Source organism: Actinomadura madurae, from assembly GCF_900115095.1.
Classification (GTDB): Bacteria; Actinomycetota; Actinomycetes; order Streptosporangiales; family Streptosporangiaceae; genus Spirillospora; species Spirillospora madurae.
Window position 1 is genome coordinate 1 of the sequence record NZ_FOVH01000018.1, and the last position, 114470, is coordinate 114470.

The 114470-nt window shown below is 71.6% G+C and carries 101 protein-coding genes, 1 tRNA gene and 1 pseudogene (1 of these 103 running past the window's edge); 69 read left to right on the forward strand and 34 right to left on the reverse strand.

Annotation, left to right across the window (positions count from 1 at the left end):
* The 3 genes from BM339_RS37185 to BM339_RS37195 all read right to left on the reverse strand — a co-directional run.
* Nucleotides 1-1877, reverse strand: a 1877-nt coding sequence (locus BM339_RS37185) for an AfsR/SARP family transcriptional regulator (RefSeq protein ID WP_177287873.1), incomplete at its 3' end; no start/stop codon positions are given.
* A 156-nt stretch (nucleotides 1878-2033) separates the two neighbouring features.
* Nucleotides 2034-4511 carry a peptidase domain-containing ABC transporter gene (locus BM339_RS37190; RefSeq protein WP_075023930.1) on the reverse strand — a complete coding sequence of 826 codons (2478 nt, stop codon included), beginning with the start codon at nucleotides 4509-4511 and terminating at the stop codon, nucleotides 2034-2036.
* Nucleotides 4512-4523: 12 nt separating this feature from the next.
* On the reverse strand, nucleotides 4524-5786 hold the full coding sequence (locus BM339_RS37195) for a condensation domain-containing protein (RefSeq protein WP_177287875.1): 1263 nt from the start codon (nucleotides 5784-5786) through the stop codon (nucleotides 4524-4526).
* A gap of 378 nt (nucleotides 5787-6164) precedes the next feature.
* Here BM339_RS37195 and BM339_RS37200 point away from each other — a divergent pair, with 378 nt between their 5' ends.
* From BM339_RS37200 to BM339_RS37215, 5 genes are all read left to right on the forward strand, one after another.
* Nucleotides 6165-6812 carry a GNAT family N-acetyltransferase gene (locus BM339_RS37200; protein ID WP_075023932.1) on the forward strand — a complete coding sequence of 216 codons (648 nt, stop codon included), beginning with the start codon at nucleotides 6165-6167 and terminating at the stop codon, nucleotides 6810-6812.
* Entirely contained in the window at nucleotides 6809-7780 is a 972-nt protein-coding gene (locus BM339_RS37205) for a CgnE/CgnB domain-containing protein (protein WP_075023933.1), read from the forward strand. The genes BM339_RS37200 and BM339_RS37205 overlap by 4 nt, the downstream gene beginning before the upstream one ends.
* A 63-nt stretch (nucleotides 7781-7843) precedes the next feature.
* Nucleotides 7844-7966 carry a hypothetical protein gene (locus BM339_RS51950; protein ID WP_021591137.1) on the forward strand — a complete coding sequence of 41 codons (123 nt, stop codon included), beginning with the start codon at nucleotides 7844-7846 and terminating at the stop codon, nucleotides 7964-7966.
* A 78-nt stretch (nucleotides 7967-8044) separates the two neighbouring features.
* A complete protein-coding gene (locus BM339_RS37210) occupies nucleotides 8045-9322 on the forward strand; it encodes an amidohydrolase family protein (RefSeq protein ID WP_075023934.1) in 1278 nt (425 codons plus the stop codon).
* Nucleotides 9323-9360: 38 nt separating this feature from the next.
* Nucleotides 9361-13911, forward strand: a complete 4551-nt coding sequence (locus BM339_RS37215) for a type I polyketide synthase (protein ID WP_083598375.1) — start codon at nucleotides 9361-9363, stop codon at nucleotides 13909-13911.
* Here the strand turns inward: BM339_RS37215 and BM339_RS37220 are convergent.
* The 7 genes from BM339_RS37220 to BM339_RS37250 form a co-directional block, all read right to left on the reverse strand.
* The gene (locus BM339_RS37220; RefSeq protein WP_256255672.1) at nucleotides 13895-15409 is read right to left on the reverse strand and encodes an AMP-binding protein; all 1515 of its coding nucleotides are present in this window, start codon (nucleotides 15407-15409) and stop codon (nucleotides 13895-13897) included. The two genes, BM339_RS37215 and BM339_RS37220, sit on opposite strands and share 17 nt — an antisense overlap.
* The gene (locus BM339_RS37225) at nucleotides 15406-16179 is read right to left on the reverse strand and encodes a hypothetical protein (protein ID WP_075023935.1); all 774 of its coding nucleotides are present in this window, start codon (nucleotides 16177-16179) and stop codon (nucleotides 15406-15408) included. Before BM339_RS37225 ends, BM339_RS37220 begins: the two co-directional genes overlap by 4 nt.
* A gap of 2 nt (nucleotides 16180-16181) precedes the next feature.
* A complete protein-coding gene (locus BM339_RS37230; protein WP_218163860.1) occupies nucleotides 16182-17048 on the reverse strand; it encodes a 3-oxoacyl-[acyl-carrier-protein] synthase III C-terminal domain-containing protein in 867 nt (288 codons plus the stop codon).
* Nucleotides 17049-17179: 131 nt separating this feature from the next.
* Complete coding sequence (locus BM339_RS37235; RefSeq protein WP_021591131.1) at nucleotides 17180-17455, reverse strand: acyl carrier protein; 276 nt, start codon at nucleotides 17453-17455, stop codon at nucleotides 17180-17182.
* 55 nt (nucleotides 17456-17510) lie between these two features.
* Nucleotides 17511-19193 carry an AMP-binding protein gene (locus tag BM339_RS37240; protein ID WP_075023936.1) on the reverse strand — a complete coding sequence of 561 codons (1683 nt, stop codon included), beginning with the start codon at nucleotides 19191-19193 and terminating at the stop codon, nucleotides 17511-17513.
* A 4-nt stretch (nucleotides 19194-19197) separates the two neighbouring features.
* A complete protein-coding gene (locus BM339_RS37245) occupies nucleotides 19198-20145 on the reverse strand; it encodes a ferritin-like domain-containing protein (protein WP_021591129.1) in 948 nt (315 codons plus the stop codon).
* A gap of 34 nt (nucleotides 20146-20179) precedes the next feature.
* Nucleotides 20180-20554, reverse strand: coding sequence for an acyl carrier protein (locus tag BM339_RS37250; protein ID WP_075023937.1), 375 nt, complete (start codon nucleotides 20552-20554; stop codon nucleotides 20180-20182).
* Between the two features lie 204 nt (nucleotides 20555-20758).
* On the opposite strand from BM339_RS37250, the gene BM339_RS37255 reads away from it, so the two are divergent.
* A complete protein-coding gene (locus BM339_RS37255; RefSeq protein ID WP_075023938.1) occupies nucleotides 20759-22204 on the forward strand; it encodes a class I adenylate-forming enzyme family protein in 1446 nt (481 codons plus the stop codon).
* Between the two features lie 23 nt (nucleotides 22205-22227).
* Complete coding sequence (locus BM339_RS37260; RefSeq protein WP_075023939.1) at nucleotides 22228-22500, forward strand: acyl carrier protein; 273 nt, start codon at nucleotides 22228-22230, stop codon at nucleotides 22498-22500.
* Between the two features lie 48 nt (nucleotides 22501-22548).
* On the opposite strand, the gene BM339_RS37265 is transcribed toward BM339_RS37260, so the two are convergent.
* Nucleotides 22549-23841: an amidohydrolase family protein gene (locus BM339_RS37265; RefSeq protein WP_021591125.1), complete on the reverse strand. Its 1293-nt coding sequence runs from the start codon at nucleotides 23839-23841 to the stop codon at nucleotides 22549-22551.
* 32 nt (nucleotides 23842-23873) lie between these two features.
* Nucleotides 23874-24503, reverse strand: coding sequence for an aspartyl/asparaginyl beta-hydroxylase domain-containing protein (locus tag BM339_RS37270; RefSeq protein WP_218163861.1), 630 nt, complete (start codon nucleotides 24501-24503; stop codon nucleotides 23874-23876).
* 431 nt (nucleotides 24504-24934) lie between these two features.
* Here BM339_RS37270 and BM339_RS37275 point away from each other — a divergent pair, with 431 nt between their 5' ends.
* The 8 genes from BM339_RS37275 to BM339_RS37310 all read left to right on the forward strand — a co-directional run bounded on the left by BM339_RS37275 (nucleotide 24935) and on the right by BM339_RS37310 (nucleotide 35485).
* Nucleotides 24935-25648, forward strand: a complete 714-nt coding sequence (locus tag BM339_RS37275; protein WP_075023941.1) for a Crp/Fnr family transcriptional regulator — start codon at nucleotides 24935-24937, stop codon at nucleotides 25646-25648.
* A 241-nt stretch (nucleotides 25649-25889) separates the two neighbouring features.
* Entirely contained in the window at nucleotides 25890-26621 is a 732-nt protein-coding gene (locus BM339_RS37280) for a hypothetical protein (RefSeq protein ID WP_143118755.1), read from the forward strand.
* A gap of 4 nt (nucleotides 26622-26625) precedes the next feature.
* Complete coding sequence (locus tag BM339_RS37285; protein ID WP_075023943.1) at nucleotides 26626-28749, forward strand: hypothetical protein; 2124 nt, start codon at nucleotides 26626-26628, stop codon at nucleotides 28747-28749.
* Complete coding sequence (locus tag BM339_RS37290; protein WP_075023944.1) at nucleotides 28746-30032, forward strand: hypothetical protein; 1287 nt, start codon at nucleotides 28746-28748, stop codon at nucleotides 30030-30032. Before BM339_RS37285 ends, BM339_RS37290 begins: the two co-directional genes overlap by 4 nt.
* Nucleotides 30032-31378 carry a DUF4407 domain-containing protein gene (locus BM339_RS37295; protein ID WP_075023945.1) on the forward strand — a complete coding sequence of 449 codons (1347 nt, stop codon included), beginning with the start codon at nucleotides 30032-30034 and terminating at the stop codon, nucleotides 31376-31378. Before BM339_RS37290 ends, BM339_RS37295 begins: the two co-directional genes overlap by 1 nt.
* Nucleotides 31379-31657: 279 nt before the next feature.
* Entirely contained in the window at nucleotides 31658-33463 is a 1806-nt protein-coding gene (locus BM339_RS37300) for a gamma-glutamyltransferase family protein (protein WP_337959943.1), read from the forward strand.
* Between the two features lie 62 nt (nucleotides 33464-33525).
* Nucleotides 33526-34218 carry a YoaK family protein gene (locus BM339_RS37305; RefSeq protein WP_218163862.1) on the forward strand — a complete coding sequence of 231 codons (693 nt, stop codon included), beginning with the start codon at nucleotides 33526-33528 and terminating at the stop codon, nucleotides 34216-34218.
* A 193-nt stretch (nucleotides 34219-34411) separates the two neighbouring features.
* Nucleotides 34412-35485 (forward strand): Glu/Leu/Phe/Val dehydrogenase dimerization domain-containing protein, encoded by a 1074-nt coding sequence (locus tag BM339_RS37310; protein WP_075023948.1) that lies wholly within the window; start codon nucleotides 34412-34414, stop codon nucleotides 35483-35485.
* Nucleotides 35486-35593: 108 nt separating this feature from the next.
* Here BM339_RS37310 and BM339_RS37315 read toward each other — a convergent pair whose 3' ends face one another.
* Complete coding sequence (locus BM339_RS37315) at nucleotides 35594-36304, reverse strand: GntR family transcriptional regulator (RefSeq protein ID WP_075023949.1); 711 nt, start codon at nucleotides 36302-36304, stop codon at nucleotides 35594-35596.
* A gap of 203 nt (nucleotides 36305-36507) precedes the next feature.
* Here BM339_RS37315 and BM339_RS37320 point away from each other — a divergent pair, with 203 nt between their 5' ends.
* The 3 genes from BM339_RS37320 (at nucleotide 36508) to BM339_RS37330 (ending at nucleotide 40150) form a co-directional block, all read left to right on the forward strand.
* A complete protein-coding gene (locus tag BM339_RS37320) occupies nucleotides 36508-37932 on the forward strand; it encodes an APC family permease (protein ID WP_075023950.1) in 1425 nt (474 codons plus the stop codon).
* An 86-nt stretch (nucleotides 37933-38018) separates the two neighbouring features.
* Nucleotides 38019-38969 (forward strand): alpha/beta hydrolase, encoded by a 951-nt coding sequence (locus BM339_RS37325; protein WP_075023951.1) that lies wholly within the window; start codon nucleotides 38019-38021, stop codon nucleotides 38967-38969.
* Between the two features lie 65 nt (nucleotides 38970-39034).
* Entirely contained in the window at nucleotides 39035-40150 is a 1116-nt protein-coding gene (locus tag BM339_RS37330; protein WP_021591117.1) for an FAD-dependent monooxygenase, read from the forward strand.
* A gap of 60 nt (nucleotides 40151-40210) precedes the next feature.
* Here the strand turns inward: BM339_RS37330 and BM339_RS37335 are convergent, their stop codons facing one another.
* A complete protein-coding gene (locus tag BM339_RS37335) occupies nucleotides 40211-40657 on the reverse strand; it encodes an Lrp/AsnC family transcriptional regulator (protein WP_075023952.1) in 447 nt (148 codons plus the stop codon).
* Nucleotides 40658-40820: 163 nt separating this feature from the next.
* On the opposite strand from BM339_RS37335, the gene BM339_RS37340 reads away from it, so the two are divergent.
* The 6 genes and pseudogenes from BM339_RS37340 to BM339_RS37365 all read left to right on the forward strand — a co-directional run bounded on the left by BM339_RS37340 (nucleotide 40821) and on the right by BM339_RS37365 (nucleotide 46325).
* Entirely contained in the window at nucleotides 40821-41939 is a 1119-nt protein-coding gene (locus tag BM339_RS37340) for a thiamine pyrophosphate-dependent enzyme (protein WP_075023953.1), read from the forward strand.
* Nucleotides 41936-42907, forward strand: a complete 972-nt coding sequence (locus tag BM339_RS37345) for an alpha-ketoacid dehydrogenase subunit beta (protein ID WP_021591114.1) — start codon at nucleotides 41936-41938, stop codon at nucleotides 42905-42907. Before BM339_RS37340 ends, BM339_RS37345 begins: the two co-directional genes overlap by 4 nt.
* A 50-nt stretch (nucleotides 42908-42957) precedes the next feature.
* Nucleotides 42958-44268 carry a dihydrolipoamide acetyltransferase family protein gene (locus BM339_RS37350; RefSeq protein ID WP_024934382.1) on the forward strand — a complete coding sequence of 437 codons (1311 nt, stop codon included), beginning with the start codon at nucleotides 42958-42960 and terminating at the stop codon, nucleotides 44266-44268.
* On the forward strand, nucleotides 44268-45671 hold the full coding sequence (locus tag BM339_RS37355; RefSeq protein WP_083598389.1) for a dihydrolipoyl dehydrogenase family protein: 1404 nt from the start codon (nucleotides 44268-44270) through the stop codon (nucleotides 45669-45671). The genes BM339_RS37350 and BM339_RS37355 overlap by 1 nt, the downstream gene beginning before the upstream one ends.
* A pseudogene (locus BM339_RS51955) lies at nucleotides 45581-45886 on the forward strand (acyl-CoA dehydrogenase family protein); the annotation flags it as partial. The gene BM339_RS37355 and the pseudogene BM339_RS51955, both read left to right, overlap by 91 nt.
* A gap of 13 nt (nucleotides 45887-45899) precedes the next feature.
* Nucleotides 45900-46325, forward strand: a complete 426-nt coding sequence (locus BM339_RS37365) for a cupin domain-containing protein (RefSeq protein WP_021591111.1) — start codon at nucleotides 45900-45902, stop codon at nucleotides 46323-46325.
* A 249-nt stretch (nucleotides 46326-46574) separates the two neighbouring features.
* Here the strand turns inward: BM339_RS37365 and BM339_RS37370 are convergent, their stop codons facing one another.
* Nucleotides 46575-46880 (reverse strand): DUF1330 domain-containing protein, encoded by a 306-nt coding sequence (locus BM339_RS37370; protein ID WP_021591110.1) that lies wholly within the window; start codon nucleotides 46878-46880, stop codon nucleotides 46575-46577.
* A 185-nt stretch (nucleotides 46881-47065) separates the two neighbouring features.
* Between BM339_RS37370 and BM339_RS37375 the strand changes: the two genes are divergently transcribed.
* Nucleotides 47066-47968, forward strand: coding sequence for a LysR family transcriptional regulator (locus tag BM339_RS37375; RefSeq protein ID WP_075023955.1), 903 nt, complete (start codon nucleotides 47066-47068; stop codon nucleotides 47966-47968).
* Between the two features lie 138 nt (nucleotides 47969-48106).
* On the opposite strand, the gene BM339_RS37380 is transcribed toward BM339_RS37375, so the two are convergent.
* On the reverse strand, nucleotides 48107-50770 hold the full coding sequence (locus tag BM339_RS37380; protein ID WP_075023956.1) for an ATP-binding protein: 2664 nt from the start codon (nucleotides 50768-50770) through the stop codon (nucleotides 48107-48109).
* A 158-nt stretch (nucleotides 50771-50928) separates the two neighbouring features.
* On the opposite strand from BM339_RS37380, the gene BM339_RS37385 reads away from it, so the two are divergent.
* The gene (locus tag BM339_RS37385; RefSeq protein ID WP_021591107.1) at nucleotides 50929-51435 is read left to right on the forward strand and encodes a pyridoxamine 5'-phosphate oxidase family protein; all 507 of its coding nucleotides are present in this window, start codon (nucleotides 50929-50931) and stop codon (nucleotides 51433-51435) included.
* Nucleotides 51436-51825: 390 nt separating this feature from the next.
* Here the strand turns inward: BM339_RS37385 and BM339_RS37395 are convergent.
* Together BM339_RS37395 and BM339_RS37400 are read right to left on the reverse strand one after the other, a co-directional pair.
* Nucleotides 51826-51901 (reverse strand) — tRNA-Glu (locus BM339_RS37395).
* 72 nt (nucleotides 51902-51973) lie between these two features.
* Complete coding sequence (locus tag BM339_RS37400; RefSeq protein WP_083598379.1) at nucleotides 51974-53656, reverse strand: metallophosphoesterase family protein; 1683 nt, start codon at nucleotides 53654-53656, stop codon at nucleotides 51974-51976.
* Nucleotides 53657-53679: 23 nt separating this feature from the next.
* Between BM339_RS37400 and BM339_RS37405 the strand changes: the two genes are divergently transcribed.
* Nucleotides 53680-54030, forward strand: coding sequence for a metallopeptidase family protein (locus BM339_RS37405; RefSeq protein ID WP_177287877.1), 351 nt, complete (start codon nucleotides 53680-53682; stop codon nucleotides 54028-54030).
* A gap of 96 nt (nucleotides 54031-54126) precedes the next feature.
* Nucleotides 54127-55458 (forward strand): MFS transporter, encoded by a 1332-nt coding sequence (locus BM339_RS37410; protein ID WP_024934380.1) that lies wholly within the window; start codon nucleotides 54127-54129, stop codon nucleotides 55456-55458.
* Between the two features lie 10 nt (nucleotides 55459-55468).
* Here the strand turns inward: BM339_RS37410 and BM339_RS37415 are convergent, their stop codons facing one another.
* Nucleotides 55469-55783, reverse strand: coding sequence for a PspC domain-containing protein (locus BM339_RS37415; RefSeq protein WP_033330301.1), 315 nt, complete (start codon nucleotides 55781-55783; stop codon nucleotides 55469-55471).
* A 137-nt stretch (nucleotides 55784-55920) separates the two neighbouring features.
* On the opposite strand from BM339_RS37415, the gene BM339_RS37420 reads away from it, so the two are divergent.
* Together BM339_RS37420 and BM339_RS37425 are read left to right on the forward strand one after the other, a co-directional pair.
* Nucleotides 55921-57072 (forward strand): acyl-CoA dehydrogenase family protein, encoded by a 1152-nt coding sequence (locus BM339_RS37420; protein WP_021591102.1) that lies wholly within the window; start codon nucleotides 55921-55923, stop codon nucleotides 57070-57072.
* A gap of 120 nt (nucleotides 57073-57192) precedes the next feature.
* On the forward strand, nucleotides 57193-58215 hold the full coding sequence (locus BM339_RS37425) for an aspartate-semialdehyde dehydrogenase (RefSeq protein ID WP_075023957.1): 1023 nt from the start codon (nucleotides 57193-57195) through the stop codon (nucleotides 58213-58215).
* Nucleotides 58216-58274: 59 nt separating this feature from the next.
* On the opposite strand, the gene BM339_RS37430 is transcribed toward BM339_RS37425, so the two are convergent.
* The 4 genes from BM339_RS37430 to BM339_RS37445 form a co-directional block, all read right to left on the reverse strand.
* Entirely contained in the window at nucleotides 58275-58493 is a 219-nt protein-coding gene (locus BM339_RS37430) for a DUF2277 domain-containing protein (RefSeq protein WP_021591100.1), read from the reverse strand.
* A 536-nt stretch (nucleotides 58494-59029) separates the two neighbouring features.
* Nucleotides 59030-60022, reverse strand: coding sequence for a M28 family metallopeptidase (locus BM339_RS37435; protein WP_083598380.1), 993 nt, complete (start codon nucleotides 60020-60022; stop codon nucleotides 59030-59032).
* A 72-nt stretch (nucleotides 60023-60094) separates the two neighbouring features.
* Entirely contained in the window at nucleotides 60095-61681 is a 1587-nt protein-coding gene (locus tag BM339_RS37440; RefSeq protein WP_256255679.1) for a M4 family metallopeptidase, read from the reverse strand.
* 334 nt (nucleotides 61682-62015) lie between these two features.
* Nucleotides 62016-63044: an alpha/beta hydrolase gene (locus BM339_RS37445; protein ID WP_075023958.1), complete on the reverse strand. Its 1029-nt coding sequence runs from the start codon at nucleotides 63042-63044 to the stop codon at nucleotides 62016-62018.
* 140 nt (nucleotides 63045-63184) lie between these two features.
* Here BM339_RS37445 and BM339_RS37450 point away from each other — a divergent pair, with 140 nt between their 5' ends.
* Both BM339_RS37450 and BM339_RS37455 read left to right on the forward strand, forming a co-directional pair.
* Entirely contained in the window at nucleotides 63185-63916 is a 732-nt protein-coding gene (locus BM339_RS37450; protein ID WP_075023959.1) for an isocitrate lyase/PEP mutase family protein, read from the forward strand.
* A 101-nt stretch (nucleotides 63917-64017) separates the two neighbouring features.
* Nucleotides 64018-64842 carry an oxygenase MpaB family protein gene (locus tag BM339_RS37455; RefSeq protein ID WP_075023960.1) on the forward strand — a complete coding sequence of 275 codons (825 nt, stop codon included), beginning with the start codon at nucleotides 64018-64020 and terminating at the stop codon, nucleotides 64840-64842.
* A 54-nt stretch (nucleotides 64843-64896) separates the two neighbouring features.
* Here BM339_RS37455 and BM339_RS37460 read toward each other — a convergent pair whose 3' ends face one another.
* Together BM339_RS37460 and BM339_RS37465 are read right to left on the reverse strand one after the other, a co-directional pair.
* Nucleotides 64897-66549: a BCCT family transporter gene (locus BM339_RS37460; protein WP_075023961.1), complete on the reverse strand. Its 1653-nt coding sequence runs from the start codon at nucleotides 66547-66549 to the stop codon at nucleotides 64897-64899.
* A 30-nt stretch (nucleotides 66550-66579) separates the two neighbouring features.
* A complete protein-coding gene (locus BM339_RS37465) occupies nucleotides 66580-68034 on the reverse strand; it encodes a pyridoxal phosphate-dependent decarboxylase family protein (protein WP_075023962.1) in 1455 nt (484 codons plus the stop codon).
* Between the two features lie 71 nt (nucleotides 68035-68105).
* Between BM339_RS37465 and BM339_RS37470 the strand changes: the two genes are divergently transcribed.
* The 5 genes from BM339_RS37470 to BM339_RS37490 all read left to right on the forward strand — a co-directional run bounded on the left by BM339_RS37470 (nucleotide 68106) and on the right by BM339_RS37490 (nucleotide 71916).
* Nucleotides 68106-69050, forward strand: coding sequence for a GlxA family transcriptional regulator (locus tag BM339_RS37470; protein WP_075023963.1), 945 nt, complete (start codon nucleotides 68106-68108; stop codon nucleotides 69048-69050).
* A gap of 74 nt (nucleotides 69051-69124) precedes the next feature.
* Nucleotides 69125-69718 (forward strand): hypothetical protein, encoded by a 594-nt coding sequence (locus tag BM339_RS49170; protein WP_075023964.1) that lies wholly within the window; start codon nucleotides 69125-69127, stop codon nucleotides 69716-69718.
* A 217-nt stretch (nucleotides 69719-69935) separates the two neighbouring features.
* Complete coding sequence (locus tag BM339_RS37480) at nucleotides 69936-71402, forward strand: PepSY-associated TM helix domain-containing protein (RefSeq protein ID WP_075023965.1); 1467 nt, start codon at nucleotides 69936-69938, stop codon at nucleotides 71400-71402.
* Between the two features lie 53 nt (nucleotides 71403-71455).
* Nucleotides 71456-71698: a hypothetical protein gene (locus tag BM339_RS37485; protein WP_143118757.1), complete on the forward strand. Its 243-nt coding sequence runs from the start codon at nucleotides 71456-71458 to the stop codon at nucleotides 71696-71698.
* Entirely contained in the window at nucleotides 71695-71916 is a 222-nt protein-coding gene (locus BM339_RS37490) for a hypothetical protein (protein WP_021591088.1), read from the forward strand. Before BM339_RS37485 ends, BM339_RS37490 begins: the two co-directional genes overlap by 4 nt.
* Nucleotides 71917-71920: 4 nt before the next feature.
* Here the strand turns inward: BM339_RS37490 and BM339_RS37495 are convergent, their stop codons facing one another.
* On the reverse strand, nucleotides 71921-72691 hold the full coding sequence (locus BM339_RS37495; protein WP_075023966.1) for a phytanoyl-CoA dioxygenase family protein: 771 nt from the start codon (nucleotides 72689-72691) through the stop codon (nucleotides 71921-71923).
* Between the two features lie 51 nt (nucleotides 72692-72742).
* Nucleotides 72743-74563: a bifunctional metallophosphatase/5'-nucleotidase gene (locus BM339_RS37500; protein WP_256255680.1), complete on the reverse strand. Its 1821-nt coding sequence runs from the start codon at nucleotides 74561-74563 to the stop codon at nucleotides 72743-72745.
* Between the two features lie 225 nt (nucleotides 74564-74788).
* Here BM339_RS37500 and BM339_RS37505 point away from each other — a divergent pair, with 225 nt between their 5' ends.
* From BM339_RS37505 to BM339_RS37530, 6 genes are all read left to right on the forward strand, one after another.
* A complete protein-coding gene (locus tag BM339_RS37505) occupies nucleotides 74789-75697 on the forward strand; it encodes a S1 family peptidase (protein WP_218163864.1) in 909 nt (302 codons plus the stop codon).
* 384 nt (nucleotides 75698-76081) lie between these two features.
* Nucleotides 76082-77674, forward strand: coding sequence for an AMP-binding protein (locus BM339_RS37510; RefSeq protein ID WP_021591084.1), 1593 nt, complete (start codon nucleotides 76082-76084; stop codon nucleotides 77672-77674).
* Nucleotides 77671-78903, forward strand: coding sequence for an acyl-CoA dehydrogenase family protein (locus BM339_RS37515; protein ID WP_075023968.1), 1233 nt, complete (start codon nucleotides 77671-77673; stop codon nucleotides 78901-78903). Before BM339_RS37510 ends, BM339_RS37515 begins: the two co-directional genes overlap by 4 nt.
* 25 nt (nucleotides 78904-78928) lie before the next feature.
* Nucleotides 78929-79687 carry an enoyl-CoA hydratase/isomerase family protein gene (locus tag BM339_RS37520; protein WP_021591082.1) on the forward strand — a complete coding sequence of 253 codons (759 nt, stop codon included), beginning with the start codon at nucleotides 78929-78931 and terminating at the stop codon, nucleotides 79685-79687.
* Between the two features lie 8 nt (nucleotides 79688-79695).
* Nucleotides 79696-80634, forward strand: coding sequence for a VOC family protein (locus BM339_RS37525; protein ID WP_021591081.1), 939 nt, complete (start codon nucleotides 79696-79698; stop codon nucleotides 80632-80634).
* Complete coding sequence (locus tag BM339_RS37530) at nucleotides 80625-81707, forward strand: acyl-CoA dehydrogenase family protein (protein WP_075023969.1); 1083 nt, start codon at nucleotides 80625-80627, stop codon at nucleotides 81705-81707. The genes BM339_RS37525 and BM339_RS37530 overlap by 10 nt, the downstream gene beginning before the upstream one ends.
* 49 nt (nucleotides 81708-81756) lie before the next feature.
* Here the strand turns inward: BM339_RS37530 and BM339_RS50335 are convergent, their stop codons facing one another.
* Nucleotides 81757-82974 carry a hypothetical protein gene (locus BM339_RS50335; RefSeq protein ID WP_075023970.1) on the reverse strand — a complete coding sequence of 406 codons (1218 nt, stop codon included), beginning with the start codon at nucleotides 82972-82974 and terminating at the stop codon, nucleotides 81757-81759.
* Complete coding sequence (locus BM339_RS37540; RefSeq protein WP_075023971.1) at nucleotides 82967-83587, reverse strand: TetR/AcrR family transcriptional regulator; 621 nt, start codon at nucleotides 83585-83587, stop codon at nucleotides 82967-82969. The genes BM339_RS50335 and BM339_RS37540 overlap by 8 nt, the downstream gene beginning before the upstream one ends.
* A gap of 64 nt (nucleotides 83588-83651) precedes the next feature.
* Between BM339_RS37540 and BM339_RS37545 the strand changes: the two genes are divergently transcribed.
* The 5 genes from BM339_RS37545 (at nucleotide 83652) to cutA (ending at nucleotide 88033) form a co-directional block, all read left to right on the forward strand.
* Nucleotides 83652-84209, forward strand: a complete 558-nt coding sequence (locus BM339_RS37545; protein WP_075023972.1) for a TIGR03086 family metal-binding protein — start codon at nucleotides 83652-83654, stop codon at nucleotides 84207-84209.
* Between the two features lie 82 nt (nucleotides 84210-84291).
* The gene (locus tag BM339_RS37550) at nucleotides 84292-85371 is read left to right on the forward strand and encodes an epoxide hydrolase family protein (protein WP_075023973.1); all 1080 of its coding nucleotides are present in this window, start codon (nucleotides 84292-84294) and stop codon (nucleotides 85369-85371) included.
* 253 nt (nucleotides 85372-85624) lie between these two features.
* Nucleotides 85625-85849: a hypothetical protein gene (locus BM339_RS50340; protein WP_177287878.1), complete on the forward strand. Its 225-nt coding sequence runs from the start codon at nucleotides 85625-85627 to the stop codon at nucleotides 85847-85849.
* A 566-nt stretch (nucleotides 85850-86415) separates the two neighbouring features.
* Nucleotides 86416-87657, forward strand: a complete 1242-nt coding sequence (locus BM339_RS37555) for a lipase family protein (protein WP_075023974.1) — start codon at nucleotides 86416-86418, stop codon at nucleotides 87655-87657.
* A gap of 55 nt (nucleotides 87658-87712) precedes the next feature.
* Entirely contained in the window at nucleotides 87713-88033 is a 321-nt protein-coding gene (gene cutA, locus BM339_RS37560; protein WP_177287879.1) for a divalent-cation tolerance protein CutA, read from the forward strand.
* 418 nt (nucleotides 88034-88451) lie between these two features.
* On the opposite strand, the gene BM339_RS37565 is transcribed toward cutA, so the two are convergent.
* Nucleotides 88452-89183, reverse strand: coding sequence for a GntR family transcriptional regulator (locus tag BM339_RS37565; RefSeq protein WP_244938492.1), 732 nt, complete (start codon nucleotides 89181-89183; stop codon nucleotides 88452-88454).
* A 198-nt stretch (nucleotides 89184-89381) separates the two neighbouring features.
* Here BM339_RS37565 and BM339_RS37570 point away from each other — a divergent pair, with 198 nt between their 5' ends.
* Both BM339_RS37570 and BM339_RS37575 read left to right on the forward strand, forming a co-directional pair.
* Nucleotides 89382-89642 carry a hypothetical protein gene (locus tag BM339_RS37570; protein ID WP_075023976.1) on the forward strand — a complete coding sequence of 87 codons (261 nt, stop codon included), beginning with the start codon at nucleotides 89382-89384 and terminating at the stop codon, nucleotides 89640-89642.
* Between the two features lie 415 nt (nucleotides 89643-90057).
* Nucleotides 90058-90249, forward strand: coding sequence for a hypothetical protein (locus BM339_RS37575; RefSeq protein WP_075023977.1), 192 nt, complete (start codon nucleotides 90058-90060; stop codon nucleotides 90247-90249).
* A gap of 318 nt (nucleotides 90250-90567) precedes the next feature.
* Here BM339_RS37575 and BM339_RS37585 read toward each other — a convergent pair whose 3' ends face one another.
* Nucleotides 90568-91440 carry an AraC family transcriptional regulator gene (locus tag BM339_RS37585; protein ID WP_075023979.1) on the reverse strand — a complete coding sequence of 291 codons (873 nt, stop codon included), beginning with the start codon at nucleotides 91438-91440 and terminating at the stop codon, nucleotides 90568-90570.
* Between the two features lie 23 nt (nucleotides 91441-91463).
* Here BM339_RS37585 and BM339_RS37590 point away from each other — a divergent pair, with 23 nt between their 5' ends.
* The 10 genes from BM339_RS37590 to BM339_RS37635 all read left to right on the forward strand — a co-directional run bounded on the left by BM339_RS37590 (nucleotide 91464) and on the right by BM339_RS37635 (nucleotide 101676).
* Nucleotides 91464-92069, forward strand: coding sequence for a LysE family translocator (locus tag BM339_RS37590; protein WP_075023980.1), 606 nt, complete (start codon nucleotides 91464-91466; stop codon nucleotides 92067-92069).
* 74 nt (nucleotides 92070-92143) lie between these two features.
* A complete protein-coding gene (locus BM339_RS37595) occupies nucleotides 92144-92638 on the forward strand; it encodes a hypothetical protein (RefSeq protein ID WP_075023981.1) in 495 nt (164 codons plus the stop codon).
* 56 nt (nucleotides 92639-92694) lie between these two features.
* Nucleotides 92695-93537, forward strand: a complete 843-nt coding sequence (gene aac(3) / locus BM339_RS37600) for an aminoglycoside 3-N-acetyltransferase (RefSeq protein ID WP_075023982.1) — start codon at nucleotides 92695-92697, stop codon at nucleotides 93535-93537.
* 9 nt (nucleotides 93538-93546) lie between these two features.
* Entirely contained in the window at nucleotides 93547-94740 is a 1194-nt protein-coding gene (locus BM339_RS37605; RefSeq protein ID WP_075023983.1) for a sensor histidine kinase, read from the forward strand.
* 18 nt (nucleotides 94741-94758) lie between these two features.
* Nucleotides 94759-95556: a LytR/AlgR family response regulator transcription factor gene (locus tag BM339_RS37610; protein WP_052357277.1), complete on the forward strand. Its 798-nt coding sequence runs from the start codon at nucleotides 94759-94761 to the stop codon at nucleotides 95554-95556.
* A gap of 143 nt (nucleotides 95557-95699) precedes the next feature.
* The gene (locus BM339_RS51960) at nucleotides 95700-95966 is read left to right on the forward strand and encodes a DUF485 domain-containing protein (protein WP_250358497.1); all 267 of its coding nucleotides are present in this window, start codon (nucleotides 95700-95702) and stop codon (nucleotides 95964-95966) included.
* On the forward strand, nucleotides 95963-97693 hold the full coding sequence (locus BM339_RS37620) for a sodium/solute symporter (RefSeq protein ID WP_075023984.1): 1731 nt from the start codon (nucleotides 95963-95965) through the stop codon (nucleotides 97691-97693). The genes BM339_RS51960 and BM339_RS37620 overlap by 4 nt, the downstream gene beginning before the upstream one ends.
* A gap of 156 nt (nucleotides 97694-97849) precedes the next feature.
* Nucleotides 97850-98224 carry a DUF485 domain-containing protein gene (locus BM339_RS37625; protein WP_021595839.1) on the forward strand — a complete coding sequence of 125 codons (375 nt, stop codon included), beginning with the start codon at nucleotides 97850-97852 and terminating at the stop codon, nucleotides 98222-98224.
* Nucleotides 98221-99831, forward strand: coding sequence for a solute symporter family protein (locus BM339_RS37630; RefSeq protein WP_021595838.1), 1611 nt, complete (start codon nucleotides 98221-98223; stop codon nucleotides 99829-99831). Before BM339_RS37625 ends, BM339_RS37630 begins: the two co-directional genes overlap by 4 nt.
* Before the next feature lie 231 nt (nucleotides 99832-100062).
* Nucleotides 100063-101676 carry a hypothetical protein gene (locus tag BM339_RS37635; protein WP_075023985.1) on the forward strand — a complete coding sequence of 538 codons (1614 nt, stop codon included), beginning with the start codon at nucleotides 100063-100065 and terminating at the stop codon, nucleotides 101674-101676.
* On the opposite strand, the gene BM339_RS37640 is transcribed toward BM339_RS37635, so the two are convergent.
* Nucleotides 101666-103036, reverse strand: coding sequence for an SDR family NAD(P)-dependent oxidoreductase (locus BM339_RS37640; RefSeq protein ID WP_256255683.1), 1371 nt, complete (start codon nucleotides 103034-103036; stop codon nucleotides 101666-101668). The two genes, BM339_RS37635 and BM339_RS37640, sit on opposite strands and share 11 nt — an antisense overlap.
* Before the next feature lie 218 nt (nucleotides 103037-103254).
* Here BM339_RS37640 and BM339_RS37645 point away from each other — a divergent pair, with 218 nt between their 5' ends.
* The 9 genes from BM339_RS37645 (at nucleotide 103255) to BM339_RS37685 (ending at nucleotide 113796) form a co-directional block, all read left to right on the forward strand.
* Nucleotides 103255-104379 (forward strand): DegT/DnrJ/EryC1/StrS family aminotransferase, encoded by a 1125-nt coding sequence (locus BM339_RS37645; RefSeq protein ID WP_075023987.1) that lies wholly within the window; start codon nucleotides 103255-103257, stop codon nucleotides 104377-104379.
* The gene (locus tag BM339_RS37650) at nucleotides 104376-105452 is read left to right on the forward strand and encodes a Gfo/Idh/MocA family protein (RefSeq protein ID WP_021595833.1); all 1077 of its coding nucleotides are present in this window, start codon (nucleotides 104376-104378) and stop codon (nucleotides 105450-105452) included. The genes BM339_RS37645 and BM339_RS37650 overlap by 4 nt, the downstream gene beginning before the upstream one ends.
* Nucleotides 105453-105552: 100 nt before the next feature.
* A complete protein-coding gene (locus tag BM339_RS37655) occupies nucleotides 105553-107118 on the forward strand; it encodes a glycosyltransferase family 2 protein (RefSeq protein WP_218163865.1) in 1566 nt (521 codons plus the stop codon).
* Between the two features lie 3 nt (nucleotides 107119-107121).
* Entirely contained in the window at nucleotides 107122-108462 is a 1341-nt protein-coding gene (locus tag BM339_RS37660; RefSeq protein WP_021595831.1) for a nucleotide sugar dehydrogenase, read from the forward strand.
* 29 nt (nucleotides 108463-108491) lie between these two features.
* Complete coding sequence (locus tag BM339_RS37665; RefSeq protein ID WP_218163866.1) at nucleotides 108492-110030, forward strand: glycosyltransferase family 4 protein; 1539 nt, start codon at nucleotides 108492-108494, stop codon at nucleotides 110028-110030.
* Complete coding sequence (locus BM339_RS37670; RefSeq protein WP_218163867.1) at nucleotides 110027-111265, forward strand: glycosyltransferase family 4 protein; 1239 nt, start codon at nucleotides 110027-110029, stop codon at nucleotides 111263-111265. The genes BM339_RS37665 and BM339_RS37670 overlap by 4 nt, the downstream gene beginning before the upstream one ends.
* Entirely contained in the window at nucleotides 111262-111801 is a 540-nt protein-coding gene (locus BM339_RS37675; protein WP_021595828.1) for a hypothetical protein, read from the forward strand. Before BM339_RS37670 ends, BM339_RS37675 begins: the two co-directional genes overlap by 4 nt.
* 4 nt (nucleotides 111802-111805) lie before the next feature.
* Nucleotides 111806-113179, forward strand: coding sequence for a glycosyltransferase (locus tag BM339_RS37680; RefSeq protein WP_075023988.1), 1374 nt, complete (start codon nucleotides 111806-111808; stop codon nucleotides 113177-113179).
* 20 nt (nucleotides 113180-113199) lie between these two features.
* Nucleotides 113200-113796 (forward strand): hypothetical protein, encoded by a 597-nt coding sequence (locus BM339_RS37685; protein WP_143118758.1) that lies wholly within the window; start codon nucleotides 113200-113202, stop codon nucleotides 113794-113796.
* Between the two features lie 5 nt (nucleotides 113797-113801).
* Here BM339_RS37685 and BM339_RS37690 read toward each other — a convergent pair whose 3' ends face one another.
* Nucleotides 113802-114416 carry an acyltransferase gene (locus BM339_RS37690; RefSeq protein WP_075023990.1) on the reverse strand — a complete coding sequence of 205 codons (615 nt, stop codon included), beginning with the start codon at nucleotides 114414-114416 and terminating at the stop codon, nucleotides 113802-113804.
* Nucleotides 114413-114470 carry the end of a glycosyltransferase family 2 protein gene (locus tag BM339_RS37695; protein ID WP_075023991.1) on the reverse strand. The gene runs 1940 nt beyond the window's last position, so only the last 58 of its 1998 coding nucleotides appear in the window; its start codon lies beyond the right edge, outside the window; its stop codon occupies nucleotides 114413-114415. Before BM339_RS37695 ends, BM339_RS37690 begins: the two co-directional genes overlap by 4 nt.

The following is a 114470-nucleotide window of genomic DNA, read 5'->3' on the forward strand; positions in this document are numbered from 1 at the left end:
AGGGCCCGCTGGACCGCCGCCCGGCGCTCGGGTTCGGGGTCCTCGCGCAGCGCCCGCTCACGCGCGTACAACCGGATCAGGTCGTGGAACCGGTACCTCAGCCCGCCGGTCTCGTCCGTCCCGGTGAGGGTCAGCAGATGAGCGTCGACCAGGATCTCGATCTGACGTGCGGCCTGCCGCACGTCGACGTCGAGGAGGGCCGCCACCGCCCAGGACGCGAAGTCGGGCGCGTCGAGCAGCCCGGCCAGCCGGAAGGCCCGTTGCGCGCTCGCGGGAAGCGTCCGGTAGCTCATCTCGAACCCGGCCCGGACGTCGTGGTCGCCCGCCACCAGTTCGTCCAGCCGGTGCCGCTCCTCCCCGAGGACGCCCGCGAGGCGGGACAGGCTCCACTGCCGCCTGCCCAGGAGCCTGGCCGCGGAGATGCGCACCGCGAGCGGGACCCGGCCGCACAACCGGGTGATCTCCAGAGCCGCGTCCAGGTCGTCGCTGACGCGCTCCGTGCCGATGATTTTGGTCAGCAGCTCCATGGCCTGGGCCGACGGCAGGACGTCGAGTTCCAGCAGGTGAGTGCCCTCAAGGCCGACCAGCCGGACGCGCCCGGTGAGGAGGACGGCCGTGCCGGGGGAGCCGGGCAGGAGCGGCCGCACCTGCTCTTCCCCGGCGACGTTGTCGAGCAGGATGAGAATCCTGCGTCCGGCCAGGCAGCTGCGGTAGAGCGCCACGCGTTCTTCGAGGGAGTCGGGGATGCCGGTGGCACTGACGCCCAGCGCGAACAGGAACCGGCTGAGCACGTCCTCCGGTCGGGCCGGGTCGGCGGAGGCGCCGCGCAGGTCCACGTAGAGCTGGCCGTCGGGAAAGCGATCGGCGATCCGGTGCGCGACGTGCACGGCGAGCGTGGTCTTACCGAACCCGCCCAGACCGGCGATGCTGGCCATGGCGACGGTACCCGGCCGAGGCTCGGTGAGGACCTGGGTGAGGTCGGCCACCTCGCGGTCCCTGCCGGTGAAATCCGCGATGTCCGGCGGCAACTCGGCGGGAATGAGGGTCGCCTGCGGCTCGGGCGTCGTGGCTGCCTGCGGCTCGGGCGTCGGAGCCGTGGCGAGGACGGGACGGTCGGCCGACAGCGCGCGCATGTGCGCGCGTTGCACCTTCTCGCTCGGCTCGATGCCCAGTTCGTCCGACAGTCGCGCGGCGAGTTCATGGTAGGCGCGCTGAGCCTCCGCCGGCCTGTCGGCGTCCAGGAGGAGCTCGATGAGCGCGGCGTGGAGCGGTTCGTCGTAGGGGCGCTCGCGCGCCAGCCGCCGCACCGCCCTGACCGCGTTCCCCGGCGTCGCGGTCCGCCTGGCGGTCGTGGCGAGGTCGAGGGCCGCCTGGCCGATCTCCTCTTCGAGCGAGCGGACGAGGGGGTCGGAACGGCTGATCCTCGTCACGCCGGAGAGCAGCGGTCCGCTCCGTTCCCGGAAGGCGTCGGACAGGGCCCGGAAGCGCTCATCCGGTCCGGCCGCCGCGCGCGCCCGGGTGAGGGACGACAGGAACCGGCCGAGGTCCGACCGCTCGGGCGGGCAGCGCAGCAGGTACCCGTCGGCATGGCTGATCGAGGGCGGCTCCGCCGTGCCGTCGAACCGGGCGAGCCATTTGCGCAGGCGCGAGACGGCGACGTGAACCGATGCGCGACTGCCCTCGCGGACTTGGTCCGCCCACACCAGATCCATGAGCCGGTCCACGGTCAGCGGTTCGCCGCGCGCGATGATCAGCGTTCCCAGCAGCCCCTGGAGAACGGCGGAGGCGGGCGCCGTGACGCGGGACGCGCCGAGCCGGACCTCCAGGCCCCCGAAAACCCGGAAACTCGAACTCTCGGTGAGCGTCTCGTCTGCCATGGAGCGGCCTGCCACTGTCCGATACCCGGCCGGTTGCGATCTCGGGGTGAAGCTAGCACGGCGTCACGCCGAGACGAGGACCCCGTGCAACGTTCCAGGATCGATCCGGTGTCCACGGCGATCGTGGACGCGCCGGCCCGTGGGTGCGACTGGCGGTCAGGTCGCTCGATCGGCTTGGAACCACCCATTGGACAGGTGCTCTCGCGGGGGAGGACCCGGTGGCGGCGCCTGGGCCGCGGTGCTCGGGCCGCCCGTGACCCCCGAGGCCGCCATCAGGTCGCGGTAGGGGCCGGGCCGCATGCTGAGCCGGCCGTGGTCGCCGCGCTGCACGATGCGCCCGCCGCCGAAGACGCAGATCTCATCGGCCTCGGCCGCGACGGCGGGCCGGTGGGTGATGACGAGGAGCGTGCAGTCCAGCCGGCGGATGTTCGAGATCACCTTCGCCTCGGTCACCCGGTCCAGGGCGCTGGTCGCCTCGTCGAGGATGAGGATCCGCGGCCGGCGGACGAGGGCGCGGGCCAGGGCGATCCGCTGCCGCTGGCCGCCGGACAGGCCGGTGCCGCCCGAGCCGAGCAGGGTCTCGTAGCCCATCGGCAGCGCGGCGATCTCGTCGTGGATCTGGGCGATGGCGGCGGCGCGGACGTGGTCGCAGGTGTGGCCGTCCGCCGCGGCGGCGCCCATCGTGATGTTGTCGCGGATCGAGCCGGCGAAGATGCGGGCGTCCTGGTTGACGAACGAGATCGCCCGCCGCAGGGAGGCGCGGTCGATGTGGTCGAAGGGCGTCCCGCCGATCAGGACCCGTCCCGCATCGGGCCGGTACAGCCCCGAAAGGATCATGGCCAGGGTCGACTTGCCGCATCCGGAGGCGCCCAGGAACGCCACGAAGCCCCCGGCGGGGACGGTCAGGTCGATGCCCGACAGGGCCGGGGCCGCGGCGCCCGGATACTGGAACCACGCCCCCCTGACCGCCAGGTCCCCGCCGGTGTCGAAGCGGGCCGTGGCCGTCCGTCCGGGCTCGTCGGGCTCGGCGTCCAGGATGTCGCCGAGCCGGGTGAGGGGGGCCTTCAGCGTGGCCACCTGGAACCCCGCCTGCACCAGGCTGGTCAACGGGATGAAGACGCCCATGGACAGGGAGGTGAAGGCGGTCATCTCGCCGAGCCCGAGCTCCCCCGCGCTCACCTTGACGGCACCGGTGACCAGCACCAGCAGGGGGGCCATGAACTGGATGGACGCGACGAGCGAGGAGAACAGGGTGAAATGGCGGCGCCGCCTGGTCCCGGCGTTGATCTCCTCCATCAGGGAGTGGGTCCACCGGCCGCCCATCGCCTCGTCCAGGCCGGCGGCCTTCACGGTGCCGATGCCTTCGAGGAGTTCGTTCAGCGTGCTGTTGGAGTGCGCCTGGCATTCCAGTTCGTCGGCGGCCAGGTACACCTGCGAGCGCCACGCCAGCGACAGGAGCCCGATCTGGATCGCCGCCAGCAGCGAGACCCACATCGCGATCTGCGGTTCCACCACGAAGAAGGCGGCGAGATAGCAGCCGACCAGGATCCCGTCGAAGGCCGCCGAGAGCATGGAGGCGGTCAGCACCTGCCGGACCGACGTGCTGGTCCGCACCCGCAGTGCCAGATCGCCCGGCGCGCGCCGCCCGAAGAAGCCGAAGGGAAGCGCGAGGAGCCGGTTGAAGACGCCCAGGGTCACCCGTTTCTCCGCCGCCGCCTGGAGTTCCAGGATGAGGGTGCCGCGGAGCAACTGGAGGAGGAAGAAGCACAGGGCGGACAGCGCCGTGGCCGAAACGGCGCGCACGGGCGTCAGCTCGCCCCCGAGACCGCGGTGGTCCACGGCGTAGGCGATGGCCAGCGGCGTCAGCAGGCCGAACACGAGGATGGCCAGGGACGCCGCCGCCAGGGCCGGCCATTTCCTCGACCGGGGAAAGAAGTAGGCGAGGTGCCGCCAGGGGCTGCGGGGCCGCCCGGCGCTCCTCCGCGGGCGGGCCGAGCGCAGGGGAGCGTCGAACTCGACCGCCACGCCGGTGAAGAGCCGGTCGACGTCCTCGACGCGCAGCCGCCGCCGGCCGTAGGCGGGGTCGACGATGTAGACGTGCCGGCGCGTGGCGCGGTCGAGGACCACGAAGTGGTTGAACTTCCAGAAGAGGATGGAGCCGGACGGCAGGTTCCGCAGCCCCTCCAGGGACGTCCGCACCCCCCTGCCGGGCAGTCCGTACTTGCGGGCCGCCGTCAGCAGGGAGCGGGCCGACACGCCGTCCCGCCCGCAGTCGGTGTCCTGCCGCAGCTGTTCGAGGTCGACCTCGATGCCGTGGTGCCCCAGCGCCATCATCAGGCTGACCGGCCCGCAGTCGCTCAACTGCGACTGGAGCCGGACGGGGACCGGGCGCCGCCTTCGTGCCCGGAGTCTCAGGCCCACGCCCCCCGCCGGCCATGACGGCCGCGGGAACCCGCTCGCCTCGATGGGCGGGCCCAGTTCGCGGTCTGCCGACGCGGCCCGACGCGCCTCCTCCCGGAAACGCGACGGTCCCGGCGCGCGCCCGTTGCCGGACGAGGGCTCGGGCCGGCTTCCGGCCCCGTCGCCGGTCTCACGCGGGCGTGCGAAGAAGTCGAACGACGACTGACCCGGCACTCTTCCTCTTCCTCACCGGCCCGGAACCGATGTCAGGTTCGTCCTGAGCACGCCGGACAGGTCCTCCGCGGCGTCCGCCGAGAACAGGCCGGAGGCGAACACCGCCTGGGCGTGGAGGACGTCGCGGTAACTGAAGATCCGCAGCCCGACGCCCGACGCCTCGTAGTCGACCCGGGGCCGGTAGTCGGTGCCGCCGAGCCGTGCGAGCTCGGGGCCGTCCGGGCCGGTCATCCTCCGGTAGTTGACCGACAGGTCGGTCGGGTGCTCCTCGTCCCAGGCGCGGTCCCGCCGGTACCGGACCGCGGCGCGCAGTACCGCGGTCCCGACCGCGGCGACGAAACCGCGCCCTGCGCCGGCGTCCCGCGGTCTCTCGACGACCACGGGGACCTCCACGACGTACATGCCGACGGTCTCGCGCTCCGCGGGGCCGCGAAGGTCGACCGGGACGGCCACGGCGATCCGGTCCTGCCGGGTGAACCGGAAGACGGTCCTGGCGAAGGCGGCCAGGACCCAGGTGAACTCCGTGCACGTGTGCAGGCCGGCCTGCTCCCTGAGCGCCGCCAGCTCGGTCCCGGCGAGCGAGAAGGAGGACTGCCTGGTCCGGCCGCCCCGCTCGTGCGGGCCGGGAGGCGGCACGTCGAACCGGGTGGGCGACGGCAGGCCCGAGGGGACCCGCCCGGCGGTGCGCCGGAGGCCGTCGCCGCGTGGGGCGGCTCCCCGGACGACCGAGTCGGCGTATCTCCGGCCGGCCGGCCCGCGGGGGGCGCGGCCCGCCAGGGTGTCCGCGTAGGTGCGCATGAGGTCGCGGACGAGTATCCCGGCCCCGATCCCGTCGACCGCCATGTGGGAGAGGCCGACCATCAGCGCGTGGACCGTCGGGCTGTAACGGAAGAGCCCGAAGCTGAACGGGTAGCCGCCGGCGTCCCACTCCCGGCGGTACCGCTGGACCATGAGGTGCCGGAGATAGCGGCCGAACTGGTCCTCCGAGCGGGCGAGGACGTTCTGCACGGTGATCAGTCCGGCCCGGGGAGGCAGCCCCCTGACCCGCTGGCGCGGCTCACTTCCGGGTCGCTCCACTATTTCGATGCGCAGCGCCTCGTGCCGCGACACCAGGATCTCGACGCTGTCGGTGAATTTGTCGACGTCCAGCTCGCCCGGAATCCGGAAGCAGGACCAGATCGCCATGCGCAGTGCGGGGTTCTCGCGCGTCACCTTGAAGTGCTGCAACTGGCCCAAAGTGAGCGGAAGTTCTGTGGTCTCCGCCGAACCCGTCATTCCCCGGCTCCTCGGATCAGGCATCAAGCGGTGCCGTGAGCGGGCGGCACGAAAGAAAGGTGTCCGTCCTTTCGTGCCGCCCGGCCCGTCACGTCTTGTCGTAGGGCACGACGACGTCGCTGCCGCCGACGACGTCGTCGAGTTCTTCGTCGGCAAGAGCGGTGATGTCGACCGTCTCGGCTTCCTTCTTCTCATTCTTGCTCATGGATGGCACCTCCTTCCCCGCAGGACTCACATGGGCAGGAATGTAAGCGATGGGCGGGCCGGACAACACCTCTCGAATGGATGGTGGCGAGAACTAGCCAGGCACCTTCCGGCGGCCATGTGCGGGCCGTTACGTTGGCGAAGCGGTTAGGCACCGGAAGGTTGGGACCACGCATGCCCAATAAGTACTCGGTAACGCTGACTCCGGTGACGGAGGACGACTACGAACTCCTTTCCCAATGGACCTCATCGGATACCTGGGTCTATGCCTCCGGTATTCAGGGCCATACCAGCGCGGCCGACCTGAAGGCATTTCTGGCCCGGGTCGACGACAAGTTCCTGATCGTGTGCACACCCGACGGCCAGCCGCTCGGCATGGTCAGCTGGAAGCCGACCGACACGCCGGGGAACTATGTCGTCGGGACGATGATCGGCGACGCCGGCATGTGGGGCGCCGGCTTCGGGCTGGAGGCGACGATCCTGCTCGTCGGGATGCTCTTCGACTCGAAGAACGCGCACCGGGTGGAGTTCACCTGCGGGACCTTCAACCGGCGGGCGGTGGAGAACTTCTGCGCCGGAATGATCACCGTGGAAGGCGTGCTCAGAGACCGCTACTTCGTCGACGGGGCCTATCACGACGCCCTGATCGGCTCCGTGCTCAGGGACGAGTACTACGCGCTGCGCCGGCCATCGGAGATCGTTCCCGCCGCGGACAAGGACGCGGCCCGGCGGCTCGTCGCCGACTTCCTCGAAAAGAACCCCATCGTGCCGCGCGACGTCCCGGCGGCCGCTCCCACTGCGACGGAGGGACAGCGCGCATGACGACGACCACCGCACGCGACGGCCTGCTCAGGCAGCTCTTCCCCGAGGGCGGGATCGTCGCCGTGGCCGACGACGCCGAGCTGGGACGGGCCGCGGCCGAGCGGGGGCTGACGTACGTCCCCCTGGACCGGGCCGAGGAGCTGCCCGCGGGCGCGAGCGTCGTCCTCCTCCTCCAGCACCACATGGTCAGCAAGCGGATCAGGCTCGTGTTCAGGCACCACAGCGTGCTGGTGGTGCCGATCGCCAGCTTCGACGGCTCGCCCGGCGCCGCCCGCTACACGCTGGAGATGGCCCTGCGGACGGACTGGGTCCGGGCCGCGGACACGGCGTCCTCCTGGATCGGGAAGCTGAGGGAGGGCGCCGAGCAGGTGGTGTTCGGCCCCGAGGTGGCCGGGACGGGCGCCGGGGACGGGGACGACACGCGGCTCGTGTGCTCGCTGGGCGGCGCCCTGACCGTGGACGCGTGGCCGCGCGCGGCGATCGGGCCCGGCGACTGGGTGAGCGTGGGGAGCTGCTGCGAGCTGTCCATCACCAAGCGGCCCGGGCAGTCCGGTGCGGACACCTTCAGCATGGACGGGACCGCGATCGCCTCCGGCGTCCTGGCGGCGTGCGATCCCCGGTGCACCGAGGCCGGGCGGGAGCGGTTCGAGACGGCCCGGAGGCTGCGCGCGGAGATGGCCGGGCTCGGCGCGGTCCGGCTGGAGATGACGGACAACGTGCTGACCCGCGTCACCGCGGGCGGCCGGGATTTCACCCGGGACCTGCTCGGCGCCACCAACCCCGACCACGGCCTCCAGGCCCTCGAACTCGGCATCGGCACCAACCTCGGGGTGCTGCCCGCGGTCGACTGGCGGGTGAACTCGCAGCTGAACGAGGGTGCCGGCGTCCTGCACATCGGGTTCGGAGAGGGGATCACGGGTGCGCACATGGACTTCGTCGTCCCCCACTGCGAGCACCACTTCCGCTGAGACTCCGGGCCGTGCGGCGCACGGCCCGGGCTGTGTCCGGCCGGCATCGAGAGGAGGTGTGACATGCGGGAGGTCAACGTTCAGTCCCAGTCCTGGAGCGTCGTCGACGACGACCTCGCCGCCGACGAGGCGGAGGAGTTCGACGAGACCGAGGGCGCGTACAGCTTCAGCTATGCGCGCGTCTGATCGGTAGCGGCCCGGTGACGGGGGGCGGGTCCCCTCCGGCCCCCCGTCAGCGGGTTTCTGCCGAAGGAAGGAACGACCATGGGCGACCACAGCCGCCACGTCATCATCTCCGCGGACTGCCACGGGGGCGCCGACCTCACGCAGTACCGGGACTACCTGGACCCCGCCTTCGCCGACGACTTCGACCGCTGGGCGGCGGAGTTCACCGTCCCCTACGAGGACATGAAGGGCCCCGGCGCCTCCCGCAACTGGGACTCCGCGCGGCGGGCGGCCGAGCTGGAGGCGGACGGGATCGTGGCCGAGGTCATCTATCCCAACACCGTGCCGCCGTTCTTCTCCACGTCGTCGCTGGCCAGCAGCCAGGACGGGGTGGCGGGCGCCGAAGGCCTGCGGCGCCGGTGGGCCGGGCTCCGGGCCCACAACCGGTGGCTGGCGGAGTTCTGCCGGGACCTTCCGGGCCGGCGGGCGGGCGTCTTCCAGATCCTCCTGCACGACGTCGACGCGGCGATCGCCGAGGTGCGGTGGGCGCACGGGGCCGGCCTCACCGGCGGTGTGCTGCTGCCGGGCACCCCTCCCGGCGCCGGTGTGCCACCGCTGTACCACCCCTCGTACGACAGGCTGTGGAACGTCTGCGAGGAGCTCCAGGTCCCGGTGAACTGCCACGGCGGCGGGGCGGGCCCGAGGCTCGGCGACTCGCCTGTCGACGACATGTTCTTCCTGCTCGACCTGCGCTGGTGGGACATCAGCCGGTTCCGGCACCTGATCCTCGGCGGCGTCCTGGAGCGGCATCCCGGGCTGAAGGTCGTCTTCACCGAGTCCGGCATCGGCTGGATCCCCCGGGAGCTGCGCAAGCTGGACCAGTTGGTCGACTCCATGCGCTCCACGGGGGACGGCGAGGACATCGCCTATGACGCCGCGAGCGCAATCGACGGCCTGACCCTGCGGCCCAGCGAGTACTGGCACCGGCAGTGCTACGCGGGCGCCACCTTCGTCCACCCGACCGAGGTGGCGATCAGGGACAGGGTGGGCATAGACAAGATCCTCTGGGGCAGCGACTACCCGCATCTGGAGGCCTCCTACCCGTTCTCCAAGGAGGCCGTCCGCACCGCCTTCCACGACGTCCCGGTCGCGGACGCCGAGCGAATGCTGGCCGGGAACGCGGCGCGGATGTACGGGTTCGACCTGGACCGCCTGCGCGCCGTCGCCGAGCGGGTCGGACCGACCCGCGACGAGGTCGGCGCCGGGCTCGATCCGGCGACCCTGCCCCCGGAGGCGGCGGGCTGCCCCGCGTTCGCGGGCCTGGTCCCGGGCTCGGCGAAGGTCCGCATGGGGGACAACCGGGGGGCGGGCAAGTAGGCCCGGCGGGACGAGGAGGCGCGGGACGAGGAGGAAACGTGTACGGAGAGTCCGGGGACGCGATCGCCATCGTGGGCATGGCCGGCCGGTTCCCCGGCGCGCGCGACCTGCCGGAGTTCTGGCGCAACCTGTGCGCCGGCACCGCGTCGCTCACCCGGCTGGACGACGAACGCCTCGTCCGCGCCGGGGTGCCGCGGGAGGCCCTGGCGGACCCCGACTACGTCAAGGTCGCCTCGCTGCTCGGCGGCATCCACCTGTTCGAGCCCGCGCTGTTCGGCATCACCCCGCGCGTGGCGGAGGCGATGGACCCCCAGCTACGGGTCCTGCTGGAGATCTGCCACGACGCCCTGCTGGACGCCGGGTACGACCCGTACCGCTTCGGCGGCAGGATCGGGATGTACGCCGGGGCCGGGAACAACGAGTACCTGGCCCGGTACCTGCGCGCCAACCCCGGGTTCATGGAGACGATCGGCGAGGCGCGCGCCCGGATCACCAACCACTCCGACTACCTGTCCACCGCCGTCTCCTACCATCTGGGGCTGCGCGGCCCGTCGGTGACCAGCCTCACCGCCTGCTCCACCTCCCTGATGACCGTGCACATGGCGTGCGCGGCGCTGTTCGGCAACGAGTGCGACATGGCGATCGCCGGCGGCGTGGAGATCCCGCTTCCGGCGTACCGCGGCTACAGGTACAGCGAGGGCGGGGGGATGCTGGCGGCCGACGGCGTCGTCAGGCCGTACGACGCCGGGGCCTCCGGGACGGTGTTCGGGGCGGGCGCCGGCGTGGTGCTGCTCAAGCGGCTGAGCGAGGCCGTCACCGACCGGGACGCGATCCACGCGGTGATCATCGGCTCGGCGGTCAACAACGACGGCGCGGCGAAGGCCGCGTACGCGGCACCGAGCGAGGCGGGCCAGGCGGAGGTGCTCGCCTCCGCCCTACGGGTCGCCCGGATCGACCCGGTGTCGGTCGGGTACGTCGAAGGCCACGGCACGGGCACACCGGTCGGCGACCCCGTCGAGGTGGCCGCGCTGAACCGGGTCTACGGCGCGGACCGCCGCGGCGCACGGGACGTCGCGCTGGGCTCGGTGAAGAGCAACGTCGGCCACCTCGGCGCCGCCGCCGGGATTTGCGGGCTCGTCAAGGCCGTGCACAGCGTGCGGGAGGGGGTCGTCCCGGCCAGCCTCAACTTCAGCGATCCGAACCCGCGGATCGACTTCGACGGCGGACCCTTCTACGTCGCGGACCGGACGATGCCCTGGCCGCGGGACACCGGCCCCCGCCGCGCGGCCGTGAGCTCCTTCGGCGTCGGCGGCACCAACGTCCACATGATCGTGGAGCGGCCCCCGGCGGTGGAGACCGCCGCGCCGCGGGGGCCGTACCACCTTCTGGCGCTCTCGGCCCGCACCCCGACCGCCCTGGCGGCCATGGCGGAGACCTTCCGCGACAACCTGCGCGAGTCCCGGGGGAGCGGGGACGAGGGCGAACTCGCGGACATCGCCCGCACGCTGGCCGAGGGACGTCCCGTCCGTGCCGTGCGCCGCGTCCTGGTCGTGTCCGACCGTGAGGACGCCGTGAGCCGGTTGGGCGAGGGATGGACCGGGGCGGCGGCGCCCCCGGTGCCGCGCGGCCGTACGCCGGAGCCGGCCTTCCTGATGCCCGGGCAGGGGGCCCAGTACGTGGGCATGGCGCGCGGTCTCTACGGACGGGAGCCGGAGTTCGCCGCGATCCTGGACCACTGCCGCGCCGTGCTGCGCCGCTCGCACGGCCTCGACCTCAAGACCGTCCTGTTCCCCGCGACGGCCTCGGCCGCGCCCCGGGCCGAGGCCGAGATCGTCCGGACCTCGGTCACCCAGCCCGCCCTCTTCGCCGTGGAGTACGCGCTGGCCGGCCTCCTGATCTCCTGGGGCGTGCGGCCCGCCGCGATGGCGGGCCACAGCGTCGGCGAGTACGTGGCCGCGGCCCTGGCCGGGGTCGTGGACGCCGACGACGCCCTGCGCCTGGTCGCCGACCGCGGCCTGATGATCGAGTCGCTGCCGCCCGGCGCCATGACGGCCGTCCCGCTGCCCGCGGACGAGCTCCGGCCGCTTCTCCCGCCCGGCGTCGACATCGCGGCCGTCAACGCGCCCGGCATGTGCGTGGTCTCCGGTCCGGTCGCCGCCGTCCGCGAACTTGAGGCCTCACTGTCGGCGCGGAAGGTGGGAACCAGCCGCCTGCGCACCTCGCACGCGTTCCACTCCCCGATGATGGAGCCCATCCTGGAGGCGTTCGCGGAGCGTGTCGCCATGGTGCGGCTCCACGCACCCGAGATCCCGTTCGTGTCGAACGTGACGGGTGACTGGATCACCCCCGGGCAGGCCACCGACCCGGCGTACTGGACGCGGCACGTTCGCGCCCCTGTGCGCTTCGCGGACGCCGCCCGGCTGCTGCTCGCGGACGGCGGGTACCGCCTGGCGGAGGTGGGCCCCGGGCACACGCTGTCCGACCTCGTCGCGGAGGCCGCGGCGGGTTCGGAAACGCAGCGGTCGCAGCGCGTCCCGGCCGTCCCCATGATGCGCGCCGCCCGGGACGAACGCGACGACCTGCGGGTCATGCTGGAGGGCGTGGGCCGGCTGTGGACGTACGGCTGCTCCGTGGACTGGGACCGCATCCGCGCGCACGAGGGACGCGGCCGAGTGCACCTCCCCACCTACCCTTACGAGCGCGAATCGTTCTGGGTGCAGCGGGTGAGCGGCGAGTCCTCCGCTGCGGAGCCCCAGGACGAGGGGCCGCTCTACGTGCCGACCTGGACCGAGACGACTCCGCCGCAGACCACCGCCGACGACGGCGGTACCTGGGTGGTGTTCGCCCATCCCGGCGAGGCCGTGACCGACGAGCTGATCCGGCTGATGCGGGCCGCGGGCGAGAACGTCGTCGTCGTATCGCCCGGTGGCCGGTACGCGGAGACCGGGGACGGCCGCCGTACCGTCCGGCCGCGCGAGTCCGCCGACTACGGCAGGCTGGCCGCCGCCGTCCTCGGCACCGGGCCCGGACGGGTCCGCCTGGTGCACGCCTGGCTCCTCGGCGGCGTCCCGGCGCGCACGGAGAGGGCCGCCGTGCGCGGTCACCTCGACCTCGGCCTGTTCAGCCTCCTGCCGACCGTGCAGGAATTCTCCCGCGGAACCTCCGGGGCCTCCGGGGCCGCTCTGGAGCTGTCCGTGCTGACCAGCGGCATGCAGGACGTCCTGGGCGACGGCGACGTCCACCCCGCGAAGGCCGCCGTGCGCGGGCTGCTCAAGACCCTGCCCCGGGAGCTGCGTTCCGTCGCCGTCCGCGGTGTCGATGTGGGAGAGGGCGATGTGGGAGAGGGCAGGGCGGAGACCATCGCCGCTCAGCTGTTCCGGGAGCTCCGGTCCGGCTCGACGGAGCGGGAAGTGGCGCTGCGGGGGCGCAAGAGGTGGGTCGCGGGTCACTCCGCGATCCGGCTCGACGAGGCCGCGGACGTTCCGTCCGTGCTCCGGGAGGAGGGCGTCTACGTCATCACCGGCGGCCTGGGCGGTCTCGGCCTGGACCTGGCCGGGGAGCTGGCGAGGCTGGTGCGGGCGCGGGTCGTGCTGGTGGGCCGGTCGGGGCTGCCGCCCCGCTCCGAGTGGGAGCCGCTCGCCGCCGGGTCGCCGGACGAGGCGCTGAGGGAACGGCTCCGGAGGGTCCTCGCCGTGGAGGAGGCCGGCGGCCGGGTTCAGGTCTTCGCCGGGGACGTCGCCGACGAGGCCCGGATGCGGGAGATCCGCGCGGAGGCGATGCGCGCCCACGGCCGGGTCGACGGCGTGTTCCACCTGGCCGGCGTCGCGGGCGGCGGTCTCGCCGAGGTGCGCACGCAGGAGGCCGTTGAGAGGGTCCTCGCACCGAAGGTACTGGGCACCTACGTGCTGGACCGGGTGTTCCGGCCGCCGCTGCTGGTGCTGTACTCGTCCATCGCGGCCGTCACAGGTGACTACGGCCAGTCGGACTACGCGGGGGCCAACGCCGTCCTGGACGCCTACGCCCAGGCGCGGTGGGGCGCGGGACGCCATGTCGTCTCCGTCAACTGGCCGCAGTGGACGGACATCGGCATGGCCTCCCGCGCGGCGGACGCCCTGCCGGAGGCGTACCGCGAAAGCGCCATCGGCCCCGAGGCGGCGGCCGGGGTGCTGCGGTCGATCCTGGCCTCCGGCGCCGGTCCGCAGGTCGTGGTGAGTCCGGGGGGCCTGACCAGGCGGGAGCGGCTCGCCGACCGGGTCGCCGCCGACGCGGGCAGGGCCGGTGCCGAGGTCTCCGGGTCCGCTCCCGCCGCCCGGTACGTCGACACTCCGTACGCCCGTCCGCGGACCGACGTCGAGCGGAAGCTGGCGGCGCTGTGGCGGCAGGCCCTGGGGGTCGAGGAGGTCGGGCTGGACGACGACTTCCACGAGCTGGGCATGAGCTCGATCACGGCGGTGCGGCTGGTGGGGCGGATACCGGAGGTGTTCGGGGTGGACGTCTCCGTGCGGGAGCTGTTCGACTGGCGGACACTGCGAGCCGCGTCCGGGGCCGTCGAGAAGGCGCTGGCCGGACGGGTCAGCTCTCCAGCATGATCCGTGCCCGCTCGGCCAGGACCGGCCGGTCCGTCTTCCCGTTGGCGTTCAGCGGCAGGTCGTCCAGGTACTCGTAGTGGCGCGGGATCATGTACCGCGGCAGGAAGGACCCGAGTTCTTTCATCAGCACCGGGACGGGTTGCTCGTCGCCCACCAGGAACGCCACCAGCCGTCCTGCCACGGCCACCGCCGCGGCGTCCCGCACGCCGGGCAGCCGGCGCAGGCCCGCCTCGACCTCGGCGAGCTCCACCCGGAAGCCGCCGATCTGGACCTGGTGGTCGACGCGGCCCAGATAGGCGAGTTCGCCGCCGTCGACGCGGCGGACCAGATCGCCCGTGCGGTACCAGCGCAGCCCTTCGTGATCGAGGAAGCGGCCGGTGTCGTCGGCCGGGTCGAGGTAGCCGGGGAACATCTGCTCGCCGGTGACGCACAGCTCGCCCGTGCCGTCCTCCTCCGCGCCGAGGAGCATGTACCGCAGCCTCGGGTGCACGGTTCCGATGGGGACGATGTCGTTGACCGCCAGCTTCGGTGACAGCTCCGGGTCGAACCGGTGGACGCTGCACGAGATGGTCAGCTCCGTCGGCCCGTAGAGGTTCTCCAGGCGGGAGTTCGGCGCTGCCTCCTGCCACTGCGCGGCGTCGTGGACCAGCAGGGCCTCGCCGCAGAACAGGCTCCACCGCAGGCCGGGCATGGAACCGGGCCCCAGCCCCCTGCCCCGGCGGACCAGGGAGATCATGCTCGGCGTGGAGAACCAGACGGTGATGCCGTGCCTGGCCACGAAGTCGGGCAGCGACACGTACACGTGCGAGGGGACGCTGACGACGGTGCCGCCGGCCCCCCACGCGGCGAAGACGTCGAACATCGCCAGGTCGAAGGTCAGGTCGAAGGTCTGCGAGAAGACGTCGTCGCGGGTGAAGCCGTAGCGCGCCCCGACCTGGCGCAGGTAGGCGGCCACGTTGGAGTGCCGGACGGGGACGCCCTTCGGACGGCCGCTGGAGCCGGAGGTGAAGAGGATGTAGGCGATGTCCTCGGGAGCGGACGACAGCGGCCTGTCCAGAGCGGGCGCGGTGGGCTGGTGCACCACCCGGACGCCGTCCAGCGCACCCTTCAGTTCGGCCAGCAGGGACAGGCCCTTGTCGTCGACGATGAGGCCGTCGAGCGAGGCGGCGCCGATCATGGCGCGGAGGCGTTCGGGCGGGAAGGCGGGGTTGAGCGGGACGGCCGCCGCGCCGGTGTAGAGGGCGGCGAGCAGGCCGGCGTACATGTCCTCGCCGCGGGCGCCGAGCACGCCGATCCGCCGCGGCCCGCCCGGGCCGCCGGGGTCGTGGAAGAGGAGGCCGCCGGCGAGCCGCAGCGCGCGTTCGTGGAGGCGCCCGTAGCTGATGCTCTCCCCGCCGACGCGGAGCGCCTCCGCGTCGGCGTCACGGTCGACGCTCCACAGGAACGCCTCGTGGAGCAGGCACTGTCCGGGCAGGTCCGGTCCCATCTTCTCCGTCACTCTCCCATCGGCGCGCTGGACATCCTCAGTTCGCGCGGTTGGACGGCCTCAAGAAGCAGCCAGCCGTGCCGCTCGTCCCCCACGGTGCGCAACAGCACGGGTTCTCCGGGCCCGACCGCACCGGACGACAGCGCCGCGTACAGGTCGAGCCATGCGTCGCAGGCGCCGGGGCCGGAGAAGACCCGTGCGCGCCGTGCCTCCGCCGGTGTCTCCGTCCCGGCCGGGCCCGCACCGACGGCGACGATGCGGAGCGCTCCCGTGCGGGCCACCCGCAGGGCGACCGCCGCGAAGGCCGGCTTCTCGGTCTCGACGTCGACGTACGCGGGATCGTCGACGATCACCACGGTGGCGCCCCGGTCCTCGGGCACCGCCCAGGCGAGCAGGTGGAACACCTGCGTCCCGCCCTGTTCCGCGAGGTGGCTGATCCCCACGTCCTCGCCCGTCCAGCCGACCGCGTGGACGGTGCCCGCGAGGGGCGACGTCATCGGGTCGATCACCGGTCCGGAGCGCACCACGACGAGGGGCTGGTCGTCGTCCGGGTGCCCGAGCGCGTCCAGGGCCCGCCGGGTGGTGGCGTAGTCCGCGGCGTCGGCCGGGTCGCCGGGCACGGGCCGCCGCACGTGCATTCGCTCCGCCGGGATGCCGCGGTCGCGCGCGATCATGTTCGCGACCAGGCGGCGCATGTTCCGGCGGGGCAGTCCGGCGGACGGCTGGAGCCCCGGCCGCGCGCGGACCGAGGTCGCGAGTGCGTCGATGTACAGATCGGCCACGGCTATCCGCCCATCACCTCTACGACGACGACCTGGAAGTACGCGCCGTGCCCGAGCGCGACCAGCGCGCACCGGTCGCCGGGCCGCAGCCGCCCGGTCGCGTCGGCGTGCTGGAGGACCGACAGCGCGTCGATGCCGTAGTTGTGGCCGCGCACGGGGAGCAGGTCGAGCGGGACGCGGTCGCGTCCGACGCCCGTCTCGCGGCACACGTTGCGCCAGAACACGGCGTTGGTCAGGTCGGGCATGATCCAGTCGAGGTCCGCGACGCCGAGACCCGCCCGGCCGGCGGCCTCGCCCAGGACCGTGGCCACGTGGTCGAGGCAGGCCTTCGCGTAGCGCGCCTGTTCGTCCTGGGTCATCCGGAGGGCCCGGTGGAACCGCTGGTCGCGCAGCGCCGCACCGGACAGGTAGCGGTAGCGGGGGGACCCGTGACCGTCCGCGTCGCCGTGCGAAGAGTGCACCACGACGGCCGCGGCGGCGTCCCCGCCCACGGTCACGTTCGGGATGATCCTCGCCGTGTCGTCGTAGCTGCCCTGGTCGCCGCCGAGCACCAGGACCCTGTCCCCGGGCCGTGCCCCGGCGCGGGCATGGTAGCGGCGGGCGATCTCCACGGCCCGCAGCACGCTGACGCAGTGCAGGTGGGAGATCCCGTAGAACTCCGCTCCGGGGACGCCGAGCGCGGCGCACAGCCGCCCCGCGAACCCCGGCCGGTTCGCGAACTCCTGCACGACATGCGAGTGCGCGTACAGCACGACGTCGGCGCCGCGTCCCGCGAGAGCGTCCCTGCCAGCCCCGACCAGGAGGTCCTCCATGCGCTCGTCGGGGGCGAGGGTGGGGCTGTCGCGCAGTCCGTGGAACCTCCTGAACATCCGTCGCTCGAAAGGTCCGCGGCCGGCCCGCTCCAGGACGCGATCGACGGGTTCGGTGCCCCTGGGCAGCCGCACCGACACCCGGGACAGACCCAGGGTCCCGGTGCCGGCGTCCGGTGACGCGCCCACGGTCACGCCGTGGCCCCGGCGTCGACCGTGGTGACGAGGTGCCCGGCGACGTAGTCGGCCAGGCTGCCGGCCGTGCGGAAGACCTCCGTCTCCAGCTCCTCGGGGTCGACCTCGAACCCGAGGGTGTCCTCCAGGACCAGCAGCAGTTCGAGGGTGCCCGCCGAGTCCAGGCCCAGCTCCTCATAGAGCGCGGTGGTCTCGCGCAGTCCGGTGACCTCGCGGTCCAGGGCCACGGTGAGCGACCGCCGTATGTGCTCGATGATCCCCGTACGTTCCACTGATCCTCTTCTCGATCCGGCGGGTTCTCTCTCGATTCGGCGCGGAGTGGTGTCTTCAGGCCCGGTCAGCCGCCGAGTCCCAGACCCGGTGGGCGGCCAGGTCGCCCGCCGTGACGAGGTTCCGCCACATGGCGCGGCGCCTGAGCTTGCCGCTGGTGGTGCGCAGCAGGGTGCCGCGCGGCACCTGCAGGACCATCACGCGCAGCCCGGGCAGCCTGGCGGCCACGTGCCGTCCGACGGCGGCGGCCTCGTCCGCGGTGCAGTTCCGGATGGTGACGACCACCGCGTCCCGTCCCGACACGGTGCCGAGGAGGGCGACGGTCCGCCGCGGCCTGGGCGCCGCGGCGGCGGCGATGACCTGCACGTCCTCGGCGAACAACCAGCGGCCCCGCACCTTGATGCCGTCCCCGGCCCGCCCGACGACGTACAGCTCGCCGTCGAGGGTGAACCCCATGTCCCCGGTGCGGTGGCGGGGGCCGATCGCCGTGAACTCGTCTCCGACGTATCCCGCCGCCAGGCTCTCCCCGCTCACCGCGATCTCCCCGAACGCGCCCTCCGGCAGCGGCGAGCCGTCGGCGTCCAGGATCTCTACTCCCACCCCGCCGAGCGGGCGGCCGCACGAGACGAGACGGGCGGCCAGGCGCGCGCCGCCGGCGGGGAACGTCACCGGCTCGCCCGGCTCCAGCGAGTCGGTGTCCACCAGCCGGGTCCGGATGCCCGCGGGGTCCGGCCGTTCGCCGGTCACGGCCAGCGTCGCCTCGGCCATGCCGTAGGCGGGGAGCAGGGACTCGTGACGCAGGCCGGCAGGCCCGAGCAGCCGGTGGAACGCGTCCAGATCGTCCGGGTCGACGCGTTCGGCGCCGATGACGAGGCCGCTCATGCCGCCGAGGTCGAGCCCCTCCAGGTGGGCCGGACGCAGTTTCCGCACCACGTGGCTCAGGGCGAACGCGGGTATGGCGGACGCGGTGCCGCCGGACCGGGAGATCTCGGCCAGCCACCGGGCCGGTGCCCCGATGAACTCCTGCGGCGGCAGGTAGGAGCCCCCGGCCCCCCGCGCCAGCGGCATCAGCAGGCAGCCCACCAGCCCCATGTCGTGGTGGAAGGGCACCCACGACACCACCCGGGAGTCCTCGGTGATCGACAGCCAGTCGTGCAGGGCGCGCACGTGCGCGTTGAGGGCCGGCCACGGGATCTGGACGCCCCGCGGCGTCCCCGTGGACCCCGAGCTGAACTGGACCAGCCCCACCTCGGGCGGCTCCGGCGCGCCGTCGGCCATGGGGCCGTCCTCGGCCGCCTCCGTCAGGACGCGGCAGCCGGGCGGGTTGAGGCCGTCGAGGAGCGGTGCCTGCTCCCTCGTGACGAGGAGAGCGGCGGGGCCTACCGCGCGGGCGACGTCCCGGAGGCGGGCGTCCAGCTCGGCGGGACCGCCCGGCGCGACGATGGAGGGCGTGGCGCCGGCGTGCATGACGCCAAAGAGGGACACGACGAAGCCGGGCGTGTTCGCGCCGATGAGGAGCACGGTGTCGCCGGAGCCGATGCCCGCCGCGCGCAGCCGGTGAGCGTTGCGGCGCACTCCCGCCGCCAGGTCCGCGTAGGAGTGGCTGGTCCAGGTGCCGCGACCATCGGAGAAGCGGACGGGCTGCTCCAGTCCGGGATGCTCCACCCAGGAGAGGATGTGCTCCAGGCGCGGCCTGGTGGCCGTGCTGGGGATGGCCGTGCTGTTCGTTGCGGCGGTCATGCGTTCACCTCCGAGAGACGGTGCGCAGCAGCTGGAGCTGCTCCAGGTGCGCGCGGACTCCTGGGGTCAGCAGCCCCACTCCGGCCAGCGAGGTGACGATCTTCGTGAACATCAGCCGGCGGAAGTCGATCATTTTCCGGTCCTGGAGCGCGTAGTCGGTGCCCGCCCGGACGTCCACGTCCAGGCGCCGCCAGATCTCCTCCAGGCGGAACCTGCGGGACATCAGCAGCGCCGCGTCCTTGACGAACTCCTCGCGCTCGGCCTTCTCCCTCGACGTCAGCTCGCCGTAGATCTCCCGGAGGGCGAGCCGGCCGAAGGCGACGTGCCGGGCCTCGTCCCTGGCGACGAGCCGGGTGAGCCGGGCGATGACGGGGTCGAAGGAGCGGGTGTGCTCCAGCCTGAACGCGGCGAGCGCCAGCCCTTCGACGATGATCTGCATGCCGAGGAAGACGATGTCCCAGCGGCTCTCGGTCACCACCGTGTCCAGCATCCGCTTGAGCGACGGGTTGACCGGGTACTCGTTGCCGAGCAGCCCGACGTAGCGGGCGTACGCCTCCACGTGCCGTGCCTCGTCGGCCACCTGGGCCGCCGCGTAGAACTTGGTGTCCAGGTCGGGGGCCATCGCCACCAGCCGGCCGGTGGCCAGCAGGGCGCCCTGCTCCCCGTGGAGGAACTGGCTGGTCATCCACGAATGGAACTCCCAGTGGAACGCGGCCCAGCGCTCGGACGGGACGGGGCACGCGTCCCGTCCGAGCGGGAGATCGCGGCCGCGGAGCCCGGCGTGGCCGGGGGTGCCCACGCCGGCGGCCCAGTCGATGTCCGTCGTGGCGTTCCACTGCGCCGCCTTGCCCCGCTCGTACAGGGCGCGCAGGCGCTCGTCCGTTCGTGCGTAGTCCCAGACGAACCGGGACTCGGCGTCGCCCGGGCGCTCCGGGCCGTCGGCCACCGTCATTCCCTGCCTCCCGGACCTTTCCTGATGCCCTCGGTCACCTCGGCCGCGCGGCCGCGGCCGCGGTCGTGGGCCCGGCCGTGGTCGTGGGCGCGGGAACCGTGGCGCGCCCCTGGGCGATCATGTCGAGGGTGAAATCCTCCAGCTCCCCGACGGTCTCCAACTGCGGTGCATCCTCGACGACGAACGGCTCGAATTCGAAGAGTTCTTCGAGGGCGAAGGTGAGTTCCACTTCGCGCACGGAGTCGAAACCCAGCTCGTCCCGCAGGAGGTGACCGGGCCGCACCTCTGGTGAATCCGGCGGGGCGATCTCGGCCACAAGTTTTCTGATGAGTTCGCGCACCAGCGCGCCTTCATTGCTTGCGTCATTGTTCGAGAGGGCCTCGTCCCGGTCCTGGAATCCATTGGACATTCGCAAGGCCTCTTCTCCTGCTCCGCTTCGATATGCGTTCGCCTGCCGTGTTACCGGCTCGCAGCAGAAGTATCGAGTGACCCCGGACGGCAGGGAAGTGATGTGGCGACAATTCGCCACAAAGCCATCGGCGGCCGGTACGGGAAATACGCTGACGGTCCGGTCTCGCCTTACCCGGAGGGGAGCTGAGGCACCTTGTTCCGTTTGCAGACCACCGAGTCCCGCCGCCTGCTTTCCCTGGCCCGCGCCGCTCCCGGCCGTCCGATGCTCAGCGTCGAGGAGCCGTCCGGGGCGTGGATCCACTACACCGCCGGGGAGCTGGCCGCACGGGTCGCGGCGACGGCCCGGTTCGCGCTGGACGCCGGCTGGGGACCCGGCCGCCACATCGTCGTCGCGCTGCCGAACGGTGAGGGGCTGGTACGGGCCGTCCTGGCGTCGTGGATGCTCGGTTGCAGCCCGCTGATCCTGCCGCCCGAGTCGACGGACCTGGAGCGTAAGACGCTCGGCGCCGATCTGGGCGCGGCCTTCACGGACGCGTTCCCGCTGGGCGAACGGGAGCTGGCGGCGGCGCTGGAGCACGCGCCGCCCCGGGAGCCTTCGGCGGCCCCGGAGCCGGACGTGACCTGGCACCTGCCGACCGGCGGCACCACGGGCCTCCCGCGGCTGTACCCCGTCGTGCCCGGTCCCGGCAGGGCGCTCGGCGGGGTCCGGGAGATCATGCGGGCCGCCGCCTGGCACCGCGACGCCGTCCAGCTCTCCGTCGGGCCGCTGTCCCATGCGGCGCCCGCCCTGACCTGCATGGCCGGCATCACCGGCGGAGCCCACGTGGTCCTGCCGCGCAGGCTCCACCCCGCCTCGCTGAGGTCCGCGGTCGAACGCTTCCGCCCCACATGGTGCCAGCTGACGCCGCACCAGATGGCGCTCCTCGACGCGAACGAGACGCTCTGGGACGCCCTGTGCGCCTCGCTCACCGGGGTACTGCACACCTCCGCGCCCTGCCCGGAGGAGGTCAAGCGCCGCTGGATCTCCCGGCTGGGCGGCGAGCGGGTGTTCGAGACCTACAGCTCCACCCAGGTGACCGGCTCCACGTTCTGCGACGGCGTCGAATGGCTGGCCCGTCCCGGAACCGTGGGCAGGCCCTTCCGGCACAACGAGGTCCTGATAGCGGACGCGGACGGCGAACCGCTGCCGCCCGGCGAGACCGGCGAGGTGTTCATGCGCAGCACCTGGACCCGGACCTTCGGCAAGGAGGGCTTCGGCCTGCTGCGCGGCCGCGGCGACGGGTTCTTCTCCATCGGCGACACCGGCCGGACCGACGCCGACGGCTACCTGTACCTCACCGGCCGCCTGGACGACGTCGTCGTGGTGGGCGGCGCCAACGTGAACACGCGCGAGGTGGAACGCGCGCTCGCGACCCATCCGGGCATCGCGGAAGCGCTGGTGGTACGGCGCCCCGACCGGCTCCTCGGGGACGTCCTGCACACGCTGATCGTTCCTTCCGACCCGGCGGATCCACCGGGCACCGACGCCGTGCGCGAGCACTGCCGGGGCCTGATATCGCCGCACAAGATCCCGATGACGGCCGAGATCGTCGACGCGCTTCCGCGTTCGCACGCCGGCAAGGTGGAGCGCTTCCTGCGTCCCGATTGAGAAACCCGAAGGAAAAGATCCCGATGCCGACCGATTTCACCGCTGACAAGCCGCTCTCCGAACTTCTCGACCTCGCTTTCGAAGTGCTGGGCGTCCACTGCGATCCCGGCGAGAACTTCTTCGACCACGGCGACTCCATGGCTGCCGCCCGGCTGTGCACTCTGGCGGCCCGCCGGCACGGCTGGACGATCACACCCCGCGACCTCTTCGCCTGGACGTCCTTCACCCTCCTGGCCGGGGTGATCGAGCGCGAAGAGTCGGAGCGCGGGACCACCGCCGCACAGGGCGCCGACTGAGCACATGCGAAGGGGCGCGCCCGGCGATCCGGAGCGCGCCCCGTCTGGTCAGGCGGACCTGCTGATCTCCGGCACGTCCGGCCCGTCCAGCCAGTGGCGGCCGGGTACGCCGGACGTCGTCAGGCTCGTGCTCGGGCGGGACGCCTCGTCCCGGCCCAGTTCCGAGGGGAGCGGCCCGATGCGCCGCGCGACCGCCATCAGCTCCTCGCGGTCGAAGCCGAACATCTCCACGGCCGCCTCGCCCAGCATCACCCGGGTGTCGTCCTCGGGCACGTCGGCGAACATGTGCGTGAGCCACTCCCGGGTGTGCGGCCAGGAGCCCTCCGGGTGCGGGAAGTCGTTGCCCCACAGGATGTTGCGCACGCCGATCTGGTGACGGTCGGCCAGCTCCCGGCGCTTGGCCGTGGAGCCTCCGACGAAGCAGTTGGCGTCGAAGTACTCGCTCGGCCGCCGCTTCATGTGCGCACCGAAGCTCGCCAGCTTCTTCGTCCCGTGCTCGCGCTCGAAGGCCACGTCCATCTGCCAGAGCATGTTCGCCACCCACCACAGGCCGCACTCCTGCGCGCCGAACCGCAGCCCCGGGAACCGCTCGAAAACGCCCGTCCAGATAAGGAACCACATGGGGCGCGCCGACCACCAGGAGACCTCGGTCGCGTACAGGCCCAGGTGCATGCCCAGGTCCTCGCCGGGGGCGGCGCCGGCGTGGGTCTGGACGGGCAGGCCCAGCTCCTCGCAGACGGCCCACACCGGGTCGTACTCCGCATCGTGGTACGGACGGTTCCCGTGCCCCCAGAGGGAGGGGATCATGATGCCGCCGCGGAGGCCGTCGGCGTGGGCCCGGCGGATCTCGGCCACCGCGCCCTCGACGTTCCCGACCACGGGGGCGACGATCACCCCCCGCCGTCTGGCCGGGCTCTGCCGGCACAGCCCGGCCAGCCACCTGTTGTGCGCGCGGGCGCCGGCCAGCGCGAGCTCGGGATCGTAGTCGGCGCCGGACATGCCGATGCCCGCCCCGAAGGGCACCGCCGTGGTCGCGGCCACGGCATCGGCGTCCGGGAAGATCACCTCACCCGCGACGCCGTCCCCGTCCAGCTCCCGGTCCCTGCGCTCGGCGTCCCAGCTGGCCCGCAGTCCCTCGTCGTTCTCCTCGTACCACTCGCGGACGAACTCTTCGTTCTGCGTCTCCTTGCGCATTCCGGCGGTCGACTCCTGCCATTGCAGGTAGAGGTCCAGTTGCGGGTGGTACCTGCTCTCAAGGAACTCCCGGTACTGATCGGTCCGCAGCCCGGCATGGGTGTCGGAGGAAATGATCAGGAACGGGGTGCTGGTGGCTTTCTCCACGGTCTCTCCTCATGTCCGATGCGGGATCGGGTTCACGCGGCGGGGACGGCCGCCGCGTTCAGGCGCCGCAGCAGCATGCGGCCGTAGAAGAAGCGCAGAACGAACGCGAAGGAGCGGTTCGCGAGGTGCTGTCTCCTCGGCATCGGCCGCAGCACGTCCACGATCAGCACCACTCGCCGTTCCGCGCAATTGTTGATCACTTCGTGGTTCCAGCTGTCGTCGAACAGGACGCTCTCCCCGTCCCGCCACGTGTGCACGTGATCGCGGATCCTGATCTGCGGCGGGTCGTCGTCGGGCACCTCGATGCCGAGGTGGTACCGCAGGTAGCCGTAGTAGGGACCGTTGTGCGCGGGAATCGACTTCCCGGGATCCAGGATGGAGAAGCTCGCCTGGAACAGGTTCGGAACCTTCTTCAGCGCCGCGATCGTTAGGGGGCACAGCGCCGCGTTCTCCTCCGCCACTTCGCCCATCGAGTACAGGTAGAACATCCGCCAGTCGTGGGGCGTGGTCGCGGATATCCCGCGCTGGAGCGGGTCGAGTTCGTGGTAGGTCGGCATGACGGCGTCCCGCCCGGAGGCGACCAGGAACTCGCCCCGGATAGCGTCGAATTCCTTCTCGACCTCACGCAGTTCGGGAAGTGTCTCGTCGATGTCGAATACCACTGGGCGCTCATCACCTCCGGCGGTACCCAGAAACCACAGGTTCAGGCGTTTTTGGAGACGCGTGACCGTACCCGAGAGCACCGCCAGCATGCGCCTTTCGATTGCCCATGGCACCGTAGCCATACGACCTCCACCGGAGCGCACCAAATTCATGAAACCGATCGCCGTGGCGACTATAAGCGCGCCCACCCCAAAAACAACCCCCCATGGCAAGAACTCGCCACCCCCACCCGCCCACACACGGGCGCAACACCCCACTCCCCACCGGATGGCGAACCGGTGATCTGGGACAGATCCCCGGCCCGCCGCTGCGACGGCTGCGACGCCGGGGCCGTCGGACCGGGGCTGATCATTTACTCCTTGACAAGATCACTTTTGGGCGGGGCGAGAAACGAGTTACCCGTGGCATCGCGGGCGGGGATAGTGGGGATGTGGTCGAAACAGGGAGAGAACGCTGGCCGATCGGCACCTTCCTGGCGGGGTTGAAGGCCTCGCTTCGCAGCGAGCTGTTGACGATCGCTCCCGAGCAGCGGGTGAGCGCGGGGCAGACGCTGATGGTGCAGGGGGCGTCCACCGACCAGGTGCTGGTGTTGAGGGCGCAGGGAAGCAAGTCGCCGGCGTGCGTGAAGGTGGTCGGGTGCCTGGAGAACGGCGCGGAGGTTCTCTTCGGAATCAGGGTCAGCGGGGATCTGGTGGGGGAGCTGGCGGCGATTCGCGACACGGACCGCTCCGCGACCGTGATCGCGTGCACGGACGGCGCGGTACATCGGCTGCCGAAGGAGCGATTCCTGGGTTTCCTCAACCAGCATCCCGAAGCGTGGAGGCTTCTCGCGACCATGCTCGGCGACCGGCTCGACTGGGCCAACGAGCGGCGTCTGGACTTCGCGGCTTACCCGGTGGAGCAACGGCTGGCTCGGGTGGCCGTTCTACTCGCCGAACGCCACGGGTATCCGGTCGAGGGCGGCGTCGACCTCGGGATCGAGCTCACCCAGGAGGAGATGGGGAAGCTGGTCGGCGCCGCGAGGGAGTCGGCGGTCAAGGCCGTCAGGCACATGCGCGGCGCCGGGCTGATCAGGACGGGCTACCGGCGGATCGTGGTGGCCGACCTCGAAGGACTGAGGTCTTACGCGATGGTCAGCCGATGATCGAGACCCAGAGGATCTGGGTGACGGCGAGCGCCGCTTTCGCGTCGGCGTGCTGCAGGTTCCGGTTGCGGATCTTCGCTTGAGTTCAGCAGACCGCCCGGTGCGCCTCGACATTGGGTACTAATGCCAGGTGTCGGGGTGACTTAGATGACTTCAGCAAAACGGGTATTTGTACTAATTCTTCGGCAGCCCTGCATGCAAGGATCCCGTTCCCGATTCCAAGATGCCAAGGGGACAGCAGGTGGCAGGGGTTTTTGAACGGCGCCCGATGATCTCGGTCGACGCCACGGGGTACGGAAGCGGCGACGATCAGCGGCAGTCGGACATCCAGGCGGGGCTTCTCGAGGCCCTGGACAGGGCGGCGGCCTCGGCCGGACTCGACCGGGACAGATGGGAACGGCAAGGCGCCGGCGACGGGGAGTTCTCGGTCCTCCTCCCGCAGACCGCCGAGGGGCGCCTGGTCGGGGACTTCCCCCGTCACCTCGCGGCCTTCCTCGACCGGCGCAACGGGGACGCGCCGTGGGAGAACCGCCTGCGGCTCCGGCTGGCCGTCCACCACGGCACGGCCATCGCCGATGTGAACGGGCGCAGCGGTCAGGGGCCCGTCGAGGTCGCCCGGCTCTGCGACAGTCCCCCGTTGCGGGTCGCCCTCAAGGAGTCCAGGGCCGATCTGGCCGTCATGCTCTCTGACCGGATCTTCACCGACATCGTCCGCCACGGCCACGCGCTCTCGGTCGCCCCCGAGGACTTCCGGGAGGTCGAGGTGAAGGTCAAGGAGTTCAGCGAGCGCGCCTGGCTCTGGATCCCGCGGGGCCGCCCCGTCCATTCCCTCCCGCTCGCCCTCCCCCCGGACGAGCAGACCGCGTCAGCGGCCACGGGTGAGGCCGCGCCGCCGAAGCCGTCCGCCTCGGTGCACAACGAGTTTCACGAGCGGGTCGACGCCAGGGGTGCCAACTTCGGTTTCGGAGGCTGACCTCGTGTCCGAGGACGTGCCCGCCGAAGGTGTGCACACCGACGATGACGGCCAGCCGTTCCAGCCCGTCGGCGACCCGGCCAAGGAGGACGGGGACGGGGCCCCGCCTCCCGCCGAGCATGTGCCGGTCAACCAGCTGATCAACGTTTTCCACAGCGGTGTGGAGGCGGCGGGCGCGAACTTCGGGTTCGGCGCGGCGGCGAGTTGGACCAGCCGGCAGGCGGTGAGCGGGCCGATGCCCCGGGAACGGGTGGACGCGCTGAGCGGACATTTCGTGGAGCCCGAACCGTTCGAGCCCGCACTTGAGGCGCTGCTGAAGCATTCGGTGGTCACCCTGTACGGGCCGGAAGGCAGCGGCAAGCTCACCGGCGCTGTGAACCTCCTCGTGCGTGTGCTCGGCGGGCAGGCGCCGATCGTCAGGTTGTCCTCGACCAGGAGCTTGAGGGAGTTGGCCGACCACCGGTTCGACGGGGGAACCGGCTACCTGCTGCCCGGCTGGTTCGGCACCGTCGACCGGGAGGCTGAGCACCACTGGGAACGGGTCCAGGGGGAACTGCGCGAGCGGGGCTCGTTTTTGGTGGTGACCTCCTCGGAGGAGAACCGGCGCACGGCCGTGACCGCCAGGATCGAGTGGTCGCCGCCCGAGGACTGGGGGGCGGTCATCCGCGAGCACGCGGGCGGCGGTCTGGGGGACGCGGATGTCACGAAAGTGGTGGAGGCGCTGCCCAAAGCCGTGACGATGGCGTGCCTGGTCGAGATCACGAACCTGCTCGTGCGGGGCCTGCCGCCCGGGGATGCGATCTCGTCCGTCCTGCGGGAGGCGGCGCGGGACCAGGTGCGGGACTGGTTCGGGAAGGGGCCGACCCGGGAGCAGGTGCTCGACGTCACCGTGCTGGCGTTCTTGCCGGGCCTGTCGGAGAGGCGGTTCGGGGAGGTCCGGGAGTCGTTGAAGGCCGCGCTGGCGGAGATGGTGCCCGAGGAGCCCGCCGGGGTCGAATCCGCGGATCGGCCTCCTCGGCCCGCGGAGGCGGTCTTCCCCCAGGCCAGAGGGAGGCAGCTGGAGAACCCGCTGATCCGGATGAGGCAGGTGACCGTCGACGGCCGGCCCCGGCGGCTGATCGAGTTGCGCGATCCGGAGGCGCAGCGCTTCGTCTTCGCCGAGATGACGGGACGCTTCGACGAATGCTTCTGGGACGCCGTCCGGGGCTGGCTCGAAGGCGTCCTGATCAGACCGGAGCTCTCCCTCCACATCGCGGCGGGCCTGGCCCGGCTCGCCGCGTCGAGTTTCGACGAGGTCGAGGGCTCGTACCTGGACCCGTGGTCGGTCGCGACGGGACGCGGCGAACCGGCCCGTTCGCATGCCAGGCGGAAGCGGCTGACGACCGTCCACGTGCTGTGGTTGATGTGCCTCGACGAAGACCTGGCGCCGGTCGCGCTCCGGGTCGCCTCGGGATGGGCCGCCCAGGGCAGTACGCAGGGGCAGAAGTACAACGCGATCATCGCGTTCTCGGGGGTCCTCGGGCGGCTCTACCCGATCGAGGCGGTGAAGAACCTCTGGCGGCTGGCGGGCAACCGGGGAGCCGTGCTGGGGCCGCTCGCGATCGAGGCGTTCGGCGGGCTGTTCCTGTCCCAGGAGGACGCGGCGGGGCGCGCCCGCGTCGTCCACTTCCTGGAGAACAAGATCAAGAAGCTGCGCGGGATCCCGGGCCGGATCGAGGTGTACGGCGCCGCGCTGTGGGCGATGCTCGCCGTCTACCGGACCGACGACCAGCGGGGACGGCCGCTGGCGGCGCAGTTGCTGTGCGAGCGGCCCGACCTGGCGGACGCCATCGGGTACACGTGGTCGGTGCTGCTGGTGAACCGGCCGGTCAGGCATACCGCGCTGGCCGTGCTGCACGCCAATCTCGACGCGCTGAGGTACCACGCCGAGCAGCCGGAGGCGATCGCCCAGCGGCTCGGCGACGTCCTGGGCGGTCTGCTGTCCAAGGACCAGCAGGACGAGCTGGCCGAGGACTTCACGGCGTTCGCCGAACGCCCCGCGAACCGGCGTGACGGAGCGAACCCGGTCACCGCCGCCCTGTTCGCGGCCATCGAACGAGCACAACGCCGCATGGGAGAAGAAGCGTGACCTATCCGATCATCAGCCAGAGAATCCTGTCGCCGGTGCCTAGATCCGGGCTTTTCGGGCTGCGGTCCCGGAGCCGTGACACCTCCGAGATCCCGCCTCCGACGGCGGGGCAGGTGCTGGTGTTCCGGTCCGACGGCAGGTACGTGCTCGACAGCGGACGGCTCGGCTTGGACGACGAGATCGTCCTGCAGGCGACACACGTGAGCGTCGTCGATGTGACGGAGAACAAGCAGGTCAGGGTCGAGTTCGCCATCCCCTCCACGGAGGGGGGCGAGTTCACCGTTCTCGTCGACTTCACCTGCCTCGTCCATGACCCGGTCGCCGTGGTGGAGGCCGGGCTGGGTGACGTCCGGGACTCCCTGGCCGGGTACCTGAGAGCGCACGAGGACGTTTTCAAGGCGGGGGCGAAGTACAAGCTGGCCGATTTCCTGTCGGCTCGGACGGAGGTGCGCGCCGAACTGCAGGCCTACCACCACTACCTGCCGGTCCGGCTTTCCGGGATGACGGTGGCTCTGGGCAACGTCGAGATCCCCGCGCCGTCGGAGGTCAGGGACTTCCTGGGCAAGACCGTCCGGGACGATCTCGATCTCGAGGACCGGCTTGCGGGCCTGGTGAGGGACGGGAAGTTCGACCGGGCCCAGGCTCTGGAGGAGACCGAGACCAGGCTGCACAGGCTCAAGATGGAGGTGCTGAGCACCGCGCAGGAGGTCCACAAGCTCCGCAGTGACCGGGAGAAGGAGGAGCAGCGGGAACTGCATGAGGAGGCGGCGCTGGCCGCGGCGCACCGCAGGCGCGATCTGGAGACGACCTTCGGCATCGACCAGGCCGCGAAGGTCACCGCCGCGGTGGGGGACGATCCCCTGCTGGCCTACGCTCTCGCTGCCGAGCGGGGCGAGATCGGCGCCAAAGAACTCGCCGAGTTCCACCAGCAGGAGGCCGACCGTCTGCACGTGCTGGAACGGCTGCGTGAGGACCGCCGCCATGAGGAAGCGGTCCAGAATGCCCAGTTGTCCAGGGAAACCCACGCGCAGGGCATCATGCTGCGGCTCGAGATCCTCAAGGAGATGGTGCGCAAGGGTCACCTCGACGAGCGAGGCGTGAAGGAGATCGACGGCATTCTCAACGAACTCACCGCCGGGAAGACGGCCGGGCCGCCGTCCAAGGCGGAGCCCGGGGGAATCGAGGCGGCGGCCGAGCCGGCCCGGGAGGGGCTCGCGGCACCGCCGCCGGCTCCCGGTCCCGACACCGGCGACGATGTGCCGTACCGGGAGGAAGACCTCTGATGACGGCGGTTCAGACGGCCCCTGCCGTCGAGGTGGAGGGGGAGCAGCCTCGGCGGCCCGTGCACGGCCCGAAGGGACCGGGCGTGTGGCTGCGTTCGCTGATCGGCGTGGACGAGTCCGTCCTGAGCATGGCCCCTCTGGACCGCGGACGCTACACCGCGATGGCCCTGATCGTTGTGAACGCGGGGATCCTTGCGGCCGTGTCCATGTTCGTCATGGTCGAGAAGTTCGCGGACGTACCACTCGTGGTGGCCCTGGCCGTCGCCCTCTTCTGGGGTTGGGTCATCTTCTCGGTGGACCGCTGGCTGATCGCCAGCGCGCACGGGACGCAGAGCAGCCGCGGGGTGTTCCTCACCCGGGTCCTGCTGGCCGTCGTGCTCGGGTTCGTGGTGGCCGAGCCGCTGCTGATCAAGATTTTCGAGCCCGCGATCCACCGGCAGGTCGCCGAGGACAGGCAGGTGGAACGGGCGACCAAGCTCAGCGCGTTGACGGCATGCAATCCCGTCCCCCATCGGGTGCTTCCCGCGAAGGACCTCGCGTCGTGCAAGGCCCGGGGGCTTCTCCTGACGGTCGGTGCCGATCCGGTCGGCGCGGCGGCCACGGTGGCCTCGCTCGGCGAGCAGGTGTCGACGCTGTCGAAGGCGATCGACAAGGACATGGCGGCGCTGCGAAGGCTGGAGCGGCTGGGGCACGCCGAATGCGGCGGCGAACGCGTCGGCAACGAGACAACGGGCGTCATCGGCGAGGGACCGAACTGCCGCCAGATCCGGACCGAGCGGGCGGCGTTCCTGCGCACGTCCAAGCTGCCGGAGCGGCGGAGGCAACTCGCCGATCTGCAGGCCAAGGCGAAGAGCGCCGTCGAGGCCCAGGGCAGGGTCAACGCCGGCTACTCGACCCAGATCGCCCAGGAGATCGACAAGCAGCTGCCTCATCCCGAAGGCAAGATCGGCATCCTGGAGGAGGACGACGCGCTCCTGGCCCTCCAGAGCAAGAGCCTGATGGTCCTGCTGTTCGCCTGGCTGCTCCGCATCGCGTTGATCACCCTGGACTGCATGCCGATCCTGACCAAACGCCTCGCCGGACTCAGCACCTACGACCGCCAGGTGGCCGACCACGCGGCGGCCGACATGGAGACGCACGAGGTCTTCCTCAAACACGCCAAGGCCGAGAACATCCAGGCTCGAACCGACGCCCTCCGCCTGCTGGAAGAACATGAGCAGGACCGCCGGCTGCACAGGGAACGCCACGAGGCCGCGGCGCGCAACGATCAGGACGAGCGGATGAAACGGCAGATTCGAGAACTTGCCGCTCGCCTCAAGGGCAGACCCGGCACGGCACCCGAGTGAAGCGCGCTCGGCGGCGCGCATCTCCGCCGGCTCGTCGCGCAGCGCGTCCAAGGGTCGCGTACGCCGTCCAGTCGAGCACCCCAAGCGCATTACCGAGCGACACCCCGACCAGCGTCCGGCGGGGACTACGTGCGGTTGCCCGACTACCCGCGCCAGCGCCCCGGCCGGGTCCCGACGGCAGCCGGGACCGCTGCCGTACCCCGTCCTGCCGCCGTGGCAGATACCTCCGTTATTGCATCCAATCTCGCGATTTTGCATACTTTACCTGTGACTGAGATCTTGCAGGTACCGACGTTCGTGCGGCCGCCCACCCACACCACCCGGCCTACCCTGACCGGTTCTTTCGGCATGTCGGCCTCCACCCACTGGCTCGCGACCGGTGCGTCCCAGTCGGTCCTCGAGCGAGGTGGCAACGCGTTCGACGCGGCGGTCGCGGCCGGTTTCGTGCTGCACGTGGTCGAGCCGCATCTCAACGGGCCGGCGGGCGACATGGTGCTGCTGATGTCCCAGGAGGCGGGGATGCCGCGCGTGCTGGCGGGCCAGGGGCCGGCGCCGCGGAAGGCGACGGTGGCGCATTTCCAGGCGCTTGGTTTCACCGAGGTACCCGGGTCCGGCGCGTTGGCGGCGGCGGTCCCGGGCGCGGTCGAAGCCTGGTTCAAGCTGCTAGAGGAGCACGGCAGCTGGCCACTCGCCGAGGTTGTCGCCTACGCCATCCACTACGCGGAACGCGGCTACCCTGCGGGTGCCCAGTTGTGCGCGGTGCTGGAGACGATGCGCCCCCAGTTCGAGCAGGACTGGCCCACGTCCGCGGCACAGTGGCTCAGGACGGGGACGCCCACCCCGGGGGAGCGCCTCACCAACCCGGCGTACGCGGAGACACTGCGCCGACTGGTCACCGTGGCCGAGACGGCCGGCGCCGACCGGGTCGTGCAGATCCGGGCCGCACGCGCCGAGTGGCGCGAGGGGTTCGTCGCCGAGGCCATCGAGACCTTCGTACGCGAGCCGCACCTCCATGCCACCGGCGGTCACCATGCCGGCGTGATGACCGCGGCTGATCTTGCGGAGTTCCGGCCTGGGTACGAGGACCCGGTCCGCCTCCGGTTCCGGGGGTACGACGTGGCCAAGGCCGGGTTCTGGGCACAGGGGCCGGTCCTCCTCCAGACGCTCGCGATCCTGGACCAGGTCGGCGACCACCTGCTCGACCCTGCGACCGGACGGGGTGCCCACACAATCCTTGAGGCGCTCAAACTCGCGTTGGCCGACCGCGACGCCTACTACGGCGACACCGAGAAGGGCGGCATTGACCCACGCGTCCTGCTCAGCCCGGAGTACGCCGGCGAGCGGGCCGCACTCATCGGCGAGACCGCCTCTCGCGAGCTGCGGCCGGGGGTGGTCCCGGGGGCTCGAATGTTCACACCGCCCGCGCGGGCGGCCATGGAAGAGGAAACCCAGGAGCGCGGCGTCGGTGAGCCCACGGTCGGGACCGATGGCGTGACACGCGGCGACACCTCGCACCTGGACGTGGTCGACCGGTTCGGGAACATGGTCTCCGCCACGCCGTCGGGAGGTTGGCTTCAGTCCTCACCGACGATCCCGGAGCTCGGCTTCTGCCTGGGAACCCGGCTCCAGATGACCTGGCTGGACCCCGCGTGTCCGTCCGCGCTCGAGCCGGGCCGACGCCCGCGCACCACGCTCAGCCCGACCATGCTGGTCCGCGACGGCAGGACGGTCGCGGCGCTGGGCACCCCGGGTGGCGACCAGCAGGATCAGTGGCAGCTGCTGTACTTGCTGCGCGTGATCGTCGGCGGCTACGAGCCTCAGCAGGCCATCGACGCGCCGGCGTTCCACACCACGCATGCGGTCAGCAGCTTCTGGCCGCGCGTGTGGCATCCCGCGGGCGTCGTCGTCGAGCGTCGCCTCGGCTCTGAGGTGATCGACGAGCTCCGGCGTCGCGGACACGACGTGAAGGTCTCGCCTGACTGGAGCCTTGGTCGCCTCTCGACTGTGACCAGGGACCCCGCCAGCGGCACCCTGGCCGCCGCCGCGAACTCGCGCGGCGCGCAGGGCTACGCGGTGGGTCGATGAGCGCCACGCGGGAGCAGGCCGCCCCGACCGGGCGGGCCGTCGAGGACGTCCACCTCTGGTGCATGCTGGCGCTGACCTTCTCGACGGGCGTCGCGGACGCGGTCGGCTACCTCGCCCTCGACAAGGTGTTCACCGGGAACATGACCGGCAACGTGGTGATCCTCGGCATGGGTGCCTCCGGGACTACGGACTTGCCGGTCGGCGGACCACTGCTGGCCCTCGTCGCCTTCATGGCGGGAGCCGCTCTGGGCGGGCGGGCGATGCGCGGGCAGGCCGCGGGCTGGCCGCCGCGGGCCTCCGTGCTGATCGGTGCAGTCGGTGCCGCGTTCGGTGTCGCCGCGGCTCTTCTCGCGTTCCTTCCGATCCGCGAGGGATCAGCCTTCGCCTACGCGCTCACGGGCGTTCTGGCCGCCGTCATGGGTCTGCAGGCCGCAGTCGCGCGGCGGATCGCGGTCAAGGACGTGACGACGGTCGTGGTGACTTCGACGATCACCGGTCTCGCCGCCGACTCCCGCCTTGGCGCGGGACTCGGGCAACCGTGGCGTCGCCGCGCCGGGGCCATCATCCTGATCGGATCCGGCGCCGCTGTGGGCGCGTTGCTGCTGGCAGTCGCTGCGTGGGTCAGTGTCGCCGTCCCCGCGGCGCTCACTCTGGCGGTGGCCGTCGCCGGGGACCGGATGGTCCGCCGACGATCCGCACCATCGAGCGGAAGGCCCGCTGTCCCGCAGCAGGTTCCAGGTGGTCCCGCCACATGAGAGATGCTAGGACTTTGCGCGGTCGAGACCATTTCGCGAGTCGTGGGCCGGTCCATGAGACCGATCTATGCGTCCAGCCCCGCATGCCTGCGCGAATCTTGCGCGCGCTCGAAGGCATGTCAGAGGCTCGTCCCGCGGCCCAGCGCCCGGTCCGGGTGACCGCTGACGACCCAGCTCTCGCAGGAGATCTCCCATGACACACGCCGTGACCCGCACCGACGGGCTCGAGATCGAGCAGCTCGCCGTACCCGGCTTCGAAGACGTGCGCCTCGCCGCGGGCCCGTTCACCGGTTTGCGATCCATCGTCGCGATCCATGACACGACCCTCGGCCCGGCACTCGGCGGCACCCGGTTCTTCCCGTACGCCGATGCGGACGCCGCGCTCCACGACGTCCGGCGGCTCAGCGAGGGTATGACCCACAAGGCCGCGGCGGCCGGCCTGGCGCTGGGCGGCGGCAAAGCCGTCATCATCGGCGATCCCGCGGTGTTGAAGTCGCCGGACCTGCTGCGCGCATACGGCCGTTTCGTCGACTCGTTCGGGGGCCGCTACATCACCGCCGCCGACATCGGAACGAACTCGGACGACCTGGACGTCATCGGCGAGACAACCAGCCATGTCGTCGGCCGCACCGTCGCGGCCGGAGGGCTCGGCGACAGCGGTCACTCCACGGCGCTGGGCGTCTTCGTCAGCATGCGCGCCGCGGCCGAAGTGGTCCTCGACCGGTCGCTGCAGGACCTGACCATCGGCGTCGAAGGCATCGGCAAGGTCGGCCTGGAGCTTGTCGGATTGCTGCATGCCGCCGGCGCCAAGGTGGTGGTGACGGATCCGGCGGAGGCGGCGCGGAGGCGGGCCGTCGCCGCGTATCCCGATGTCGAGGTGGTGGACGACGTGCTCGAGGTCTTCCTCGACGTCTACGCCCCCTGTGCCTTGGGCGCGACGGTCACCAGCGGCGTCGCCCGAGAGCTCTCCGCACGCATCGTCTGCGGCGCTGCGAACAACCAGCTTGTCGCGCCCGAGGCGGAGTACCGCATGGCCGAGCGCGGGATCGTCTGGGTACCGGACTTCGTCGCGAATGCCGGCGGTCTGATTCAGGTCGCGGCCGAACGCGCCGGCGCTGCGCTCGACGGCGCCCGCGCTCGGATCCACCAGCTCGGTGAGACCGTCACCGACATCCTGGAGCGGGCTGCGGCGGAAGCCGTCACCCCCGGCGAGGCCGCGCAGCGCATCGTCGCGGATCGCCTCGCCGGAAGCATCACGCGGGACTGATCCCGCCCCGAGCGCCGGTCGTGGGGAGGTGAGTAGGGCATCCCCACGACCGGCGATACCCGTGCTCTGCATCGGGCGTGCGGCGCGGCGGCCCGCGGCCGGCGGGCTTCAGGTGTTCCGACCGTGCTGGTCCTCGATCCAGCGGGCCATCGCTTCCGCGGACGAGTTGATGTGCTTGACCATGGCGCCCCGAGCCCGCCGCCCGTCGCCGTTCGCGATGGCGTCGGCGATCGCCTGATGCTCCCGAGCGTTCTGCTGAAGGAGCCGTGAGCTGCCCGAGTAGGCTGCGTAGGCAGAGTTGCGAGGCAGTCGACGGTTGATGTCGGCGAGGCTGAGGGCCAGCTGCCGGTTGCCGGACGCCTCGAGAATCACGGAGTGGAAGGCCTGGTTGGCCTCCGCCCAGCGCACCGCCGGAGCCTGCGAACCGGCCTCGGCGTCCGGTCGGGCGATGTCCTGCGTGAACCGCTTGCACGCCGCGTGCATGCGTGCCAACTGGGCGTCAGAGATGTGATCGGCGGCGAGCTCGGCGGCGAAGCCCTCCAGTTGTGCACGGACCGAGCCGAGATCTCGGATGTCGCGAGCCGAGTGGCCGTTGACCCGGGCGCCGCGGTTCTGCGCGATCGTGACGATCCCCTGGGCGGCCAGAACGCGCAGCGCCTCCCGGACCGGGGTGCGGCTGACCCCGAACTCCTCGGCGAGAGCGGCGTGCCGCAGCCACGTCCCAACGCCGAGCTCCCCATTGAAGATGCGGCGCTGGAGCTCGTCCACCAACTGATCCACCAACGAGGTATCGGACTCTGGTGTGTCTGCCGTGCTCATGTGCGTCCTAGCTGTTGGGCCCATTGCATCCCATCCTAGCCTGCTGGCACACCGTTCGAACGCAGCCTCGCTCCTCTCCTCGCCGCCGAGGACGCCACCCCAGACGTGGGCGATCTCACACGAACCCCTTGCCAAGACAGAGTTCGATGGCTCAAACTGCATGCAAGACAGTAATTTAGCATCCAATTCTGGAGGTGGTCAGTATGCCGGCGAGCGCGACGGGTACTGCCGATCCGCGTACGTCGACCCCGCGTCTGCGGCGGGGGTCCATAGGTGCGTTCGGGCTCACGTTCATGGTCGTGGCGGCTGCGGCGCCGCTCACCGCGATGGCCTCCAACATCTCGCTGAGCCTCGCCTTCGGCGTCGGCGGTGGCACGGTCGGGTTGCTGCTGATCGTCGCCGCCCTCCTGACGGTCTTCGCGTCGGTCTACGTGGCCCTGAGCCGTCACGTGCTCAATGCGGGGGCGTATTACGCGTTCATCGGGCGCGGACTGGGTGGCTCCGCAGGCGCCGGAGCGGCGTTCGTCGTGACCGTCGCTTACAACCTCGCAGCCGGCGGCGTGATCGCGGCGACCGGCTACTTCGCCGACCTCACCGCGATCAACTACTTCGATGTCGACCTGCCCTGGTGGTACTACGGCATCGTCGCGCTGGCACTCACCGCCGTCCTCGGACGCCGCGGGGTGGACATCACTCAGTGGTTCACCACCTGCATCTCGCTGCTGCAGTTCGCGGTGCTGGCCATACTCGGGGTCGCGATCGCCTTCCAGCGTCCGTCCGGATGGAGCCTCGACGTGGTCAGCCCCTCCGCGATGTTCGAGGGCAACGTCGCCATGACGCTGGTCTTCTGCGTGCTCTCGTTCGTCGGGTTCGAGGCGACGGCGATCTACGGCGAGGAGGCGAAGGCGGCGCGCCGGTCGATCAAGGTCGCGACGTACGGCTCAATCGCCCTTCTGGTGGGAATCTTCGTGTTCTCGACATGGTCGATCGCGTCGGCGTACGCCGATGTGAAGGCCGCGGCCGCGGCCGACCCCGGCTCGCTCGTCTTCCGTACCGCCGACGTCTACCTCGGCTCCTGGTCAGGCGGGATCCTCTCCGGCCTGGTCACCGTGAGCTTCCTGGCGTCGGGCGTCGCATTCCACAACATGGCGGCGCGCTACCACTTCTCCCTTGCTCGCGCCGGAATGCTCCCGGGACGTTTCAGCCGGGTCCACGATGCGCACGGGACGCCGCACGTGAGCAGTGCCGCGCAGTGCACGATCTCGGTGGTGATGCTGGTGCCGTTCGTCGTGGCCGGAGCCGACCCGATCCTCAACCTGTTCCCGGCGGTCTCGGGAATCACGAGCGTCTCCCTCACCTCCCTCATGCTGGGGTGCTGCGTCAGCATCCTGGTGGCCGCACGAAGGGGGCTTCTGCCCGAAGGCGTGTGGGCGACCATGATCGCCCCCGCCGTCGCCGCGATCGGTCTCGCGGTGATCCTCGCGATCATCCTCGCCAACTACCAGGAGGTCACCGGCAGCACCGAGAAGGTGATCGCCTTCATGCCCCTGATCCCGTTGGCCGCCGCCATCTACGGCGCCATCGCGTTCCGCGCGGCAGGTCGTCCGGAGATCGACGTCGATGCGTGAGCAGGTCGATGCGTGAGCAGGACGTCTCTGGCGCAACGGCAGGCGGTGGACGACGCTTGAGGAGACGGACCGCGGAAGGGGGCGACGTGGAGCTTGAGCAGCAGAGCAGGGCGGCGGCGTTCGAACGGTTGATGCCGCCGGTGGACCACGGACTGTACGTGCCGGCGGGCCTTCTCGACCCTCCCGCCGTCGACGTCCTCCCCGGCACGCACAGCCACCTCCAGGTCCCGTTCGCCGAGCTCCACGGGTGGCGGGCGTTGCGACTGGACGTCCACGTCCCCGCCGAGGGAGCTGGCCCCTGGCCCGTCGTCGTGTATGTCCACGGTGGCTCGTTCCTCACCGGCCTGCCCGGCATGGGGCCGTGGACGACGTTGCCCGAGCGGGGGATCGCCGTCGTCTCGGTCACCTATCGGCTCTCGGCTGAGGCGGGGTTTCCCGAACCCGTCGAGGACGTGCGCGCCGCTGTGGCGTGGGTCCAGGCCAGGGCCGACCGGTACGGCTTCGACGCCGACAGAGTTGCGCTCTGGGGCGGCTCGGCCGGCGGCTACCTGGCAGCACTCGTCGCGGTGACGAGTGGTCGGCCCCTGGCCCAAGGCCCACGCCTGCTCGGGACCGATGGCCGGACGGGCAGCGGCGCCGTGGCCGCGGTCGTCACCCAATACGCGGTGACCGACCCCGCCCACCTCGCCGAAGACGCGATGCCGGGCGCCGATGTCTCGGGGCTGGTGCGTGCCACCCGTCCCTTCTTTGGGGCGACCCAGGTACCGACCGCGGTCGTCGACCACCTCGCAGATCCCCGTTCGGTCGCGCCGTTCCTCGTCATGCACGGCGACGCCGACCGCCGGGTCGGCATCGCTCAGGGCCGACGCCTCCACTCAGCGCTCGAGAATGCCGGAGTGCGTAGCCGTTTCATCGAAGTCAAGGGTGCCGACCACGGTACGCCCGAGTGGGCAGACCCCGCCGTGGTCGCGGAGGTCGTGGCGCACGTGCGACGACCTGATCCTTCCCGAGTGCAGTACACATCCAATGGAATGTAATCAACAGTTTGAAAGAGCGAACTGGGTCGACCGCCCCGGGGGCGCGGAGAGAGTAAGGAAATCCGATGGACATCATCGTTTCGGGCAGCAGCATCGCGGGGCTCTCGGCGGCATATTGGCTGGCGCGCTCAGGTCACCGGGTCACCGTTGTGGAGATCTCGCCGGGCGTGCGGCGCGGGGGAATCGCGGTCGATGTACGAGGCGGAGCCCTTGAGGTCGCGAAGGACATGGGGCTGCACGAGGAGATCCTGCGCTCGCGGGTGCCGACGGCGGACATCTACTACTTCCTCGACGCCGCAGGAACGGTCAAGGCCACGTTCGAGCCGGCCGTCCAGTTCTACGACAGTCCCGAGGACGTTGAGATCTCGCGCGACCGCCTCAGCGACATCCTCCAGGACGCAGTGCCGGCGGAGGTCGCCTTCCGGTACGGGCTGTCCTTGGTCAGCATCCGCGAGCACGGCGATGGCGTCGAGGTCGCCCTCTCTGACGGCACTGTCCACAACTGTGACCTCGTCGTCGGCGCCGACGGAATGCACTCCAACGTCCGCTCGCTCACCTTCGGCCCCGAGCGAGACCATGTCCGGTACCTCGGCCTCTACGTCGCCATCGTGAAACGATGCCGCACGGGTCGCGGAATGGAGGGCTCGCACGTCTATAACAGTCCCGGTCGCATGCTCATGTTGCGAGGCGACGGCGAGGAGTGCTCGGCGCTGCTCGGCTTTCGCTCCGAGCCGATCGACTACGACTTCCGGGACCTTTCCGCGCAGCGGCGGATCGTCAAGGAGGCGTTCCGCGACGACCGTGCGTGGAAGCTTCCGGAAGTGGTCGCTGAGATCGAGACCGCGGAGGACTTCTACTTCGACTCCGTCGGCCAGATCAGGATGCCGGCCTGGAGCCGGGGCCGGGTGGTGTTGCTCGGCGACGCGGCATACTGTGCGTCGTTCTTCTCCGGCATGGGCACGAGCCTGGCGATGCTGGGTGCCTTCCACCTGGCGCAGTCGCTCGACTCATGCGGAGATGACGTCGCGGGAGGACTGGCGGCGTACGAGCGGGCGATGCGACCTGTGGTGGACGAGGCGCAGGCCATGGCGGACGCGGGCGCGGCGATCCTCTTCCCTGAGACTGCCGACGCGATCGAGGCGCGCAACGCCGAGCTCATGGCGGAAGCGCCCATGTCCTGACAGCGCCCTGGCGGGTGCGCTGGCGAGGACTCGACCCACCCGAAACGAGGGACCGTCCCCTTACCCGTCCCGGGTGGGCGTCGTGGTTCGGTCCCACGCTGACATCACGATCAGAGTCTTCGTCCCCGCCACGATCCCGGTCCTGCGGATCGCGTTGACCACCTGCTGGAGGTGCTCGACGTTGCGCACCCGGAAGCGGACGAGCGCGTCCGGGTCGCCCGCGATCGTGTAGTACTGCTGCACCTCGGGGACCTGACGCGCGATCGCTTCGATCTCCCGGGTGTCGGTGTCGCCCGTGAGCCGGATCTCCGTGAACGCGTCCAGACCCCCCGCGGCCGCTTCGTTGACGATCGCCACGTAGCCCTGGATCACGCCGGCGGACTCGAGGCGTTCGATCCTGCGCGACACCGGCGCACCGGACAGCCCGACCCGCCGCGCGATCTCGCTGACAGGCATACGCGCGTTGCTGCGCAAGTGATTCATGATCTCGCGATCGATGGCGTCCATTCCGGTCCTTGAGGAGAGCGATTACTTCGCCGATCCATGAATCGTATGGCTTTCTGACGTCCGTGGCGAGGATATTCATCCTGTTACGCGCATCTTGCGCGCGTTCATTGCGCGCACCAAACGGCCTTGCGAGAGTCAGAGCACCGACGAGCCGAGGAGCACCATGACCCCCGTGACCCCGGTGACCGACCCGTGGTCGGTCCTAGATGCGGCAGGAGTCCTGCACCCGGACGGCCGCGTCCCCGCAGGCGTCGACGCCCTCGACCTCCGGGCCGCGTACCGCGACATGGTGCTGGCCCGCCGCGTCGACACCGAGGCGATCGCGCTGCAGCGGCAGGGCGAACTGGGCCTGTGGCCCTCGATGCTGGGCCAGGAAGGCGCTCAGGTCGGCGCCGGGTCGGCGCTTCGCGCGCAAGACGTCGTCTTCCCTACCTATCGTGAGCACGCGGTCGCATGGTGTCTCGGAGTCGAGCCGGTGCAGCTGCTCGGTCTCTTCCGTGGCACGACGATGGGCGGCTGGGATCCGCGCAGCCGTAACTTCAACCTCTACACGCTGGTCATCGGCGCGCAGACCCTGCACGCCGTCGGCTACGCGATGGGCATCGTCCGCGACGGCGACGTCGGCACCGGCGATCCCGAGCGGGACCGCGCGGTGCTGGCCTTCCTCGGCGACGGCGCCCTGAGTGAGGGCGAGACGAACGAGGCCTTCGTGTGGGCGGCAGCCCAGAACCTGCCGGTCGTGTTCTTCTGCCAGAACAACCAGTGGGCGATCTCCGCGCCGTTCTCCGTGCAGAGCCGGGTCCCGGCCGCGCAGCGGGCCCGCGGCTTCGGGTTCCCCGGGGTGCGCGTCGACGGCAACGACGTGATCGCCTGCCACGCCGCGACGCAGGAGGCGCTGGCCACCGCCCGCGCCGGCGGGGGCCCCACCCTGATCGAGGCGGTCACCTACCGCCGCAACCCGCACACCACCTCGGACGACGACCTGCGCTACCGCGCCGGGTCGGAAAACGAGGACTGGGCGAGCCGCGATCCGATCGATCGCCTTCGCGCCCTCCTCATGGGAGCCGAGGCCCCGGTGCGGATCGACGAGGCGTTCCTCGCCGACCTCGCGCGCGAGGAGGAGGAACTCGCCGAACGGCTCAGGAGCGGGTGCCGGGCGCTACCGGTGCCCGCACCGGCGGACCCGTTCCGCCACACCTTCGAGGAGATGCCGCGCGACCTCGCGCGCCAGATGGACGAACACCTGGCCTTCGTGGCCACAGCACAAGGAGGCCGCGCATGAGCACGGCACTGGCCCACGCCCTCAACGCCGGGCTCCGGGACGCGATGGAGGCCGACGACAAGATCGTGCTGATCGGCGAGGACATCGGCTCCCTCGGTGGCGTCTTCCGGGTCACCGACGGCCTGCGGAAGGACTTCGGCGAGGACCGTGTCGTCACCTCGCCTCTGGGCGAGGCCGGCATCGTGGGCAGCGCGATCGGCCTTGCCCTCGCCGGCTATCGCCCTGTCTGCGAGATCCAGTTCGACGGGTTCGTGTTCCCGGCGATGAACCAGATCGTCACTCAGCTGGCGAAGTACCGGCACCGGTCCGAGGGCATGGTCTCGCTGCCGGTCGTCATCCGGATCCCCGTGGGTGGCGGCATCGGTGCGATCGAGCACCACAGCGAGTCGCCCGAGGCGTACTTCGCCCACACCCCCGGCCTGCGGGTCCTCTGCCCGTCCGACGCCCAGGACGCCTACGACCTGCTCGGCCAGGCGATCCGTTGTAACGACCCGGTCGTCTTCCTCGAGCCCAAGCGCTCCTACTGGGCCAAGGGCGAGGTGGACCCGTCGGCACCGTCGCTGCCCATGGACCTTGCGCGCATCGTGCGTCCGGGCGGCGACCTCACTCTCGTGACCTACGGCGCCCTGGTCCCGCTCGCGTTGACGACGGCGGCGATCCTCGCCGAGGAGGGCCGTGACGTCGAGGTGATCGACCTGCGTTCGCTCTCGCCGATCGACGACATGACGGTGGTCGAGTCCGTGCGTCGGACCGGTCGGCTCGTCATCGCGCACGAGGCGCCCCAGACCGGCGGTATCGGCGGCGAGCTGGCCAGCCGCGTGCAGGCGCGGGCGTTCTACGAGATCGAGGCGCCGATCCTGCGTGTCACCGGGTACGACACCCCCTATCCGCCCAGTCGCCTTGAGGGCGACTGGCTCCCGAACGTCGACCGTCTCCTTGAGGCCTGCGACCTCAGCCTCAGCCACTGACGTTCGTTCCCGACCGGCCCGTGCCGTTCCGCCCCCTGCAGGAGCACACCTTGACCACTGTCACCGCCGCGTCCGTGCAGACCTTCCTCCTCCCTGACGTGGGGGAGGGGCTGACGGAGGCGGACATCATCAGCTGGCATGTCGCCGTCGGTGACGCTGTCACCGTCAACCAGATCATCGTCGACATCGAGACCGCCAAGTCGGTCGTCGAGCTGCCGTCTCCGTACGCCGGCGAGGTCGTCGAGCTCCTTGCCCCCGAAGGGGAGACCGTCGAAGTCGGGACGGCGATCATCGCGATCCGCACAGCCGACAGGCAGGGGGAGGCCGCGCGGCCTTCCCCTGTTTCCCCCGCCGGGGACGACGAGCCGAAGCTCCTTGTCGGCTACGGCGCCAAGGACACCGGGGGCCACCGTCGACGCCGGGGTGCCGCTGTGCCGGCAGCCGCCGCCGCACTGACTCCCGTAGGGACACCACCGCCGGCCAAGCCCCGCGCCAAGCCTCCGGTCCGCAAGCTTGCGCAAGTACTCGGCGTGGACCTGTCGGCGGTCGCGGCGACCGGACCGGACGGCATCGTGGTACGTGAGGACGTGCTGCGTGCAGCCGAATCCGGTGTGGACACGGAGCCTCCGACGGAGGTCACGGCCGGTCCGGCCGCGGCCGAGACCCGATTCCCGATCAAGGGGGTGCGCAAGCACACCGCGGCCGCGATGGTGGCTTCCGCGTTCACCGCGCCGCACGTGACCGAGTTCCTCACGGTCGACGTCACCAGGACTCTTGAGCTGCGCGAGGTGGTGCAGAGGCGGCGGGAGTTCCGCGACGTCAAGCTCACGCCCTTGGCCTTCGTGGCCCGCGCCTACCTCCGAGCTCTGACACGTACGCCGATGGCGACCGCGCGGTGGGAGGAGGCCACGCAGGAGATCGTGGTCTCCACCGGGATCAATCTCGGCATCGCCGCGGCGACGCCTCGCGGCTTGATGGTCCCGAACATCAAGGACGCCCACACCATGGGACTCGCCCAGGTCGCCAAGGCGATCAACGAGCTGGCCGCCACGGCGCGAGCCGGGAAGACGCCACCCGAGGCACTGGCCGGTGGGAGCACCACCATCACGAACGTGGGTGTGTTCGGTGTCGACACCGGAACCCCGATCCTCAACCCGGGCGAGACCGCGATCCTCGCGATCGGCACGATCAGGAGACAGCCGTGGGTGGTCGAGGACGCCGAGGGGGAGCGGATCGTGCCTCGCTCGATCCTTCAGCTCGCCCTCTCCTTCGACCATCGCGTCCTCGATGGCGCGGAGGGCTCGCAGGTGCTCGCCGACACCGCGGCGTTGCTCGCCGAGCCTGGGCTGGCGGTGCTGTGATGAGCGAGCAGCGTGCCGACCAGAGCTTTGACGTCGTAGTCGTCGGTGCCGGGCCGGGCGGGTACGTCGCCGCGATCCGGGCCGCCCAGCTGGGAAGGTCTGTCGCGGTCGTCGAGGAGCGCTTCTGGGGTGGGGTGTGCCTGAACGTCGGGTGCATCCCGTCGAAGGCTCTGCTTCGCAACGCGGAGATCGTGCATCTCTTTCAGCACCAGGCCGCCACCTTCGGGATCGAGGGCGAAGTCTCGTTCGACTACGCAGTAGCCCACCAGCGCAGCCGCGACGTCGCCGAGGGACGGGCCAAGGGCGTGCACTTCCTCATGCGCAAGAACGGCATCACCGAGATAAACGGCCGCGGGTCGTTCGTCGATGCCCATACCCTCGAGGTCACCTCCACGGAGGACGTGCAGCGGATCTCGTTCCAGCACGCCATCGTCGCGACCGGGGCGAGGCCCGCGGTGCCGTCAGGCATCGCTCTGTCGACGAACGTCGTGACCTACGAGGACGTGCTCCTCGATCCCGCCCTCCCGGGCTCGATCCTCATCGTCGGCGCCGGCGCGATCGGCATGGAGCTCGGTTACGTCCTTGCCAACTACGGCGTCGAGGTCACCATCGTCGAGTACGCCGATCGGGCGCTCCCAGCAGAGGACGCCGACGTGTCCCGTGAGGTGGCCAAGGCCTACCGCAAGCTCGGCGTAAAGGTGTCGCTCAAGACCCGAGTCACAGGGGTGGTCGATGACGGGACGAAGGTGACGGTCGTGGCGGAGGGGCCGGACGGCACGGTCGAGCATCGCGTCGACCGGGTCCTCGTCGCCACCGGGTTCCGGCCCAACACCGAGAGCCTCGGCCTGGCGGCCGCGGGGATCGACGTCGACGACCGCGGTGCGGTCGTCATCGATGAACGGATGCGGACCAGCCAGCCGCACGTGCACGCGATCGGCGACGTCACGATGCGGCTCCAGCTCGCCCACGTCGCCGAGGCGATGGGCGTGGTGGCGGCGGAGACACTGGCCGGCGCCGTGACGATGGAGCCCGGCGACTACCGGATGATGCCGCGGGCGACGTTCTGCCAGCCGCCTCGGGGAGGCGCTGCAAGAAGCCTTCCACGGGCTCGAGGGTCACATGATCAATCTCTGAATCCGCCCGTGTCCGCCCCTCGCACCCGTCCCGCGCCGCCGTATCCACGATCGAGGAGTCACCATGCCGGCCCGCCGCACCCTTCACTCGGGAGAACACGCCGACCTCATCCAACTCGTCCGAACCATCGCAGCCGAGGAACTCGCGCCCCTGGGCGCCCGCGCGGAGGCTCCCCGTCAGCGCACGATCCACCGTCGTCGAGGCTGCGCGCCGCAAGGACGCCGGGCTGCGCTTCGGGCGGGAGGCATCGATCGCCAAGCTCGTCGTGACAGACAATGCAATGAAGGTGGCGACGGACGCCGTCCAGGTGCTTGGCGGTGCCCGCTACCCGCGGGACTACCCGGTCGAGCGCTCCATGCGTGAGCCGAGATGCCTGCTCAGCCCGAGCAGTAGCACCCGCGTGACCACTGAGCCACCGCAGACACGGACGGGCCGTACAGGTCGTGACGTGATGAGGACCCTTTCGAGGCAGTATCCCAACTGAGTAAGGAGCGAAGATGTCAGAGACGACGAAGAAGCCCGCGCCGGGACAGACCCAGGGCGCACAGCAGGGCCCTAAGTTTGATCCGGCCGACTACGCGGCAGAACTGCAGAACGTCCGGGAGAACCGACGTATCGGCACCCAGATCTGGTTCGAGAACGACCAGGTAAGAATCTGGGACCTCTCCCTCGAACCTGGTGAAAGGGTGCCCTTTCACTGCCACGACGAGACCTACTTCTGGACGGTGACCGATGCGGGTCGAGTGCTCCAGCGCTACGACGATGGAACCAGTCGGATCGTAGACGTCGAGGTCGGGCACACCAACTTCCTCACCTATGGTGCCCATGAGTGCACCGTGCACGACCTTGAGAACATCGGTGACACGTTCTTCCGATGCGTAACTGTCGTGCTCAAGGGGGCGGACCAAGCGCGTCCTGCGTAGACGGCAACCCCGGGGTGGTGGCCGGCTGGGCTGCCGACGACCGTCACGGTATTCGGCATGTGCTCCTGGTCCCGCCTGCCCTGCGCGGGGCGGTATTGGCCGGGCTGAGAGCGACGCTGCCGGGCGTGCGCCTCGAAGAACTACCAGAGCGCTCCGCCGCGCAGGGGCAACACGAGCACCCACGAACCCGCCACACCAGCAGCCGCACCAAGATGGTGGATCTTCGGTGAGGATCCGGCTGGACCTCGGTCAGTCGATGCCTTCGATGATGCGGAAGTCGCGCTCGACGCCGTCGGGGAGGGCCACCAGCGCCTTCTGGTACGCCTCGCTCTCGTATGCCGCGACGGCCTGTTCAAAGCTGTCGAACTCGATCAGAACGACGCGTTGCGTGATTCCGGCCTCGTGGGCGACGACTCGACCGCCGCGGGACGGGAGGAGGGCCAGGTTGCGCCCGCCCTCAGCCCGGACAGCCGGACCGGCCAGCTTGTCGTAGGCAGCCAGCCTCTCAGGGTCGGAATTGGCGGGGTAGACACTGACCCAGTAGCCCTTAGCCATGGAAACCTCCAGTGTTCGGCCGGACACGTCCGACTTCGAATTGGCGTGATCGATCGATCCCGGCAACGGGTACTGCGGCCGGTTGAATCGTCATATGCGCAGGTTAGGGCTTGATGTGCGGTCGAGGGAAAGACCGATACGGGATAGACTCAGAACGGATCGTTATCAATCGGCAGGGAGGGCACGTGGCGCCGGATACCGTGAGCCTGCGGTACTTCCTGGTGTTGGCGCAGGAGTTGAACTTCACCCGCGCGGCCGCACGGATCGGTATCGCACAGCCCGCACTCAGCGCCCGGATGCGCCGATTGGAGGCGGAACTCGGTACGGCCCTGCTGGTCCGCAACACCCGTAGCGTCGTATTGACCACGGCCGGTGCGGCTTTGGCGGAGTCCGCGCCGCCCGCGCTGGCGGCGCTGGACCGGGCATGGGACACCGCCCGGAGCGCGGCGGCCGGTGAACTGGGCACGCTGCGCATCGGATACAGCCTCAGCACCGGGGCCGAGACGGCACCGGCCCTGGTGGACAGGCTCAGTCGCGGCAGCCCGGGACTCGAGGTCGGAGCGGTCCCGATGGCGACACCGGAGATCTCCCCCGCGGTCGCCGACGGCCGCATCGATGCCGGGATCACCCGCGGTGAACAGCCGGGCCGTGGCGTGCGCCGGTTCCTGCTGCGGCGTGCGCGCGTCGGGGTCCAACTGGCACAGCACCATCCGCTGGCCGAACACCCGGAGATCGAGATCGCCGACGCGGCCGCGTATCCGCTGCGACTCCCCGACCGTGCGGCCAACCCCGTGATCCACGATCAGCTGTCCGCACTGTTCCGAGACATCCGACCACATCCCCACTTCCACACGCCCCCAGTCTCTTTCGACATGTATCAGCGCGACCTGCGCGACGGGCTCACCCTCGCCCCGGCCGGAGAAGCCGCGGTCACGGCACAACCGGCCGGTCTCACCTGGCGACCGCTGCGGGGCGCGCCCAGCCTGACGATCCACCTGGTCCTCCCACGCGAGCAGTCGCCACTACACCGCCGTATCCGTGCCGTCGCCAAAACCCTGGCGCACGAGCTGCATTGGCTGCCGGACTGACGCGCAAGAGGTCAAGCGAGACGGACGCCTGCGGTGACGAGGCCGAAGCCCTCGCGCCTGCCGACGTTGGGCACTGAAACGCTGGTGCAAGCGCCGACCCATACGTTGCATGGGCCTTCGTGCGTAGGCCCGGCGACCCTAGCGGCAGCCCAGCGCGGCCAGTTCGGCGTGCCCCTCGTCGATCCGGGCGGGCAGCAACTCCAGCGTGGCCGCGCGCTCGAAGCGCGCACCCAGCCGGTCCCACTGCTCCACGGCGTCCGCCAAGGCGGCGTGGTCGCCGAGCCGACCCCGCACCCGGGCCAGGCACGCGGCCGCCCAGGCGCTCTCGGCCGCGTACGGCTCCGCAGCGATGATCCGGTCGCCGGCGTCGGGAAGGCCGGCCGTTACCGCGAGTTCTGCCCCTACGACGCGCGCGTAGCCGACCCACCGCTGGTCTGAGAACGGCGCGAAGGCTCGTTCGACCTGGTCGGCCGCGTCGTCGAACCGGCCACGGTGGACGGCGACCCGGGTGTCGGCGAACATCAGGCAGGCCGCCACGACAGGCGAGCCCGCCGCGACCGTCAGCGCCCGTTCGCGCCATCGCCGCCGGTCCGCCGGGTCGCCGCGCAGGCCCTGGATCATCCCGGCGAGGGCGAGCGCCGAGGTCATCCACGGCATCCACGGATCTCCGTCGCGCCGCCACGCCGCCCACAGCGTCTCGGCCCGGCTGAGCGCCTCGTCGAAGTCGCCGGTGAGGGCAAGCGCGCGCACGAGCCGCGGGGACTGGAGGTACGGATGTCCGCCGAGCGGGTCGTCGGTCAGGGACCGCCTGGCCAGCGCCAGCGCAGCGGGTAGGTCGCCTGCGCCCAGCGCAGCCCTCGGCGCGACGTGGAACGCGTCGACGATCTCGGCGACCGCAGCCGGATCATGGCGCGGCAGGGTGGTCGCGATCCGCAGTCGTTCGTCGGCCAGCCGGTGGGCTTCCCGGAAGGCCCCGGCTCGGTCGAGCGCATTGCCAAGGGCGTCCATCGCTGCGACCAGTACCAGCGGATCGCCGGCCGCGCGGGCGAGTTCCACGGCCTCGGGGGCCCGGCCCAGGTCGGGCATCCAGCCGTGACCCTCGTGCCAGACCTTCGCCATGGCGACCAGCGCGGTGAGCCGCTGATCGCTCTGGTTCGCGTCGGCCGTCCTTTGCGCCTCGGCCAGCAAACGCGCCTGGTCGTCGGTCGGCGACTCGATCGGCCCGAAGTCGTAGCGCACGCCGATCACCACGGCCTCGGCACGCAGGTCGGCGGTGCCCGCGGCCTCGACGGCCTGCCGCATGAGCTCGGTGGCGCTGCGGTAGTCGGCGACGGACAGCGCGGCGTAGGCGCCGGCCCGCAGGTCCTGGCCTTGCTCGATGCCGGTGGCGCACCGGGCCGCGGCCTGGTAGAGCGTCCGCGCTTCGACGAACCGGCCCGCGGCGAAGGTCAGGTGGGCGAGCGTGCGCACGAAGCCGTGGGCCGCCGGGTCCGATCCGACCGCGGCGGCCGCCGTCCGCAGGTCATCGGCGACACCGTCGAACGCCGATCGCCAGTCGGCGTCGAGCCGGATCTCCAGGTCGGCGGCGGTCGCGAACGCCCAGAGCAGGTACCGCTCGCGAATCGCGTCGTGCTCCCCCACGGTGCTCGCCTGGGAGAGGCCGAACGCGCGGATCGTGTCGAGCAGCCGCCATCCGCGACCGGTGCGCACGACCAGGTTGTGATCGACCAGCCGGCCCAGCAGATCGGCCACCTCGGCCCGGGGCATCTGCGGGCTCAGCGCCGCCGCGGCGTCCAGGTCGAACACCCCGACGAACGCCGACAGCCGGCGGAACGCGATGCGCTCGTCCTTGTCGAGCAGGTCGTAGCTCCACCCGATCAGCTCGCGCAGCGAGTGATGCCGGGCGTGCATCCCCCGGCCGCCGGCCAGCAGCCGCAGCTGATCCTCAAGGCCGGTCAGCAGCCCGTCGGCGCCGAGCGCGGCCGCGCGGGCGGCGGCCAGTTCGACCGCGAGCGGCAGGCCGTCCAGCCGGGCGCAGATGGCGGCCACGACCGCCGGCGCCGCGGCGAACCCCGGATCCGCGGCGCCGGCCCGGTCCCGGAACAGCTGCTCGAGATCGGTGCCACCGAGTGGGCGCACGTGCACGAGTCGCTCGCCGGGAACGCCGAGTCGCTGCCGGCTGGTGGCCAGCACGGTGGCCTGCGGGCAGGCGGCCAGCACCCGTTCGGCCAGCGCGCTGACCTCGTCGATCACGTGCTCGCAGTTGTCCAGCACCAGCAGCGGCCGTCCCAGGCGCAGCCGCTCGAACACCGCCCGCTCGACGGACTGGGTCGCCTCGGTCACGTCCAGCGCGTCGGCGACGGCCTGCCCGACCGCCCCGGCCCCGGTCGCGGCCCGGACCGGTACGAGGTCGACGAAGGCGCCGCCGGCGGGGAACCGGGACGCCGCCTGCTCGGCGACGGCGGCCACCAGCCGGGTCTTGCCCACCCCGCCAGGGCCGACCACGGTCACCAGCCGCGACGTGTCCAGCGCCGCCTCGACCGCGGCGACGTCCGCGGCACGCCCGACGAAGGTCGTCCGGCTGGCGGGCAGCCCGAGGAAACGCCCGGTACGGGCCTGCTCCGCCCTCGCGGCCAGGGCGTGCCGGTCGGCGGCATCGAGCTTGCGCAGCAGCGCCGCGACGTGGCTCTCGACCGTCCGGACCGAGATGCGCAGCCTGCCGGCGATCTGCGCGTTCGACAGGTGCTCGCCCACGGCGGCGAGCACCTCGGCCTCCCGTGTCGAGATCTTCGTCGCGTCCACATCGACCAGGATGGCGTACGTCGGTGATCGTTCAGTAGTGACTCAGCGCCCAGCACGGATGTCCAGATGCGCGCCGCCCGGCAGATTGGCTGTGCACCGTCGAACAAGGAGGTCACGATGCTCAACCCGACCGTGCCCCTGGAAGCGGGGCCGGCGTCATGACCGGCGTCGACCTGGACACCCACGCCCGTGGCCTGATGGACGCCAACCTGTACGTGATCCTGGGCACCGCCGACGCCGACGGCACCCCGTGGACGTCGCCCGTCTACTTCGCGGCCGCCGACTACGCCGAGATCTTCTGGGTGTCCAGCCCCGACGCGCAGCACTCCCGCAACCTCGCCGTGCGTCCCCGGCTGAGCATGGTGATCTTCGACTCGACGGTGCCGGCCTACCACGGCCGGGCGGTGTATCTGTCCGGCACCGCCGCCGAGCTCACCGGCCGCGACCTGGACCGCGGCATCGAGATCTACCCCGGAGACCCCGGCCGTGGTGGGACCGCCCTGTCGATCGAGGACGTCACCGCACCGGCGGCGTGGCGCCTGTATCGCGCGACGATCAGCGAGGCGTTCGTGCTGTGCCCCCGCGAGCCGCGCCAGCCGTGCCCCCTGCACGGCATCGCCGCCGACCATCGCGCACCCGTGATGCCCTGGCGGCATCCGGCCTAGTGCTCGAACGGCGCCAGGCGTCCCCGGTGCGCTTCCCTGTGCCGGAAAGGAAGAAACAGTATGGCGAAGTCCGTGTTGTACATGTCGATGTCGCTCGACGGGTTCATCGCAGGCCCGGATGACGGCCCGGGCAACGGGCTCGGGATCGGCGGCATCCGGCTGCACGAGTGGCTCGGCGAGCCTGTCTCCGACCCACCGCATTTCGACCCGCCGGGGCTGAACGGGCAGGTGTTCAGCGAGCTGCTGGCGACGGGCGCGGTCGTCGTGGGTCGCAAGACGTTCGAGTACGCCGGCAACTGGCGCGGTGATCACCACGGCGCCGTAGAGTCTCAGTGCGCCGGCGGCTGCGGCGATCGGGGCCGCCGGAACGGGAGCGCGCGGCGGGCCGTGTGGTACCCCCTACCGGATTCGAACCGGCGCTACCGCCTTGAAAGGGCGGCGTCCTAGGCCGCTAGACGAAGGGGGCCCGGTGGTGGCGGGGTTGGCCGCCACTCGACCTCGCCAGTGTAGAGGACGTGGCGGGGCGGCGCGCAAACGGTTAGCGGGGTTCCGTGGTGCGGCTGGGGGACGGGGAGGACGGGGTGCGGGAGGGCCAGTCGGAGGGGAACTCCGACGGGAACGGGGAGGTCGGGGACGGGGGCGGGGAGGTGGCCGGGGGCTGCGGCTTGACGACGCGGTCCGGGTCGGGTTCGAGGTGGCGCTCGATCTGGGCGGAGGTGAGGCCGAGGCCGCCGAGGCGCAGGTCGTCCCAGCCCTGGAGGCGGTGGGTGGCGCGGCTGAAGTAGAGGACGGACAGCTCGATGGGGGTGGGCTGCTCGTGTTCGAGGCCGCGGAGGCCGGCGCCGCCGGTGGAGCCCTGGACGAAGAGGCGGGTGCCGGTGGGGAGGAGCTTGGTCGAGCGGGCGTGCGCGTGGCCGGCGAGGACGAGGGGGGTGACGCCGGAGAACGCCTCGCCCTCGGTGGGGTCGTGGGTGACGACGAGGTCGGGCAGGCTTCCGGAGGCGCGGAGCTTCTCGGCGTAGCGGAGACCTTCGGCGCGGAGCTGGTCGGCGCCGACGTAGTCGTCGCGGGTGCTTTTGTCGGGGGTGAAGCGGGGGTCGCCGACGCCGTAGACGTGCAGGCCCGCGACCTCGCGCGTCCGGTCGTCGAGGACGATGGCGTTCTTCTCGCGGGCGACGGCCCGCTCGGTGGTCTTGGAGTCGTGGTTCCCGCGGACGTAGACGTAGGGGACCTTCAGGTCGGAGATGTCCTCGGCGAACCTGTCCTCGGGCTTGCTGCCGTGGTCCATGAGGTCCCCGCTGTCGACGACGAGGTTCACCTGGAACTGGGCGCTGACGGACTTGATGACGCTCCACGCGGCGGGGTTGAGGTGGATGTCGGAGACGTGCAGGACGCGGATGGTGGACGGGTCGGGCTCGTAGGTGGGGAGCGTCGAGGTGGCGGTGTACAGCTCGGAGACGTTCCCGACGAGGCGGGCGAGCTGGGCGCGGTAGGCGGAGAAGCGCTCCACGATGCTGCGGGCGTCGCCGACGACCTGGGGGGCGTTGGCGAGCAGGCCGGTGTAGCGGGGTTCGGCGATGGACTGCGGGTTGAACGTCGCCCAGCTGAGCAGGGTGAGGGCGACGAGGCCGGTGGCGGCGGACGACAGGCCGAGCAGGGCGCGCCGCCACGAGCGGAAGAGCAGGAGGGACGCGACGAAGCTCGTGGCGAGGGCGATGAGGGCGGCGCGGATCAGGAGCTGGACGAGGCCGTGCCGGATCTGGTCGGCGATCCGGTCGGTGAGCCGGTCGACCTCGGTGTCGTCCTCGATCAGCTTCTTGGCCTGGTCGGGGCGCAGGTCGGTGAGGCGGGCCTCCAGGGAGACGGGGCCGCCGTGGGTGTCGAGCTGGAGGGAGCCGAGGGGCGGCAGCTTCAGGGTCGTCCCGCCGTGCAGGGCCGGGTGCAGGGTGAGCTGGACGTCCGTGGGGCCGACCGGTGCGACGTAGCGTCCGCCCGCGAGCAGGCCGATGTACCCGCCGGCGAGGCCGACGGCGACGACGAGGGTGAGGCGCGTCCAGCGGCTGGCGAGGACGGGGCGGGTGCGGCGGGCGACGGGTGTCCAGACGGCGCGGGCGCGGCGGGCGGCGGGGGACCAGGCGGTGCGGGCGCGTCTCGCCGCGGAGGCGGTGGCGGCGCGGAGGGTCGAGAGGGCCTGGGCCGACGCGGCGCGGACCTTGGGCACGGGTTCCCTTTCCGTCGAGCAGAATGGCCGGTGTGATCGAGTTGTCGCGAGACGCGTTCGAGGACCTCGTGGGCGAGGCCCTGGACAGCATCCCGGCCGAGCTGACCGCCCACATGCGCAACGTCGTCATCGTCGTCGAGGACGAGGCGCCGGAGCGCGGTCTTCTCGGCCTGTACCAAGGCGTACCCCTCACCGAGCGCGGTGACTGGTACGGAGGCGTCCTGCCCGATCACATTTCTATCTACCGGAATGAGATTCTCCGGATATGTAACACCGAGGATGACGTGGTGGAAGAAGTCCGGATAACGGTCGTGCATGAGATCGCCCACCACTTCGGGATCGACGACGCCAGGCTCCATGAGCTGGGATATTGATCTGAGGAATTGCGCACTGTAGGTCACGCGACTGCCACGCAGCGTGAGTTAATAAGGGAGGGCGCCCGGTTGCGGGCGGGCTGAACTGGAGCGTGCGTGGCGGGAAGGCAGACCGGCAGGCATCGTCGTCCGCCGGACGAGCAGGCGACCTACCGTGAGGTGTTCGCGGTCGGGGAGTTCCGTGCCCTCTGGCTGGCGCAGGCGCTGTCGTTCATCGGCGACCAGCTGGCCCAGGTCGCGCTGGCCGTGCTCGTCTACGACCACACCAGGTCGACGCTGCTGACCGCGCTGGTGTACGCGCTGACCTACATCCCGCCGATCGTGGGCGGTCCGGTGCTGTCCGGGCTGGCCGACCTGTTCCCGCGCCGGACGGTCATGGTCGTCTGCGACGTCCTGCGGGCGGGGCTCGTGGCGCCGATGGCGCTGGTGGAGATGCCGGTCTGGCTGCTGTCGGTCCTGGTGTTCCTGACCGTCCTGCTGGGCACGCCGTTCTCCGCCGCCCGCGCCGCCGTCATGCCGGACGTCCTGGAGGGCGACCGGTACGTGGCCGGGTCGGCGATCGCGAACGTCACGCACCAGGTCACGCAGGTGCTGGGGTTCCTGGTGGGCGGCGCGGTCGTCGCCGTCGTCGGGACGTACGAGGCCCTCGCCCTGGACGCGCTGACGTTCGGCCTGTCCGCGGTCATCCTGATCGGCGGGATGCGGCGCCGGCCCGCGCCGCGGCGGCGGGAGCGCGAGTCGCTCGGGCTGCTGCGCGGCACGCGGGACGGCGCGCGGCTCGTCTTCGGCGACCCCGCGCTGCGGTCGCTGGTGCTGTTCGCGTGGCTGTGCGCGTTCTACGTGATCCCGGAGGGCCTGGCCGTCCCGTACGCGGCGACGTTCGGCGGCGGCGCGGTGACGGCCGGGCTGCTGCTGGCGGCGATGCCGGCGGGCATGGTGGTCGGCTCGCTGCTGTTCAGCCGGTTCGTCCGCCCGGCGAACCGGCTGCACGTCATGGGGTGGATGTCGATGCTCGCGTGCCTGCCGCTGATCGGCGCGGGCGTCCACCCGCCGCTGTGGTGGGTCGTCGGGCTGTGGGCGCTGTCGGGCGTCGGCGCCGCCTACCAGCTGGCGGCCAACACCGCGTTCGTGGCCGCGGTGCCCCCGGCGGGGCGGGGGCAGGCGTTCGGGCTCGCCCAGTCCGGCATCCTCGCCGGGCAGGGCGCCGGCATCCTCGTCGGCGGTGCCGCGGCGCAGGTCCTCGGCCCGGAGACGGTGGTGGCGCTCGCCGGGGTCCTCGGCCTGTCGGCCGCCGCGATGCTCACCCTGAGCTGGAACCAGGTCCGCGGCGGCGTCATCGCCGGGACGCGCGAGCGCGCCGGGCCGCTCGCCGTCGCTCCGTCCTCCGCGGGCGGCGACGAGCTGTCGGGCGTCGGCAGCGCCTCCTAGGCGGTGCCGCTCAGGCGTGCGTGCGGTTCTTGCCGACCGCGTCCTTGGTCTTCTGGACGGCGTCCTGGACGGTCGGGGAGTCGCTCGCCTTCTTGGCCAGGTCCTCGGCGATCGACTTGGTCGCGCCCTCGTCGGGGATCAGCAGCCACGCGATCGCGTACAGCGCGACGCCCGCGCCACCGAAGATCGTGAAGACGCCCAGGCCGAGCCGGAGGATGTTGGCGTCGACGCCGAGGGACCGCGCGGCGCCGGAGCAGACTCCGGCGATCATGCGGCCTTCGTGGGTGCGGCGGAGCTTCGTGCTCGTGGTCTTCTCCATGTCCATGCCATCGAGCATGCCCAACCCGGCGCGACTCTGACATCCGGATTCGCCCTGATTGGCCCCTGAGTACACCCCTGTCCGGTCAGGGTGCCGTCCCCGACGTACCCTCGTGCGGACGGCCCCGGACGGAGGAGACCTGCATGGACGTGCTGCGCGTGGACGACCGGCTCACGGACGAGGAGCGGATGGTCCGCGACACCGTCCACGCCTTCGTGACGGAGAAGGTGGCGCCCCACGTGGCCGGCTGGTTCGAGGACGGGACGTTCCCCGCCCGCGAACTGGCCCCCGAGCTGGGCGCGCTCGGCCTGCTCGGCATGCATCTGAAGGGCTACGGCTGCGCCGGGACGAGCGCCGTCGCGTACGGGGTGGCGTGCCGGGAACTGGAGGCGGCCGACTCGGGGCTGCGCAGCTTCGTGTCCGTCCAGGGGTCCCTGGCGATGGCGGCGATCCACAAGTACGGGTCGGAGGAGCAGAAGGAGGCGTGGCTGCCGCGGATGGCGGCCGGGGAGGCGATCGGCTGCTTCGGCCTGACCGAGCCCGACCGCGGCTCCGACCCCGGCGACATGCTGACCCGCGCGCGCCGGGACGGGTCCGGCTGGGTGCTCGACGGCACCAAGATGTGGATCACCAACGGCTCGATCGCGGACGTCGCCGTCGTGTGGGCGCAGACGGAGGACGGGATCCGCGGCTTCCTCGTCCCGAAGGGCACGGAGGGTTTCACGGCGAGCGACGTCCACCGGAAGCTGTCGCTGCGGGCGTCCGTCACGTCCGAGCTGGTCCTGGACGGCGTGCGCCTCCCGGAGACGGCGATGCTGCCCGGCGTGAAGGGGCTGAAGGGCCCGCTCGGCTGCCTGTCCGAGGCGCGCTACGGGATCCTGTGGGGCGCGATCGGCGCCGGACGGTCCTGCTACGAGGCGGCCGTCGACTACGCCAAGGCCCGCGAGCAGTTCGGCAAGCCCATCGGGTCGTTCCAGCTCACCCAGGAGAAGCTCGCCTGGATGGAGGTCGCGCTCGGGCAGGCCGGCCTCGTCGCGCTGCACGTCGGGCGGCTCAAGGACGAGGGGACGGTCACCCCGCAGCAGGTCTCGTTCGGCAAGGTCGCGAACGTCCGCGCGGCGCTGGACGTCGCGCGCCAATCCCGCACGGTCCTCGGTGCCAACGGGATCACGCTCGAATACCCGGTGATCAGGCACATGAACAACCTGGAGAGCGTGCTGACCTACGAGGGCACCGAAGAGGTGCATCTGCTCACGCTGGGTAAGGCCATCACCGGGCTGGACGCGTTCCGTTAAGGAGCGCTTGAACCGTCCCCGTAGGGTTATTCACTGGACGTCCTTGCACGGACCTGGGCAGACTCGCGAGCACCCAGGTCAAGCGACTACACAGGTCAAGCGATCACCAGAGGGAGCGGCATGAGAGTCGGCATCGTCGGGGCCACCGGACAGGTCGGGGCCAAGATGCTCGAAATCCTGGCCGAGCGCGGATTCCCGGTCGACGAGCTACGGCTGTTCGCCTCGGCGCGCTCGGCGGGCCGGAGGCTGCCGTGGGACGGCACCGAGATCACCGTCGAGGACGCGGCCGCCGCCGACTACTCCGGTCTCGACATCGTGCTGTTCTCCGCGGGCAAGACCACGTCGAAGGAGCTCGCCCCGAAGGTCGCGGCGGCCGGCGCGGTGGTGATCGACAACTCCTCCGGCTGGCGGATGGACCCGGACGTCCCGCTGGTCGTCTCCGAGGTCAACCCGCACGCCGCGGCGAACCGCCCGAAGGGGATCATCGCCAACCCGAACTGCACGACGATGGCCGCGATGCCGGTGCTGCGCCCCCTGCACGCGGAGGCCGGGCTGACCGCCCTCGTCGTCTCCACCTACCAGGCCGTGTCGGGCAGCGGCGTCGCGGGCGTCGCCGAGCTGCACGACCAGGCGGCCAAGACCGTGCAGACCGCCGACCGGCTCGCCCACGCCGGGACGGCGGTGGAGTTCCCCGAGCCGTCGGTGTACGTGCGGCCGATCGCGTTCAACGTGCTCCCGATGGCGGGTTCGATCGTCGACGACGGCCTCGCCGAGACCGACGAGGAGCAGAAGCTCCGCAACGAGAGCCGCAAGATCCTGGAGATCCCGGACCTGAAGGTCTCCGGCACCTGCGTGCGCGTCCCGGTCTTCACCGGCCACTCGTTGCAGGTCAATGCCCGTTTCGAGCGCCCGCTCAGCCCGGAGCGCGCGAGCGAGCTGCTGGCGGGCGCCCCCGGCGTCGCGCTGTCGGACGTCCCGACGCCGCTGCAGGCCGCGGGCCAGGACCCGACCTACGTGGGCCGCATCCGCCGTGACGAGACCGTCGAGAACGGCCTCGCCCTGTTCTGCTCCGGCGACAACCTGCGCAAGGGCGCGGCGCTCAACACCGTCCAGATCGCCGAGCTGGTCGCCGCCGGCGGCTGAGCCCGCCACGCCCCAGGCCCGCCGCGGACACGTCCCGGCGGGTCTGCGCGTTTCCGGGGCTAGCTCGCGCGGCGGCCGCGGACCTCCAGGGAGTCGAGGAGGGCGGCGGTGCTCCGGGCGATCTCCTCGACGGCCCGGTCGAACGCCTCCGCGTTGTGGGACGCGGGCGAGCGGAACCCGGAGATCTTGCGAACGTACTGGAGCGCCGCCGCCCGCACGTCGTCATCGGTGACGTCGTCGGAGTACGGCGGTCGAAGCGTCTTAATACTGCGGCACATCCCCCCATTGTGACCCCGTGCACCGACATCAGCCCTCGCAGCAACCCCGCAACAACTTCAACGGTTGCGATCGCGTCCGAAGGCAGGTTCGAGCGGAGCGAGAATCTGATCGCGCAGCGAGCCGCTAGGCGAGCCGGAGCGATGCCAGCGATCGCCCGCGTTTTTCGACGATGGAGGGCGCCCAGCGCCCGAAGGAGGAGAGAAATGCAATGAACACGGTTTCGCCCCCTGGCGCCGACGGAGACGACGGCGCCAGGGGGCGGGCGGGGGGCGGGGCCCCGCGGGGCGGCGGGACGGTTCGGGCCGAGATCGCGCCGTGCCGCCGCCGGAGGTCAGCCCAGGGTGGGGAGAGGGGCTGACTGAGAGTGCATCGTGGCGGGCGCGGGGTGTCAACGAATCCATCCGCCACTGGATTTTCAATTGTGTGAACGAGGCCGTTGAAAGGACTGAAACCGGCCTCCGGCCTGCGGCCACTTGGTGATCTTGAGGTTGGCGGGCCCGGCCTCGACCGGGCTTCCCGCGCCCGTGCCGGCGGCCTAGGCGGCGACGCGGACGGACTGCCCGCCCCCGCCCGCCAGCGTCCAGACGGCGTGGGCGATGGCGTCGGCGTTCCGGTCCAGCGCGGTGTCGTTGATGTTGGACGTGGTGTCGCACGACGCGTGGTAGCAGCGGTCGAACGCGACGCCCGCCTGGCCGCCCCACAGCTGCGCCTGCTGGGACGTCTTGCGCCCCTCGGCGCCGGTGAACATCCCGCCGGCGGGGATGCCGACGCGGATGAACGGCCCGTAGTCGGAGCGCCCGTCGAACGCGGTGTCCTGGACGGGCACGTTGATCGACGAGAAGTGGGACCGGAGCACCTGCTCGATCTCGGCGGACCCGGCCGGGCCGCCGCTGCCGCTGGACCCGTCGCCGTCGTAGGCGAAGTAGCCCGGGTTGGGGGAGCCGACCATGTCGAAGTTCAGGTAGCCCGTGATCTTCGACCGCTCGGCGGACGGCAGGTTGCTGACGTAGTACGTCGACCCGACGAGCCCGAGCTCCTCGGCGCCCCACCAGGCGAAGCGCAGGTGCCGGTCGGGTCGCAGGCCCTCGCGGGCGACGGCGAGCGCGGTCTCCAGGATCGCCGCGGAGCCGGAGCCGTTGTCGTTGATGCCGGGCCCCGCGGACACGCTGTCCAGGTGCGCGCCGGTCATCAGCGTGTCGTCGGTGTCGCCGCCGGGCCAGTCGGCGATCAGGTTGTATCCCGTCGCCCCGCTCCGCGAGAACGACTGGACGGTGGTCTGGTAGCCGGCCGCGTCCAGCTCGCCCTTCACGTAGTCGAGCGAGGCGCGGTAGCCGGGACGGCCGTGGGCGCGGTTGCCGCCGTTGGCGGTCGCGATGCCCTGCAGCTCGGACAGGTGCGCCTTGACGTTCGTGAGCGGGATGTCGGGTGCGGCCAGGGCGGCGGGCGCGGCGGACGCGCCGGCCGGGGCGAGGAGGGCGGACGCCACCAGCGCCGCCGCCCCCAGGGTCGCCATCGTGCGCGATCTCATGTGGTCCTCCAGAGGGGAGCGCGGCCCGCGACGGGGGAGCGGGCCCCGTCGCGGGCCGCGGGCGGGGGGCGGTCAGGAACCGGTGATCGTGTTCGGCTGGGTGCCGCAGGACGCCTCACCGCTCTGCGCGGGGACGTTGATCGCACTCCAGGCGGCCTTCACCGCGTTGCACTCGGTGGCGGAACCGGGGAACAGCTCCAGCGCGGCGCTGACCGTGGCGACGCGGGCGCGGGCGTGGCTCCAGCTCGTGACCTTGCGGTTCAGGCCGCCCATGAAGATCTGGCCGGCCTTCTGGACGCCGATGCCGGTGACCGTCGAGCCGTCGCAGGTCGGGCTGCCCGGCTTGCCGCCGCCCGGGTTGGAGCCCTCGGCGAGCAGGTAGAACCAGTGGTTCTGCGGGCCGGCCGCCGCGTGCACCTCGGTCCTCGGGATCGAGGACGAGTAGCAGTTCGGGTCGCCGAGCGCGGACGGGTCGTACATGTTGCGGATGGGCCCGGAGCCGACCAGGTCGACCTCCTCGCCGACGAGGTAGTCAGGCGGGTCGAGGTTCGACGGCTCGTTCATGTAGTGCTCGGTGAGCGCGCCGAAGATGTCGCCGGCGGACTCGTTCATGCCGCCCTTCTCGTTGCCGTTGCCGCCCCCGGCGCCGCCGGGCGTGGTGCTGAAGATCGCGTGGCCGTTCTCGTGCCCGACGACGTCCACCGACGTCGCCTGCCGCGAGCCGGAGGAGTTGCGGCCGTAGTTGGTGTAGCTGCCGTTCCAGTACGCGTTCGCCTGGTTCAGGCCGACGCGCATCGGGAAGCCGCCGCCGCTGCCGTTGATGCCGTTGCGACCGAGCCAGTCGCCCAGCATGTCCCATTCCTTCTGGACGGCGTACATGGCGTCGACGCAGGCGGTCTCCAGGTTGGTGCCGCTGCCGTTGCCCCAGGCGCTGTCACCGCCGGTGTAGGTGGAGCCGTTCTGGCCGCCGCACCGGACCCCGGAGCGCTGCGGGTCGCTCATGGACGTCGCGGCGGTGCTGAGGTCGACGATGCCGTGGTAGTAGCTCTGGTCGTCGGCCGCGTCCCGGACCTCGTCGAAGGTCTCGACGACCTTGCCGGTCTTCGCGTCCACGAACACGTGCAGCTTCGTGGGGGCCTTCTTGCGGGTGCCGGTGACGACGGTCTCGTAGGCGAGCCGTCCGGAGCCCTCGGCGATCACGGTCAGGCGGGGCGTGGACGTGCTCTCGACCGTGGACACGCGGGACCGCGACGTCGCGGCGGCCTGTGCCGCGGTCACCGTCGCCTTGGTCGACACGTCCAGCTTCGTGGTCTGGCCGACGGACGTGCTCAGCACGCCGCCGCCGGCGTTGGTCGTGACGACGAAGTCGCCGCCGTACACGGGGAGGCCGTCGTAGGTGCGCTCGTACGACACGTGCTGGAGGCCGCGCAGGCCGGAGACGACTCCGCGGCGGACGATCCTGTCCTTCGGGGCCGTCTTGAAGGTGGCGGGCTTCGCCGCGACCAGGCGGTCGGCCGAGGCGGCGGCGAGGGTGCGGGGGTCCGGCTTGCCCGGGGCCGCGGGGGAGGTGCGGGGTGTCGCACCGGTGGCGGGGGACGACATCGCCACGGCGAGGCCGACGGACAGCGCCGCCGCCCCGATCGCGGTCTGGTGTCTCACGGGGGTGCTCCTTCCACGTGCCGGACGAGTGGGGAGATGGCACGTGGAGGTCCTTGTGGGAGCACTCCTCGGGCCGCCCGCCCGGCGGGGGGCTTGGATGGGGGACTCATCCGGATGAGCTGACCCGAAGTGCACTCCGAATTATGAAAGGTGTCAATAAATCCAATTGGTACTGGATTTTCAACTTCTAGCGGTCGATGACTGAAACCACTGGAAATGTCGCTGTGGGCAGCGCGAACGGGCCGGGCCGGTCATGCCGGCCCGGCCCGGCCGGCGGGGAACCCTCGGCGCCCCGCACGCGTTGAGGCGGGACCGCGGGCGTTGGGGCCGCCCGTCAGGGGGCGATGCGGCGGCAGAGCCAGGCGAGGGCGAGCGGGTAGCGGTAGTCGATGCCGCCGTGGCCCGCGTCGAACAGCTCGAAGCGGATCGCGTCCTCCGCGACGCCCGCGTCCAGCAGCGCCCGGTGGAACGCCTGCGCGCCGATGTCCAGGTACCACTCGTCGCGCGTGCCGCCGTCGATCCAGATCGCCCGCTGCGACCGCATCGCCTCGGCGTGCTCCGGCACCATCCGGACCGGGTCCCATGCCAGCCAGCGCTCCCACACGTCCTGCCGGAGCACTCCGGTGACCGGGTCGAACGGCAGCTCGGGCGTGCCGTCGCCGCGCGCGGAGTAGCACAGCGCCATGCCGAGGATGTTGAGCAGATCCATGTCCTCGGCCTTGGTGAACGACGTGCGCGAGCGGAAGTCGTCCCACCAGCGCCAGATGTCCCCCTCGTACTTGCGCAGGTGGCGGACGCACTTGGGGAACTCGGGCAGGTAGCAGTACTCGAACAGGGCGTCGCCCGCGTGCGTCGCGAGCGCCCCGAACAGGTCCGGCCGGAGCATCGGCGTGATCATCGCGCCGTAGCCGCCGCTGGACTTGCCGCTGATCGCCCGGTGCTCCGGCGCGTCCAGCGTCCGGTAGCGGGCGTCCACCCACGGAACGATCTCGTCGCAGATGTAGGAGTGGTAGCGGCCGGTGCCGGGCGAGTCGACGTACTGGCTGCCGCCGTGCGCCGTCCAGGCGTCCACGAACACCACGATCGCGGGCGGCGCCTCCCCGCCGGCGAACACCGCGTCGGCCGTCTCGGGGAACGGCTGCCGGTACGGCATCCTATTCCGCCAGATCCCGACGTGCCCGGTGAAGCCGGTGATCACGTACACGCTGGGGTAGCGGCGGTCCGGCTCGTCGTCGTAGCCGGGCGGGACGTACACCAGCACCGGCCGCTCGTGCGGGTCCTTCAGCGGGTTGCCGCGGAGCAACTCGCTGGCGACGACGTGCTCTTCCAGGCGCCCGGCGAACTCGGCGGACCACGGCAGCATGCGCAATCTACTCCCTCATCACAGGTGGATGATCACTTCGACGCTAACCCACGCCCCCGACTGAGCACACCGTCGCCGGGGCGGATGTCACAATCCGGCAAGGCCGTCTAGTCCTATGTGCCGAGGGGAAGGAGAACGGAATGCCCGACAACGCCGCACGACTTCGTGACCTGCACCGCCCAGGGGACCCGCTGCTGCTGCCGAACGTCTGGGACGCCGGAAGTGCGCAGATCGTCCAGGAGGCCGGGTTTCCCGCGCTCGCCACCGCGAGCGCCGCCGTGTCCGCCATGCTCGGCTACCCCGACCACGAGGGCGCCCCCGCCGAAGAGATGTTCGCCGCCGCCGGGCGCGTCATCCGCGCCGCGACCGTCCCGGTCACCGTGGACGCCGAGGCCGGGTACGGCCTCCAGCCGGCGGAGCTGGTGGAGCGGCTGCTCGCCATCGGCGCGGCCGGCTGCAACCTGGAGGACACCTACGCCGGGGAGCTGGCCGCCCCCGAGACGCAGGCCGAGTACATCGCCGCCGTCCGGGACGCGGCGGGCGACGCCCTGGTCATCAACGCCCGCGCCGACACGTTCGTCGCCGGGGTGCCCGACCCGGTCGACGCCGCGATCGCCCGGGGCCGCCTGTACCTGGAGGCCGGCGCGGACTGCGTCTATCCGATCACCGCGCCGCTGGACGCCGTCCCGTCCCTGGTCAAGGGCCTGCCGGGGCCGGTCAACGCGAACAACTTCCCGGGCACGTCCCTCCGGGACCTGGCGGAGACGGGCGTCGCCCGCGTCTCCTACGGCCCCATGCCCTACCTGCGCGCCCTGGACGCCGTGAAGGACTTCGCCGCCCGCGTCAAGGCGATGGAGGACCCCTACGCCTGACGCGTGTGAGGGCGCCCACCTCCGGCCGCCCTTGCAAGGGGTAACTTGCCTTGGCACAGTGATACGCGAAATGTTGCTACGTATCAGAGGGTGAGGCCCGCATGACCACGATCGAGGAGGAGTCGCCCCCGAAGGTCGTCCTCGACTCCATCAGCGGCGTCGCGCTCGCCGCCGCCGCGTCGAACGTCGTCATGCAACTCGCCCGCCTCCCGGTCGGGCATGGCGTCGCCGAGAGCACGGTGGACAGCGGCCGCGTCGACAAGCACCCGGTCAAGCGGGCCCGCACCACCCTCAGCTACATCGCCGTCGCCATGCTCGGCACCGAGTCCGAGCGGCTCGCGATGCGCCGCGAGGTCAACCGCGCCCACCGGGGCGTCAACGCCAAGGCCCCGGTCGCCTACAACGCCTTCGACCGCGAGCTGCAGCTCTGGGTCGCCGCCTGCCTCTACCAGGGCATCGAGATGATCTACACGCTCCTGTACGGCGAGCCGTCCCCCGAGCAGGCCGAGGAGATGTACCGGTACGGCGCCCGCTTCGGCACCACCCTCCAGGTCCCGCGGGACATGTGGCCGCCCGACCGCGCCGCCTTCGAGGACTACTGGCAGGCCGGCGTCGCCGAGATCGAGATGGACGACGTCACCCGCGGCTACCTGCGCGACCTCACCGAGCTGCGCCTCTTCCCGGCCCCGCTCCGCTGGGTCCTCGGCCGCCACCACCGCTTCCTCACCCTCGGCTTCCTGCCCCAGCCGTTCCGCGACGAGCTCGGCTACCCGTGGACCGCCCGCGACCAGGCCCGCTTCGACCGCTACACCCGCTTCCTCGCCCGGACGAACCGCGTCCTCCCCCGCCCGGCCCGCGAGTTCCCCTTCAACCTCTACCTCCACGACGTCCGCCGCCGAATCAGAAAGAACCGCCCCATCGTCTGACCACCCGGCCGGTATGCGGGTGATCAGGTGGTCGGGCTGGATCGGTCAGGTGCGTCATCGAGAGGGCGTGTCGCGGCCGGAAGGTCTGATCTGGAGTTCGAAGTCGCCCTTGTGGTGGCGGACGCCGGCCACGACGGCGTCTTCGAGGACTTCGGCGCCCTTGTTCTGGCGGCGCATCATGGGGTCGGAGCGGACGTCCTTCGCCAGGGAGAAGCAGAGCAGGATCAGGACGATGGCGAACGGCAGCGCGCCGATGAAGGTGATGTTCTGGATGCCGTTGAGGGCCCGGTCGCCGCCGATCACCAGCATGATCGCGGCGACGCCGCCGGTCATCGCGCCCCAGAAGACCACGATCCAGCGGGACGGGCTCGTGGAGCCGCGCTGGGACAGCGTGCCCATGACGATCGAGGCCGCGTCCGCGCCGGACACGAAGAAGATCGCGACGAGGACCATGACGACGATCGCGGTGAGCAGTTCCCAGGGCAGGTTGCCGAGGACGTTGAAGGTGATCTGCTCCTCCGAGCCGTTGCCGTAGGGGTTCAGGCCGGCGCGCTGCTGGTCGACGGCCGTCCCGCCGAAGATGGCGAACCAGCCGAGGCTGACCGCGCTCGGCACGATGATCACGCCGGCGACGAACTGGCGGATGGTGCGGCCGCGGCTGATCCGGGCCAGGAACATGCCGACGAAGGGGGCCCAGGAGATCCACCAGGCCCAGTAGAAGATCGTCCACTCGGAGAGGAAGGTCTTCATCGGCTCGCCGCCCGTGGCGCCCGACCGGGACGCCATCTCGCCGAAGTCCTGGATGTAGACGCCGACCGTGGTGGGCAGCAGCTCCAGGATGAACACCGTCGGGCCGGCCACGAACACGAAGAAGGCCAGGAAGGCGGCCAGCACCATGTTGGTGTTGGACAGCCACTGGATGCCGCGGGCGATGCCGGACACGGCCGACAGGATGAAGCAGATCGTCAGGACCACGATGATCAGGACGAGGACGGAGGTTCCGAGCGAGTCGATCCAGCCCGCCTCCTGCATGCCGGTCCGGATCTGCAGCGCGCCGATGCCGAGCGAGGCGGCGGAGCCGAACAGGGTCGCGAACAGCGCGAGGATGTCGATGAGCCGGCCGACGCGGCGCTCGGTGCGGCGGCGGCCGAGCAGCGGGACGAACGCCGCGCTGATCAGCTGGCTGCGGCCGCGGCGGTAGTGGCCGTACCCGATCGCGAGGCCGAGGACGGCGTAGATCGACCACGGGTGAAGCGTCCAATGGAACATCGTGGTGGCCATCGCGGTCTCGATCGCCGGCTCGCTCTGCGACGGGTCGGTGCCCGGCGGCGGCTTGACGTAGTGGGTGAGGGGCTCGGCCACGCCGAAGAACATCAGCCCGATGCCCATGCCCGCGCTGAACATCATCGCGACCCACGAGACGGTGCGGAACTCCGGCTCGTCGCCCTCCCGGCCGAGCGGGATCCGCCCGTAGCGGCTGAGCGCAAGCCACAGGGAGAAGACCACGAACCCCGTCGCGGCGAGGACGAACAGCCAGCCGACGTTCGCCAGCAGCCAGCCGAGCGCCGTCCTGGTGGCCGAGTTCAGGCCGCGGTGGTTCGCGGCGCCCCAGACGACGAACGCCGCGGACAGCGCCGCGGTCACGCCGTAGACGATCCAGTCGGTGCGCGAGCGTGCCGGGGCGGCGGGTTCCTCGGAGATCTTCACAGTCTGTAGTCATGCCCGGAGAATCACGGCTCAGTGACGCAGCGTGCGATCGGCTGAGGCTTCCTTGCGTGCGTCGTTGACCGCCTGGACGAGCTCGTCGATGTCCGCGGGCGTGGTGCGGTGGCTGATGACGCAGGCGCGGAGGGCGGCGCGGCCGTCGAGGCGGACGGGGCTGATCCAGGCGCGGCCCCCGGTGACGACCTTCTCGGCGAGGGCCTCGTGGTGCTCCCACGTGCCGTCGTCCGGGTCGGCGAAGCAGACGACCGGGAGCGGCGTGTCGTTGACGACGTCCCAGCCTGCGGCGGTGATCCGTTCGCGGAGGCCGTGCGCGAGATCGGCGTCGTGGTCGAGTTGCGCGGCGTACCCTTCGCGGCCCGCGACGGCGAGGCTGAGGAACAGCTTGAGGCCCATGAAGCGGCGCGACCACTGCTGGCTGGAGGTGTAGGGGTCGACCGTGTCGGGGATCTCGGCCGGCATGTAGGACGTCGTGACCCGGAACGTCTCGGCGAGGCCCGCGGCGTCGGTGCACAGGAGGGCCCCGGCGCCCATCGGGACGCTCAGCCACTTGTGCGCGTCGACGGTGATCGAGTCCGCGCGCCCGATGCCGTCGAGGGCGGGCGCGAGCCGGTCGGAGAGCGCGGCGGCGCCCCCGTACGCGGCGTCCGCGTGCAGGTGGAGGCGCAGGTCGCGGCACAGGTCGGCGATCTCGTGCAGCGGGTCGATCACACCGGCCGCCGTGGTCCCGGCGGTCGCGACGACGAGGAACGGCAGGTCGCCGGCCGCGCGGTCGGCGGCGATCCGGCGGGCCAGGGCGGCGGTGTCCATCCGCAGGCCGGGGCCGGACGGGACGAGGCGCACGGCGTCCCGTCCGATGCCGGTGGCGTGCGCGATCTTCAGCCAGGCGAGGTGGCTCTCCGCCGACGCGTACATGACGGGACGGCCCGGCAGCGCCCGCACTCCCTCCTCGCCGTAGCGCGGCCACGCCTTCGTCAGGGCCAGCAGCACCGCGGTCAGGTTGGCCTCGGCGCCCCCGCTGGTGAACGACCCGGCGACCTCGCCGGGCGGGTAGCCGAGCCGTCCGCCCAGGTAGCGCAGCAGATGCGCCTCGATCTCGGCCGCCGCGGGCGCGTGCGACCAGGCCGCCATCTGCGGGTTGAACGCCGCCGCGAGCGTGTCCCCGACCACGCTCATCAGGGTCGGCGTCGGATTGAAAAGCCCGAAATACCGGGGATGGGTCGTGTGGACGGTGGTCGCGCGCAGCATCCCGGCGACATCGCGGATCGCCTCGTCGGGGGCCACCGGACGCTCGAAGTCGTACGCGCCGATCCCGGCCCGGAGGCGCTCGACGTCCACCGGCCTGCTCACGGGGCGGCCGGCGATCTGCGCGCGCTCCTCCTGGAGGAGGTCGACGACGTCCCGCCACAACCGTTCGGAGGCGGACGGGGGCGGGTCGAAGGAGGCACGTCCTACGGGAAATCGGTCCATACCGTCGACCATCGCGCCCGCCCGGCACCGAACCAAGTGGCAGAAGTGACCACTACCGCTAAGATTGTGACATGCATCGGCTCGCCGTCGCGGTCACCGAAGGGGTCCCGATCTTCGAGCTGGCCATCCCGTGCGAGGTGTTCGGGTACGAGCGGCCGGGCCTCGCCCCCACCTGGTACGACTTCCGGCTGTGCGCCGCCCCCGGCACCCGCACCACCGCCGGGTTCGCCGCGGACGCCCGGTACGGCCTCGACGCGCTCGCCGAGGCCGACACCGTCGTGATCCCCGCCTGCGCGAACGTTCTCGGCGACCAGCCGCCCGACCTCGTCGAGGCGGTCCGCGCCGCGCACGGCAACGGCGCCCGGATCGTGTCGCTGTGCACCGGCGCGTTCGTCCTGGCCGCCGCCGGCATCCTGGACGGACGCCCCGCGACCACCCACTGGATGCACGCGGACCAGCTGTCGTCCCGCCACCCGAAGGTGCGGGTGGACGCCTCCGTCCTCTACATCGACGACGGCGACGTCCTGACCAGCGCGGGCACCGCCGCGGGACTCGACCTGTGCCTGCACGTCGTCAGGAAGGACCACGGCGCCGCCGTCGCCGGTGCGCTCGCCAAGCGGCTCGTCATGCCCGCGCACCGTCCCGGCGGCCAGGCCCAGTACATCGACGCGGAGATCACCGTCCTCGACGCGGACGAGCTCGGCCCCCTTCTCGACTGGGCCCGCCGGCACCTGCACGAGCCGTTGACCGTGCCCGTCCTGGCGCGACGCGCCAACGTCACCCCGCGCACCCTGATCCGCCGCTTCCACGCCGCGACCGGAACGACGCCCATGGCGTGGCTGCGCGGCATCCGGATCGACCACGCCCGCAAGTTGCTGGAGACGACGTCCCTGCCCGTCGACCAGGTCGCCGAACGCTCCGGCCTGGGCGGCCCGGCCAATCTCCGGCACCATTTCACCCGCGCCGTCGGCGTCCCGCCCACCGCCTACCGCCGCGCGTCCCGCCCCGGGAGCTAGGAGCCGTTCTCCCGGTGAACCACTCGGGTCCGGGGTGCGTATCACGCGCTGAGGCTGGGAGGATCCAGGGCGAGATGGAGTTGTGGTCGGTGGTGCGCTGGGTGCGCGCGGCGAGCTTCGCCGCGACGTGCGCAGGGCTGGCCGCCGCCGGGCACCTCCTGGGCGGCGGCTCCGTCGGCCGCCTCGCCCTGCCGGTCTGCTTCGCGGTCACGTTCGTCCCGGCGCTGGCGCTGACCCGCCGGGAACGCACCCTGGCCACGATCCTGCCCGCCGTCGCGGTCTGCCAGACGGTGCTGCACGCGCTGCTCGCGCAGATGTCGCCCGGCCACGCGATGCCCGCCGGAGCGGGCGCGGCCCCGCACATGGCGGGGGAGATGCAGGGCATGCACGGCGAGTCGTCCGGGTTCGGGATGCTGCTGATGCACGCGGTCGCCGTGCTCGTCACCTCGTGGTGGCTGGAGTGCGGCGAGTCCCGGCTGTGCGCCCTGGTCCGCAGGGTGGCGGGCTGGGCGGTGCGGGCCATCGTCCGCCTGCGGCCGGTGCCGGTCCGCGGCCCGGCCCGCGTGGTACGGCCCCGCCGCCGGGTTCGCGCGCCGCTCCAGGCTTCGGCGCTGCGGCATGTGATGGCCCGTCGCGGCCCGCCGGCCGACCTGGCCGCCCTCGCCTGACGCTGCCCCCCGGGCCCGATCGAGGGCGACCTTCTGTCACCGGACCTTCCGCACGTGGCCGCTGTTCCGTATGCCGTCCGAAGGGCGTGCGTCGCGTCCGGTTCTGACATCTCGCGTGGGTTCCGTCCGGGTGCCCACGGGAGCGACGGGTCCTCTCGTTCTCTTCAGGTCCGCGGCTGAGCCCGCCTGGATCTGGAGCCCTGTGTCTGGAGCAGGCATGTCGACAACGTCCGATCACCTTCCCCTGCCCACCGGTACCGAACCGGTGCGCGCACCCGGCCGGGACGGGTCCACCGGCCGCGACGTCTGGCCGCTGGTGCGGCGGCTGCACTTCTACGCCGGGGTGTTCGTGGCCCCGTTCCTCGTCCTCGCCGCCCTGACCGGGCTGGCCTACGCGTTCACGCCGCAGCTCGACGGCCTCGTCTACGGGGACGAGCTGCGCGTGCGGAGCGTCTCGGGCGCGCCGCGTCCGCTGGCCGGCCAGGTGCGCGCCGCGCAGGCGGCGCACCCCGAGGGCACGGTCGTCACCGTCACCCCGCCCGCCGACGAGCACGCCACCACGGCCGTCGCGATGTCGGTGCCGGAGCTGGGCGATAAGCAGCGCACCGTGTACGTCGACCCGTACACCGGACGGGTCACGGGGGCGCTGACCACCTCGTCCGGCGACACCCCGCTGACCACCTGGCTGGACGAGCTGCACCGCAGCCTGCATCTCGGCGTTCCCGGGCGGCTGTACTCAGAGCTGGCCGCGAGCTGGCTGTGGGTCATCGTCGCCGGCGGGCTGCTGCTATGGCTGGGACGCCGCCGCCAGTATCGGGGACGCGGCCCCGCCCGGCGGCTGGTCATCGTGGACCGCTCGGCGCGCGGGGTGCGCCGTTCCCGCGGCAGGCACGCCGTGGCCGGGGTGTGGCTGGGGACGGTCCTGCTGTTCCTGAGCGCCACCGGACTGACCTGGTCCGATCACGCGGGAGCGAACTTCGACACCGTCCAGGGGGCGCTGCGTTCCTCCGCACCCGAGCTGAACACCGCCCGTCCCGGCTCCGCCCCGTCATCGGCCGGAGAGCACAGCGGTCACGACGGCGGCACGGCCACCGGCACCGACGATCCGGCCGCGGACGTCGACCGGGTGCTGGCGGCGGGACGCGCGGCGGGGCTGTCCGGTCCGGTGGAGCTCGGCGCGCCGGAGGACGTCGACAGCGTGTGGACGGTCACCCAGGTCGACAACGCGTGGCCCGTCCACCGGGACGAGGTCGCCGTCGACGCCGCCACCGGACAGGTCACCGCCCGCGTGAACTGGGCGGACCACCCGTGGCTCGCCAAGCTGTCCACGCTCGGCATCCAGTTCCACATGGGACGGCTCTTCGGCCCGGCCAACCAGCTCCTCCTCGCCGCGACCGCGCTCGGGCTGCTGTGGATCATCTTCTGGGGCTACCGCATGTGGTGGCAGCGCCGCCCGACCCGGGCCGCCCGCACGCGTTTCGGGCGGCCGCCCGCGCGCGGTGCCTCGCGCCGCCTGCCCCGCACGGCACTGCTGCTCGGAATTCCGGTCGTGGCGCTGGTGGGCTACGCCATCCCGCTTTTCGGCATCACCCTCCTGGCCTTCCTGCTGTTCGACGCGGCCCTGGCCGCGGTACGCCGCCGAACCACCGGCGGCCCGGCCGGCGGGGAGCGGGCGGCGTCTTGACAGGTCCGGGCGGCCGGCCCAAAGATCAGATCACCCAGGGTGGGGAGGTCGGTGTGCGGGCCCACAGTGCGGCGATGGCGGCCGTGGTCGTCGTCGTGGGAGCCGGGGTGCTCACCGGATGCGGCGGCGGGTCGAACGTCGTGGAGAAGTCGTTCACCGACCGGAACGGGCGTGCCTGCACGTACGTGGTCGTCAACGAAGTGGAAGACGAAGGCTCCGAGTACGACTACGACGTCCACAACATCGACTGCGACTATCCGCCCTCACCGTCGGCGAGCGCAGGGGGACCCCCATGACCAGGCGATTGCTGTACACATTGCCCGTCCTCGCCGTGGTGCTGAGCGGCTGCGGCGAGGACGTGAGGGAGAGGTCCTTCACCGACACCCATGGGCGCGTCTGCACGTACATCCTGGTCGAGGAGTGGGACGGCGACAAAGACGTCGGGAACATCTCCTGCGAGTACCCGAGGTCCCCGGGCACGACCCCGTCGCCCGCCCCCTCGCCCAGCGGCTGACCCCTCAACGGCCGAGTGCCTGCCTGATGGCGGTCTCGACCGGGGAGGGCCCTTCGAGCCGGAGCGTCCCGGCCGGGCTCAGCTTCGGCTGGGCCAGGAAGCGCGCGGTCGTGCCGAGGTTCGGCTGACCGGCGTGCACCAGGAACGGGTGGCACAGGTAGACGTCACCGGCGCTGCCCGTGGCATGAACCGTCGGACGATGCGCGCTGGCCGTATCGGCTCGCTCGGCGAGTTCTCTGGCGTCCAAGCCTAGGTCGCCTTCGGGCGCGAGGACGCGGGCGACGTCGTGGTGGGAGCCGGCGCGGAGACGGGTGGGCGCGGCGGCCTCTCCGGTGTCCGAGAACAGGAAGAACATCAGGAGCGCGCGGTCTCTGGACGTGGCGTTCGCCCGCCAGGTCAGGTAGTCGTCCGGCTTCGACGCGGGGCCTGGGAAGCTGACGTCGACGTGCCAGCCGTCGACGACGGCGGGTTCGGGTGAGGGGAAACGGATCACGAAGCCGCCCAGGCTGGTGCGCGGCGTCCAGCGTCCATCGCCCACGAGCGTGTCGAACGCGGTGTGGAGACGCGGGGTGTTGGCCGCGGCGACGAACGGGGCCTGCGCGTAGTCGGGGCGCGCGGCGACCGGGCCCGGCCAGGTGGACGGGTCGGCGGGGTCGGCGTCCAGGTCGCGCCAGATGATGCCGCGGCACTCGTCGGCCAGCTCGCCGGGGAACGCCTTCTCGACATGGACGAAGCCGTCCCGGATGAAGGCGGCCACCTGTGCGTCGTCGAGCATGATCACACGATGGCCGCCGGCCGGCGGCCCGCGCCAGCGGTTTTCCGGGGGTCAGAAGACCGGGGCGCCGTCGCGGACGAGCTTCCAGTTGTCCACGTGGAACGTCGCGGGGTCGATGGTGCCCGCCTCGGACGCGTACTCGACGATCGCCTCCCGGATCGCCACCTGCGCGTTGTAGACGACCGGGGCCGTGGCGATGTGCGGGAACCCGCCGCCGCCCGACTGGCGGTAGTTGTTGACCGCCACCACGAATCGCCGGTCGTCGGCGACCGGCGTCCCGTCGTAGGCCAGGTTGACGATGCGCGAGCCTTCGGCCTTGGCGATGTCGACGTCGTAGGTGACGCCCGAGAACTGGTCGTAGTTGTAGTCGGGACGGTTGTCGGCGTTCGTCCAGGAGGCCGGGTCGACGGGGGCGTCCGCCGCCACCCGCTCGAAGTACTGCGCCGAATACTCCAGGTACTCCTTGATCTGCGCGCCCGTCAGGATGCTCGCCAGCAGCGTGTTGTCGTAGATGTAGAGCCCGGCGATGTCCTTGATCGTGACCTTGCCGGCGGGGAAGGTCGCGGCGCGGCTGAACGGGGCGGCGATCGACACCACGGGCAGGGACGCGTGCTCGGTGCCCTCGACGGCCGCCGTGACCGTCGCGGTCTGCACCAGGTGGATGTAGTCGAGGATCGCGGTGTCCTTCCAGCAGGACTCCGCCGCCGACATCTCCTCGGTGGAGGTGGCGACCTCCTTGTTGACGTAGGTGGTCACCGCGTCGTGCTGCTTCTTGATCAGCGTGACGAGCTTCGGGTCCTCCTGCACCGCGTTGCTGTTCACGGTCGTCGCGGACCTGCCGGTGACCCTCCACCGGCCGCGCTCGTGGCGGAGCGTGAGGTCGAAGACGGACAGGCGCTGGCCCCAGCACTTCGGCTCGCTCATCACGACCGTCCGGCCGGTGGCCTTGTTGGTGACGAACCGCTCCGGGATCTCCTGGTGCGCGTGCCCGAACAGGATGGCGTCGATCCCCGGGACCCGCTCGGCGACCAGGGCGGCGGCGTTCTCGACCGGGAGGTCGTCGCCGTAGGACGAGGTGCCGCTGTCCCCGGAGTGCGCGCTGACGACCACGACGTCGGCGCCCCGGGCGCGGATCACCGGCACCCAGCGCTTCGCCGTCTCCACCAGGTCGAGGAAGTCGAGCTTGCCGGAGACGTTGGCCTTGTCCCAGATCGCGACGCCCGGGTTGGTGAGGCCCAGCAGCCCGACCTTGATCGGCGGGTGGCCGCGGACGTGCATCTTCTTGATCATGTACGGCGCGTAGGCGGGACGCCGGGTGCCCGCGTGGACGGCGTTCGCGGCGAGCACCGGCGCGTCCATCTGGTCGATCCACGTGTCGAGGAACGGGATGCCGTAGTTGAACTCGTGGTTGCCGAGGGCGACGGCGTCATAGCCGATGGCGTTCATCTGGCGGGCCATCGGGTGCACCGCGCCGGTCTCGGTGATCGGCTCGACGGAGGCGTAGTAGAAGCCGAGCGGGGTGCCCTGGATGGTGTCTCCGGCGTCGAAGAGCAGCGTGCGGTCGCGTCCGCGGTCGGCGCGGATCTGGTTCACCAGGCTGGACACGCGCGCCAGGCCGACCGTGTTGCCGTCGGCGTCGGCGTACTCGGCGTCCTTGTAGTAGTCCCAGTTCACCGCGTGGCTGTGGATGTCGGAGGTGCCCATCACGGTGATCGTCACCGACCGGCCGTGCGTCGCCGCGGACGCGGAGCCGGGCCAGCCGGCGAGGGCGAGGGCGCTCGCGGCGGTGAGTCCGCCGAGGACCTGCCTGCGGCCGACGTCGGGGACGCGGCAGGAACACCAGCGGGGCTCCGGGGGCATCGGGTTCGGCATGGCGCGCTCGTTCCTTCCGCGAGGGGGACGGCAGAACGATAAAGGCGCCGGTCAAGATCGTTGCTGGCGAACATTCCCGATCCTGAGGGGAGATCGTTGGCACTCCTTGTGCAGCCGCCCCGACCTGGGCGTTCTTGATCTTTCCGGACGGAGCGTCGCGAACCGGGTGTGCGGGGCCGGTAGCGTCCGTCGGGTCATGATCAACTCGACCGATCGGAGCTGTCCTTGGGGACGCACGACAGGAAGATGAACGGCGCGTGGCGACGGCTCGCCGGCGCGGCGGTGGCGCCGGTGCTGGCGGGGGCGCTCGCGACCGGGGCGCTCACCGGCCTCGCGGGCCTCGGCGCGGCGGCGCAGGCGGACGAGCCGCCGCCCACCCCGAAGATCATCGGCGGGACGCCGGCCGACCAGACCTACCCGTTCATGGCCTCCCTGCAGTACGAGCGGGACGGGAACCCGAACTCGCACCGCTGCGGCGGCGGGCTGATCGACGAGGAGTGGGTGGTCACCGCCGCCCACTGCGTGACCACGGCGGGCACCGGCGGCGCCCCCTACACGGTCATGGACCCGGCGCTGTTCCACCTCCGCATCGGTTCCAACGACCGGACGAAGGGCGGCAGCGTCGCCAAGCTCAAGGAGATCGTCGTCCACCCTGACTACCAGGCCCTGGACGACCGCTCCGAGGGCAAGGACATCGCGCTGCTGCACCTCGACGCCGCCGTCCCGCAGGCGACCGTCCCGCAGGCCACGAGCATCCCCGCGCCGGGGACGCCGGTCCGCCAGATCGGCTGGGGGTACACCTCGACCAGCGCCGGCGACCCGAGCCAGCTGCCCGTCCAGCTCCAGCAGCTCGACACCAAGGTGATCGCGCCGAGCACCGGGAAGTGCCGGGTGGACGCCGACGGCGACGACGCGTGGGGCATCCGCGACAACGACATCTGCACCGACAACCCCGAGGGCGTCCGCGGCCCCTGCGGCGGCGACTCCGGTTCGCCGCTGCTGACCAAGGTCAAGGGCCGCTGGGTCATCCAGGGGGTCGACTCCCGCGGCGTCGGCGACGTCTGCGGCGAGACCCCCGACATCTACACGAGCATCGGCCACTACCACGGCTGGATCGCCGGCGTCATCGGCTGATCCCGTCCTCGCGCGAACGCCCGGTCAGGCAGCCGCCCGGCCGGGCGTTCGGCGTTCCGTGCCGCGGGTAGACGTCCCGAAATCCGAGTGCGGGTGTCCGAAACCGGGGTACACGGATGATGTGTCCCTTGTCACATTCGTTAACATTCGTCCCAGGAGGTCACCCCTGCCACGACTTTGTTCCCTTTTCGCCAGTGTTGCTGTGTCTAGAGTTTCGTGTTCCTCTATTTAAGGCAATGTCCGGTTGCGGATCGCTCCTGGCCGATTCCGCCCCACCGCCCGCCCGACACCGCCCGCCGACACCGCCCGCCCGCCACCTCACCGCCCAGCCACCGACGACCGCCACCGACGGCCCACGCCACGCACGCGACAGCGGAGGTCCGGATGCGCAAGGAGACGCTGGAGAGCTTCGTCCTCGGGGACGTCCTCCGGTCACAGGCGCAGGTTCACCGAAGACAGACGTTCCTCAAGTTCCGCGACGGAGAGATCACCTACGGCGAGGTCGACGCCACCGCCGACCGGCTGGCCCGCATGCTGTCCGCCGCCGGTGTCCGGCGCGGCGACCACGTCGGCCTGATGCTGCCCAACTGCGCCGACATCGTGCACCTCGTCTTCGCGCTGGCGCGGCTCGGCGCGGTCGCCGTGCCGATCAACATCGCCTACCGGGGGGAGCTGCTGCGGCACGTCCTGGACAGCTCCGACTCCGGCTGGCTGATCACCGACGGGCCGTACGCGGAGCGGATCACCGAGATCGCCGACCGGCTGCCCAAGCTGGGCCGGGTCCTCGTGCGGGACGCCGCGGGGTCCGGGGTGCCGCTCGACCGGCTCGGCAAGCCCGCCCGTGACCTGTGGGCGCTGCCGGACGACGGCGACGGCCGGGTCGAGGTCGACGTCGGCTTCGCCGACATGCAGGCGATCATGTACACGTCCGGCACCACGGGGCCGTCCAAGGGCGCGATGGTGCCGCACGCCCTCGCTCTGACCTGCGCCTACGACTCGCTCGACTTCCTGGACCGGTGGGGCAAGACGATCTACTGCCCGCTGCCGCTGTTCCACGCCGCCGCCCTCTGGGACGGCATGCTCTCCGCCCTGCTCGGCGGCGGGTCCATCGCGATCGTCGAGCGGTTCAGCGCGTCCCGGTTCTGGGACGACGTGCGCCGCTTCGACGCGCAGGTGTGCATGAGCGTGTTCTCGATGATCCCGATCCTGCTGAACCGGCCGCCGACGTCGCGGGACCGCGACCACCGGCTGGAGACGTTCTACATGGGCAAGTCGAACCTGGACGAGCCGATGCGGGAGCGGTTCGGCGTCCGGTCCGTGGAGACCTACACCAGCACCGAGGCGGGCATCGCCACGGGCAGCCCGTACGGGGAGTGGCGGGTCGGCTCGTGCGGGCGGGCGCACGAGGAGCGCTTCCACGTGGCGGTCGTGGACGAGCACGACCGGGAACTCGGCCCCGGCGAGCCGGGCGAGCTGGTGCTGCGGCCGAAGCAGCCGTTCGTCCTCACGACGGGGTACTACGGCAACTGGGAGGCCACGACCCACTGCTTCAGGAACATGTGGTTCCACACCGGAGATCGGGTATGGCGCGATGACGACGGGTACTTCTTCTTCCTGGACCGGATGAAGGACGCCATCCGCCGGCGTGGTGAGAACATCTCGGCCTTCGACCTGGAGACCGAGATCAACCAGCATCCGGCGGTGCTGGAGTGCGCCGCGATCGGCGTGCCCTCGGAGCTGGAGGACGAGGACATCAAGGTGTCGATCGTTGTGCAACCGGACACCGGCATGGAACCGGAGGAGCTGGTGGCCTACTGCGAGGAGCGGCTGCCGCGCTCCATGGTGCCGCGCTACGTGGAGTTCGTGGACGCGCTGCCCCGCACCCCCACGGACAAGGTCGCCAAGTACAAGCTGCGCGCGCAGGGCGAGCACGGGGTCACCGAGACGACCTGGGACCGGGAGGCGGACGGCCGGTGAACTGGGACGACACGCCGGAGCAGGCCGCCTTCCGGGAGGAGGTCCGGGCGTTCATCGCCGAGCGGTTCCCCATCGGGTACCGTCCGGCCGCGGACGAGGAGCAGAGCCTCGAACCGGAGGACGTCGCCGGCTACAACTGGCCCGTCGACCGGGTGGCCGACGATCCGGAGCGCCGCGAGGGCGCACGGGCCTGGGCGGCGGCGCTCGCCGAGCGCGGCTGGATCGCGCCGCACTGGCCTGCCGAGTACGGCGGCGCCGGCCTGTCGGCGCTGGAGGAGTTCATCCTGCACGAGGAGATGATGCGGGCGCGGGTGCCGACCGTGAACGGCATCGGCGCGTTCCTCCTCGGCCCGACGCTGCTGGTGCACGGCACCGACGAGCAGAAGGCGACGCATCTGCCGCCGATCGCGAGCGGTCAGGCGACGTGGGCGCAGGGGTTCTCCGAGCCGGGGTCGGGGTCCGACCTGGCCTCGCTGCGCACCCGCGCCGTCCGGGACGGGGACGAGTACGTCGTGGACGGCCAGAAGGTGTGGACGTCCCTCGGGCAGTACGCCGACTGGCTGTTCGTCCTGGTCCGCACCGACCCCGACGCCGGCAAGCCCCACCGCGGCATCACGTTCCTGCTCGTCGAGGCGGACGCGCCCGGGGTGACGATCCGCCCCATCACCGACATCCGCGGCGCGGCGCCGTTCTGCGAGATCTTCTTCGAGGGCGTCCGGGTGCCGGTGGCGAACCGGGTCGGCGAGGAGAACCGCGGCTGGTACGTGGCGATGTCCGCGCTCGGCTTCGAGCGCGCCGGGATCGGCGCCACGATCAAGTACGAGCAGGCGCTGGCCGAGCTGGTCACCTACCTGCGCTCTCCCGAGGGGCGGCGCTTCGCGCGCACGACCCCCGCGGTGAAGCAGGAGATCGCCCGCCGGCAGACCGAGATCCGCGTCCTGTACAACCTGGCCCGCTACACCGTGTCGCGGCAGGCGGCGGGGGACGAGCCCGACTTCGAGGCGTCCATCAACCAGCTGTTCGGTGCCGAGCTGCACCAGCGGCTCGCCCGCACGGGCGCCCGCGCGTTCGGGCGGTCCGCCGCGCTGTGGGAGCGCGACGGGGCGCCGCTCGGCGCCGCCTTCACCCACATGTGCCGGGACTCGGTGGCGTCGACCTTCCTCGGCGGCACCACCGAGATCCAGCGCAACGTCATCGCCACCCGGGGCCTCGACCTGCCCCGTAGCTGATCATCCACCGGAGGAGCGCACGCGTATGCCCGACGAGAACGCCTACGAGACCGTCGATCTGCGGATAGAGGAGCGGGTCGCCTGGCTGACGCTGAACCGCCCGGACAAGCTGAACGCGCTGACGCCGACGACGATGGCGGAGCTGCGCGACATCTTCACCCGCGTGGACGACGACGAGGACGTCTGCGTGGTGGTGCTGCGCGGCGCCGGCGAGCGCGCGTTCTGCGCCGGGATGGACCTCGGCTGGTCGGAGAAGCTGACGCCGCGGGAGCGGATCGAGCAGGGCAGGCTCGGCGAGAAGACGTTCGCGATGATGGAGCGGCTGTCGGTCCCGGTGATCGCGGCCGTGCACGGGTACGCGGTCGGCGGCGGGCTGGAGCTGGCGCTCGCGGCGGACTTCATCATCGCCTCGGACAACGCGAAGATGGGCCTCGTCGAGATCACGCTGTCGGCGCGCCCGCCGTACCGGCCGAAGATGACCGAGGACGGCGACCCCGACCAGCCCGAGTTCGGCGGGTCGGCGCCCGGCTGGGGCGGGGTGAAGCGGCTGCCGGAGCGGATCGGCAAGGCCCGCGCCAAGGAGCTGCTGTTCACCGGCGCCCGCATCGACGCCGACCGCGCGCTGCGGCTCGGCCTGGTCAACGACGTGTATCCGGCGGACGAGTTCGACAAGCGGATCGGCGAGCTGGCCGAGCGGATCGCCGCGATGAACCGCTACAACCTGCGGCTCGTCAAGGAGCTCGTCACCTACGGCTACGACTGGATCGAGCCCCACCCGAGCTAGGAGGACCCGTGCAGATCTATCGCATCGATCATGTGGCGCAGGTGACCCCCGACCTCGACGCGCAGGTGGCCCGGCTCTCCGGGCTGTTCGGGTTCCGGACGGTCCGGACTTGGGACAATCCGGGCGAGGGCGTGCGCGGTGCCCGGCTGGAGATCCCCGGCAGCCGCGGCCAGGCGTGGGAGGTCGTCGCGCCCTCCGGCGAGGGCTCGTCGTTGCGGACATGGCTGGACGAGCACGGCGGGCGCCCCGGCCTGCACCACGTCGGCGCCGAGGTGCCCGACCTGGAGGCCGTCCAGGCGGAACTCGAAGTGCGGGGCATCAAGGCCACCGACGGCGCGCGGGGGCGCTGGCTGGAGGCGTCGCTGAGCCCGCCGGAGAAGGGCCCCGGCGTCCTGTGGCGGCTCCGCGGTCCCGGCAGCCTGGACATGTGCGGCGATTCGGCCGCCTCGGTCGCCGCGACCGGGTCCGTGGACGGGCCGTCCCTCGGCATCGTGGCGCTCGACCACATCTGCCAGGCGTTCCACGACCGCGACGAGCTGGCCCGCTGGTACCACGACCTCGCGGGGTTCGTCCAGGTGTGGCGGACGGCCGACGACGAGCACCCCGACATGGCCGACCTCGTGCTGAACATCCCCGGCTCGGCCATCTGCTGGGAAGTGATCATGCCGCGCGGGGAGGGCTCGTTCATCGAGCGGTTCCTCGACAAGGGAGGCCCCGGCGCCCACCACGTCACCTTCGAGGTGGACGACTGGGACGCGGCCATGGCCGCCTGCGAGCACCACGACACCCCCACGTTCGACGACGAGGAGGGCGTCACCGACGGCGCCGCCTGGAAGCACACGTTCATCCATCCAAAGCACACCGGCGGCGTCCTCGTCCAGCTGTTCTGGGAGGAACGGCCGGGCGTGTGGGTCCGCTCCGACAAGGTGCCGCCGCGATGGACCTGAGCCTGACCGAGGACCAGGAGCTGATCGCCTCCACCGCCCGCGAGCTGCTGGAGTCCCGGGCGGCGGTGGCGGGGGTCCGCGCGCTGGGCGACGACCCCGCCGGGTACTCGGCCGCGCTCTGGAAGGAGATGGTCGAGCTCGGCTGGACGGGCCTGCCGTTCCCCGAGGAGCACGGCGGCGTGGGCGGCGACTTCCTGGACGTCTGCCTGCTGTTCGAGCAGCTCGGACACGCGCAGGTCCCGAGCCCGCTGCTGACCTCGGTGGCGTGCTGCGGGATGCCGGTGGCCCGCTTCGGGACGTCCGCCCAGAAGCAGCGGTGGCTGGACGCGATAGCGAACGGCGAGATCGTGACCGCCGCCCCCCTCCCTTGGGACCGTCCAGGGGAGGGGCCGGTGGCGACGCGCTCTGACAGCGGGTTCGTCCTGGACGGGGCCGCCACGTTCGTCCCGTTCGCTGCGTCCGCCGAACACATCCTGTTGGTGGCACGCCTCGACGGCGAGCCGCACGCCTTCTGGGTGGAGGCCTCCGACACGACCTTGCAACCGCTGGGGACGATCGGCTCCGGCCGCTCCTGCAACGTCGAGCTGGACGACGTCTGGGTACCGGCCGATGCCGCCGTGGGGACCGGCGCCGCCAACGCGGTCTCCCTGTTCGGCGCGGCGGCGACCTGTGCGGAGATGGTCGGCGCCGCCCAGCGTGTCCTGGACATGACGGTGGCGTACGCGACGGAACGCGAGCAGTTCGGCCGCGCGATCGGGTCGTTCCAGGCCGTCCAGCACCATTGCGCGAACATGGCGATCGACGTCCTGGGCTCCCGGTTCATCGCCTACGAGGCCATCTGGCTCCTCTCGGTGAACCGGGACGCGGCACAGGAAGTGGCGATGGCCAAGGCGTGGGTGAGCGAAGCGTACGAACGCGTCTGCGCCCTAGGCCACCAGGTGCACGGTGCCATCGGCTTCACCCAGGAGCACGACCTGCACCTGTTCTCCGAACACGCCACTGCGGCGTCCCTGGCCTTCGGCGACGCCGACCTCCACCTCGACACCGTGGCCGACGCGTACGGCCTGGACTGATCCGTGCGGACGCCCGGCCGGAGAGCCTCCGGCCGGGCGATCCCGGACGTCATGAGCGCATCAACGCCAGCGCCTTCACGAAGTCCGCGTAGCCGCCCTCATGATCTCCGCCAGCAAGCGAGAAAGTGGAGCGGTCGAGCAGTGCGGTCCTGAGTGCGACACCGCCGTCGAAGGGACGCAGACGCTCGGCGAGCACGACACCTTCCTCAAAAAGCGCGCTCAGCGGCAAGGGGGCGCGATGGTCGCGAGAGACGGCCGCGCGGACGGTCAGTCGCCGGTGCAGGGCCACCAGCTCTCTCAAATGGCGGCGCGGCGCGGCCTCCGCACCGGGCCGGAGCGCTTCGACCTCGTCACGGAGGGCGGCGCGCTCCTCCTCCCCATACCACCCGCGGACATGCGGCGCCCAGTGGTGGAAGTTGACTCCCAATGGCGGGCGCGGTCCGGTCTGCGGGAACCGCTCGTCCGCCCGGCTGGACACCGAAAGCAGCACGGCCCAGAAAGCGGTCTGGTACCCGCTCCACGACTTGCGCTCGCCCGTCGCGGCCAGTTCGGCGCAGACGGGTTCCGCCGCCTCCAGCGCGGCGACGGCGTCACCGTCCCGCCCGAGGATGCCGAGTAACCGCGCGTGGTTGACGGCGGCGTAGACGTAGCAGGTCATCGGCCCGGTCTCGTGATCGACGTTGGCCTGTTCCAGCTCGACCAGGTCGGAAGACCTCGCGAGGGCCGCCTCCGCGTCGCCGGCGGCCTCGAACTGCGCCGCGCACGAGATGAGGTTCCATGGCAAGGCGTGGTCGGACGGCGTCGCCGCCGGATCCGTCAGTTCGGCGAAGACGGAGGCGGACTCTGCGTAGCGCCCCTCCTCTGCCAACGCGACCGCCCAGAGATGCAGGCCGGGGATGTCGGTTCCCCTGCTGCTCTCCACTATCTCGGCGTGCAGTTCGAAGGCATCCTCATGCCGACCGGCTTCGCATAACTGCCATCGGCAGGCATCAAGGGCATCAGCGAGAACTTCGGAACGCTCTGGATGACCGCTCGGTATGCGTTTGGCCACCTCCAAGGCTTCCATGGCGAGCTCTGCCCTGGCCTCGGGTTTGTGGCGCAGCTCTTCCGCGTATGTGAGGGCGCGGAGGGCCAGAGCCAGTTTCGGCAGGTACAGGCCAGGCTCGACCTCTGCGAGGACGCGGTAGATCCGGACCTCCTCCACCGTGCTGAGACGCTTACCCCTGAGCAGTGCGACACGCGCCTGGGTGACGTCCCATTCATCCATGGCTGCGGCCCTGGGGGTCCAACCCGGCGGCGTGGCGCATGGCGGCGCGGGCGCGGGCCGGGGCCGTGGGGTCCTGCAACAGCTGGATCTCCTGGTTGGCCGCCATGGACAGGCCGAACAGGGCCGTGGCGACCTCCTCCGCGGGACGGTGCGGCCCTGGCAGCTCGGCCTGGGCGGCGGCGATCTCCGCGGTCAGCGCCCCGCGCATGAGGTCGACGATCTCCCGCAGCCGTTCGCGCAACGGCCCGGGGCGCCCGTCGAGTTCGAAGGAGGCGGCCGTGACGAAGCAGCCGCCGGGGAAGGGGCAGTCGGCGAGGTAGTCGACCCATCCGTCGATGAGCCTTCCCAGGCGCTCCGCACCGGACGGCAGGTCCGCCAGAGGCGCGGTGACGGCCGCGTGGAAGATCTCGACGGCCTCGTCGAGCGCGGCCATGAGCAGCCGGTCCCGCGATCCGAACGGGCCGACTAGGCCCGCCTTGCTCATGTCGAGCCGCCGCGCGAGCGTGCCGACCGTCAGCCCTTCGAGGCCCAGCCGGGAGGCGTCCAGCACCGCGGCCCGGACGATCCGCTCGCGCGTCCGGGCCGCCTCGGCCACCGAGTGACGAGGAGACATGGCCCCACGATAGCGAACGGGTATACGTTATTTGGCGTACGCCCGTTCGCCAAAGGAGGATGGTATGACTGATCTGCCGGCGTTCGACGCCACGGCGCTCGCACTGCTGGGCCACGACGTGGCCCTGATCCCCGACGCCGCGATGAAGAACCCGACGCCCTGCGACGGGTGGACGGTCACCGACCTGATCCACCACATGAACGAAGAGCACGAGGCCATCGCCTGCACGGAGCTGCCGCCCATCGAGGTGACCGGCGACCCGCGCGACGCCTTCGCCCGCATCGCCGCCCGCTGCCTGGCCGCGTTCGAACGGGCCGGCGAGACCGTGACCCTGCCGAAGTACGGCCCGATCCCGACCGAGACGGTCTTCGGCGTCCACGGGGTCGACATGCTCGTCCACCGCTGGGACCTCGCGCGCGCCCTAGGGGACACCCCCACCGTGCCGACCCGGCTGGCAGAGATCGCGTTGCCGCTCGCCCGGATCAGCACCGCCCCCGGCAGCCCCCTCAACGGCCCCGGCGGCGTCTATCGCCCGCCCCTTCCCGAGGACCCCGCCCGCCCCGCGATCGACAACCTCGCCGCCCTCCTGGGCCGCGACCCCGCCTGGTCGCCACCAACCTGACGACTTGTTGGGCGCACCAACGATGACATATGATTGGCAATGCCAACATTGGCAGAGCCAACGAATCATCGGGGGTACGACCATGATCAAGCCGTTCCGCATCTCCGTCCCGCAGGCCGACCTCGACGACCTGGCCGACCGCCTCGCCCGCACCCGCTGGCCCAACGAGGTCGCCGACGCGGGCTGGGACTACGGGTTCCCGCTGGCGCGGCTCAAGGAGCTCGCCGACTACTGGCGCACCGGCTACGACTGGCGGAGGCACGAGGCCGAGCTGAACGAGCTTCCGCACTTCACCACCGAGATCGAGGGGCAGAACATCCACTTCGTCCACGTCCGCTCCGCGAACCCGGACGCGCTCGCGCTGATCCTCACCCACGGCTGGCCGGGGTCGTTCCTGGAGTTCCTGGACGTGATCGAGCCGCTGTCGCGCGACTTCCACCTGGTGATCCCGTCCATCCCGGGCTACGGCTTCTCCGGGCCGACCCACGAGCGCGGCTGGGACGTCCCCCGGATCGCGCGGGCCTGGGCCGAGCTGATGAGCCGCCTCGGCTACGAGCGCTACGGCGCGCAGGGCGGAGACTTCGGCTCCGGCATCTCACTGGCCCTAGGCGCACAGGCCCCGCAGCAGGTCGTGGGCGTGCACATCAACTACCTACCGACGAGACCCGACCCAGACGTCGACATCACACTCTCCGCCACCGACAAGGCCCGCCTGGACAAGGTCAGAGAGCTGATGGCGAACCGTCCGCCGTACCAAGCGCTGCAAGCCCTAACACCACAGACCATCGGCTACGCGCTGACCGACTCACCGGTCGGCCAGCTGGTCTGGATAGCCGAGCGCTTCGCCCAGTGGACGGACCCCCGCTCGCAGATCAGCGACGACCGCATGCTCACCGACATCTCGCTCTACTGGCTGACCGCCACCGCCGCGTCCTCCGCACGCCTCCACCACGACGCCCCACGAGGGCAGGCCGCGAAATGCCCCGTCCCGGTCGGCGTCGCAGTCCTCCCACACGACATCACGCAATCAGTACGCCCCCTGGCCGAACGCCTCTACGACATCAGGCACTGGACGGAGTTCGACCGCGGCGGCCACTTCGCCGCAATGGAGGTCCCCGACCTTCTAGCCGAAGACATCCGCCACTTCTTCCAAACCCGCTGAATACTGCTGTGGCTGTGCAGGGGACGCACAGAGCTCGTGATAAGCCTCGCGCAACGCAGCGGCCTCCGGCACGCCGCGGGCCTCCACAGCCGTAATCACCTGCGTCACCCTCCAGTAGTGCGAGGGGACAAGCCGCCCGCTCTCCACCGCCTCCAGCGCGGTATGCCCCGCCTGCGCAGGCTGATCCCCGGCAAGCAGCGCGAGCGCCAGGTCGAGCCGCGCCCACGCGCGCCCTTCCTACGCGGTCGCCTGCATGAACGCGGACGACGTGCGGGGCGCGACCTCCTGCGCTCCCCGCGCCAGGCGGACCGCCTCCCGGCAGTTCCCCTCCGTGAGCCGCTGCCAGGCGCGGGTCTCCAGCACCCACGAGGATCTCGGGGTGGTCGGCGTGCTCGGCGAGCTGCACGGCGGTGCGCGGGCGCGCGCCGGCGACGAGGTCTTCACCCCGGTCGATGTCGCAGGTCGCGGCGAGGAATGACAGCCAGCCGCCGACCACGGTCAGGCGGCGGCGCTCGTCCAGGGTCATGCGCACGTCCATGAGCGCGGCCACGTAGCCGAGGTGCCGCCGGATCCGGGGCAGCAGGTCGGCAGGACGGGTCCGTGCGTACACGGAGGCCAGCTCGTCGACGGCCATCTCCACCGCGACGAGCGTGCCGTCCCCCACCTCGCTGGCGGCGACACGGCGAACCAACTCCAGCGCCTCGATCTCCTCCGTGACCGCGCCACCCGCCGCGGGCGGCGGCACGCAGGGCCGCAACGCGGCAAGCTCACCTCGGGCGTCGAGCTCCGCCATGAGCCCACGAGCCTCTCGCCAAAGGTGGCCATCGCCTCACTCGTTTCGCCTGCGCACCAGCCCGCCGCCTGGGCAGTGCCGGCCCCCACCACGCTAACGCCGACTGATTCGCCAAGCAGGCGCCCCACCAAATCTGAATCTGTTGCCCAAGGGGTGTTGTTTGGTACACCCCAATGCAGAGGGCTTGGGTGCACCGGAGGTGGGGGCTTAGGGGGATGGTGCGGCGGGCAGGGCATTTCTAGCTTCTGGGTATGGAAATTCGTGCAGTTCGAAACTGCCTGTCGCGGGTGTTGGTCGGCGGCTCGCTGGTCGTGGCCGGTGCCGGGTGCGCTGCTGGGGGCGAAGCACAGGCCGTGGCCGCAGGTACTGACGGCGCCGAGTGGCGTGGGTCGGTAGTGTCCGTCACGCCGGTCGTCCGCATGTCGCGGACGGACGTTCCTCGCTATCTCGAAAAGGAGGATCCCCGATTAGGGTCTCCGCAGGCGAGCCGAGGCATCAACGGCTTCCGGGTGCTCTATCGCACCATCTCTCCCAGCGGACGGCCCATCGTCGCCAGCGGGGTCGTCGCCCTGCCCCGGGACGGTGCCAAGGTGCTGCGAGCCGTCAGCTTCACGCACGGGACGCAGGTCTGGCGCGACACAGCCGGGTCGGTCGCCGCGGATGGGCAGGGCAGGATCGCCGCCATTTACTACGCGGCAGCGGGATACGCGGGCGTCGCGCCCGACTACCTTGGACTCGGCATGGGTGAGGGAAAGCACCCCTACATGGACGCCGCATCGGAAGCGTCCGCCTCCCTGGACATGCTCCGCGCCGCCCGCACGGTCGCGGGCCGGCAGGGACGGCGACTGGAGCGGCGAGTCCTGGTGACCGGGTACTCCCAGGGCGGCCACGCCGCCATGGCGCTGGGACGGCAACTTCAACAGGGCGCCGACCCCTATCTGCGGCTCGGCGCCCTGGCCCCGGTCAGCGGCCCCTACGACACGCATGTGCAAATTCCGGCGTCCCTCGACGGATCATTGGATTCGCGGACATCGGCGTTCTACCTCGCTTACGCCACGGTCGCCTGGAACCGGCTCCATCGCATTTATGAGAAGCCCTCCGAGGTGTTCCAGGCACCCTATGACACCTTCCTGGAAGGGCTTTTCGACGGCAGCCACGATGAGCAGGAGATCGTCCCCCAGCTTCCCGCAAGCCCTGAGCAGCTGTTGACCTCGCGCTATCTGACGCGGCTCAGGCAGCCTTCGGGCGGGCTCCTTCGGGCGTTCCAGGCGGTCGACGGAACCTGCGACTGGGCCCCGCGTGCCCCCGTCCGGCTCTACGGCGCCACCGGAGACGAGCAGGTCTCCTTCGCCAACACCCGCAGCTGCGCCCGCACGCTGCACAAGCACGGCAAGCGCCCACAGGTAGTGGACTACGGCACGAACGTCCACCACTTCGACACCCTCTACCGAGCCCTCCCCGACACCCTCCGCTGGTTCCAGAAAGCCGCCTAACCCGGGCCCGTCGGCTTCGAACCGCGTCGCCGGGTAGGTGGGTAGGGTCTGCTGCGTGACCGACTACTTGCAGGTCTCCACGACCACCCACAGCCGCGAGGCAGGCATGGCGCTCATCAAGTCCGCCATCGCCGCGAAACTCGCGGCATCCGGTCAGGTGGTGGGACCCGTGGGGTCGGTGTTCTGGCACCTCGGCGAGCTTGGGACCGGTGAGGAGTGGCAGATCTTTCTGCGTACTACGAGCGACCGCTACGCCGAGTTGGAAGCGCACCTCATCGACCGTCATCCATGGGATAACCCCGAAGTCACCTTTACGCGGATCGACGGTGGTTCTGCCCGCTACTTGGAGTGGCTTACGCGGGAGACCACTCCGTAGGCACTCGCTCGATCACCCGAGCGACATCGGGCTGCTTCGCATATGGGCGTAGGCGCCTTGCGACCTGCCGGATACGTCCGGCTGGACGTGCGGACGCCACGTCGGCACCGAGGTCGATCGCCCGGGACAACACCTCAGCGCTGCGTGGTACCTCGCCGGCATCGAGATGTGCATCCGCCAGCCACGACAGATACAGCGATTTGTCGCGAGCGTGTGCGTCGTCATACCGATCGAGCGCCCACGTCAGCGCCGGAACGGCGCGATCGGGACGCTTCAGAACGGTCCAGCATCGACCGGTCACGAACTGTCCGACCTCATCGCCCCTGCGCCCGGTCGCCGTTGCTGTGAGCGATCGGGCGGGCGGCCTCGGCTCCCGGCGCCGTCAGGGAGTCGCAGGCGCCGGGGGTCTGCTGACCTGCTAGAACTCGTCGAGGCCGCCGACCTGGCCGATGGTGAAGATGTGGCGGGTCGCGGCGCAGATGGTCTCCAAGGTGTGGATTGGTGTGCCCTCTGTGGAATAGGAGGCGCGCAGTACTTGGACGACCCACTCGCCGGGGTCGAGTTCGAGCGTCTCAGCTTCGAACCGCGTCGCCGGGCGGGAGGTCAGCGTCTCTTCCGCGTGCCCGAAGGTGTAGCCCAGGGCCACGATGGCGGCTTGTAGAGATGGGCGCACGAACTCCGGCTCGGCGATCCGCGTGTCTTCGAACAGATCGGCGCGGAAGTACGAAGTGGCTATGCGGACTGGCACATCGTTGGCCGTCATCATCTTACGGCGGGCCAGGACGTCCTCTCCAGGCTCGACGCGCAGGCAAGCGGCCACGTGTTCGCTTGCGGGCTCGGTGCCGATGTAGAGCATCTGGCGGCCGGGCTTGATGCCCTGGCGTTCGGCTTCGGTGAGGAACAGCGAGGCCGAGCCGCGCGTGGCCGGGTCCGTCGGCAGCGCACGCTGCACGATCACGCGGGGCCCCTGGCTGATGGGGGCGGCGGGCGCTTTCGCGACTGGACCCTTGCGCATCTGGGAGACACGGCCGGGGGTGACGCCAAGGACCTTGGCGATGTCCTCCAAGGTGTGGCCGGCTTCCCGAGCCTCGGCGATGGCGCCCCGCCGGATTCGGGCGGCCTCCTCGGTCAGCCCCTGCTGCTCGGTCATAGCGCGGCTAATGGCCCGCGCCCGCTCGATCGGGTCTGCGATAGCGGAAATATCCCGCAATGTCCTCAGATCCACGTGTTAAATCTCCGGTCCCTTGTCGACGACCTTTAGGCCCCCTATTGCGCGCACGCCCACAGCGTTCTACTCTGCACCTCGCAGGCGACTTTAGACCCCCTAAAGATCATGGAGGATTCGCTCATGGGCATGACAACGTCCGGCCACGCGGACCAGTCTCCTACAGAGGGGGTAAAAGCCGCATCGCTGCCCCTCGACGAGATCAAGGTCAGGCTGCGCGAGGCGTTCCCTGGGTGGTCGATCATCCGCACCCGGGACACCGGGCGGTGGTGGGCGACGCGTGGGCCTCTCGTTGATGATGAGTTGGATCGCGAGGCCGACGTGTCCGCCGACACCCCGGAACAGCTCGCCGAGAAGATCCTGGCGGCGAACCGTGGCTGCTGACGACCAGGTTCACCGCATCCAGTCCCGCGGCGGGGATGTGGTGGATGTTGGTGGGCTCAGCGTCGAGTTTCCCGGGTGGACGGTTGAGGTCGTCCAGGAGCCGCCGGTGTGGCGGGCGTCTCGCGATGGGGGCCGGTGCTGGTGATCGCTGGTGGTTCGGTTGCCGAATTGCAGGCGTTGCTGGACGAGGCCGTCGGTTCAACTGTCGGCGCGCGACCCACGTCCTCGGTGAGGTCCTACGTGGACAAGGCGTCGCTGCGCAGGTGTATGGGCAGGTCATCGTTGCCGTATTGGCTTGTGGTGTGCGGCGCACCATTGTGGCTGGGCGCGGGCTTTGCCGCTGGACGTCTGGCGTGGTGGTCGGGGGCATCGGCGCGGCTGCGGAGCGTGTGCTGTGCGGGCTCGGGGTGTCGTGATGGCGAGCCTTGTGACCTGGTGGTACGGGCGCGCCACCGGGAGTTGGTGGGCGGTCGCGCGTGATGGGGCGGGGCGGTGGCGGCTGGTCGAGGCCGCCTCTCCGGCCGAGCTCGGCCGCCGCCTGGCGGAGCTGGGTGTGTATGGCGCGGCCACGGCTCGGCCGGCCGTGCGGCAGTACCACTACCTCTGATGGGAGCTGATTGGTGCGAGACGTCTTCGGGCCTGTTGAGGTCCTGCATGCGGCTGTGCGCCGCTGTGTTCCGCAGGTCGCCGCAGCGATCGTGTTGGACGAGGATGAGGGGCTGCGACGTGTCCGCGTTACCTACCGCGACGTCGGGCCCTACCTCGTCGGCTGGGACGGCACCGCATACGAGTGGCGCTCGGGCCCTGCCTCGGGGCTGCCGCTGCCCGCCGACCCTGAGCGGGCCGCCGCCTCGATCGCGGCAGCTCTTGGCGCCCCCGTCCACCACGAACCGCCCGGTTCATAAGCGGGGAGGTTCCGCGCTCGCTATGACTCCTGAGCTGGGCCCGGTGTTCTGTGTAGCCTCGCGTAGCTTCCGGGGGTCATGCCGTATGCGGCCTTGAAGACTCTGGTGAAGTGGGCTTGGTCGGCGAAGCCGACCGCGTGTGCGGTCTCCGCTAGAGGCGTGCCCTCGCGCATCTTTTCGCGGGCGAGGTCGAGGCGGCGCATGACCGAGTAGCGGTAGGGGCTGGTGCCGCACCGGGCACGGAAATGGCGTGCGAACTGGTAGCGGTCGAGGCCCGTGACGGTCTCCAGTTCGCTGGAGCGCACGACCGCCGGTTGGTTCTCCAGATACTCTCGGCCACGCTCTACGGCCCGCAGGTATATGCGGTGGGGCAGGTCGGGGAGGCGGGCTGCGCTGCATCTGAGCAGGCCCTCGGCGAGTTCCAAGACCAGGGCGTCGAGTGCCAGCGGCTCGGGCGTCGCTTCGAACGCCGTGCGTATCGTGCGCGCGAGTTCGGGGTCGTCGGTCACCGGGGCGGCGAAGGGGAGAGGTGTGGGGCGTCCGGTGATGGACGACAGGGCGGCGGCGATCCGGGCCGGGGCGACGTAGATCTGCGCGTAGCCGAGGAGGTCCGGCCCGTCGGCCCAGCCGTCGTGCGGCTCGTCGGGATGCAGCACGAAGACCTGTCCGGGGGCACTGCGCTCCACCGTGCCCCGATAGTGGAACGCCTGGGCGCCTGCTTCGGTGACCCCGACGGCGTACACGTCGTGCCGGTGCCGGCTGTACGGGTGGCCGCGCAGTCCGGCGCGGAACAGCTCCACGCCGTCCACGGGCCCGCTGGCTTCCACCCACTCGCCCGGGTCACACGAACGTTCAAGACCGCTGCGGCGCGGTCCGGCCACGCTGGGGGCCATACGGGGATCTTAAAGGAGATGCCGTGGAAGTCTCCCAGACGATCGCGTTCGTGACGTTCGCCGCGGTGGCCACCGGAACGCCCGGCCCCGGCAACGTGCTCCTGGCCGCCGCCGGCGCCAAGGGCGGCCTGCGGCAGGGCATGCCGAGCCTGCTCGGGCAGGTGATCGGGATGAGCGCCATGCTGCTGGCCGTCACCCTGGGAACCGGCGGACTGCTCCTCGACCGCCCGTGGCTGCTGGAGTCCCTCAAATGGGGCGGCGTAGTGCTGCTCTGCTGGATGGCCTGGGGTATCGCTACCGCGACCTCTGCGGAAGGGGACGCGGAGACCCGGGTCTGGTCCGGCTTCCTCGGCATGGCCGCCTTCCAATGGGCCAATCCCAAAGGCTGGATGATCTGCATCGCGGCCAACGCCGCCTTCCTGAACCAGGACGGCGAAGTCCTGAGCCGGTCTCTGACCCTCACCGTTCTGTTCATGCTCACCGCACTGCCCTGCTGTTTCCCTTGGCTGGTGGTCGGCGCCGCACTCCAACGTTCTCTCCGCACGCCGCGGACCTGGCTCGTCTACCGCTGCGCAATGGCCGGTCTGCTGGTGGCGTCGGCCGCTCTCTTCGTCTGGCCCCATGGCTGAGTTCTCGGGGAAACGGTGAAGAAACCCGAGAGGTCATAGAACCGAGGTTGGCATACCGAGGAAAGGGGAAGCGGATGAAGAAGTCGGTACTGGTGGCTGCGTCCGGCGTCGTGGCGGTCATGTCCTGGACGATCACGGGCGCGGCGGCCGACGCGCAGGAGCCGCTTTCGTCAGGTAAGGCTTCGTTGACCGATTCCATCCTCCCCGGACCGCGCTACGAGATGCGCACGGACGATGGCGACCCGGGCGGGAAGGTCGAGTTCTGGACGGTGGGTGACCACGTACGGGTGACGGACACCCAGGCGGACGGGAAGAGCGTCGAGGTCGTCGTCTGGAACGTCACCAAAGACCCGAATAAGAAAGAGTACGTTCTCCTGAACGATGGCGGGAAAGACTATGAGGAATGGGGTCATGGCAACGTGGCCCAACCATGGAACCTGGCCGAAGGTTCCTGCTTCCTGTTCAGGATCAGGCTGCTCGACAACGGTAAACCGCTTCACGACTCCACGGATTACGCGCACTGGAGGAACTACAACGACACCACCCAGAATTGCGACGGCGTCGAGTGATGCCGGAGACCGCCCTGCCGTTTGGCCGGTCGGGGGGCTGCGCGTAGGTTGCGGGTGTGGATGAGGTGGGGCTGCTCAAGCGATCTGGTGGTCCGGTCACCCGGGCGGGGCTTGCCCGTGACCTGGGCCGGTTGGGCTTGGGCGAGGGCGACGTCGTGATGTTCCATACCCGGATGTCGGCACTCGGGTATGTCGCCGGTGGTTCGCAGACGGTCATCAACGCGTTGCGGGACGCGGTCGGTGAGCGGGGCACGTTGATGGTCACGTGTGGGTGGAACGACGCCCCGCCTTACGACTTCGTCGAGTGGCCGCCGGAGTGGCAGGACGCTCTGCGTGCCGAGCACCCTGCGTACGATCCTCTGCTCAGCGAGGCCGACCACAGTAACGGCCGGCTGCCCGAGGCCCTGCGCCGCTGGCCGGGGGCGGTGCGCAGTCGCCATCCGGACGTCAGTTTCGCCGCGCTCGGCCCGCAGGCCCATGCCTTGATGGACGACCATCCCTGGGACGATCCGCACGGTCTCGACAGCCCGCTGGCTCGGCTGACCGGCATGGGCGGACGGGTCCTGATGCTGGGTGCGCCGCTCGACACCATCACCCTTCTGCACCACGCGGAAGCGCTCGCCGAGGCGCCCGGTAAGCGGTTCGTCGACTACGAGCAGCCGATCACGGTGGACGGCGAGCGCGTCTGGCGGCGCTTCCACGACATCGACTCCGAGAACGGCGCCTTCGACTACGGCCTGGGGGATCGGGATCCCTTCGAGGTCATCGCGCACGACATGATCGCCGCCGGGCGCGGGCGTAAGGGCACGGTCGGCGCCGCCACCGGCCACCTCTTCGAGGCGCCCGACGTGGTGGGTTTCGGCGTCGACTGGATCGAAGGCAGGCTCGGGCGGGCGTAGGTTTGGCGCGTGGACGTGGTCGTTGCCGTTGTCGCGACGCTGGTGGTGACGTGGGTTCCGGCTCTGCTGTGGTGGCGGCGGCAGGGGCGGGGCGGCGATCTCGGCGGGCCCGCGCGGCGGGCCACGTTCGAGACGCTGCACACCGCGTCGCGGGCCGCGCCCGCGTTCCGGGCCGGGTTGACGGAGCAGGGGGCGCAGAAGGCGGCGCGGCACCTGCGGGCGCTGCTGGGGTGCCCGGCGCTCGCGATCACCGACGGGGAGCGGCTGCTCGCCTGGGACGGGGAGCACGAGCACCATGCCGAGGGCGCGCTCGGCCATGCCGAGGCGACGCTCGGGAACGGGCGCACGCAGGTGCGGGACGTGACGTGCGATCGGCTCGACTGCCCCATCCGGCGGGTCGTGGTGGTGCCGCTCGCCACGGACGACCGGGTGATCGGGACGCTCGCCGCGTACGGCGAGGAGGTGCCCGCCGGGCTGATCCGGGCGGCGGAGGAGGTGGCGCAGTGGGTGGACGCCCAGCTGGAGCTCACCGAGCTCGACCACTCGCGGACGCTGCTGATGGCGGCGGAGATGCGGGCGCTGCGGGCGCAGATCTCGCCACACTTCATCTACAACTCGCTGACGACGATCGCGTCCTTCGTCCGGTCCGATCCGGAGCGGGCGCGGGAGCTGCTGCTGGAGTTCGCCGGGTTCACGCGCTACTCGTTCCGGCGCCACGGGGACTTCACGACGCTGGCCGAGGAGCTGCGGTCCATCGACCGGTACCTGCTGCTGCAGCGGGCGAGGTTCGGTGAGGAGCTCCGGGTGACGCTGCGGATCGCGCCCGAGGTGCTGCCGGTCGCCGTCCCGTTCCTGTGTCTCCAGCCGCTCGTGGAGAACGCCGTCCGGCACGGGCTGCAGGACAGGTCGGAGCCCGGCCTCATCACGATCGTGGCGGAGGACGCCGGGGCCGACTGCGTGATCAGCGTGGAGGACGACGGGATCGGCATGGACCCCGAGGACGTCCGGCGGCTCCTCGCGGGGGAGCGGCGGGCGCCCGCGGGCGACGCCGACACCGCCGGGATCGGGCTCGCCAACGTCGACGACCGGCTGCGGCAGGTGTACGGCGACGAGTACGGGCTGGCCGTGGAGACCGGGCCCGGCGCGGGGACGAAGGTGACCGTCCGCGTTCCGAAGTACCGGCCGGGTGTGACGGCCTCTTGACTCCCGCCCGTTCGTTGCATGGAATGTGGCGGACGCTACGGGGAGGACGGTGCTGTGGGGCTGCGTGTCCTGGCGGTGGATGACGAGGCGCCCGCGCTGGACGACCTCGTCCACCTCCTGCGCGCCGACCCGCGCATCGGGGAGATCCACACGGCCCGGGACGGCGCCGCCGCGCTGCGCAAGCTCGACCGGGCCCTCGCGGACGGGCGCCCCATCGCCGCCGTCTTCCTCGACATCCGGATGCCGGGCCTGGACGGCACCGTGCTCGGCCGCGTCCTCGCCCAGTTCGCCCGCGCCCCGCAGATCGTCTACGTGACCGCGTACGAGGAGCACGCGGTCGACGCGTTCGAGATCAAGGCGGCCGACTACATCCTCAAACCGGTCCGGCCGGAGCGGCTGGCCGTCGCGATCCGCCGGGTGACCGAGGTGTTCGAGGAGTCGGGAGATCCCGCCGAGGAGGCGCGGGCCCCGTCCGAGCCGGAGCCGATGCCCGTCGAGCTCGGCGGGGTGACCCGGTTCGTGAACCCGGCCGAGGTGCTGTACGTGGAGGCGCAGGGCGACTACGCGCGGCTGCACACGTCCGGCGGCAGCCATCTGGTGCGGATCCCGCTGGCGGCGCTCGGCGAGCGGTGGAGCGGCGCCGGGTTCGTCCGGGTGCACCGCAGCCATCTCGTCGCGCTGTCGGCGATCAAGGAGCTGCGGCTGGACTCGGGCCGCTGCACGATCGTCGTCGGCGACACCGAGCTGCCGGTCGCCCGCCGGCACGTGCGCGAGCTGCGCGACCTGCTCGTCCGCCGGGCGAGGCGGTCACCCTGAGCGGCGACGAGCGGCCGCGCGCCCCGGCCGGGCCGGCGCCGGGCCGGACGCTGGTCACCGGGCCGCGGACCCGGACCGTCCGCCGCCCCCGCTACCCGGTCACCCGCGAGATCGACGAGCAGACCGGCCTCGGTGAGGCGTACATGCGGTCGCTGGTGCGCACCCAGCTTCGGCTCGCGACGTGGCTGTGCCTGATGCTGGCCGCCGTCGTGTTCGGGCTGCCGCTGCTGTTCGCGCTGGTCCCGGCGGCGCGGGCGCAGGAGGTGCTCGGGCTGCCGCTGCCGTGGGTGCTGCTCGGCGGGCTGATCTACCCGTGGTTCGTCGGCTGCGGCTGGTGGTACGTGCGGCAGGCCGAGCGCAACGAGGACGACTTCGCCGATCTCGTCGACCGCGCAGAGAAACGGCCATGAGTGCCGCGTACGGCATGGCGGGCGTCGTGCTGGTCGTCGTCGCGACCGTGCTCATCGGCGTGCTCGGGGTGCGGATCTCCCGGACGACGTCCGACTTCTACGTCGCGTCCCGGACGGTGACGCCGCTGCGGAACGCGTCCGCGATCGGCGGCGAGTACCTGTCGGCGGCCTCGTTCCTCGGCATCGCCGGGCTGATCCTCGCCTACGGCGCCGACATGCTGTGGCTGCCCGTCGGCTGGACGGGCGGCTACCTGGTCCTGCTCGTGCTGGTCTCGGCGCCGCTGCGCCGCTCGGGCGCCTACACGCTGCCGGACTTCGCCGAGGCGCGGCTGGAGTCCATGGCGGTGCGCCGCGTCGCGAGCGTCCTGGTCGTGCTGATCAGCTGGCTCTACCTGCTGCCGCAGTTCCAGAGCGCCGGGCTCGTGCTGCGGACGGTCACGGGCGCGCCGGTGTGGACGGGCGGCGTGCTCGTCGCGGTCGTCGTCGCCGGCAACGTGCTGTCGGGCGGGATGCGGAGCGTCACGCTCGTCCAGGCGTTCCAGTACTGGATGAAGCTGACCGCGCTGGCCGTCCCGCTGGTGTTCCTGCTGCTGGCGTGGAGGTACGACGGCGCGCCCGGCCTCTCGTCGGACACCCCGCCGCGGTTCAACGAGCGGACGACCGTCGCCGTCGGCATGGCGGTCACCGTGAACGTCAGGGCCCCCGTCGAGGTGGTCGTGGACGGGCAGGTCGACGGGCGGCCCTACTCCGGCACGGCCGTGCGGCTCGACCCGGGGGAGCACCGGTTCCAGCAGGACGCGTCCGTCACCTTCCCGGCCGGCGCCGACGTCCCGCACGTGACCGGACGGCCGGTGAGCACCGACCGGGAATGGGCCCAGCCGCTGGACAGCCGCGACCACTCCCTCTACGCCACGTACTCGCTGATCCTCGCCACGTTCCTCGGGACGATGGGGCTGCCGCACGTGCTCGTCCGCTTCTACACCAACCCGAACGGGCGGGCGGCGCGGCGCACGACCGTGATGGTGCTGTCGCTGCTCGGCGCGTTCTACCTGCTCCCGGCCGTGTACGGGGTGCTCGGACGCCTGTACACCCCCGAGCTGCTGATGACGGGGCGGGCGGACGCCGTCGTGCTGACCCTGCCCGGACGGCTCATCGGCGGGGTCGGCGGCGACCTGCTGGGCGCGCTCGTGACGGGCGGCGCCGTCGCGGCGTTCCTGTCCACGTCGTCCGGGATCACGGTGTCCGTGGCGGGGGTCCTGGCGCAGGACATCCTGCGCGGCGGGGTGCGCTCGTTCCGGGTCGGGACGCTGCTGGCGCTCGTCGTCCCGCTGTGCCTGGCGATCGCGGCCCGGTCCCTCGCCGTCGCGGACGTGGTGGGGCTGGCGTTCGCCGTCGCCGCGTCCACGTTCTGCCCGCTGCTCGTGCTCGGCGTCTGGTGGCGGCGGCTCACCGTGCCGGGCGCGCTCGCCGGGCTCGCCGCCGGCGGCGCGCTCGCGGGCACCGCGGTCGTCGTGACGATCGCGGCCGGGCCGCCGTCCGGTCTGCTCGGCGCGCTCCTCGCCCAGCCGGCCGCCTGGACGGTCCCCGTCGCGTTCGCCGTCATGATCGTCGTGTCGCTGTGCACGCAGGGCCGCGTGCCGCCCGGTGTCGCGCGCATGATGGTGCGCCTGCACACTCCGGAGTCGCTGAGCGTCGACCGGGGCACGTGGCGCCCGCGGCGGGTCTGACCGTTCATCGCGCCAGATCGACCGTTCACCGACGTGCGCGGCAGGCCGTCGACGGTGAACGGCAGCTGAACGCAGCCCCGGCGCTGACCCCTCGCCCGCCCCCAGCTGGATCTTTAGCGTGGCGCGTGACCGGCGTCACAACACAGGAGGGCCCTCGTGTCCGTCGATAAGAGCGCCTCCGGCACCGTCTATGAACGGTTCCAGGGCACCTCGGAGTTCCAGGAGCTCCGGCGCAGATTCCGCAGATTCGCATTCCCCATGACCGCGGCGTTCCTCAGCTGGTACCTGCTGTACGTCGTCCTGTCGGGGTGGGCGCGCGACTTCATGGGCCACAAACTGGTCGGCTCCATCAACGTCGCCCTCGTCTTCGGGCTGCTCCAGTTCGTCTCGACGTTCGCCATCGCGTACTGGTACGCGCGGCACGCCGAGCGCAGCCTCGACCCGGTCGCCGACAAGATCCGCAAGGACATCGAGGCCGAGGCGGCGCCGGCCACCGACGCGACTGCCGGAAGCGCGGAGGACGCCCGATGAGCAACGAGACACTGTCGATCATCCTCTTCCTGGTGTTCGTGGCGGCCACTCTCGCGATCACCGTGTGGGCGAGCCGGAACACCAAGACCGCCACCGACTTCTACGCCGGCGGGCGGACGTTCTCCGGCGCGCAGAACGGCCTCGCCATCGGCGGCGACTACATGTCCGCCGCGTCCTTCCTCGGCATCGCCGGGCTGATCGCCCTTTACGGCTATGACGGCTTCCTCTACTCGATCGGGTTCCTCGTCGCCTGGCTCGTCGCGCTGCTCCTGGTCGCCGAGCTGCTGCGGAACTCCGGCCGGTTCACGATGGCGGACGTGCTGGCGTTCCGGATGAGCCCGCGGCCCGTCCGCACCGCCGCCGGGGTGTCCACCATCATCGTGTCGATCTTCTACCTGCTGGCGCAGATGGTCGGCGCGGGCGCCCTGGTGGCGCTGCTGTTCGGCTTCACCAGCGACTTCGCCAAGGGCGCGACGATCGCGCTGGTCGGCGTGCTGATGATCGTGTACGTGGTGTTCGGCGGGATGAAGGGCACCACCTGGGTGCAGATCGTCAAGGCCGTCCTGCTGATGACCGGCGCCACGCTGATCACGCTGCTGGTGCTCGGCCACTCCGGGTTCAACCTGAACGACCTGCTGAACGACGCCGCCGACCAGAGCGGCAAGGGCGGCGCGTTCCTGGAGCCCGGCCTGCGCTACGCCACCGAGGACTCGGGGCTGACCGGCAAGCTCGACCTGATCAGCCTGGGCCTCGCGCTCGTGCTCGGCACCGCCGGGCTGCCGCACATCCTGATCCGCTTCTACACCGTCCCGACCGCCCGCGACGCCCGCAAGTCCGTGCTGTGGGGCATCGGCATCATCGGCACGTTCTACCTGCTCACGCTGGTGCTCGGGTTCGGCGCCGCGGCGCTCGTCGGGTCCAAGGAGATCGCCGCGGTCAACCCGGCCGGCAACACCGCGGCGCCGCAGCTCGCGGAACGCATCGGCGAGATCGTCTTCGGCGACGCGGGCGGGACGATCCTGCTCGCGGTCATCGCGGCGGTCGCGTTCGCGACGATCCTCGCGGTCGTGGCGGGCCTCACCCTCGCCTCGTCCTCGTCGTTCTCGCACGACCTGTACGCGCACGTGTTCCGCAAGGGCAAGGCCACGGAGCGGGACGAGGTCCGCGTCGCCCGCATCTCCGCCTTCGTCATCGGAGCGGTCTCGATCGTCCTCGGGATCTACGCGCAGCGGCTCAACGTCGCGTTCCTCGTCGCCCTCGCTTTCGCGGTCGCCGCGTCCGGCAACCTGCCCGCGATCCTCTACAGCCTGTTCTGGAAGCGGTTCAACACCTCCGGCGCGGTCGCGGCCATCTACGGCGGGCTCGGCTCGGCGATCTTCCTGGTCGCCTTCTCGCCGGTCGTGTCGGGTGACGAGAAGGCCCTGTTCACCGACTCCGACTTCAGCTGGTTCCCGCTCAGCAACCCCGGGATCATCTCGATCCCGGTCGGCTTCCTGGCCGGCTGGCTCGGGACCGTCCTCAGCAAGGAGTACAACAACGAGAAGTACGCCGAGATCGAGGTCCGCTCCCTGACCGGAGCGGGCGCCGAGGCGGCGTCGAAGCACTGATCCTCCGAAGCCGAGTCGTTCCCGTCCCCGGCGGCCGAGCAGGGCCCCCACCCCCGTACGCCGGACGGGACACGGCTCGCCGCGCGGGCGACCGTCGCCCGGTCCCGCGCGGCCGCGGCCCCGTCCCCCTCACGCCCCCGGGACGGGGCCGCCTCCGTTCTCCGGCGGGAGCCGGCCCGGCTTCGCCGGCCGGCTCCCGCCGGACGTTCCCGGCCGCTACGGTGACGGTCCATGGCCCCCCATCGCTACGGCTGGAAGACGATCCGCGCCGAGAACATCGTCGGCTGCACGGCCGGGCTGCTGCGCTTCGCGACGCCCGCCGAGATGGACGTGCTGATCGGGATGCTGCCGGACGAGCACGTCCGGCTGGCCGCGCGCAGTCACGGTATGGCGAACCGGGTCGTGCTGGAGGCGCTGCTGCGGCGCGGCGGGCCCGGCGACCTGGATCTGCTCGTCCAGCACGCGCTGCGGGCCGGCGACCCGCCGTCCCTGCTCGGCCGGCTGCTCGACCTGGACGCCCCGGAGGTCAACGCGACCCTGCTGGACGCCGTGACCGCGCTCGGCGGCGTCCCGCGGAACCTGCGGCGCCAGCTCGCCCACCAGACCTCGCGCCGGGACGGCGCCACGCCGCGCCCGCTGCCCGCCGCGACGCGGCAGGACCTCCTGTCCGGGCTGGGCGGGTCGGGTGCGCTCGACCACGCGATGCTGTACTCGGCCGACCCAGACATGGCCGGGACGGCGCTGTGGTTCCTCGGCGCGGGCGCCGACCCGCACGGCGCCGTCCAGGCGTGCCGGACCCTCCTCGACGCGCATCGCGGCCACGAGATCAGGCAGCTCGTCGAGCAGGGACGGCTGCCCGCGTTCCAGTGGGGGCCGGACGGGTCGCTGCCGAGCGTGCTGGCGTACGCGCAGGCGGCGCTGGAGTCGGGGCAGGGGGAGTGGCGGCTGCGCGACCTCTCCGACCAGGCTCGCAAGGCCGAGTTCCTGCGGTCGGTCGCCGAGATCGCCGACGCGGCCGGGTGCGAGCCGTGGCGCGGCCGGCCGCTCGTCCGCACGGTGGTGCACCGCCGCCATCCCGGCGTCCCGCGCGTCGGCTGGGACGACGTCCTGGCGGACGAGCGGCGCCGGCGGGCGAAGGAGGGGCCGATCCCCCGCCGCGCCGCCCGGTTCATGGCGAAACGTACCGATACTCCGCTCGAACTGCAGCGGACGGTGGTCGCCGATCACCCGGACCTCGCCGCGCTCATCTGCGACCCGTCGCCGGTACTGCTCGCCGACCTGTGCGGCCAGGAGACGCGTCCGGGCTCGGACGTACTGGTGAAGGTCGCCGGGAACGGCCTGGTCGCCGGGACGCTGACCGCCGAGTTCGTGGTGGCGACCGTCCCCGAGGAGGCGCTGGCGGACGTCGCGGAGTCGCTGTGGCTGCCCGGCCTGCGCGGCACGGCGCGGATCCGGGCGAGGCTCGGCCTGGACGGGGACGTCCCGCTCGCCCCGCTGTTCGTCGACGAGACCGGCGACGGGCGCGCGAGGCGCCTGCGGGAGCCGGGGACGCGGCGGCACTGGGATCCCGAGCCGATCTACGGCACCTACGCGGCCCGGGTGCTGCGCGAGGTGGAGGACCCCACCGCCGATCTGGTGCTCTCCGTCGCCGAGGTGGACAGGCTGCTCGCCCCGGCCGACGGCGCCTTCCCCGACCCGCGCGTCCTGCGCCGCCTGGCCGAGCACGTCGACCGGCATCTCGGCGGGCGCCCGGACGCGTGGCGGGTGGCCCTGAAGCTGCTGGGCGAAGGGTTCGCCGGGGCGCTGCCCGAACTGATCGCGACCGCCGGCGCCGTCACCAGCTGACCACGCGGTAGTCCTTCAGCAGGCAGCCGTACGGCGGGTCGCCGTCGCGCTCCCCGCGCACGATCGGGTCGTAGACGCGGGCGGCGGCGTCCACCACGTCCAGCGGCGGGCGGAACCCGGCGGCGGCGCGGCGCGCCCGGTCCGCGGTCGGCTGCTGGTCGGTGAACCAGCCCGGGTCGACGCTGGTCACGTACACGCCGTGCTCGGCCAGCTCGGACGCCACCGTGCGGGTCAGCATGTTCAGCGACGCCTTCGCCATGTTGGTGTGGGGGTGCTCGGCGCCCTTGTAGACGCGGTCGAACTGCCCCTCGACGGCCGACACGTTCACCACGTACCGGCGCGGGTGCGCGGACCGCTCCAGCAGCGGGCGCAGGCGCCCCAGCAGAAGGAACGGCGCCGTCACGTTGATGAGCTGCACCTCCAGCAGCTCGACCGGATCGACCTCGTGCACCAGCCGGGTCCAGGAGTTGTCCGTGGACGGGTCGGGGAGCAGGCCCGCCACGTCCACCGTCCCGTCGCGCGTCGCGACCGGCAGTGTCCCCGAGCCTGGCAGTGTCCCCGAGCCCGGCAGTGTCCCCGAGCCCGGCAGCGTGGCCGGGCCCGGCAGCGTGGCCGGGCCCGGCAGGGCGGCGGCGCCCTCGCCCGCCAGCAGCTTCGCGTACGACTCCGGCGGGTGGCGGAGCGTCTGCGCGGCGTGGTTCACGAGGATGTCGAGAGGCTCACCCTCCGCGACCAGGCCGTCGCACCAGCGGACCAGACCCGGAATGTCGCGCAGGTCCATTCCGGTGACGGTGAGCCGGTCCTGCCATTCCTCGCGGTCCGGCACCTCGGAGAACCGGCGGCGCGCGTCGGCCGGGAACCGGGTGAGGGCGGTGACCGCGGCGCCGTCCCGCAGCAGCTTCAGCACGAGCTCGAAGCCCGCCTTCACCCGGCCGCCCGTGACGATCGCGCGGCGCCCGGCGAGGTCGGCGCGGGCGCCGCGGCACCGGTGGTGCTCGTCCGCGCAGGGCGGGCACAGCCGGTGGTAGAAGGCGTCCGCCTCCCGGAAGTTCGCCTTGCACACGTAGCAGCTGACCAGCCCGTTGAGGGGGGTCCGCGGCCGGGCGGCCGCCCGCGGCGGCTCCACCGGGACGCCCTCCTCGCGGCCGGCGTCGCCGGTCGCCGTCCCGGCCAGCACCCGCGCGTCCGCCTCCGCGCGCCTCCGCCGGGCGGCCGCCCGCTCCCTCTCGCGGGTGCGTTTGACGAACGCGCCCGCCGCCGCCCGCACCCGCTCCAGATCGGGATGCCCGTCCGGTTCGTCCGCGAGTTCGGAAAGTTCGGCAAGGACGCGCAGGCAGGTCCGTACATCCTCTTCGCGCATACCCGCCATTAAATCGGGTGAATCCGGGCCGGATCGCCCGGCCATTGGATCGGCGGGCGGGTGCCGGGTTAAGATCAAAAAACCGGCTCGCGGATGTCCGGCCTGGCTGGAATTCGCGGGCTTGGCTCTGGCTTCCGCCAATTGTGCCCAAATGGTGGCGCTCCGTTCCCCCGCGAGGAAGCCGCACGTTCATATCGTCATGTCTGGGGAGCGTGTGCATGCCCGTGGAATCGGAGGGGGCCGTCCTCGCGGCGAGTCCGCATATCGGAGAGGCGGAGATCGAGGCCGCGGTGCGCGTCCTGCGCAGCGGCCGGGTCGTGCAGGGGCCGGAGGTCGCGGCGTTCGAGGAGGAGTTCTCCGCGATCGTCGCGGGACGGCACTGCGTGGCCGTCAACTCGGGGACGTCCGCGCTGCAGCTCAGCCTGCTCGCGCTCGGGATCGGCCCCGGCGACGAGGTGATCGTCCCGTCGTTCACGTTCGCGGCCAGCGCGAACGCGGTCCGCCTGGCCGGCGCCGAGCCGGTCTTCGCCGACATCGAGCCGGGCTCGTTCTGCGCCGACCCGGACGCCGTCGCGGCCGCGGTCGGCCCGCGCACCGCGGCGATCATGCCGGTGCACCTGTACGGGCACCCGGCGGCGATGGACCGCATCGGGCCGCTCGCGGAGCGGCACGGCCTCGCCGTCGTGGAGGACGCCTGCCAGGCGCACGGCGCCGCCCTCGGCGCGGTCCCGGCCGGGGCGATGGGCACGGCCGGCTGCTTCAGCTTCTACCCGACCAAGAACATGCACTCCCTCGAAGGCGGCATGGTCACCACGGCCGACGCCGCGACCGCCCGGACGCTGCGGCTGCTGCGCAACCAGGGCATGGAGCAGCGGTACGCCAACGAGATCGTCGGCGCGAACATGCGGCTCACCGACGTCGCCGCCGCCATCGGCCGCGAGCAGCTCAAGCGGCTGGCGGACTGGACCGAGCGGCGCCGCGCCAACGCCGCCCTGCTGGACGCGAAGATCACCGCCGCGGTCACGCCGCCGGTCGCGCCCGGGGCCCGGCACGTCTACCACCAGTACACCGTCCGGGTCCGCGACCGCGACGCCGTCCGGCGGCACCTGGACGCACGCCGGATCGGCCACGCCGTCTACTACCCGACGCCCGTCCACCGGCTGGCCCCGTACCTGAAGGACGGGCGGCCGGACCCGCGCTGGGACCTGCCCGAGACCGAGCGAGCCGCCGCGGAGGTGCTGTCGCTCCCCGTGCATCCGGCGCTCACCGGCGAGCAGCTCGCCCGCGTCGCCGACGCCGTCGACGAGACAGCGGCCGTCGACGAGACCGGGGCCGCGCTGTGAGCGCCCCGCTCCGCGCCGGCATCGTCGGGTTCGGCGTGATGGGACGCAACCACGCCCGCATCCTCACCGGGCTGGAGGGCGTGGACCTCGTCGGCGTCGTCGACCCGGCGGGACGGCCGGACCGGGTCCCGCACGGCGTCCCGCTGCTGGAGTCGGTCGCCGAGCTCATGGAGGTCGGGATCGACTACGCGGTGGTCGCCTGCCCGACCGCGCTGCACGGGGAGGTGGGGCTGGCGCTGGCCGAGGCCGGCGCGGGCGCGCTCATCGAAAAGCCCCTCGCGGAGTCGGTGGAGGCCGCCGAACGGCTGGTCACGGCGTTCGAGTCGCGCGGCCTGGTCGCGGGCGTCGGGCACATCGAGCGCTTCAACCCGGCGCTGCAGAGCATGCGGACCCGGCTGGAGGCGGGCGAGCTCGGCGAGGTGTTCCAGGTCGTCACCCGCCGCCAGGGGCCCTTCCCGCACCGGATCTCCGACGTCGGCGTGGTCAAGGACCTCGCCACCCACGACATCGACCTGACCGCGTGGGTGACCGGCCAGGACTACGTGACGATCTCCGCGCACACGGTCGCGCGCAGCGGACGTCCGCACGAGGACATGGTCGCGGCCATCGGGCGGCTCGCCGACGGCTCCATGGTCAGCCACCTGGTGAACTGGCTGAGCCCGCTCAAGGAGCGCACGACGGTCGTCACCGGCGACCGCGGCTGCTTCGTCGCCGACACGCTCACCGCCGACCTGACGTTCTACGCCAACGGTGAGATGAGCACCGAGTGGGAGGCGCTGCGGGCGTTCCGCGGCGTCTCCGAGGGAGACATGATCCGGTACGCGATCCCCAAACGCGAGCCGCTGCTGATCGAGCACGAACGCTTCCGCGACGCGTTCCGCGCGGGCGGCGACGGCCACGTCGTGACGCTGCGGCAGGGCCTGCGGACGGTCGAGGTGTCGGCCGCCGTCCTGGAGTCGGCCAAGCTCGGCAGGACGGTCTCGCTCCCCGCGCAGGTCGCGCAGGAGCAGGTCGCGCAGCAGCAGGAGCCCCAGGAACCCCAGGAGCCGCAGGAGGTGGCAGGTGCCGTCTGACCGGCTTCCGGAGCGGAGCGCCAGCGGAGTGGAAGAAGACGGTCAGGCCTCAACCGGGGAGCGTGGGGGGTCGTCCCCCCACAATGACGCCGCGCCCGATGTGACGGTGATCGTCGCGGTCTACAACACGATGCCGTACCTGACCGAGTGCCTGAAGTCGCTGGCCGAGCAGACGATCGGCCCCGAGCGGATGGAGGTCGTGGCGGTCGACGATGGCTCCACCGACGGCGGCGGCGCCGAGCTGGACCGGTTCGCGGAGGAGTACCCGGACGTCTTCACGGTGCTGCGGCAGCCGAACTCCGGCGGCCCGGCGGCCCCCAGCAACCGCGCCCTGGACGTGGCCTCCGGCCGCTACGTCTACTTCGTCGGCGCCGACGACCATCTCGGCACCGAGGCGCTGGAGCGCATGGTGGCGGCGGCGGACGAGTGGGGCTCGGACGTCCTCGTCGGCAAGATGGAGGGCGTCAACGGCCGGGCGGTGCGGCGCCCGGAGCTGTTCGCGGAGAACCGTCCCGAGATCGACCTGTACGACTCGGTGCTCCCGTGGGTGCTGTCGAACTGCAAGCTCTTCCGCCGCGACCTCGTGGAACGGCACAAGCTGCGCTTCCCCGAGCACATGCGGATCGGCAGCGACCAGCCGTTCACGCTGGAAGCGTGCGTGCGCGCCCGGCGGATCTCCGTCCTGGCCGACTACACCTGCTACTACGCGGTGCTGCGCGAGGACGGCGGCAACATCACCCAGGGCGCCGTCGACGTCCGCACCAGGCTCGAATGCGCGGAGAGCCTGTTCGGCGTCGTCGCCGGCCTGCTCGAACCCGGCCCGCGGCGGGACGCGATCCTGAAGCGCCACACCCGGTGGGAGCTGACGATGCCGACGCGAGAGGGGTTCCTCGACCTCGACCGCGAGGCCCGGCGCGACGTCTGCGCGCGCGTCGGGCGGCTCGTCGAGGAGTACGTGAGCGACGACGTCCTCTTCACGCTGCCGATCGTCCGCCGGGCCAGGCTGCGGCTCGCCCAGCTCGGCGAGGCGGATCTGCTGTGCGAGGCCATCCGGGCGGGACGGGACGGGCACGCTTACCCGATCGCCCTCAAGAACGGCCGGACCTACCTCGCCTACCAGGGCTTCGAGGACCCCGATCTCGGCCTCCCGGACGAGCTCTACGAGATCACCAAGGGCATGCGCAAGCGGCTGTCTCAGGAACTGCGCACCGTCCGCGCCCGGCGGGACGGCGACCTCGTCGAGCTCACCGTGCGGACTCCGTTCACCGGCCCCGACGCCGCGGACCCCGCGGTCGCCGGGCTGGCGCTGGCCCCGCGCGGCGGCCGGGAACGCGTCCACCTGGACGAGGCCGTCGTCACCCGCGAACCCCGCGAGGACGGGCTCCACCTGACCGCGCGGATCCCGGTGGCGCTGCTCGTCGAACCCGGACCGGTGCGGCACGACCTGCGGCTGCTCCTCCGCGCGTCCGGCGAGACGCACGACGCCGCCGTCCCCGCGGACCTGCCGGGGCCGGTCGGCGGGCTGGTCTGGCACCGGGCCAGACCGCACCGGCTGTCGGTGACCGGCGACACCCGGCACGGCACGGTGCTCGACACCCGTCCGGTCCGCCCGGCCCGCGCCGTCGCCGCGCGGGTCCGGCGTGCGGCGTCCTCTGGAGGTAGGTAGCACATGCGGATCTGCGTGGTCGCGCTCGGCAAGATCGGTCTCCCGCTGGCGGTGCAGTTCGCCCGCAAGGGACACCGGGTGATCGGCGCCGACGTGGACGAACGCGTCGTCGCCGACGTCAACGCCGGCCGCGAGCCGTTCCCCGGCGAGGCGGACCTCGGCGTCCACCTCGGCGAGGCGGTCCGGGCCGGGCTGCTGACGGCGACGACCGACACGGCGGCGGCGGTCGCCGGCGCCGAGGCGGTCGTCGTGGTCGTCCCCCTCTTCGTGGACGGGACGGGCACCCCCGACTTCGGCTGGATGGACGCGGCGACCCGGTCGATCGCCGAGGGCATGCGCCCGGGGACGCTCGTCAGCTACGAGACGACGCTGCCCGTCGGCACCACCCGGAACCGCTGGGCGCCGATACTGGCGGAGGGGTCCGGCCTCACCGCCGGCGAGGACTTCCACCTGGTGTTCAGCCCGGAACGCGTGCTCACCGGCCGGGTGTTCGCCGACCTGCGCCGCTACCCGAAGCTGGTCGGCGGCATCGACGAGGCGTCCGCCCGGCACGGCGTCGCGTTCTACGAGCAGGTGCTCGACTTCGACGACCGGCCCGACCTGGACCGGCCCAACGGCGTCTGGGACCTCGGCTCCGCGGAGGCGGCCGAGCTCGCCAAGCTCGCCGAGACCACCTACCGCGACGTCAACATCGGCCTCGCCAACCAGTTCGCCCGCTACGCCGGCAGCGTCGGGGTGGACGTCACCAAGGTCATCGAGGCCTGCAACACCCAGCCGTACAGCCACATCCACCAGCCCGGCATCGCCGTCGGCGGCCACTGCATCCCGGTGTATCCGCGGCTGTACCTGTGGAACGACCCGTCCGCGACCGTCGTCCGCGCCGCCCGGGACGCCAACCTGGACATGCCCGAGTACGCCGTCGGCCTGCTGGCCGGCGCCTACGGCGACCTCACCGGCGCCGAGGTCCTGGTGCTGGGCGCGGCGTATCGCGGCGGCGTCAAGGAGACGGCGTTCTCCGGCGTCTTCCCGACGGTCGAGGCGCTCAGAGCCCGCGGCGCCGTCCCGTACGTGTCCGACCCGCTGTACTCGGCGGACGAGCTGGTGGCCCTGGGGCTTCCCCCGTACCGGGGTGAGCCGGTGACCGCCGCGATCGTCCAGGCCGACCACGCCGCCTACCGCGAGCTGGGCGCGTCCGACCTGCCCGGCGTCAAGGCGCTCGTGGACGGCCGCCGCATCACCGACCCCGCCCGCTGGCCCGGCGTGGAGCACGTCGTCATCGGCGGCCCCGCGCGCGGCACCGGCACGTCTCGGCCCGCCGGGTCCCCGGCCCTCGACGCCGGATGACCCCGGCCAGACAGAACGGAGAAGAGCGCATGCAGACCGAAGGCGAGAGCGCGCCGGAGAAGCCGCGCGGCCGCGTCGTCATGCTCGTCGACAACGATGTGGTGCGCGACTCCCGGGTGCAGAAGGCGGCGACGTCGGCCGCCGAGGCGGGCTGGGAGGTGCACCTCCTCGGCTGCACCTCGGCGAAGAAGGGCCGCTCCTGGACGCTCGGCGGCGCCCGCGTCCGGCTCCTGCCGCTCCAGCACACGCTGCAACGGAGGAAGAGGCACGGCGCCCTGCGGGCCACGCTCCGCCGGCCGCTCGCGTACGCGCACCCCGACGTGGCGGACTACCGGCGCCGGCTCGTCCAGTCCCGGCGGGCCGACCTCGCCGCCACGCGCCTCGCGCCCGGGTCCGGCGGGCCGGTGCGCAAGGGGTGGCTGCTGGCGCGGCGCGTCGCGGCGAAGGCCCAGTCGCGCTGGGTGGCGCTGCGCGTCCGGCGGACCGACGCGCTCGCCGAGGCCCGCAGGGACCCGCGTTCTCCCGTGGAGCGGCTGGCGATCAAGTTCTGGCTGACGCTCCTCGGCGACCGCGCGTGGCGCGTCCTCGACCGCAACCTGTGGGACTGGGACAGCGCCTACGGGAAGGTCATCGATCGGCTGGAGCCCGACATCGTCCACGCCAACGACTTCCGGATGCTCGGCGTCGGCGCGCGCGCCGTGCGGCGGGCGCGCGCCAAGGGCCGGAGGACGAAGCTCGTGTGGGACGCCCACGAGTTCCTGCCGGGCATCCGGCCCTGGGCGGTCGAGCCGCGCTGGCACCCCGCCGTGTGCGCGTACGAGCGCGAGTACGCCGGGACGGCCGACGCGGTCATGACCGTCTCGGAGGCCCTGGGCGACCGGCTCGTCGAGCGTCACGGCCTGCGGCACCGGCCGACGGTCGTGCTGAACGCCCCGCTGACCGGCGGCGAGCCCTCCACCGGTGACCCCGTCCCGGACATGCGGGAGCTGTGCGGCGTCGGCCCTGACACCCCGATCGCCGTCTACAGCGGCAGCGCCGCCGTGCAGCGGGGCCTGGACATCATGATCGAGGCGCTGCCGCGGCTGCCCCGGCTGCACGTCGCGCTGGTCGTCTCCTCGGCGCGGTCGGACTACGTCCGGGGCCTGCTCGCCCGCGCCAAGGAGCTGGACGTCGCCGACCGGGTCCACACGCTGCCGTACGTGCCGTTCGACCAGGTCGTCCCGTTCCTGGCGGCGGCCGACATCGGCGTCATCCCGATCCACCACTGGCCGAACCACGAGATCGCGCTGATCACCAAGTTCTTCGAGTACTCGCACGCGCGGCTGCCGATCGTCGTCAGCGACGTGCAGGCGATGGGCGACATGGTGAAGTCCACCGGGCAGGGCGAGGTCTTCCACGCCGAGGACCTCGCCGACTACGTGCGGGCGGTCGAGACGGTGCTCGCCGATCCGCGGCGGTACCGGGCCGTGTACGACGACCGGCCCGACCTGCTCCGCGGGTGGATGTGGGAGGCGCAGGCCGAGATCCTCGACGGGGTCTACACCCGGCTGCTGAACGACGGCCGATGACGGCCGGCCGAGCGGGGGACCGGGACGTCGCCGTCGTCACCCCCTGGTATCCCAACCCGACGCAGGTGTGGGCGGGGTCCTTCGTCCAGGCGATGGTCGAGGCGACGGCGCCGGGCTGCGGCGAGGTCACCGTCTACCACACCGAGGCGTGGCTGATGAACCGGCCGCGGGAGGAGGTGGAGGCGGCGCGGGAGGCGCACCGGCGGCTGCTGCCGGTCGCGCTGCACCCCGCACCGGCCGTCGCGGGCGCCCGGCTGCTGCGCGTGCCGGTCCCGACGGTGCCGGACTACACGTTCGCCGATCTCGCCCGGGAGCACGCGTCCTGGCTGCGCGAGGCCCTGGGCGGCGAGCCGATCCCGGCACCCGTCGTCCACGCGCACGTGGGGTTGCGCGGCGGCTGGACCGCCCTGGAGAACGCGCGCCCGGACGCCCGCGTGTTCGTCACCGAGCACGCGTCCTTCCTCGACAAGGTCCTCGCCCAGCCGGACTCGCTGGAGCTGTACGAGCAGGTCCTGGAACGGTGCACCGGCTTCTTCGTGGTGACCGACGTGCTGCGGGACAGGCTCGCCGAGGCCTTCCCGGCGCTCGCCGGCAAGATCGAGATGATCTCCAACCCGATCTCGTTCGCGGAGTCCCGGCCGCGTCCCGTGACCGGGCTGCGCCGCTGGCTGTACGTCGGCACGCTCGTCGAGCGCAAGGGGGTCGGCCTGCTGGTGGAGGCGTTCGCCGCGTGCCACGCCGAGGACCCCGGGCTGACGCTGACCGTCGCCGGTGCGGGCGGGCTGGCAGGCCGGCTCGCGGAGCGGGCGGACGAGCTCGGGGTCGGCCACGCGGTGTCGTTCCTCGGCGAGGTCGCCCCGGACGAGGCCGTGCGGCTCATGCGGGAGCACGATCTCCTCGTCCACGCGGCCCGGTGGGAGACCTTCGGAGTGTCGGTCATCGAGGCGGTGGCGGCGGGGCTGCCGGTGCTCGTCACCCGGTGCGGCGGCCCGGAACGGACACTCGCGGGAATAGAGAGCGCCGCCGGGGAAATGATCGAGGTCGAGGAGGATCCGGAGTCGATCGTCGCGGGGTTCCGCAGGCTGCGCGACCGCTTCCCGGACGGCCTCGACCTCGCGAAGGCCCGCGCGGTCCTGGACGAGCGCTTCGGGTACCGCACGGTCGCCGAGGCGCACCACCGGCACTGGTTCCGGGAGGCCGGCACGGGGGACGCCGGCAAGGGGGGAGACGCGTGAACGTGCTGTTCGTGGCGCTCGGGGCCACCCGCCGGCCCGCGGTCGCCAGGGAGTCGGCGCGGGTCGTCGCGGACGGCGGAAGCGCCACCGTGCTCGTCCGCAAGCCGTCCGCGTGGGCGCGGGATCCGCTCGCGGACGGTGTCGACACCGTCGAGCTGCCCGAGCTCGAACGCCGCTACCGTCCCGCCGCGGCGCGGATCCTGCTGTACCGGATCCCGCGGCTGCTGCTGCGCGCGTGCCTTCCGGGGCCGCTGCGCGGGGTGCGCCGGCGGCTCGACTCCGCGTACCGCCGCCGCGTCGCCGGCCCCGTCGACCGCCGGCTGCTCCGCTTCTACCGGCGCGACCCCGTCGCGGTCCGGCGGCGGGTCGTCCGCCGCGAGCTGCTGCGCGGCCGGTCCATCGACCTGGTCGTCGTCGCGGACCCGCAGTCCATGGTGACCGTCTCCGAGCTGGTGGACGTCATCGCGGACGCGGGAGCGCGCCCCGCCTACGCCATCGACCACGAGGTGCCCCCGGCCCGTTCCGCCAGAGGATGAGCCAATGACCGGACACCGTCCGCGCCTGCTGTATCTCGCCTTCTACTTCCCGCCGTCCCGCGCCAGCGGGGTGTACCGCCCGCGGGCGACCGCCAACCGGCTGACCGAGCTGGGCTGGGACGTGACCGTCTTCGCGGCGCCCCTGGCGTTCCTGTACGGCACGCTCGACTCCGTCGACGACGAGCTGCTGGCGACCGTCGACCCGCGGATCACGCTGGTGCGGCCGGAGCTGAACCGGTTCGCCTGGCAGACGGACCTGCGCGAGTACAGCGGGTTCCGCGGGGCGTTCCCTCAGCTCGCCCAGTCGCTGTACACGTGGGGCCAGAAGCACGTCTTCCCCGAGCACTACGCGTCCTGGGCGCGGGCCGGTGTCGCGCGGGCGCTGCGGATGCACGCGCGGAGCAGGTTCGACGTCGTCCTCGCGACCGGGAACCCGTTCGCCTCGTTCGCCGCGGCCTGGCTGTTCCACCGGCTGACCCGCACCCCCTACGTCATCGACTACCGGGACTCCTGGACCCTCGACCAGTTCACCGAGGAGCCGAGGTTCGGGGACGGGCATCCCGCGTGGCGCTGGGAGCGGCGGGTGCTGAGGTCGGCGGCGGCGGCGCTGTTCGTCAACGACGCGCAGCGCGCCTGGCACGCCGAGCGCCACCCCCCGGCGGCCGGGCACATGATGACCGTCCTGAACGGCTGGGACGCCGACACGCTCCCGCGGATCGCCGAGCCGCCCCCGGCCGCACGGGCGGGAGAGCGGGCGCCCCGGTTCGCCTACGTCGGGACGGTGACCGACCAGCAGCCCATCGAGGCGCTGGTCGAGGGCTTCGCCCGCGTCCGGGAGCTTCCCGGCCTGACGGACGCCGTCCTGGACTTCTACGGGTACTTCGGCTTCTTCAAGAACACCGACCGGCGGCTCCGCAAGCGGTTCGCCGCCGCGGCGGACGGTGCCGAGGAGGGCGACGACCGGGTCCTCGCGCCGGGGGTGCGCTACCGGGGCCCGGTGTCGAAGACCGCGCTCGCCGGGGTCTACCAGGGCTCCGACGTGCTGGTGTTCCTCAACGGGGGCGGGCGCTACGTGACGTCCGGAAAGATCTTCGAGTACATGGCGGCGGGACGGCCCGTCGTGTCGGTCCACACGCCCGGGTCGGCGGCCGAGGAACTCCTGCGGGACTACCCGCTGTGGTTCAACCCGGGCGGGCTCGACCCGGCCGGCATCGCCGCCTCGATGGCCGCGGCGGCGAAGGCGGCCGCGGGCCTCGACGAGCGGCAGGTGGCGGAGGCCCGCTCCTACGCCGACCGCTTCGAGCGGAACGTGACCCTGGAGCCGCTCGTGGAGCGGCTCACCGACCTGGCCGCCCGCGGGCGCGCCGTGGCCAGGTGACCGCGATGGGAGGCGGTGACGTGGGAGACGGTGACAGGGGCGACGCGGGAGCACCTCGGGTGCTGGTCCTGGCCATGGACCCCGGGCTGACGATGGACCCCGATCCCGCCGTGTCCGCCAAGCGCCAGTACGCGCGCATCATCGGGCTGGCCGGCCACTTCGCGGAGGAGGAGGGGGCCGAGGTCCACCTGGTGACGGCCGAGGGGGACGGCTGGCGGGATCTGGACGAGCGGGTGCGCCTGCACCGGCTCGACCGGGCGGAGGCCGGGCATCCCCTGCCCTGGCTGGAGCATGCCCTCGTGGTCAGGGCGCCGCGCCTCGTCCTGCGGCCGGTGACGCGGCTCGGCGGTCCCGGAGCCCGGCTGAGCCGCGTGCGGAGCCGCGCCTCCCGCGGCGTCCACCGGCGGCTGTTCGTGCCGTTCTACCGGCACGTCCGGCCGCTCCTGCTGGCCCGCCTCGCGCAGCGGCGCCTGCTGCGCGAGATCGGCACCGACCGGCTCGCCCGCGTCATAGTGATGGACCGGACGTCGGTGCCGCTCGGCCGGCGGCTGGTGCGCCTGCACCCGCACGTCACCGTGACGACGCGGCAGGACCGGAGCCTCGACGCCAGGCCCTGACCGGATCAGCGCTTCTCGATGAGGACCGTCGTGCCGGGGGCGCCGTCCGCGGGCACCTCGGCGTAGCGCTCGCCGGTCCGCGGGCACTCCCACGTCCCGTCCGGGCACTCGGCGAGCCGGGCGCCGGCGCGGCCCACCCAGCCGATCCGGCGGGCGGGGACGCCCGCGACCAGGGCGAAGTCGGGGACGTCGCGGGTGACGACCGCGCCCGCGGCGACCATCGCCCAGCGGCCGACGCGGACCGGCGCGACGCACACGCTGCGGGCGCCGAGCGAGGCGCCCTCGGCGACGTGCACGCCGACGGCCTCCCAGTCGGCGCCGCGCTTCAGCCTGCCGTCCGGGTCGACCGAGCGGGGCTCCCGGTCGTTGGTGAGGACGACGGCCGGGCCGACGAACACGCCGTCCTCCAGCACGGCGGGCTCGTAGACGAGGGCGTGGTTCTGCAGCTTGACGTTGTCGCCGATGCGCACGCCCGCCCCGACGTAGGCGCCGCGTCCCACGATGCAGCCCGCGCCCAGCCGGGCACCCTCGCGGATCTGGGCGAGGTCCCACACGGTCGTGCCGTCGCCGAGCTCGGCGCTCGGGTCGACCTGGGCGCTCGGGGTGATCCGGTGGGTCATGGGCCGCCTTCCTGGAGGTCGCGATCATTGTCCCGGGTCCGGAGCCGGATCGCG

Bases quoted from the DNA above. Each gene is read 5' to 3' on its own strand.
- BM339_RS37195 (WP_177287875.1), bottom strand. From the start codon at position 5,786: ATGACGGGTTCGGCGGAGACCACAGAACTTCCGCTCACTTTGGGCCAG.
- BM339_RS37200 (WP_075023932.1), top strand. From the start codon at position 6,165: ATGCCCAATAAGTACTCGGTAACGCTGACTCCGGTGACGGAGGACGAC.
- BM339_RS37205 (WP_075023933.1), top strand. From the start codon at position 6,809: ATGACGACGACCACCGCACGCGACGGCCTGCTCAGGCAGCTCTTCCCC.
- BM339_RS51950 (WP_021591137.1), top strand. From the start codon at position 7,844: ATGCGGGAGGTCAACGTTCAGTCCCAGTCCTGGAGCGTCGTCGACGAC.
- BM339_RS37210 (WP_075023934.1), top strand. From the start codon at position 8,045: ATGGGCGACCACAGCCGCCACGTCATCATCTCCGCGGACTGCCACGGG.
- BM339_RS37230 (WP_218163860.1), bottom strand. From the start codon at position 17,048: ATGTTCAGGAGGTTCCACGGACTGCGCGACAGCCCCACCCTCGCCCCC.
- BM339_RS37240 (WP_075023936.1), bottom strand. From the start codon at position 19,193: ATGACCGCCGCAACGAACAGCACGGCCATCCCCAGCACGGCCACCAGG.
- BM339_RS37245 (WP_021591129.1), bottom strand. From the start codon at position 20,145: ATGACGGTGGCCGACGGCCCGGAGCGCCCGGGCGACGCCGAGTCCCGG.
- BM339_RS37250 (WP_075023937.1), bottom strand. From the start codon at position 20,554: ATGTCCAATGGATTCCAGGACCGGGACGAGGCCCTCTCGAACAATGAC.
- BM339_RS37260 (WP_075023939.1), top strand. From the start codon at position 22,228: ATGCCGACCGATTTCACCGCTGACAAGCCGCTCTCCGAACTTCTCGAC.
- BM339_RS37295 (WP_075023945.1), top strand. From the start codon at position 30,032: ATGACGGCGGTTCAGACGGCCCCTGCCGTCGAGGTGGAGGGGGAGCAG.
- BM339_RS37305 (WP_218163862.1), top strand. From the start codon at position 33,526: ATGCTGGCGCTGACCTTCTCGACGGGCGTCGCGGACGCGGTCGGCTAC.
- BM339_RS37310 (WP_075023948.1), top strand. From the start codon at position 34,412: ATGACACACGCCGTGACCCGCACCGACGGGCTCGAGATCGAGCAGCTC.
- BM339_RS37315 (WP_075023949.1), bottom strand. From the start codon at position 36,304: ATGAGCACGGCAGACACACCAGAGTCCGATACCTCGTTGGTGGATCAG.
- BM339_RS37320 (WP_075023950.1), top strand. From the start codon at position 36,508: ATGCCGGCGAGCGCGACGGGTACTGCCGATCCGCGTACGTCGACCCCG.
- BM339_RS37330 (WP_021591117.1), top strand. From the start codon at position 39,035: ATGGACATCATCGTTTCGGGCAGCAGCATCGCGGGGCTCTCGGCGGCA.
- BM339_RS37335 (WP_075023952.1), bottom strand. From the start codon at position 40,657: ATGGACGCCATCGATCGCGAGATCATGAATCACTTGCGCAGCAACGCG.
- BM339_RS37340 (WP_075023953.1), top strand. From the start codon at position 40,821: ATGACCCCCGTGACCCCGGTGACCGACCCGTGGTCGGTCCTAGATGCG.
- BM339_RS37345 (WP_021591114.1), top strand. From the start codon at position 41,936: ATGAGCACGGCACTGGCCCACGCCCTCAACGCCGGGCTCCGGGACGCG.
- BM339_RS37355 (WP_083598389.1), top strand. From the start codon at position 44,268: ATGAGCGAGCAGCGTGCCGACCAGAGCTTTGACGTCGTAGTCGTCGGT.
- BM339_RS37365 (WP_021591111.1), top strand. From the start codon at position 45,900: ATGTCAGAGACGACGAAGAAGCCCGCGCCGGGACAGACCCAGGGCGCA.
- BM339_RS37370 (WP_021591110.1), bottom strand. From the start codon at position 46,880: ATGGCTAAGGGCTACTGGGTCAGTGTCTACCCCGCCAATTCCGACCCT.
- BM339_RS37385 (WP_021591107.1), top strand. From the start codon at position 50,929: ATGACCGGCGTCGACCTGGACACCCACGCCCGTGGCCTGATGGACGCC.
- BM339_RS37405 (WP_177287877.1), top strand. From the start codon at position 53,680: ATGGCCGGTGTGATCGAGTTGTCGCGAGACGCGTTCGAGGACCTCGTG.
- BM339_RS37415 (WP_033330301.1), bottom strand. From the start codon at position 55,783: ATGGACATGGAGAAGACCACGAGCACGAAGCTCCGCCGCACCCACGAA.
- BM339_RS37420 (WP_021591102.1), top strand. From the start codon at position 55,921: ATGGACGTGCTGCGCGTGGACGACCGGCTCACGGACGAGGAGCGGATG.
- BM339_RS37425 (WP_075023957.1), top strand. From the start codon at position 57,193: ATGAGAGTCGGCATCGTCGGGGCCACCGGACAGGTCGGGGCCAAGATG.
- BM339_RS37430 (WP_021591100.1), bottom strand. From the start codon at position 58,493: ATGTGCCGCAGTATTAAGACGCTTCGACCGCCGTACTCCGACGACGTC.
- BM339_RS37435 (WP_083598380.1), bottom strand. From the start codon at position 60,022: ATGAGATCGCGCACGATGGCGACCCTGGGGGCGGCGGCGCTGGTGGCG.
- BM339_RS37445 (WP_075023958.1), bottom strand. From the start codon at position 63,044: ATGCTGCCGTGGTCCGCCGAGTTCGCCGGGCGCCTGGAAGAGCACGTC.
- BM339_RS37450 (WP_075023959.1), top strand. From the start codon at position 63,185: ATGCCCGACAACGCCGCACGACTTCGTGACCTGCACCGCCCAGGGGAC.
- BM339_RS37455 (WP_075023960.1), top strand. From the start codon at position 64,018: ATGACCACGATCGAGGAGGAGTCGCCCCCGAAGGTCGTCCTCGACTCC.
- BM339_RS37465 (WP_075023962.1), bottom strand. From the start codon at position 68,034: ATGGACCGATTTCCCGTAGGACGTGCCTCCTTCGACCCGCCCCCGTCC.
- BM339_RS37470 (WP_075023963.1), top strand. From the start codon at position 68,106: ATGCATCGGCTCGCCGTCGCGGTCACCGAAGGGGTCCCGATCTTCGAG.
- BM339_RS49170 (WP_075023964.1), top strand. From the start codon at position 69,125: ATGGAGTTGTGGTCGGTGGTGCGCTGGGTGCGCGCGGCGAGCTTCGCC.
- BM339_RS37480 (WP_075023965.1), top strand. From the start codon at position 69,936: ATGTCGACAACGTCCGATCACCTTCCCCTGCCCACCGGTACCGAACCG.
- BM339_RS37490 (WP_021591088.1), top strand. From the start codon at position 71,695: ATGACCAGGCGATTGCTGTACACATTGCCCGTCCTCGCCGTGGTGCTG.
- BM339_RS37495 (WP_075023966.1), bottom strand. From the start codon at position 72,691: ATGCTCGACGACGCACAGGTGGCCGCCTTCATCCGGGACGGCTTCGTC.
- BM339_RS37500 (WP_256255680.1), bottom strand. From the start codon at position 74,563: ATGCCGAACCCGATGCCCCCGGAGCCCCGCTGGTGTTCCTGCCGCGTC.
- BM339_RS37510 (WP_021591084.1), top strand. From the start codon at position 76,082: ATGCGCAAGGAGACGCTGGAGAGCTTCGTCCTCGGGGACGTCCTCCGG.
- BM339_RS37520 (WP_021591082.1), top strand. From the start codon at position 78,929: ATGCCCGACGAGAACGCCTACGAGACCGTCGATCTGCGGATAGAGGAG.
- BM339_RS37530 (WP_075023969.1), top strand. From the start codon at position 80,625: ATGGACCTGAGCCTGACCGAGGACCAGGAGCTGATCGCCTCCACCGCC.
- BM339_RS50335 (WP_075023970.1), bottom strand. From the start codon at position 82,974: ATGGATGAATGGGACGTCACCCAGGCGCGTGTCGCACTGCTCAGGGGT.
- BM339_RS37540 (WP_075023971.1), bottom strand. From the start codon at position 83,587: ATGTCTCCTCGTCACTCGGTGGCCGAGGCGGCCCGGACGCGCGAGCGG.
- BM339_RS37545 (WP_075023972.1), top strand. From the start codon at position 83,652: ATGACTGATCTGCCGGCGTTCGACGCCACGGCGCTCGCACTGCTGGGC.
- BM339_RS37550 (WP_075023973.1), top strand. From the start codon at position 84,292: ATGATCAAGCCGTTCCGCATCTCCGTCCCGCAGGCCGACCTCGACGAC.
- BM339_RS50340 (WP_177287878.1), top strand. From the start codon at position 85,625: ATGAACGCGGACGACGTGCGGGGCGCGACCTCCTGCGCTCCCCGCGCC.
- BM339_RS37555 (WP_075023974.1), top strand. From the start codon at position 86,416: ATGGAAATTCGTGCAGTTCGAAACTGCCTGTCGCGGGTGTTGGTCGGC.
- BM339_RS37565 (WP_244938492.1), bottom strand. From the start codon at position 89,183: ATGACCGAGCAGCAGGGGCTGACCGAGGAGGCCGCCCGAATCCGGCGG.
- BM339_RS37570 (WP_075023976.1), top strand. From the start codon at position 89,382: ATGGGCATGACAACGTCCGGCCACGCGGACCAGTCTCCTACAGAGGGG.
- BM339_RS37575 (WP_075023977.1), top strand. From the start codon at position 90,058: ATGGCGAGCCTTGTGACCTGGTGGTACGGGCGCGCCACCGGGAGTTGG.
- BM339_RS37585 (WP_075023979.1), bottom strand. From the start codon at position 91,440: ATGGCCCCCAGCGTGGCCGGACCGCGCCGCAGCGGTCTTGAACGTTCG.
- BM339_RS37595 (WP_075023981.1), top strand. From the start codon at position 92,144: ATGAAGAAGTCGGTACTGGTGGCTGCGTCCGGCGTCGTGGCGGTCATG.
- BM339_RS37610 (WP_052357277.1), top strand. From the start codon at position 94,759: ATGGAATGTGGCGGACGCTACGGGGAGGACGGTGCTGTGGGGCTGCGT.
- BM339_RS51960 (WP_250358497.1), top strand. From the start codon at position 95,700: ATGCGGTCGCTGGTGCGCACCCAGCTTCGGCTCGCGACGTGGCTGTGC.
- BM339_RS37620 (WP_075023984.1), top strand. From the start codon at position 95,963: ATGAGTGCCGCGTACGGCATGGCGGGCGTCGTGCTGGTCGTCGTCGCG.
- BM339_RS37630 (WP_021595838.1), top strand. From the start codon at position 98,221: ATGAGCAACGAGACACTGTCGATCATCCTCTTCCTGGTGTTCGTGGCG.
- BM339_RS37635 (WP_075023985.1), top strand. From the start codon at position 100,063: ATGGCCCCCCATCGCTACGGCTGGAAGACGATCCGCGCCGAGAACATC.
- BM339_RS37640 (WP_256255683.1), bottom strand. From the start codon at position 103,036: ATGCGCGAAGAGGATGTACGGACCTGCCTGCGCGTCCTTGCCGAACTT.
- BM339_RS37645 (WP_075023987.1), top strand. From the start codon at position 103,255: ATGCCCGTGGAATCGGAGGGGGCCGTCCTCGCGGCGAGTCCGCATATC.
- BM339_RS37660 (WP_021595831.1), top strand. From the start codon at position 107,122: ATGCGGATCTGCGTGGTCGCGCTCGGCAAGATCGGTCTCCCGCTGGCG.
- BM339_RS37665 (WP_218163866.1), top strand. From the start codon at position 108,492: ATGCAGACCGAAGGCGAGAGCGCGCCGGAGAAGCCGCGCGGCCGCGTC.
- BM339_RS37670 (WP_218163867.1), top strand. From the start codon at position 110,027: ATGACGGCCGGCCGAGCGGGGGACCGGGACGTCGCCGTCGTCACCCCC.
- BM339_RS37680 (WP_075023988.1), top strand. From the start codon at position 111,806: ATGACCGGACACCGTCCGCGCCTGCTGTATCTCGCCTTCTACTTCCCG.
- BM339_RS37690 (WP_075023990.1), bottom strand. From the start codon at position 114,416: ATGACCCACCGGATCACCCCGAGCGCCCAGGTCGACCCGAGCGCCGAG.